The following is a 115,343-nucleotide window of genomic DNA, read 5'->3' as shown; positions in this document are numbered from 1 at the left end:
CAAGGATTTCTCAATCGAAATCCTATTTTATTCACTAAGCTCGGCCCATTCGTCATAAAGAGCGCTTAGTTTCTCCTCGTTGGCGCCAAGCTCATCAGATAGCGTTCTCACCTTCAAAAGATCTGTTGCTACCTCAGGATCAGATAGTTCTTCGTTGATCTTCTCATTCCTCTCCTCAAGCTTAGCAATTTCCTCTTCACACTTCTTAAGGGCCGCTTCAATCTTACGCTTTTTAGCCTGTTCTTCCTTTTGAGCTTTCCAGTCGGCTGCTCCTGCGCTCTCTTTTTGCACAGGCTGGGATGAGCCTGCAAGCTTACCAAAGGAATTGCCCTTTGCTGCATCCTCTGATGCCATCTCTATCCCTCTTCCAAAGGAAGATGCACTGCCGCTTTCATTTAAGATTCTTGCGGTCTGCTCCTCACAGTGCTCAAGGTAGTAATCATAGTTACCAATGTAACCGATCATTCTTCCATGGGTAAGATCAAGGATTCTGGTAGCAGTCTTATTGATGAAATATCTGTCGTGGCTTACATATAAAACAGTGCCCTCGTAGCCGCTAATGGCATCCTCCAATATCTCCTTACTGGTGATATCAAGGTGGTTTGTAGGCTCATCGAGGATAAGGAAGTTGGCATCTGAAAGCATAAGCTTTGCAAGAGATACTCTGCCCTTCTCACCGCCTGAGAGGTCTCCGATTCTCTTAAATACATCATCACCTGTAAACAAAAATGCAGCAAGAGTATTTCTGATCTCTGTATTGTTCATGGATGGATAAGCATCCGAGAGCTCTTCAAAAAGAGTCTTCTCATTGTGAAGTACCTGATGCTCCTGATCGTAATATCCTACATGAACCTTTACACCCAGTGTTATTTCACCGGCATCAAGGGATTCCATGCCATTAATTATCTTAAGCATTGTGGTCTTACCGGTTCCGTTGTCACCGATAATTGCCACCTTCTCACCGCGCTTAATTTCAAAGCTTATATTCTCAAACAGCTTCTCATTACCAAAGGATTTGGCAATAGAGTCAACATTCATTACATCATTACCGCTTACGCAGGAAGGAGTAAGAGTGATTCTCATGTCATCACGAACTTCTGTGGGCTTTTCAAGACGCTCAATCTTATCAAGCATCTTCTCTCTGCTCTCAGCCCTTTTAATGCTCTTTTCCCTGTTGAACTGTCTTAGCTTGTCAATGACCTCTTCCTGATGCTTAATCTCAGCCTGCTGATTGAGGTATGCCTTAAGCTTAGCTGCCCTGATCTTCTCACGCTTATGTGCATAGGCTGTGTAATTACCCTGATATACCTCAGCACTTGTTTGATCAATCTCAATTATCTTCTGTGCTATACGGTCAAGGAAATATCTATCGTGGGATACGATAAGTACAGCACCCTTGTAATTCATAAGATAACCTTCAAGCCACTTGATGGAATTCATATCAAGGTGGTTGGTAGGCTCATCAAGGATTATCAGGTCAGGACTCTGAAGAAGGAGCTTACCGAGAGCCACTCTGGTCTTCTGACCACCTGAAAGAGTGGAAATTCTCTTATCGAATTCCTCTTCTGAAAAACCAAGTCCCTTGGCAACGCCTATTACTTCACTCTCCCAGGCATAGCCGTTTTTAAGCTGAAACTCGTGATTCATCTGGGCATAACGGTCCATCAGTCTGTCCAGCTCTTCGCCTCGAAGCACATCCATCTGTGCCTCAGCACTGCGAATCTCCTTTTCGAGATTAATAACATCTCTTTTCATCTCACGAAGTTCTTCGTAGATACTGTGAGCGCTGTCGATATTCTGATTCTGTGCAAGATATCCAACTGTCACATCCTTGGAAAGTGTAACTGTTCCGGTATCCGGAGTCAGCTCTCCAATAAGCATTCTGATGAGTGTAGTCTTGCCTGCACCGTTAATTCCTACTATTGCTGCTTTTTCATTATCCTCAATATGAAAAGACACTCCTTTCAGAATGTCTTTTCCGTCAAACGACTTTGAGAGATCATGACAATTTAAGATCATTGTGTAAACCTCTGATTTTCAAAAACTTATCTGTTAGATACATATTTTTCGTATCTATCATCCCTGATAACACCGCTAAAGTTAAGGCCAAAACCAAAGTCATAGGTATTACCTACAGAATCAGTGTAAGGAGTGTAATCAAAGGGCTTATCCTCACAGTGCTTCTCAACTGTTTCCATATCAGCAGGAAGCTGAACTGGAAGCATTGCTGAAGGCTCTGCGCCACCGCTCACGATGGTAAGTGTAGCCTTTGTCTCAACTCCAAAGTTAACAAGGATCGCATCTGCATATTTCTCAAATTCAGAAACCATGCAGGGATTATTCATTCTGATAGATACAATGACGGGCTTATCACCCATCTGCTCTCTTGCCTTAATTACAAGATCAAGATCGCTTTCGTTGGCAGGTGTGTTGGACTTTCCTTTGTAGGTTCTGTTATTTGACTCCTCACGGAAATCTCCGCCTGCAATGCTGACCTCTCTTGCAGCATCTGCTGTATAAGGTCTGTACTGAAGGGTCACAGGTCTGTAACCTGTCTCCTCAGTATATCCGTCGCTGATAGGACTTTCAATGAAGCAAATAGCCATATCTGCCTCTGCAGGATCATCTGTAACATCATAGAAAGGTGTTACATCTGCAGGATTTGCTCCCGGGATATCCATGGCAGGCATCATATCTCTCATAAAGCCCTTATGAGCATCGATATGTCTTCCGGGGATATAAACCTTCTTTCGTCCGCTTACAGGAAGAACGCCATTATTCTTAACCATTACGATACTTCTAAGCTGAGCATCGAAGCCCTCTTTTACGAACTCATCGCAGCCAAGTACTTTCTTACTCTCCTCGGGATCAAGATAAGGATTCTCGAAAAGTCCGCATCTGAAGCTGTTTAAAAGAAGTCTTACAGCACTTTCCTCAAAGCGCTTTCTCATGGCATCCTCACCATGACGCTCGCAGCCAATCTTATAAGCTTCAAGAATAGGCTTAATATCATTATTGCCGCCAAACTGGTCAACACCGTTCTCGATGATGCAAAGGTGTCTCTCTGCCTCGGATAAATCCTCTGTACCAAAGCATCTTGAACCAAAGGAATCAAGCTTTGGATTAGGATCCTGTGTGATGCCCCAGTCTGTACATACTACACCCTTATAACCGTATTTATCTCTTAAAAGATCACCGATTATGTATTTGCTATAGCTGTTTCCTACGTTTTTGCCTGAAGGATCAACGCCGTAGCTGATTGTATAATACGGCATTACTGCTGAAGCCTCACCTGTTTTATCAAGCTTAAATGCACCCTCAAGGAAAGGCTTTAAGTGCTCCTTAAGATTATCTCCCGGATATACAGCAAACTTACCGTAAGCATAATGTGCATCTCTTCCTGCCTCGCAGGGGCCGCCGCCCGGCCAATGTTTAACCATGGCTGCTACGCTGGTCTCGCCCCAGCCATCTGCCTCAGGGTCATTCTGAAGTCCTTCACAGTAATTCTTTGCATATTCTGTTACAAGCTTGCTGGAAGGACCATAGGTATCTGATACTCTCATCCATCTGGGCTCAGTTCCAAGATCGATCTGAGGTCCCAGCTCTGTTGTAATACCAAGTGCTCTGTACTCTCTTGCTGCAATACGGGCAAAGTTCTTTACTGTGTCAGCTGAAAATGTTGCTGCAAGGCCAAGTCCAAGGGGCCATTTACTTGTGCCCTTTGCCTCTGTCTTAAACTCAGCAGATGCACTGCCTGCGCCGTGTCTTGGATCAGTACTTGTATTTACAGGAATACCATGAGGCATCTCCTCACAAAGTGCCTGCATCTCGTTATTCCATTTAGCAGCAATTTCACCGTTCTTAAGAACCATGGCAAGAACATATCTCACATGATCCTCAGTAAGAAACTTCTTTTGCTGATCTGTAAGCTCCCATTCATCAGCGCCGCTCTCTGCAAGAGTCTTACCTCCCCTATAGGTTGCAGGGAACCAGCCACCACCCTCAGCGGGAACTATCTGATGCGCACTGTACATCATAAGACCTGCGATTTCTTCAACAGTCATCCTTGATGCCAGATCTTTTGCTCTCTCCTCGGGAGAAAGTCTCCAGTCCTCATATGGAACCAGCTCTCCTGTGCGCTCAAGATCTCTGAAAAATAACCCATCCTTCTCAATGACAGGCGCACTTGTAACACCCAGTGTGGGTCCGCCCTCATTTTTTACTGTCTTAAAATTTGCCATACCCTAAATACCTCCTAAAATACCTTCTCTGCACATTTTAATACATTTTCCCATTAATTTATATTGTATTTTGCCTTCTTTTCTTCAGTGAGCTCAGCTCCGGGGAACTGTCTCTTGGCCTCTTCCACAAGCTGCTTGTAGTTCTTATAATAAGTCCTCTTAACCTTTGTCTGATCACTGCTTACAAGAATTGAGTTGTTGCTCTTTAAATAAAACATACCCTCCTGAGCAAATCCAACACATCCATAACCCTGAGTTTCATAAATCATTGTTCCGTAACCCACAGACAATGCCATAAGGCCATCCTCTTCATCACAGATGATCTGTCGTACTGTTGCTGAAGTGTCAATAGACGACGCAGTGCATTCATTTTCTATGTCCCAGATACGGATCTTATAATCATCTCCCTGCATGATTATATGAGTGCCGTCATCTGTAAATCCGATAAATGCGCTAAGATATGACTGAAGCGGAATCTTTGCCTCGGTCTCATAGTTTTCAGTACTTACAAGCCTTACATATCCATCCTTACAACAGATAGCGATATGCTTATCATCCGGACTAAGTGCAATGAAATCTTTGGTGTAGCTGTTAGCTACCGTGCTCAAATTCTCGTCATTAAAATCCTTTGTAGTCTTACCCTCGATATCAATCTCATACAGAACATCTTTTCCTTCAGATACATAAAGCTTCTTAAGGCCTGAGTCTATAAGTACCTTACCGATATTTGATTTCGTTGATCCCTCAATCATTACCTTTTTGGTATCAAGGTCAACAGCTGCCAAATCCCTTGAATTCCATACAGCAGCGCCTGTACCATCCTTTGAAAGTGTCATGTTATATGTATACATATCAATGCCCAGCTCTTCAAGGGTGATCTCTTCACAGGTACCTTCATAGGGATTGATTATCCAAAAGCTGCGCTTATCCTGCAAAATAGCCTTATCATTAAAAAGATGGACACTATAGATAAACTCTCCCTCATCAAAGGAATAGATTTCTTTTCCATCCTTATCATAGAAGTTAACATTGGTATATTCGCCATAATCGGTAGTTGCAAAATATAAACCATCCGGCGATGTCATGCTTGGTGTTTCCTTCTTTTCAAAGGTAACAAAATCTTCTAGATCAGGTGCGTCATGCCACGTAAGAACATATAACTCCTCAGCTGAATAAGAACTAAGTATTATCTTATCCTTAAAAAGTGAGGCTTCTTTAATGGCAAAATTGGTTGGAATCTCAAATTCTGAATAGATTCGACCTTCTACAAAGTCAACAAAATCGATATTACCCTGTCTGTATCCAACCCTTCCATAGGGAGAATCAACGGTCATTGCAACCATTGTGGCATCTCCAGGAAGATTAAAGCTCTTAATAATGTCACCTGTATTCTCATCAATAGCAAAAGCATATGTAGCAGATGTGACTAAAACATAACTGTTTGTTACGCCGTTTTCTGTGTATGTATTGGATCTGATATTTGCATAATAGGTCAAAAGGTTCTTGTAGTTGGCATCAAGCTGTTTTGACCAGACCTTTTCATAATCAGAGTTAAAGAGTTCCACAGTAAGCTGTGTGATTCCCTCACTGATCATATCTTTATTGCCATAAAGTGTGACTATACTGCCGTTTTGTGTAACTGTAAAATCAAGGTAAATTCCATCTGAAACTTCAACACTTCTGTAGGTATTGTCATTTAAATCAACTATCGCAACGCAGGCTCCGTCTGTATCGCTATTGTCTCCACACACATAGAACTTATTATATTCCTCTATGTATTTACCTTCCGATCTGAAGTAAGCACCTGTATCATTGTCAAAATAAGCTATCTCAGAGCCATCACTGGTATCAATGATGCTAATGGACCTAAGTCCCACAAGAATCAGCTTACCTTGTTCAGCGCAGACTTCGCACTGTACGATAACGTCATCAGTCTTTAGCTCATATAACTTATTGCCGTCAAAATCATATTTAGTGACATTGTGCTCAGCAGCCACAAATAAGCCCGTACTGTCGGCGTCAGCGTATTTGATATCCTCATAGTAATTGAAATCATCTATGGCAGGCTCAATCTGAGTCATAAGGGACCAGTCCTGTGTATCCCATACATAGACCCTGCTTCCTTCATCAATTGTCACAAGCTTTGATGAATCATCTATTCTCTTCATATATTTGACAGGAAGCTCATGTGTAAGCACTCTGTCCACAGTAAAATCATTTGAATTACTGTAAGCATATAATACCTTTGATAAAGCATACTCTGCATCTGCCACATACGGTCTTTCATTATCTTCTGAAGGAAGTCCCTCGATTGCCACCAAAGCGGCATCCTCACGGGCTCCCTGATCAAGAAGAGTAAGGGCTTCTTCTGCATAGAATCTGGACTGATTTTCCAGCTTTCCATCGTATTGTATTGCTATCTCCTCAGCCAGCTTTGATTTTTCATCCGCCAGCTGTTTCATCTGCTCAGCCACATTGGCGTTATAGATACCAAAAGCAGTTCCGGCAAGGGTAAGTCCTGATGCAGCAAGTCCGAAGATACTGGACATCCTCTTAATTCTTCGCTCTCTGTCACGCTGTTTAAGCTCATCATAGGTACATCCGATGATGGGTGCCGCAAGACGAAGTATCTCTGTCTTGAACTTTTTGTTTATCTCCTTCTGAGTTGTTCCTCTTACATCAGCTGCAAGAGGCTCAACGGACTCTCCGTTCTCATCAACAAGGAGCTGTGCAGGGAAGCTGTCTGAGGGTTCTCCCTCAACAAGTACAGCCAGAATATGGTTTCTGCCATGCATTTTTATGAAGGTCTCAATCTCCTTGCAAACCCAGTAAGATTCAGGTGTTCTGGGTGAACAGATAACGATCAGGAATTCTGATTCGCGAAGCGCCTGAGAAATATTATCATCCAGGTCGCTTCCGATAGGCAGTTCTTCCTGATCCCTGAAAACTCGTCCTATTTTATTTTTGCCTGTCTTTTGTCTTACTCCCTTGGGAATCTTATATGTTTCAAGCCCGGTGTGAACCTTCTTTGCTATCTCCATGTCACCGGGTGTGTGTCTGTAGCTGATAAACGCAGCGTATCTCATTATGCCTGCTCCTTGATATATGTTTTCTTAAATACTTCTTCTGCGATGACATACATATCGGAGTGGTCATCTGCTCTTACAACCAGATAATCACCCTCTGTACCGAGATAGTATTTTTCCGGATCCCACTTAGTAAATACCTTTACCCTGTGGTCCAGCTTTTTGGCATAAATGCCGCATCCGCCCCTTGATACACAGCTTCTTGCAAAAGGCAGAATCTTTACTCTCTCACCGCTAACATGATTCATAACTGAAGGAGCATATTCTCCCGGATAGACATACTCGTCATCCGAAAGAGTGTAGTTTTCGTCAAATCTCTTTTTCCTTATGGGATAAACCTCACCATCTATACCGATTATTATATAAATATCCTCTTCAACGATGGTATCTATATCGCCTTCCAAAGTACGGATCATAATCTTGGTTCCGGGCGCAGCAAGATCTACAGCACGAACAAAACCAAGAGACAGTTCCTTCTTGATATAGTGATCATACTCAGAAATATCTTCAACTTTCTCACCTGCAAAGATAATCTCAGAATTCTCAAAATAATCTTTAAGCCTGTCGTCAAGGAAGCTCCTGATGGAAGCATTGTCATAGCTTATGCCGGCCTTTTCAAGAAGGTCCTTTTTAAGAAGTCCTCCTGCCTTAATTAGATGACCGCCACCGCCGCCATATCCGGACGCAAGAAATGCCGCAAGCTCGCTGGCCTTGATTTCTCTGACACAGCTTCTTACGGATATCTTCACGCCAAAGGGCATAACACTGTAAACAAGACATGCATCTATGCTGTCTACTTCCAGAGTCATGTCACTGATGATACCAAGGATATTGGGGTCACAGGGCTTGGACTCAACGATGGCATAAAGTCTCTCTTCGTCATAATAGGCATGCTTAAGAGCATCCCCGGCTATAACCAGCTCATCCTTGGACAAATTGGAATTTTTGAAAAGAACTATGTCAGCCATACGGGGTCTGGCATAATCTCTAAGGTCCCTGTCAGAAGGGTGAGATATCTCTTCAAATCCGCTGGTATCGGTCATAAGACCGTAGTAAAGCGCTGTTGCGATATTCACATCTTCATTGATATCTATGTCTTCCAGCTGCATAAGCTCATAGATTACTGTTGAGCAGGAGCCGTAATTACTCCTAAGGGCAGCCATTTCCGGAAGCGTACCGGATATCTGATGATGATCAATAGTCGCTATATTCTCAGCATCAAAATGCTTAACATTACTCTCACCATACTGGCAGTCTACTGTTACAAGCAGTTGCGGAGGTTTAAGCTCAGTTACAAATTCTACGGGAATATTAAGATTTTCCTTCATGAGAACAAGATTGCTCTTACTTATGGGAGATCTTCCACCATATATGAATCTTGCATCTTTTCCATGTTTTTTCAGATACCACTTAAGGGCAAAGCCGCTGGCGAGGGCATCAGCGTCAGGATTGTCGTGACATTGGATTACAATGTCATCGAACTCCAACAGATCTTTAAGACAAAAAGCCATTGTATTTCTCCACTCTATTAAAACTGTCTATAGGGCATAAATAAACACGCATTTTTCCCCTCAGCTTATGCGTGTTTACTATCATACCTTATTAAATTATTTGAGCATTGTCAAAGCTTATTTACATTGATTCGTAAGTATTTCTGATAGCTTTGATAAAGTTCTCGGAATTAAGTTTTTTTGCATTTGGATTAGAGGTAATAAGGAGAAGGTCTCCTGTCATCTGACCGCTTTCAATAGTGGAAAGTGTGGCCTTTTCCATCTTGTCAGCCCAGTCGATAAGCCCCTGAATTCCATCAAGTTCTCCTCTTTTTCTCATAGCGCCTGTCCATGCAAAAATAGTTGCTACAGGGTTGGTGGATGTCTCCTCACCCTTGAGATACTTGTAATAGTGTCTCTGAACAGTTCCGTGAGCTGCCTCATACTCGTAGATTCCATCGGGTGAAACAAGAACTGAGGTCATCATTGCAAGACTTCCGCAGGCAGATGAAACCATATCACTCATAACATCGCCGTCGTAGTTCTTGCATGCCCAGATAAAGCCGCCTTTGGACTTCATTACACGTGCAACGGCATCATCGATCAGAGTATAGAAATACTCGATTCCTGCCTCATCAAATCTGTTCTTATAATTCTTAGCAAAGGTCTCATCGAAAATCTCTCTGAATCTGGCATCATAGGTCTTACTGATGGTATCCTTTGTTGCAAACCAAAGATCCTGCTTGGTTGAAAGGGCATATTCAAAGCATGCCTTTGCAAAGCTCTTTATGGAGTCATCCTTATTATGCATTCCCTGAATGATTCCGGGGCCATCGAACTCCTGGATTGTCTGTCTGATCTCTGTTCCGTCAGCGCCTGTGAAAACAAGCTCCGCTTTACCTGCTCCGGGAACAGCTATCTCTACATTCTTATAAACATCACCGTAAGCGTGACGTGCAAGAGTAATGGGCTTCTCCCAGGTCTTTACATTAGGCTCTATTCCCTTTACAAGGATAGGTGCACGGAAAACAGTTCCGTCCAGCATAGCACGGATTGTTCCGTTGGGACTCTTCCACATCTTCTTAAGGTCGTACTCCTCAACACGTGCAGCGTTGGGGGTAATGGTAGCGCATTTAACAGCTACGCCATATTTTTTTGTGGCATTGGCACTGTCAATTGTAACCTGATCGTCAGTCTCATCACGATATTTAAGACCGAGATCATAGTATTCACTCTTAAGCTCGATAAAGGGTTCAATCAGCTCTTCCTTAATCATCTTCCAGAGAATTCTGGTCATCTCATCGCCGTCCATCTCTACGATGGGTGTTGTCATCTGTACTTTTGCCATTTCTACTCCTCCCGGTCAATTGTTTTTGTAGTTAAGTAAACCATTCTTTACCATATTATCATACGCACTGCGCATATGCCTATTGGCAAATTCCTCAGCCTTATCGGGGTTCTTATCCCTGATAGCTTCCATTATTGCTCTGTGTTCATTATTGCAATCCTTGCCGCGTTTTCCCGACAGAGTTTTCTGCCTGATTCTCCAGACATACTGATGATAATCCTTCAAAAGATGCTCCAGCATTTTGGAATTGCAGGATTCATAGAGTATTGTATGGAAACGGTTATCAAGCTCGGCGAGCTGCTCCAAATGCCCCTTACTCTCATGAAAATCTGCCAGATACACGATTTCTTCAAGTTCTTCCATCTGCTCGTCTGTGATATTATCGCAGGCCCATCTTGCACAAAGACCTTCCAGCTTGGACCTTATCATATAAATATCGTGAATGTCTTCAACACTTATCCCAACGACATATGCACCTTTGTTGGGAATAATCTGCACAAGCCCCTCAAGCTCAAGCTGACGAAGTGCCTCTCTTACAGGAGTTCTGCTTACGCCAAGCTCCTTACCTATGGCAACTTCCTTAAGCTCCTCACCGTCAGAGTATTTTCCATTCAGTATATCATCTCGTATTCTGTTAAAAACACGGCCCCTCAAAGAATATTTATCTGTAACTTCCTGCTTTAAATCTTTATTATTCATAAGCCCTCTCTTACAGCGTTTTAACGGCTCCGTCTGTAATCTCTATTCCGATAAGTTTGGATACCTCATCAATCTTGCTTGTAAGCTCTTCATCATACATAACGGTTACACGGCCGTTTTCATACTCGCCATCTACCCACTCCTTCAAGAGCTGTACGATCTGAGCATCTTTTCCAAGAGCCTGATCACCCTTAAGGTGATAATGAACGTTGATCCAATGTGCTATTCCTGCAAGACCTGATGTGTTGGAAACAGCACTTACCGGAGGTCTTCCAAGGAATTTATCCGTATCAAAAATATTGTAGATTTCCTCATTTTTAAGAAGTCCGTCAGCGTGAATTCCTGCTCTTGTAACATTGAAATTCTTACCTACAAAAGGTGTCTGAGGCGGAATATGATAACCAAGCTCCTTCTCATAATAACGGGCAAGATCAGTAATAACCTGAGTATTCATTCCATTAAGAGTGCCCTTAAGCTGAGCATACTCAAAGATCATAGCTTCAAGAGGCGTATTTCCTGTTCTCTCTCCGATTCCGAAAAGTGAAGCATTAACGCCTGAACAGCCATAGAGCCACGCTGTGGTTGAGTTGGTAACAGCCTTATAAAAATCGTTATGTCCATGCCACTCAATAAGCTCACTGGGAACACCGGCATTGGTATTTATGGCATAAATGATACCCTGTACGCTTCTTGGAATAACAGCACCTGAAAAATTAACGCCATAGCCCATGGTGTCGCAGGCACGAACCTTAATAGGAAGTCCATACTCCTCGCGAAGCTTCATAAGCTCCACACAGAAAGGTACTACGAATCCGTAGATATCAGCTCTTGTAATATCCTCAAGGTGGCATCTGCAGGCGATTCCCTCTTCAAGGCAGTCTCTGATTACGCTAAGATAATGCTCAAGAGCCTGTTTTCTTGTCATCTTAAGCTTTAAGAAAATATGGTAATCAGAACAGCTTACAAGGATGCCTGTCTCCTTCATGCCAATCTCTTTTACAAGCTTAAAGTCTTCTTTACTTGCACGGATCCAGCTTGTAACCTCAGGGAACTCATAGCCTCTCTCCATGCACTTATAAACCGCATCTCTGTCCTTCTTGCTGTAGAGGAAAAATTCACTGGCTCTGATCATTCCGTTAGGACCGCCAAGCTCATGCATCATGTCATAGATTTTTACAATCTGCTCTGTGCTATAAGGCGCACGTGACTGCTGTCCATCTCTGAAGGTTGTATCTGTAATCCAGATATCCTTGGGCATATTATGAGGAACGATTCTGTCATTAAAAGGAATCTTGGGTACCTCATCATATGGGAACATATTCCTGAAAACATTAGGTTTTTTAACATCATCAAGAATATACATATGCTCTTCAATCTGTAACAGATTGTTGTGCTCATTCATAGTTACTGGCCTGTTCTGGAATGTCTGATCCTGCATTTTTCCCTCCTGTAGTTGCGTTAACTTCGCACCGTTTTGGCCTGCAAACATGTATATTCCACTCAGCTGGCGCTCTCGCTCTGTAAAAAACGTAGCGGTACTAAGGCGTCATAAAACGCCGCCTAAGAACCGACGTTTTTTAAAGCAGCTTCGTGGAACATATATGTTTTCCGGCCCCACCGGCGCTAAATAAAATTCAATCTATTAGATTTTTTCTGTGATTGTAAGATTGGTTATACGACTTAATTTCAATCTTGCGTATCATTGTATACAATAATACCATGTATGTCAACGCTTTAAATTGATAAAGCAAAAAAGTATAAGAAAAGCCACAAGTGAAACCTTTAAACGTGTCACTTGTGGCTCATGATAAAATACATCGCTAAGTCATTCGCTAAGTCATCTGAGTTTGAACTGGTTGATCATTCTGTTGAGGTCTTCGGACTGCTCGGTGAGGGTCTGGGATACATTGCTGGATTCCTGAGCGGTCTCAGAGTTGCTCTGAACTACTGAGGAAATCTGATCGATACCTTCGTTGATCTCTTCCATGCTGGTGGCCTGATTCTGTGCCATCTCTCCGGTTTCCATTATCATGCCGGTAATTTCTTCAACTGATGCCTGCATCTGCTGAAGGGCATCTGTTGTCTCTCCAACAACATCATTACCGTTTCTGATTTCTTCCATTGTATCCTGAATAAGCTGATGAGTATTCTTTGCAGCCTCAGAACTCTGACTTGCCAATGTGCTGATTTCTTCAGCAACAACTGCAAAGCCTTTTCCTGACTCTCCTGCTCTTGCAGCCTCGATAGATGCATTAAGAGCAAGCAACTGAGTCTGCTTTGCAATAGATTCGATTGAATTGGTTACCTGCTCAATCTCGTTGGATGCCTCTGTGATCCTTACCATTGCATCTGTTACAAGATGCATCTTACGAGCGCTGGCATCTGCATCCTCACGAACCTTCTCTGCCATCTTTCTGGATTTCTCTGCTGTTTCAGCCATGAGTTTGGTCTGTTCTGTAACTGTATTAACAGATGCTGTCAGCTCTTCAACGGCTGCAGCCTGATCTGTAGCGCCTTCTGCCAGATCAGTAGCCCCTCTGCTCATTCCACTTGCACCCTCAGATACATGGTTGGACGAATCCTTAACACGTGAAAGAGTATCTGAAAGAGATTCTGTAATATTATTAAGAGCTTCCTTTATAGGAGCAAAATCTTCTTTATAAAGCTCGGGATGAAGCGTTCCCTGTGTGAAATCGCCATCAGCGACAATCCTCAGGGTTTCTCTGATATCAGCAACAATACGTTCAGTGATTGATGTAGACTCATTCAGATCCTTGGCAAGTCTGCCAAGCTCATCTCCTGATGTGTAATCAATGTTGATATTAAGATTTCCTCTGGACATATCGTCTGCAGCCTTTGAAATCTCTTCAACAGGTTCAAGAATAGACTTGGATAGTTTTTTCTTTACGTCAACGATATAAATCATAACCATGATAACAATGATTATGGAAAGCGTTGAAAGCACTATACCCATAATGAGAGCAGCTCGGTATGCAGATGCCGCTGCTTCCTTTGAACCTGAAGAAACGCTCTTAAAATCCTGTACCGCGGCATCAATGGAAGGATACAGTGTATCATTGAAATAGTAGAATATTTCTTCCGAGGTTGATCCATTGGTGAACATATCACCAAGCGTCTTTCCATTTTGCTGTACTATCTTAAGATCATTTGACACTGCCGTTAATGCTGAGGTATCATCCAACACTGTCTCAAGATTAGCAAGGTTAGCATCAAACTCAGCGAACTTTTCCATAGCTTTTCCAAGTTGTTCCTGACGAATTGCATCATCAGGAGATGAAAGTGCCCACAGAAAAGCTTTGGATAATGCCTGAACATCAATTCTTATCTCTGCCTGGTAGGTATTCATTGTGTAGTACTTACGATAAATTGTTCTTACTGAGATAAGAGCTGCAAGAATGGTTATCGCCAAAATTGCTGCCGTTGTGCAGAACATAATGATTATCTGTTTGAATGTGGAGTCGAATTTCTCCTTAACACTCAGATCATGAATTTTCTTCTCATCAACACGTACAAGATTTATCACGCTCATCGCCGCCTACTCCCTTCTTAAAAGAAAAATCACCTTCCTGAAATTTGACAGCATAGTATTTATGCATAATTTAATTCTACACAAATCAAATGAAATAAACATACATTAATATACGATTTTTCAAAAATTTAAGAATTGCTAAATACATATTTCAAACAAAAAATAATGAAGATTATATTTTTAACTTGATACATCCTCACATTAATTTTAAGTAAAAAGAACAGGCTTGACGAAAATAGCCAGCCTGCTCTTAATACGATTCATTTTATTTTGTTATTATTTCATAACGATATTTACAATCTTGCCGGGAACATAAATCTCTTTGATGATATTGCCATCAAACTTACCTGAGATTGCTTCTCTTGCTTTTGCAAGAACATCATCCTTAGGATCATCCTTGCCGATTGAGATTGTAGCACGTACCTTACCGTTAACCTGTACAGCGATCTCTACAGTGTTCTCAACAGTGAGAGCCTCATCATACTCAGGCCATGTCTGCTGATAAAGTCTGCCTTCGCCACCGATTCTCTGCCAGATCTCCTCTGTGATATGAGGTGCTACAGGATTGAGCATAGTGATAAGTGTCTTGTACTCAGCCTTAGTAACAGCGTTCTTTTTATAGAAGTCATTGATAAGTGACATCATTGCTGCGATAGCTGTATTGTACTTAAGATTCTCAAAATCACTTGATACCTTCTTGATGGTTCTGTGCATCTCACCCTTGAGTTCATCTGAATACTCATCGCCATCTACAAGAATATCCTGGAGCTTCCATACTCTCTCAAGGAATCTGCGACAGCCCTTAACACCATCTTCAGACCATGAAGCAGCAAGGTCGAATGCTCCGATGAACATCTCATAGGTACGAAGTGTATCTGCACCATAATCCTCAACGATATCATCAGGATTAACAACGTTACCACGAGATTTACTCATCTTCTCGCCGTTTTCACCAAGGATCATACCGTGACTTGTTCTCTTCTGGTAAGGCTCGGGAGTTGTTACAACGCCCTGATCATAAAGGAACTTGTGCCAGAATCTGGAATAAAGAAGGTGAAGTGTTGTATGCTCCATTCCTCCGTTGTACCAGTCTACAGGCATCCAATATTTAAGTGCTTCCTTGCTTGCAAGCGCTTTATCATTGGTAGGATCTGTATATCTAAGGAAATACCATGATGAACCTGCCCACTGAGGCATTGTATCTGTCTCTCTCTTAGCAGGACCTCCGCAGCAGGGACATGTTGTATTAACCCAATCTGTCATAGCTGCAAGCGGTGACTCACCGTTATCTGTAGGCTCATAGCTCTCTACTTCAGGAAGAAGAAGTGGAAGCTCTGACTCATCAATTGCTACATATCCGCACTTAGGGCAGTCAACAATCGGAATAGGCTCACCCCAATATCTCTGACGTGAGAATACCCAGTCACGAAGCTTGTAATTAACCTGTGCGTGTCCTATCTTCTTCTCCTCAAGGAAAGAAATCATCTTTTCCTTGGCATCCTTTACAGAAAGACCGTTGATGAAATCTGAATTGATAAGTACGCCTGTAGCCACATCCGTAAATGCTGCTGCGTTAACATCTACCTCTTCACCGTCCTTGGCAACAACCTGGATAATAGGAAGACCAAACTTCTTAGCAAACTCCCAGTCTCTGTCATCATGAGCAGGAACCGCCATGATAGCACCTGTACCATAACTCATAAGTACATAATCAGAAACCCAGATCGGAATCTCTTTGCCATTTACGGGATTGATTGCCATAAGGCCGTCAATCTGAACACCGGTCTTATCCTTTGCAAGCTCTGATCTCTCGAAATCAGACTTCTTGGCAGCTGCTTCTCTGTATGCAATGATATCATTCCAGTTAGCAATTCTGTCCTGATACTTATCAAGATAAGGATGCTCGGGAGATACTACCATATATGTAGCACCAAAAAGTGTATCACATCTTGTGGTATAAACTGTCAGATGGTCCTCTGTATCCTTGATCGCAAAATCAACCTCAGCACCTGTACTGCGGCCGATCCAGTTCTTCTGAGATACCTTAACTCTCTCAATATAATCAACACTATCAAGTCCGTCGATGAGCTTATCAGCATACTCTGTGATCTTCAGCATCCACTCACTCTTTACCTTACGAACTACTTCAGATCCGCAGCGCTCACAAACACCGTTAACAACTTCCTCGTTAGCAAGACCAACCTTACATGAAGTACACCAGTTGATAGGCATCTCCTTTTTATATGCAAGTCCTTCCTTGAAAAGCTTTAAGAAAATCCACTGAGTCCACTTGTAGTAATTAGGATCAGTAGTGTTGATCTCTCTTTTCCAATCAAAAGAATATCCAAGGGAATGAAGCTGATCCTTGAACTTCTTGACATTGTTTGCTGTTACGATCTTAGGGTGAATGTGATTTTTGATGGCATAGTTCTCTGTGGGAAGACCAAAAGCATCCCATCCCATAGGATAGAGAACATTGTAGCCCTGCATTCTGCGCTTACGTGCAACGATATCAAGCGCTGTATAAGGACGTGGATGTCCTACATGAAGTCCCTGTCCTGAAGGATAGGGGAACTCAACTAAGGCATAATATTTAGGCTTTGAGTAATCATCCGTTGCTGCGAATGCATCCTCATCGTCCCAAATCTTCTGCCATTTCTGCTCGACTTCTTTGTGATTGTATAACTCTGACATTTATAGCACCTCATTTTATATGGATTTTCGCGAAAATAAACTTTTCAAATTTTACCATATAAAAGGGGCTTATTCAAGAATTCCGAAATTTTAATCCTATAATTCAGGATATCATCACTTCTTATTAAAATATTTACTGAGGTTTTCTATAGGCATGGGTTTTGCATAGTGATAGCCCTGAATATAGTCAAAGCCTCGCTTTATACTGTAATTTTTCTGAAGCTCATCTTCTACACCTTCTACCAGTGTGATGAAGCCGTTCTTCTTAAAGGTATCAATCATGTAAGAAATGATATCCTCTACTCGTGAATCCTGAATTGACTTATAAAGCAGGGACTTATCGAACTTGATAGTCTGAACCGGCACATCAAGAACACGCTCCAAATTGGAATAACCTGTGCCGAAATCATCCATATAAAGCTGAATGCCTTCCATGTTAAGCATATTCATATTGTGCTTAACCGCATCATAGCTATCCGCCATCATTGATTCTGTAAGCTCTAAACGAATCTTCTTCTGGTCGATATTGTAGGTATGGATGATATCCATGATCTCTTTGTAGAACTCTCTGTCCACAAAATCCGCTGTTGAACAGTTTATGGTAAGGGCATCAAAATCATATTGCTCTGAAAGTTCTTCCACAGCTTTGCAGACCTTGTGCATCATAATAACGGTAAGGGAATGGATGCAGCCGGTGTTCTCAGCAATCTTAATGAATTCATCCGGAGGAATCATCCTTCCGTCTATGCAAAGACGCATAAGAGCTTCCGCTGATCTGAAGCTTTCCTTTTCAACACTGTAGATAGGCTGCGCATAGCACAGGATTCTGTCATCATCAGGATTCATCTTTGCTCTGATATCAGCCAGTGTCTGCTCGATATTATAGATATTATCATAAGAGCGAAAATCGTTTCCGTTAGCAAAAACATACACATTTTGTCCATCCACCATATATTTTTGCTTTATGTATTTCATGAAAAACTGAGTCCATTTATTTCCCTGGGCCACAAAACGCCTGCTATCGCCACCGATACCAAGGAAATAATGAATATGATCAATATCTGTTCTGTAGAATTCATCCAGAATATCATGCATCTGATCCGCGTAGTTTTCTGCATCAGAGCGTTCCTTTACCTCCATAATTGCTATGAAGGTTCCGTAATTTACACGGTACATGTGGATGTTTCTTGATATGCGCTCAATTTTCCTGCAAACATCCGCGAGTTCAAGTGTAAGAACCTCGTAATTGGGATTTCTGGAATTTCCAAGGAGCTGCGGAAACTCAATATATGCCAGGTAGAACACTCTTCCCATTCTGTTGTTTGTTATGAATCTGCTCTCCATTGCCCCCACATTCTGACATCCGGTGTCTTCATCATAAGGGTTTGAATGGAAAAGGAGGTAAATTGCAATAAAGGGCATAGTATAAGTAGCTGCACTGAAAATTGAATTTCTGTCCAGTATCTGTGCCATAAGTACGACAAACTCAAGAGGAATAACTATATAGATTCCCCTCATAACTATTCTTGAAATGGTTGCCCTTCTCTGGAAGCACATAACAAAGCATATGGTTGCACAGATCATACCGGCTATGCAGTAATATCTTGTGAAATGTGTAATATCGATACCATCTGTTCTAACATAATAGAAATTTTTCATTGCAACCTGATAGATTGCACCTGAAAAATAAGCTACTGCAACAAAAATATAAATCATTACAATAACGTCGCGCCTTTTTATCCTTCGCTCACTCATAAGATTTATATAATTGAAGGTATCAACAAGAATAAAAGAATAAAGAATAAGAAATACTATCAGCAGTACTGTGAAGGAGCCTCTGCTATAATACTCGGTATTGCTGGCTATCTCCACGATTACGATCATTAAAATGGTGGCAATAATAGAGGTAAAATTGCCCCATACAAGAAAACTAAAGGCTTTGGATTGCCTGGGTTTTGTCAGCGACATAAAAATAAGAATGAGCAGCGAAAGAAAAAGGCTCGCATACTCACCTACAATCTCATATCTCAGAGTGTTCTGTATTCCAAACATCGGCATGATTCAACCCTCATAATTATCAAATTAAAGTTAGCCTTCATTTTAAATATCGTAGCATAATAGTATCAACTTACATTAAACAAAGGCTAAAAAAAGTATAAAAAATAGGGCATCATCATAAGACGATGCCCCATAAAATACTTAATTAGTCTTCTATTCCGTTCTCTTTAACTTTCTCTGCTCTTGCAGCTACTTCCTTCTCCTGAATGTCTGAAGGTGCCTGCTCATAGCGTGCAAATGAATATTCATAATCACCTGCACCACCGGTCATTGAACGAAGAGTTGTGCAATAGCCGAAAAGCTCCATCATAGGAATGTCGGCTTCAATAACCTGCTTGCCGTTACCTGTAGGATTCATTCCGAGAACACGGCCTCTTCTCTTATTGAGATCACCCATAACGTCTCCGGTGTAAGCATCCGGAACAGTAACCTTAAGACTTGCGATAGGCTCAAGAAGAACAGGTCCTGCTTCCATGAAGCCCTTCTTGAACGCATTACTTGCTGCAACCTTGAAGGCCATTTCTGAGGAATCTACCGGATGGTATGATCCATCATAAAGAACTGCCTTAACGCCAACAACAGGATATGCTGCAAGAGGTCCTCTCTGTGATGCCTCGTTAATACCCTTTTCAACAGCTGGGAAGTAGTTCTTCGGAACTGCTCCACCTACAACCTCCTGTTCGAAGGTGTAAGCCTGGGTATCATCACCTGAAGGTGAGAAACGCATCTTAACGTGACCATACTGACCATGTCCGCCGGTCTGCTTCTTATATTTGTACTCAACATCAGAAGTCTTGCGGATAGTCTCTCTGAAAGCTACCTTGGGTTTATCCAGCTCTACCTCAACCTTGTACTCGTTAAGGAGCTTACTAACTGCGATATCCAGATGCATGTCACCCATACCATAGATAAGTGACTGACGGTTCTCAGCATCATTTACAACCTTAAGAGTTGCATCTTCAGCTGCAAGCTTTGCAAGAGACTGGGCAATCTTATCAATATCAGCCTTATTCTTTGCCTTATATCTCATGTATGTGTAAGGCTCAGAGATATCCATCTTAGCATACTGAACAGGATTAGCCTTGGTTGAAAGGGTATCACCTGTACTGATATCAAGCTTCTGAAGAGCACCGAAATCACCTGCATGGAGCTCGGGAACTTCTATTGTCTTGTTACCCTGCATTACATAGATCTTACCGATCTTAAGCTCTGTATCCTTGTTGGAATCGTACATAACATCATCAGTCTTGATAACGCCTGAACGAACCTTGATCATGGAATACTTTCCAATGAAAGGATCCATCATGGTCTTAAATACGAAAGCTGTCTTAGGCTTTGCGAAATCGAAGTTAGCTTCGAAGATCTCATTGGTCTTCATGTTGATGCCGGCCATCTTGCGGTTCTCGGGAGCGGGCATGTACTTGATGATATCATCAAGAAGTGTATAAACGCCCTGAGCGAGAATGCTTGAACCCATCTCGATGGGAACGATGGAACCGTCACAAACGTTGTTACGAAGTGCGGAACGAATCTCCTGCTCAGAGAATGTCTCTCCGCTGAAATATCTGTCCATGAACTCTTCACTGGTCTCAGCAACTGCTTCCATAAGAGTATCACGATACTGACTTAAGTATTCTTTATTATATTCAGGAATCTCGCACTCAACTGCTTCCTTGCCTTCCCAACGGAAGCCCTTCTCCTGAATAACATTTACATAACCTACAAACTTCTCATTCTCACGAATAGGAAGATTGAAAGGTGCAATCTTCTTTCCATATTTATCTGTAAGATCCTGAACTACCTGTCTGTATGATGCATCATCAATATCCATGTCGGATACAAAGAACATACGCGGTATTCCGTATTTCTCACAAAGATCCCATGCTCTCTCAGTTCCAACTTCAACGCCGGCCTTACCTGAAACTACGATGATCGCTGCATCTGCAACGCTCATTGCTTCCTGAACTTCTCCGACAAAATCGAAAAATCCGGGTGCATCAAGAAGGTTGATCTTGTGATCATCCCACTCAAGCGCAATATTTGTTGTGCTGATTGAGAACTGACGCTTCTGTTCTTCTTTGTCGAAATCACTAACGGTATTTCCATCAGCTACCTTACCCATACGGGATGTGATACCTGCAAGATATGCCATTGCCTCAGCTAGAGAAGTTTTTCCTGCTCCCCCGTGACCTAAGAGTACGACATTGCGAATTTTGTCACTAGTGTAAACTTTCATCTCTGTTCCTCCAGTAATTTATTTCTTTGGGTAAAATGCTTGAGAATATTCAGATTTCCCCCAACCCTATAGAGATATTTTACTAAAATTGTGCATACAATACAAGTAATTCAAAACAATTTGCACAATTATTGCTTTTCGCACTTTAACGTGTTATAGTGATATAGATTTCGCCAAGCATTTGGCAATGTCAAAGAGAAAAACTCGAGGTAAATTCAATGAATGCAAACGATATAACCTGTGGTTTTATCGGTCTTGGACTGATCGGTGGATCCATGGCAAGAGCTCTGAAGGAGAAAGCACCGGGGATGCGCATAGTTTCCTACACTCCCCACCGCGAAACCTCTGAAAGAGCCAAGGCTGACGGTATCGTAGACGAGATAGCGCCCGCTATAGATGAACACTTCACGGGATGTGACTACATTTTTTTATGTGCTCCCATTGAGAGGAACAATGATAATCTTTCCATATTAAAGCCGTTTCTTGATAAAAAGACCACTTTGTCTGACATCGGCTCAGTAAAAACAAGTATCCACGAACACGTTAAGGAACTTGGTCTTGAAGATCAGTTCATAGGCGGTCACCCCATGGCAGGTACCGAACGTATCGGATATATCAACTCCAAGGCTTCAATACTGGAAAACGCCTATTATATCCTAACTAAAACAGAGAAGACCTCAGATGAGCGTCTTGAAAACTACAGAGAGCTTGTGGAACTTATGGGTGCCACTCCTCTCATCATTCCTTATGAGCAGCATGATTTTGCAACCGCAGCCATAAGCCATGTCCCCCACGTAATAAGCGGATGCCTTGTGAATCTTGTTGAGAGAAGCGACTATTCAGACGGTCTTATGAAGACAATAGCAGCAGGCGGTTTTAAGGATATCACAAGGATCTCTTCCTCTTCGCCTGTTATGCTCCAGCAGATATGCCTCACCAACAGAAAAAATATCGTGACACTGCTGGACAGATATATAAGCTATATAAAGGAAATGAAAGACGTAATAGATGAGGCCGACGGCGATGGTCTTATGGAGTTCTTTTCATCTGCCAGAGAATACAGGGATTCCTTCAACGATCTCAACAGAGGTCCCATCAGGAAAACCTATATCACAAGGGTCGATATCGCCGACGAACCCGGCAACATTGCTTCTGTTGCTACTCTTCTTTCTGTCAATGGTATCAACATCAAGAATATCGGTATTGTTCACAACAGAGAGGACGAACACGGAACTCTCAGCATCGAGTTTCATGATGGAAAAGCAATGGAAAAAGCTGTACAATTATTAGACAATCACGGATATCCATCCGCCAAGTAACTGCATAATTTTCTAAGACATAAATGAGGTGCAATCCATGATAAGTATTGAAAAAAGTTCTAAACCGTTAAAGGGACATGTTTACGTCCCTGGGGATAAATCCATTTCACATAGAAGCGTCATGTTCGGCGCGCTTGCTGATGGCACAACTGAGATCACCGGTTTTCTAGAAGGCGCAGACTGCCTTTCTACCATTGATTGCTTTAGAAAGCTCGGAATCCAGATAGAACATACTCAGCGTCCCGTTCACGGCGTTCCCACAATAACCGTTCACGGCAGAGGCCTTCATGGACTCTCCGCACCGGATACAGGACTTTTCACAGGCAACAGCGGCACTACCACAAGACTTATTGCCGGTATTCTCGCTGCTCAGCCTTTTGATACAGTGCTCACAGGTGATAATTCCATTGAGCAGCGCCCCATGAACAGAATCATCAAGCCTCTTACTCAGATGGGAGCAGACATATCTTCACTTAAAGGAAATGACTGCGCTCCTCTTATCATCAAGGGTGGCAAAAGACTTCATGGTATCACATATCACAGTCCTGTCGCTTCCGCTCAGGTTAAATCCTGTATTCTTCTTGCAGGACTTTATTCAGACAGCGATACCGTAGTTTATGAACCCGCTCTCAGCAGGAATCACACAGAGATAATGCTAAGAGCTTATGGTGCAGATATTCATAATGAAGTTGATGTAAAAGGAAGCGCCGCTGCTATCCTTCATCCCGGTTCACCTCTTAGAGGTATCAAAGTAAATGTCCCCGGCGATATTTCTTCTGCTGCATATTTTATCGCTGCAGCTCTCCTTGTTCCGGGTTCAGACATTGTGATCCATAACGTTGGAATCAATAAGACAAGATCAGGAATCCTCTGCGTACTTAAGCAGATGGGTGCAGATATAGAGCTTGAAAATGTAGATGAATCAATTGAGCCAAGAGCTGATCTTCACGTTCGTTATTCACAGCTCCATGGCGGAGTAAACGGCAGATTCGAGCTTTCAGGTAAGCTTATTCCTACCATGATAGATGAGCTTCCAATCTTCGCCGTTGTTGCCGCTTCCGCAAACTGCACCACCATCATCAAGGACGCTGCAGAGCTTAAGGTCAAGGAATCAAACAGAATTGATGCCATCTGCAACAACTTAAAACTTATGGGCGTTGATATAGAACCCACAGATGACGGAATGATCATTAACGGCGGACGTCCTTTTGTAGCAGCAGACATAGAAACAGAGGGTGACCACAGAATAGCCATGAGTTTTGCAATCGCAGCTCTCGCAGCAAGCGGTCAGACCAGGATCATCGATGACAAATGCGTAGGTATCTCCTATCCCGCTTTCTTCAATGATCTTAAGAGACTTTTGCAGTAAACAGATTTTCTGTAGACCTGTCAGGTTATCCTGCAGGAACAGCAAATAAAGTAAAATAAAAAGGAATGTTGCATTTGAGAATTATTTCTCTTAACAACATTCCTTTCAATTTGCTTTAATTAAAATCAGTCTCTCTTAAAGATATCTCTTGTGTATACCTTATCCTTTACATCATCAAGACAGCTGTCATAGCGGTTAGCTATGATTGCCTGGCTTTCTTTTTTGAACTCTTCAAGATCATTAACGATCCTGCTTCCAAAGAAGGTAGTTCCATCCTCAAGGGTCGGCTCATAGATAATAACTGTAGCGCCTTTAGCTTTAATGCGCTTCATAACTCCCTGAATACTGCTCTGACGGAAGTTATCGGAATTACTCTTCATGGTAAGTCTGTAAACGCCTACCACAACCTCATGCTCAAAGCTCTTGTCATAGCTTGCGCTGTTACCGTAAGCACCTGCTATATCAAGCACTCTGTCTGCAATGAAATCCTTTCTGGTTCTGTTGGCATCAACAATGGCTTCGATGAGGTTCTCCGGAACATCGGAATAATTAGCCAAAAGCTGCTTGGTATCCTTAGGCAGGCAATATCCGCCATATCCAAAGGAAGGATTGTTATAAAAATCTCCAATTCTGGGATCAAGACAAACGCCTCTGATAATGCTGGCTGTATCAAGCTCCTTCATCTCAGCGTATGTATCAAGCTCATTGAAATATGATACTCTAAGAGCCAGATATGTATTGGCAAAAAGCTTAACTGCCTCTGCTTCTGTAGTGCCCATGAAAAGAACATCTACATTCTCTTTAAGTGCTGCTTCTTCAAGGAGCCTTGCAAAAGTATGAGCTGCTTCTACAAGCTTTTCATCCTTCTCATCCATACCCACAATGATTCTGCTGGGATAGAGATTGTCATAAAGAGCCTTGGACTCCCTAAGGAACTCCGGACTGAACATTATCTTGTCTGATCCCATCTTCTCTCTCACCTTCTCGGTGTAGCCAACAGGGATCGTGCTCTTAATTACCATGAAGGCATTTGGATTAACCTTCTTTACAAGATCGATAACTGCTTCAACAGCACTGGTGTCAAAATAATTCTTCTTGCTATCATAATTGGTAGGTGCTGCAATAACTACAAAATCAGCATCCTTATAAGCAGCCTCGCCATCTGTTGTAGCAGAAAGCTTGAGCTCTTTTTCCTCTAAATACTTCTCAATATACTCATCCTGAATCGGAGATATACGCTTATTCAGCATCTCTACTTTTTCAGGGATTACATCAACAACCGTAACCTGATGTCTCTGTGAAAGAAGCGATGCTATTGAAAGTCCTACATATCCCGCACCTGCAACAGCAATCTTTACATCTTCAATATTGTGCATTTTTCCTCCCATTTATGGAGCCGAAGTCTTATTCTTCGCCGGCAAGCGTCTCCTGAACTGTCTCATATACAGAGATACGCTGACGGTCATATTCCGGCATTCCAATAAAGATAGCACCATATTCATATCCATTCTCAAGCATGGTGCCTCTTACAATTTTGATAAATACATGCAAGACTTCTTTGGTCCAAATGGTGATATTTGCTTCGTAATTGTCACCCATAACCAACTGAACGTCAGACATAAAGCCCATTCCTGCCCTTGAGCAGTTCATAATGGAAATAGCGACAGTCTCTGCATCACCGTCACCGCCTCCATACATTGACTTCATGATAAGCTCACCTTCAAGATCAAGTCTCTTGTATTTTCTTCTCTCGTCCATAATATCCCCCACATATGTATTTTAATGAACTTAGCAATACCATTATTAAATATATCTTAGCTTATATTTCATCGTCCGTAAAGAAACAAGCATCGCCAAAAGAGAAAAATCTATACCTGTTATCTATTGCTTCTTTGTATGCATTAAGCACATGTTCTCTGCCTGCAAGAGCAGATACTAACATCACAAGCGTTGACTCAGGGAGATGGAAGTTTGTGATAAGGCAGTCAGTCACCTTGAATTTGTAGCCCGGATAAATAAATATGGATGTATTATCCGCACACTCTTCGATGTGACCATTCTCATCCGCAGCGCTTTCAATGGTTCTGCAGGATGTAGTGCCTACACAGATTACTCTGTGTCCGCCTTCTTTGGCCTTATTTATCTTATCTGCTGCTTCCTTTGTAACCTGATACCACTCTGTATGCATGTGATGCTCTAGCACATTGGTAACCTTAACAGGTCTGAAAGTACCAAGTCCCACATGAAGAGTTACATAGGCAAGATCAATTCCCTTATCCTGAATCTTCTGAAGAAGTTCCTGTGTAAAATGAAGTCCCGCAGTAGGTGCTGCAGCTGAACCTTCATACTTGGCATAAACTGTCTGATACATATTCTTATCCTGAAGTTTATGGGTGATATAAGGAGGCAGCGGCATTTCTCCAAGTCTGTCAAGTACCTCTTCAAAAATACCCTCGTAGTAAAACTGAACGAGTCTGTTGCCCTCTTCCACGATATCAAGAATCTTTGCTGTAAGACTGCCGTCACCAAAGGTAACTTCTGCTCCCGGACGAAGCTTTTTGCCTGGCTTTACAAGAGTCTCCCAAATATCATTCTCTCTTCTTTTCAGAAGAAGTATTTCAACGGCAGCTCCTGTGTCCTTCTTGGTTCCAAGAAGTCTTGCGGGAATAACCTTGGTATCATTAAGAACCAGGCAGTCCCCCGGATTAAGGTAATCTATGATGTCATGGAAAATCTTATGTGCTATCTTGCCCGACGTTTTGTTCATTACAAGAAGCTTACAATCATCCCTGGACATGAGCGGATCCTGGGCGATCAGCTCCTCGGGAAGATCAAAATAATAATCACTTGTGCGAAGGCCCAGGTTCGGGTCCTGCGCATTATTTTCTGTAGTACTCAATATTTTCTCCTAATATCCCTCATCCGCCCTTCGGGCACCTTCTCCCCAAGGGAGAAGGCTCTTTTCTTGCCCTACCCCTGGGGAAAAGGCTATTTTCCTGCCATCCCCCTGGGGAGAAGGCTCTTTTTTGCCTTCCCCCCAGGGGGAAGGTGGCACGAAGTGCCGGATGAGGGTGCTTTACATATTAGTCATTCCGGCCTTATTTAAGAATGTCTTATACAGGCGGAGCGCCTCGTAAATATCAGCCTTGGATGTTGCTTCATAAGGAGCATGCATATTAAGGACTGCTACGCCTGCATCGATAACATTCATTCCATAAAGAGCAAGGATATATGCGATAGTTCCGCCACCGCCTACATCAACCTTACCAAGCTCTGCCATCTGGAAGTCAACGTCATCCTCTTCAAAGATGCTTCTGAGATGAGCGATGTACTCAGCATTAGCATCATTTGAGCCTGACTTTCCGCGGCTTCCTGTGAACTTGCTGAATACAGGGCCATAGCCAAGAAGTGATGCATTTTTCTTCTCGAACTGGCCTGCATACATAGGATCGAATGCAGCATTAACATCTGATGAAAGCATGCATGAATTTGCAAGGCATCTTCTAAGTTTAAGCTCTGAATAATCGCCGCAGAGATTCATAAGCTCAGCTACAGCGTTCTCAAAGAATTTACTCTGCATACCGGTAGCTCCAACGCTTCCGATTTCTTCCTTATCAACAAGGATACAGCAGCCTGTTCTCTTAAGATTCTTAACTCCAAGGAGTGCTTCCATTGAAGGATATGCACATACTCTGTCATCCTGACCATAAGCAAGGATCATTGAGCGGTCAAAACCTGCATCTCTTGCTTTTCCTGCAGGAACGATTTCAAGCTCAGCTGAGAGGAAATCTTCCTCTTCGATTCCGTAGAGGTCATTAAGGATGCCAAGGATTCCGCGCTTAACAGCTCCTGAAACCTTGCCGCTTACTTCCTTTTCTTCCTTCTCATAAGCTACAGCATACTGCTGGCCGTCTGTAAGCTTTGTGTTCTTCTTTTCAGCCTTTTTCTTTTCATCGCTCTCAATTACAAAAGGTCTGCTTCCAACTACAAGATCAAGAGCCTCGCCCTCAACTACTGTAGCAGCCTTCTTGCTCATAAGATCGCCTGAAAGGTGAATGAGAAGATCGCTGATGAAGAATACCGGATCGTCCTCGTCCTCACCTACGTTAAGCTGTACTGTTGTGCCATCCTTCTTAACTACAACACCGTGGATTGAAAGCGGAATTGTAACATAAAGGTATTTCTTGATACCGCCGTAGTAGTGAGTATCAAGGTAAGCAATGTTTGTATCCTCATAAAGAGGGTTCTGCTTAACATCCATTCTGGGAGAATCGATATGAGCACCTAAGATGTTCATACCTGTCTCAAGTGGATCTGAACCGATTTGGAACATAGCGATGGACTTGTTCATCCAAACACTGTATACCTTGTCGCCCTTTTTAAGCTTGGTGTTCTTACCGATAAGAGTGTTAAGCTCACGGTAGCCTGCCTGCTCAATTTCATTAACAATGCTGTCGATGGCTTCACGCTCTGTCTTGGCATTATCAAGGAATGTCTTATAGTTATCTGCAAAAGCTTCGAGCTCTTTAAGCTGCTTTGCATTATATTTTGTCCATATATTTGTTCTTTTCATTGTGTACTCCTTTTTCCCTCATCCGCCCTTCGGGCACCTTCCACCCAAGGGGGGAAGACTTTTTAGCCTTCCATCTGCCCTTCGGGCACCTTCCCCCAAAGGGGGAAGACTTTTTAGCCTTCCCCCCAAGGGGGAAGGTGTCAGCGAAGCTGACGGATGAGGGCTTTAATTAACTTCTAAGTGTGATGTTAAGGCTCTCAAGGCCATTGAGGATCTTCTTCATTGCTGCATTTACTTCATCATCAGCAAGAGTCTTCTCTTTATCTCTGAATGCCAGTGAATAAGCCATTGACTTGAAGCCCTTCTCTATCTGTGATCCTTCATAGATATCGAACAGTTCAAGTTTCTCAAGCTTCTTACCACCGCGCTGTCTGATCATCTTCTCGATTTCGCCTGCTGTAACAGCTGTAGGTACAACCATTGAGATGTCACGGGTAACAGCAGGGAACTTGGCAATTCCTGTGTATACACGGTTGTAGTTTGCATGAGGTACGATTGCAGGAAGGTCAAGAACTGCAATATATGTTCTCGTTCCGATTCCGTAGTTATCAAGAACCTCAGGATGAACTTCACCAAGATAACCGATTGTCTCGCCCTTGAAGGAAACTACAGCCTGACGTCCGGGATGAAGGAAAGGCTTACCAGCCTTAGCATCATACTCAAGATCATCAGCCATTCCGATCTGTCCAAGGAACTCTTCAACAGCACCCTTCATTGAGAAGAAGTCACCCTCTCCGTAGAAGCCAAGTACAAACTGTGCTCTCTCATCGGGAAGCTCCTTAAGAGGAAGCTCCTTTGCAACATAGATATTAGCTATCTCATAAAGCTTAACGTCCTTATTTCTGCGCTTGTAGTTTGTAGCAAGGCTTGTAAGGATTACGTTAAGAGGAATTGTTCTCATAATAGAGAAATCTTCTCCAAGAGGATTTGAAATTGTAATAGCATTTCTCTCAGGTGCATCCTGTGCCAAGAGGAGCTTATCAAATACCTTAGGGCTCTCGAAAGAGTATCCGTATGCCTGTGAAAATCCGCAGAACTGAGCCACCTCTCTTGCTGTCTTCTCAACTGTCATCTTGAAGGTAAGCTTACCTGTTGTAGGTGCATTCTTGGGAAGAGTTGAAGGAATCTTGTCATATCCCCAGAATCTAGCAACTTCTTCTGCTATATCGCACATACCGATAAGATCCTGTCTGAAGCTGGGAATGATGATCTCATTTGCAGCTTCATCATAGGAAAGCTCTTCTCTTGCGAAAATATCAAGCATTGTCTCTCTGTCAATATCTGTACCAAGAAGCTTGTTGATCTTCTCAGGCTCAAACTTAATTCTGTTAAGAGGCTTAATGGGAGACTTAACCTCAACGATGCCCTGGGTAACCTTACCACAGCCGAGCTCGTTTACAAGCTGGCATGCACGGTTGATGGCATCCTCTGCGTTGTTGGGATCAAGACCCTTTTCAAAGAATCCTGATGCATCTGTACGAAGGCCTATTCTCTTGGAGCTCTTACGGATGTTGGGTCCGTTGAAAGTAGCTGCCTCAAAAAGAACTGTTGTGGCATCCTCTGTGATCATAGAGTTCTCACCACCCATGATACCACCGACAGCAACTTCCTTCTCGCCATCACAGATCATGATTACTTCACTGTCAAGAGTTCTCTCCTGTCCGTCAAGTGTTACAAACTTCTCGCCGCCCTTTGCGCGCTTAACAATGATCTTATTACCTGCAATGGTAGAAAGATCAAATGCGTGCATAGGCTGACCATATTCAAGCATTACATAGTTTGTGATATCTACGATATTATTGATAGGTCTTACACCGTTGGAAGCAAGTCTTCTCTGCATCCACTCGGGTGAAGGTCCGATCTTAACATCTTTTACTACTCTTGCGCAGTAACGTGAGCAAAGGTCTGTATCCTTAATCTCAACTGAGATATAATCAGAAGCTTTCTCATCTGTCTCCTCAACCTTAACTTCAGGAGCCTTGAAGGGAAGCTTAAAGGTAGCTGCTGTTTCTCTTGCAATACCAAGAATACTGTAGCAGTCTACACGGTTACTTGTTACCTCAAATTCAAATACAGTGTCATGAAGTCCGAGAACCTCTACTGCATCTGCTCCTACCTCTGTATCCTCGGGAAGGATGTAAAGTCCGTCCTCAGGAGCATCCGGATAGAAATCCTTTGATGAACCAAGCTCTTCAATAGAGCACATCATACCGTAACTCTCTACTCCGCGAAGCTTACCTGCTTTGATCTTGATGCCTTCTTCGGGATTCGGGCTTCCGTCATGTCCGCCGGCAACTCTTCCGCCGTCAAGAACAACAGGAACCTTATCTCCTTCCTTCATGTTCTTAGCACCGGTTACGATCTGAATCTTCTCTGATCCAATATTAACCTGACAGATAACAAGCTTATCAGCATCGGGATGCTGCTCAATCTTGTCAATCTGTCCTACTACGATTTTATCTAAGTTTTTATCAAGGCGATGGAATCCCTCGCCCTTTGTTCCGGAAAGAGTAAGTGCATCAAGGATCTCCTGATCACTTGCATTTAAATCCGGTACATATGCTTTTATCCATGATAATGATGCGTCCATTCTTAACCTCCCAAATTAGAACTGCTCAAGAAAACGAATATCGTTCTCGTAAAGTAATCTCATGTCATCTATCTCATATTTAAGCACTGCGATTCGCTCGAGACCGAGACCGAATGCGAAGCCTGTGTACTCTTCGGGATTGATACCGCTCATCTCAAGAACGTGAGGGTGTACCATTCCGCAGCCAAGGATCTCAATCCAGCCTTCGCCCTTACAGAAGCGGCAGCCTTTGCCGCCGCACTTGAAGCAGCTTACGTCCATCTCAGCAGAAGGCTCTGTGAAGGGGAAGTGATGTGGACGGAATTTAACCTTAACATCCTCACCGAATATCTCTTTTGCGAACTCAGCAAGAGTTCCCTTAAGATCTGCAAATGTGATGTCCTTATCGATTACAAGGCCCTCGATCTGGTGGAAACTGGGGCTGTGTGTTGCATCAACCTCATCTGCTCTGAATACACGACCGGGTGCGATCATCTTAATGGGAAGCTTGCCCTTTTCCATCTCATGAACCTGAGTGGATGATGTCTGTGTACGAAGAAGAAGGTCCCCTGTTATATAAAATGTATCCTGCTCATCCTTTGCAGGGTGGTCAGCGGGAATGTTAAGTGCCTCGAAGTTGTAATAATCCTTCTCAACCTCAGGACCCTCAGCTACCTCGTAGCCCATTCCGATGAATACATTTTCTACATCCTCAAGTGTAATAGTATTGGGATGACGATGTCCTACATTATTCTTCTTTGCAGGAAGTGTAACGTCTATAGTCTCACTGGCAAGCTTTGCCTCTCTGGCAGCTGCTTCCATTTTCTTCTTGGTATCCTCAAGAACATTCTCAATCTCCTGGCGAACATCATTTACCATCTGGCCAACCTTAGGTCTGTCCTCAGGTGCTACGTCCTTCATACTCTTAAGGATGCTTGTAAGCTCACCCTTTTTGCCAAGGATATTAACGCGAATGTCGTTAAGCATATCAAGACCTTCGGTCTCTTCGATCTGCTTAAGTGCGCTCTCCCTGATTTTGTCTAATTGCTCTTTAATCATGTTTACCTCCTGAAAAATAAAGATAAAAAAGTCCCTTACACCTACGTAAGATGTAAGGGACGAATATAATCCGCGGTACCACCCTGATTCCTGCCACAAAAAACATGGCAGACACTTAATTTCATTAAATTGTAGCTCCGATGCGAAATTTCCGAACTGTCTTTACCTGATGAGCTCTCAGCCAGCGACTCACCTCTCTGGAATAGGAAAACAGAACATCCCGGGGCAAGCCCCACATCTTCAACGCTCTTCACAATAGTTTAACGATGGGATAAGGAAAAGTCAAGCAAACTTACCTTCAAATTATGAAGCCTCAATCTGCCGGGAACCAGTCATCCCTGCTCTCATCATAATAGTATAGCTCATCCGCATCTTCATCATAATAATAGGTCGTATCGGTCATATCATCATAGAGATACAGGGTTTCATTTTCATACAGGTACCAGATTTCCTCTTCATAGTCGTAAATCCAGTTATCTGCCGCCCACTCATCTCCATAGCCGTAATAATCGCCGGTGTCGTAATCATATCCATATTCGCAGGATCCGCCACCGCTTATATTACCACCGTACTCATCTTCATAGGCTCCCCAGCCGCCCCAGCTTTCTTCAAAGCTGTCGTAATCATAGTAGTCGTCATAACTTACCGTGTATACAAAACCTTCAAGCCAATCTATATAATCTTCATCAAAATCTATATCACTATAAACACTTCTTAGCTGGTCATAAAAATATGAATCGCCGTATGGAAGAGATACAGATAATCCGGTAAGCTCGTTTTTATCTGAGGTATGACCATAGTAGGAAACCGCTGCCTTCAGGGCTGACATAAGTTCTTTTGCTTCACTGCTGCTACTGTCAATACCCTCCACCAGCGCCAGTATGTCACTTATGTAATAATCAGACAAAGTAACATCACTGTCATCTAATCCCCACATATCCCAAAAGCCTTTGCTCATGCGACCCTTGGCCATGTGATTTTTACTGTAGTTCTTATTAAGGAGAGCTTCCTCATTCTTATAGGCATAAGCTTTCCAGGCTGCAAAAAGATTCCTTATGGTGGACTCGTTAAAAAGTCCAATGCAGGCAGAATCTCCGATAAAGCTGTCTTCGTTATCGCTTATGATGTCATCAATTATATTTTTACCAAGAAGAGGTGCCGATATGCCGGGATTCTCCTCAAGGTTCTTCATCCAGCCTGTGTAACTCCAGCCAAGTCCCGATTCAAAATCCTCTGATAAAAGCGTATATCTGCAAAAGGGTGACAGTGCATAGCAGGTCTCAAGATTGGCCATAATGCAGCAGTCCATACCGATAATGTCAAAATATATATCACTGTGCTCAGAAAAAGCTGCTGCCATCTCAGCAATGGTAAGACTTGACTCCTCCGGCTGCCATTCATCATATCCAAATCCGTATACCGGACCGCCGCCGTGGTTCCAAAAAATGAAAATATAGCGTTCCGCAGAATAGTTATCTTTGCAAAAGCCGATAAATTCAGACAAAGTATCCTTTGATGTACAGTCAAGCTGTCCAAGATTATCCCTAACAAGCGTAAGATCGCCGTTCTCAATTTTATAGGTCTGGGCTGTATCTGATGAAATGCCATAATTCTGCCACTCCTTGGTTCCCATGGTCTGAATTATTACATTTACATTATCGCCTATTCCGGATGAAATCATCTCAGATATGTCATCCGTTGCTTCTCCTGCGTTGGTCTCAAGATCTGAACCGTTCATATAAATCATTACGGTAGCTGATTTAGCCTCTACGCCAACCGAGATAGTCTCTACTTCCGAAGGCGCTGCATCTGCCGGAGTCTGTTCTACCACAGAGCTCTCAGCAGATGCACTTTCCTCAATGTCTGAAGTAACCTCCGCCTCTTCTCTTGGACGGTCCTCTTGTTCCTCATCATCCGGCATAAGCATAATTATTATGAACAGTACGCCAAGTACCGCCAGTATTGTAACAGCGATCTTTTTTAATTTACGCCACATAATCCCCTCATTACTTGAATTTAGCCTTCTTTGATGCGCCGGCCTTTTTCAGCATACTCTTATAGGAAGATCTCTTGCTCTTTGGAAGAGAGAACTTTACCTTCTTGGGAGTAGCCTTAAATGCATCATAACCCACACGCTTAAGCTTAGTGCTCTTTATTGAAAATGATTTAAGAGATGTGCAGTTCATAAAGGCAAGCTGCTCGATATACTCAACTTTTGATGATATCTTTACGGTTGCAAGATTTGCACAATCTCTGAAAGCGCTGTCTTCAATACTTGTTACTGACTTAGGAAGACTTATGCTTTTTATACCTGAAAAAGCAAAGGCAGAACTACCGATTTTGGTCACTCCATTAGGTATCTCTACTGTATCAAGATTTTTACATCTGCTAAAGGTACTGCTCATTATTCTTCTCACTTTAGAAGGAACCTTTAATGTTGTGATGCCTGATCCGGAAAAAGCAGAGTTTCCAATATGATAAATCCCGTCAGGAATATTTATATTTGTAAGAGATGTACAGTCATAGAAAGCATATGCATCAATATACTTTGTTGAGTTTGGAAGTACTACTGTCTGAACGCTGCCTGCATTCTGACAACCATATATCCTCTCTATACCCTCTGAATATATTACCTTCTTAACATTTTTCTTATCCTTAAAAAGATTGTAAGCGATAGGCTGGCTCATGTCTTCATAGAGATGAAGCTGTCTGCCGTTGTATGTAATTGTTTTAGGAATAGTAATCGTAGCAGCATTAGAGCGAAGCTTAGTGATTGTAAATGCATTGCTGTCCGGATATACATAGTACTCAAATACAGAATCCTTATATGGAAGCGAGAACTCAGCCTTTGCTTCTATCCTTCCCGGTCCTGCTATAAAAAGTAAAATGCACGCAAGTGCGCCTAGAATACCTAAACTATATTTCTTCATTTTGTTTTTCATTTGTTTCCCTTTCAATATTAGTCGTTACGCCAGATTTTGGACCCTTTTTTAGTTACTTCCCAAACAACAATATTATGGGCGGTATATGTAGTACCGTTCTTTTTGTACTTGGGTCTGATGGAAACGTAGTATGTCTTATTTTTCTTTATCTTTTTCTTGTGGCACTTTTTGATGGTGACTGAATCATTTTTACCCTTAACGGTAGCTGCCTTCTCATAGCCACTTGTTCTGTTTTCGGAAATATAAATATCATAGCCGGTGGCGCCATCTACCTTATACCAGGATAAAGAAAGCTTTCCGTTTTTGAGTGTGCATGCTCTTTTCTTGGCCCCACGTACGATATCGGGCTGATCAATAATGTAAGTGGTAACACTCTCACCGTAATAATCCTTTGAGTTGATTTCAGCTACAGGTGTAAGAACCAGCTTCTTAACACTGGGAAAATCCTTATATTTTGTATAAAAATCAACTGTACCAGCATAGGTGTTATTGCCCACTCTACCCTTGTCAACAAGCTCATCCTCAGCGTTGTAAAGTGAATACTTATATTCGTTGACACCGGATCTGTAGTCCACCTTCAAAGTAGTACTAATAGTACTGTATGCATAAGCCTTTACTCCTGTCGGCTTATCAGGCAAAGTAGTTATCTTATGTCTGAATGTATCATGCTTGTAGTCATTATATCCAAAACATATATAATAACTCGTTCCCGGCTTAAGATTATTGAAGGTATAAGTATTGCCTGAAAGCTTGCAGGAAATACCATTCTTACTATTAGCCTGCGCATCGGCTGCATCAGCTGCTTTAATAGTCTCCATACCTTTGGTAATCTCACAGATACCGTAGCGGATCGTTTTTACTTGCTTTACTAACTTCGGGTGTAACTCAACAGTGACAGAAGTCATAGTCTGATTTATTTGCGCTATGTCATCCACATCCATAGCCGCTTCAGACTTAAAGTTTGCGGTCATGAAGACCATGATGATTCCGATGACCATCACGATACGTGAGAGTACAGGAATCAATTTAGAAATTCTCCCCATTTCTTTCTTCTCCTCCTTATATGGACATATCTCTATGTCATATTGTCCCCTCAACCGTTTTATTATACTTTAATTAAATTGATAAAAAAATAACTTTTTGGATTTTTTGATAGTCTGAAAATTTTTTGCCTGATAAGACATAAAAACTCCCCGGAGTGAATGATGATCCACTCCAGAGAGCTTTTATGCATATATGCTATTGATAATGAAGTCAGTTTACTGTTACCTTAACTGTCTTAGCAAGTCCATTCTCTTCCTACTCTTGTCCTGAAGCTTAGTTGTTGCTTTGATCTTTACACTCTTATCCTTCGCTATTTCCACACTGCTCTTTGACAATTTGATGGATTTTGCATTGGTATATTTATTGCTATACTTTCCGGCAATATGAGCAGAAGGTGTCTTTCCAATAACATTTCCGTTTGTGTCATCGAAAAGTATCATTTCATACTCTTCAATGGCTTTATTTATGCATCTCCCATGATATTATTTTGTTTTCAGCTTTTTGATATTACTCCATATTGAATATATCTTATCAGAACCAGCTTTCTTGTAGGTGCGGATTCTGAAATAATACTTCCTTCCGGATTTCAGACGCTTTATTGTTTTTGATGTCGTTTTTGCATTACTTACAGTTACGGTTTTTATATTTTTTGAGAAACCTTTATCTGTACTATACTGAATCTCATAGCCCTTGATTCCGCCCTTAGTCTGCTTCTTCCATTTAAGAGTAATGCTATTCTTTTGGGCTGTGAGCTTTGAGAACTTCGTGGTCTTTTGTTTTGAATCGATATCCTCGGAAGCTGCCGGTTCAGCTTCATGGGAAGTGGGTGTTTCCTTTACTTTAGGAGCCCCCTCGGTCTGAGTTGATGTTTCGGGCTTTTCTGTTGTTTTGGAATTATCTAATGGCCCAGAATTTTCTGATGGCTCGGGATCTTTTGCCGGTTCCGGCTCTTCTACCGTTTTATCTTTCCACAAAGCCTGTAGTACTGTCAATCCGGTAATCCTGATTTTTGAACCCGGTTCACCCATGTCCCACCTATCAAATTCTTTGCCTTTAGGAGCTATAAATGTGCATGCCGGCAATGTGTAATATGATCCCTGCTCAACAGATATTCTTTTCATGGTTCCGCTTCCGCCATTTGGATCGAAGCCTACTGTGCACATGGGTTTTTCAGGCTCTGAAGTGGCATAATCAGGATCTATTTCAAAAACTGCTTGAATTTCAACATCTGAATCTGTAAGAACAAGAGTATCATTGGTTATTGTCGCTTTACCTGATATAATCTTCCATTCTTTGAACTTGGATCCTTTACATGTTGTCTTATAAAGATTAAACTTTGCCCCTTTGATACCCCAGTCTGTTTTGCTGATTTCCCTGGGATCCAGGCTGGCAAAACCTCCCCCACCGGTATAAGACAGGGTAACATTGTACCTACCTGGTATATCCTTTAACTTTATCTTCACAGAATCAGAGTTTGCGCAGCTGTTCAGATCACTTGACATGGTTCTGATAACAAATTCGTTGTTTGTCAAAAAAAACTTTACAGTAGAACCTGCTTCAATTCTTGAAGGAGAGCTGTAATACTCAGCAATCAAATCCGATGACACAGCCTTGAAAGATACGTACGTGTTTTTAACACCAACTTCTTTTCCTACAATATAATCCTTTGCCATAGGTGTTTTCTTGCTGATAGTCGTTGAATACTCAGAAATTCTTAATTTGGAATTCTTTTTATAATCACTTATGTATGCCTTACTTGAAGAAAGTGTAATGGGTTCGGATGAATATAAAACATACAAAGTCATCTTCCCCAGCTGGTTATAGCTCCAGCTTCCTTTGTAATCAATAGTTTCATTTGCCTTAAGCGAAACATTCTGAAAGGTTCCAAGGCGCGGGTTGTCTAAGTTAGAGCCGGAAATATACCCGTAAAAAAAGATTTTATCTTTGCTTCCATTTTGGCTGTTTGCTATCATGCATGCATAATAACCTTCTGATATTGTTTTGAAGTGAACATGATCTCCTTCGAATCGAACCTCAGTCGCTGCTTCATTTGACGCCGCTTTGGATACAATGGATGAACACCCAAACACAGAAAAAATACACATCATGGATGTGATGAAAAGTAAGAGAGTTTTTTTGATTGTCTTCATAAATTTTTCCCCTAAAACTTTTTTCTTCCCCTCAAATAACGATTATACTACACAGAAAGCCGTTATGGTAAAAGGAAAAATATCCCGTACTGACATAACATTGTGATATAATCTCAATAACTTTTAACACGTACCATAAACAGAGGCTAAACATGAATGAACTTGATGAACGTTACAGCACAGCTGAAGATGCAATAATAGATTCATTTTTCCTGCTTATAAAAGAAAAGGATTTTGATAAGATAACGGTTTCCGATGTCATAAAAAAGGCCGGTATCGTCCGCAGCACTTTCTATAACCACTATGAAAATATTCCTGCGCTGGTAAACGCAGCTGAGGATAAGACTATTAACGATATCTTCAACATGATGGAGAGCTTCCATCCTGAAAACAACAAAGATCTCTGCCGCTCTTATTTCCTGGCAATCTGCAACTATACAAAAAAGAACCCGTTCCTTGCAGGGCTTCTTGAAAGTGCCCGAGGTGACGGATTCTTTGAAAAGGCTATGCTGATGTTTCATAAATATGTAACAGGGAGGTCAGATGAATACCATTTCCAGAACGTTTCTAAAGAACAATACACATATATGATTGCCGGTACAATCGGTGCCACAATCGGCGTCCTTCACAAATGGACAGCCGAGGACTTTGCATCCCCGGCTGAAAATATTGCTGATATTCTTACTACTATCTTTTTGAACGGTATTTTCCCATTTATGTATTAATTCATACCTATTATGCTGCAGGATTCTCTTTTAGAGCATCCTGCCTTTTTATTTTGCCTGTAGTATTTCTGATAAAAGGTGTCTTACGGATAACCAGTGCGGTTATATGTCTGTAGGTGGGCTGAGATTTATTGAACTCATCGATGAAGTTCTGAAGCTCATTTCTTATCTCATCCTCTGAAAGCTTTCTTTTATCTACCTGCTCCGGCTCAGGGAAAATCCTTGCTGTAAGTCCGTTGTTTTCACCTGTTATTACAACCTCTGCTATAAGCGGATGCAGAGCCAGTTTGTTCTCTATCTCTTCAGGTGATACGTTCTCGCCATTGGACATTATAATCAGATTCTTTACTCTTCCATTTATGAAAAGATAACCATCCTCATCAATATATCCCTTATCCCCTGTGTGAAGCCATCCGTCTGTGATGGTCTCCGCTGTTTCATCAGGCATCTTATAATAGCCCTTCATTACGCTGCTGCCCCTTACAAGAATCTCTCCGTCCTCAAAGGCTATTTCCACATTCTTAAGTGGCTTTCCTATGGATCCGGGCTTATGGTTTTCAGGTGTATTACTTGTGATAACAGGTGAGCACTCACTCATTCCATAACCCTCAAGTATATCAATTCCATAATCTGCAAACTTCTCTATATAAAAAGGATCAAGATGAGCTCCGCCAGTAAAGATTATTCGAAGCTTACCCCCAAAGACCTTTTCATAAATGCCCCTTCTTATGGCATATAGTACATTATTTGGTATTGCAGTTTCAGGAACACCTGCTGCCTCCATGGCTCTTGCTATGGCATCCTGCTCAGCTGCTGCCACCTTCTTATAGATGGTTTCTATCATAAGGGGCACCATAAGCATTACTTCAGGCTTAAATATGGCCATATTCCTTACCATGTGCATAAATGAATCGTTGATGCATACAACTGATCCAAGGGAAAGGGTCTTAAGGTAGTCCATAACAAGGCAGTATGCATGATGGATCGGAAGAACGCTGAGCACAACACATCCCGGATTAGCGTCATATACTACGTTATTTACGTTTTCAGCAAGATTCTCCTGGGTAAGCATTACGCCCTTGCTTTTACCTGTTGTTCCTGAGGTATAGATTATTGTTGCGATCTCATAATCACCCGCCCCTGATACCTCGATGTCGTGCTTAGGGAAAGCTTCGAATTCATCCTTTGTAAGCATCCAGATATCTCTAATCTTAGGACAGCGCTCTAATACCTTTTCTTTTAATGCTACCCTTGCCTCCGATAAAAAAAGTGCCTCGCAGTCTGCTCTTTGCAGAAGGTCAATCAGTTCTTCATCCGGAAGATTAGCATCTAACGGTACGGCAATATTAACTCCCGTAACTATTCCAAGGTATCCCTCAAGCCACTGCTCGGAGCTTGTTCCGATAAGGGCTATATGTGAACCCCTATAGCTGTTCTTTTCAAGCATGGCTCTTATATCTTTTACCTTCTCATCTATTTCGCCGTAGCTCTTTTCATGGATATTCTTTTTTGAAAGCCACCTAAGAGCCGGAAGCTTTCCGTATCTATTAACTGTCTCATCCCAGATAGATCTGATATTTTTCATGGTCTCCTCCTTATGTTATGCCAAGTAGTTCTGTTAAGCCTTGCAAAAACCAACTGCGTACTCTCATATCAACTTGCCATATCAAGCTCATTCAAAAGTTCTAACGCTTCACCCACTGTCGTAATTGTTGTAGCCTGCTCGATCTCCAGCTCCACATCAAACTCATCCTCCAGCTCTCCAAGAAATGACATGAAATCCAGTGAGCTGAAACCCAGATCCTCCCTGAACCTTAAGTCACCTTTCATTTTCTCCGGTAAAACCTCACAGTACTGCGCTATAATAGTTTTGAACTTCATCTCTCTGCTCATAATTTTTGCCTCCTAAAACAATGATGTTCTGCTCTCGCTTCGCTCGCCAGAACTAAGTAGTACACTAAGCTCGAAAATACCTCGCTAAGTGATTACTTAAACCGCTTCCATCAATTCCCCAACCGTCATATCCGGTTGCTCGATACCTCTAAACAATATTCTCATCAGGTAATAATTCATCAGCTCCACATCTTTCTCTGTAAGCTTTACTGTCTGGTAATGATATGAGAAATTCATACCGCCATCCTCCGTATGCGAAACTGTAAGGTACATCTTCTTGGTTGCTGCCCCATTGGCAAACCACTTGGCGTGCATCGGTATATCCTTTAGGAATGGATTCTCCATCTTAACAGGCATTGGCTGATAGGTGAGGTAGCAACTCTCGTAGGTAGTATCCTTGGGCGTACCGTAACGCTTTTTTATCTCATCGTAGATAAGCGCCGGATCGTAATTACTGTGCATGTATATCCTGTTTTGAATATTCTGCACTTCGTATGCAGCGGTAATAAAATCCGTATCAGCAGCTATTACTGTTCTGCAGGGAAACATGATGGTCCTGCTGCCCCCTGATGTCCACTCATCCTTTGTGGCTCTTCTTGATATAAAGTTCTGTATTGAAATATCCTCCTGACCTCCGTTTTGCTTGGACAGATAGGTTCTGATACCAAGAAGCAAAAGGTTTGTCATTGATATATTGTGGTTCTGGCAAAAATCAAATAACCTCTTTGAAGGCTCAGGATCAAGCTTATAATCCTTTACTGTCACAAACAGTTCCTTACGCTCTATATCAGCACTTCTAAGCTTTTTGTTCTTGTGTTTTTTCCTTGCTTCTTCAAGTACTGATGGTCCTTGAATATCTGAGTACAAGGGCTCGCCAAGGTTATCAAGCTGCTCATCCCAGAACTTTTTGTCTTTGTTAAAACGCTTCTCATTACCTGCTTTTTGCAGATCTGATTCAAGGACGCTTTCAAAATCTGCAAGATCCTTTGGATATTCAGCTCCAAATCTGTAATGGGTATAAAGTGACATTATGTCATTAGTCATAACCATTACTCCGCAGGAATCTATAAGCCTGTGATCCATGTGTATGAAAAATCCCCTATATCCCTCAGGCAGCTTTACCATAAAAACCTCGCACATGGGAATGTCATCACCATCAAAGGTCTCATATGCCCAGCTCTGCATAAGGTCATCCGCTTCCTTTAAAGTCATTCCCGTAAGATCCTTTAGAGGAATATCTCTGGAATCCTTTTTCAGATACTGCTTTACGTTTCCCTCTTCGTCAGCCTTGGTAAATCTAATCCTCATACAGCCATATCTCTCCATCTCAAGCTGTATGCACTTTTTAAGAAGTCCAAAATCAATCTCGGCCTTTAGGGAAGCTACAACGCTAAGTCCTGAAACCTGCTGAGTCCCATATTCCTTTATCCATCTGTAATGCATATTCTGGGCCGGAGTAAGGGGGTATGTCTTTTTCATAATGCTCTCCTCGTTTCCATAATCTCTCTTGTTTTCTAATAACAATATGGACGGTATCACAATTGTTTCCCGCGTTCTACCCCTCACAGACTTTAACAGACACATGCATAAAAAATGACCGGAACATATCGAACACTTTGATTTCAAATGTTCGATATCTCCGGTCACTATACTTTTATTACGCGCATATAAGCCTAAAGCTTACATACTAATATCACATACCTGTCTCTATCTCGATGGTACTTCCGTTCTTTTCCTTTTTCACCTTGATCTGCTGAGGGATATTCTCTACCAGCTCCTCTCTGTGGCTTATAACACCGACAAGCTTATTGGCATTTGAAAGGCCAAGTAGAATATCCATGGCATTATCTATAGACTTCCTATCCAGAGTTCCAAAGCCCTCATCTATGAAAAGCGCATCCATCTGAATTCCGCCCATACTGGAAGATACCGTATCGGAAAGGCCAAGAGCAAGACTAAGGGAAGCCTTAAAGCTCTCACCGCCTGACAGGTTACCTACAGGTCTTCTCTTTCCTGTGAAGTTATCAAGAACCTCCAGATCAAGGAATGTGTTACTCTGTTTGCCCAGAGAGTCCTCTTGTCTGAAAAGTTCAAACTGGTTATCACTCATGGGATAGAGTCTTCTGTTGGCAGCTCTTATTATTCCATCAAAGCCTGCTGCCTGAATGTACTGCTCAAGGGTTATCTTACCGTTTCCGGTGGTACCCTTAACAAGGCTGTACAGGCGCTTACAGGTATCATGTTCCTTTACTGCCTTTGAAAAAGCATCATCCTGAGCCTTTATCTTATCCCGGCGTTCTTTGTTGGTCTCTATGCGAAGTCCAATTTTGCCGGCATCGCCTCTAATGCCGTCCACCCTTTTAGTCAGCTCATCCACATTCTTCTGAAGGGCTTCTATATCTACATAGCTTCTTCCCTCTGCATCCTTTTTGGCTTTTTCAAGATCCGATGCACAAAGCTTAACCTCTGTGTAATAGTCCCTGCAGCACTTATCGCCATCTTCTATCTCTCTTTCAGGAACTATATACTCCTTAAGGTCATCAACAGATTCAAAGGACATCTGACTTATTAAAAGTGAAAACTCCTTTTCTTTCTGAGCATACTCATCATTATACTTGGTAAGTGCTTCTTTAAGAGTCTTTATTGTGGCATCCAGCTCCGCTACCTTTTTATCCAGATTCTGTTTATCCTGTCTTGCCTCTTCAATCTCGCAGGTTATGACTTTATATTCTTTTTCTGCTTCCTTCATGGCGTTTGTCGCTGTCTCCAGATCAGGATAACTAAGTCCTTCCAGCTCCCCAAGAGCTCCTATGCATGAAGAATACTCCACTGAGTTTTCTCTTTGCTCCTTAAGCGCTTCTTCCTTACTCTGTAAAAGCTTATCTCTCTCTTCGCCCTGGGCGCTTTTAAGCTCGGCATCAGCCCTTCCAAGTGCATCGCTATCGGCTTTTGCTTTGGCTCTCTCCTCTTCCTTTTTACGTAAAAGAGATTTAAGCTCATCTCTTGCAGGCACGGTTTTCTCTGCTATTTCATCAAAGGATGTGCCTTCTAAGCTGCTCTCTCCAAAAATATCCTTTTCAAGGATATCCATGGCATCTAATCTTAGCTGTCCTTCGATCTCTGTAACGGAAGCCTTATCCTTTTCAGCCTCTGTCAGAGCTTTATTCTTATCACTTAATGCCTTCTCGCAAAGTCTTGAAAGCTCCTTAAACTCCTCCTCTGTAATGGATTCCTCGGGAAGAGATGCAGGCTCCGGGTGATGGACAGATCCGCATACAGGACACTTTTCGCCCTCCTTTAATGCAGCTGCCAGGATTCCGGCTCTGCTGTTTTCAAGGATCCTCTCGCCGTCATTTTTAGCCTCAAGAGCTTTATCATAGGCTGCTCTTGCAGATTCATATTTACTCTGCTTTTCCAAAAGTGACGCCTTCTTATCGTTAAGAGAAGGAATTCTCTCATCAACTATCTTATTTAAATCTGCCAGAATATCAGACATTTCCTTACAGTATGCATCAAGAGCCGTAAGCCTCAAAGGCGCATCAGAAAGCTCTGACACAGTCTTTTCAAGACTCTCCGTTTTTTCTTTTAGCTCTGTTTCTTTCACAGCAATAGCTTCGAGATTTGCTGTTATGTCTTCACCTTTTTTCTTTAAGGATTCAGCCTTAGTACTAAGATTTTCTCTTGTCTGATACTTCTCTTTTTCAGCTTCAATCTTTTTTACAAGAGTGTTTAGTTCAAGAGCTCTGTCATTCTTGCCCTCTGCATTTTGTAATCTCTTTCCTGCTTCTTCCAGCAAACCCTTGTTTTCTTCTAAAGCCTCCCCTGCTTCTTCTATAGAAGCCCTGGTATTCTTAATGCTTAAGCTTAATTTATTAAGCTCATCAAGACTTGGCTTACATTTATAGACCGCATTTTTCTGCTTCTCGATAATGCCCTTAAGCTTATCCATCTCTGGCTTTTTCTCATCCAGCTCATTTTTCCTGTTAAGAGTAGCTTCCAGGGTCTCTAAGAATTTGTTATTGTCCGTAGCGGTAGCAAGCTCCTTATTGGCATTTGAAAGCTCTTTCTCCAGCTTGTCCAGACCTTCCTTTATTTCCTTATTCTTTTCTTCATCAATCTCTACTATCCTGTCTATGGAAGAAATCAGCTCTTCAGTGTTCCATATACTCTTTGCAGCCTTAACCCGCTCCCTTAACTCAATGATATCCTCAGGCAAAGTTTCGGGATCAGCAATCGCAACATCATTAAAATACTGCAAAATACTCTCCTGGGTTCTGATCTTTACGCCAAATGCCGCGTCCATTTTTGCCTTAAGCTTAAACTCGATATCCTTGTAGCTGTTTGTCATGAAAATGGTTCTGAGAATATCGGTTCTCTGATCTGTATTAGCATTTAAAAGAGACCAGAATTCTCCCTGGGCTATCATGGCTATCTGCTTAAACTGCTTGTAGTCAATTCCCAAAAGCTCTTTTATCTCATTGTTTACAGGAGTTATTCCCTCAATTGGTGTCTTATCATCCTCATAGAGAATAGCCTTTTCTTTTACGGAAACCATGCCTGTTCCGCGCTGCTTGGGTCTCTCATAGGAGGGCTGTCTGTATACATGGTACTCGTGTCCCTGATGCGAAAAATAAAAATCCACGTAGCTCTCTGTACCCTCAGAAGCATACTCACTTCTAAGGTTTTTGGTATCACGGTAGCTTCCGCTGGTCTGTCCGTACAGTGCAAAGCAGATGGCATCAAAAATAGTGGTCTTTCCCGCCCCGGTATCACCGCAGATAAGGAAAAGTCCCTTTTCTTCGAATTTTGAAAAATCTATCTCATTGGCCTTTCCGGCATAGGGGCCAATGGCACTAATTATTAGTTTAATCGGCTTCATCCGCTACACCTGCCTCTCTGCCAACTTCCTTCATTATAAGGAGCTCGTCTTCTGTGATCTCGCACCCATAGACCTGTCTGTAGAAATCAGAAATTAGATCTGTGAAGGATCTTTTCTCTGCAAAAGCTGCCGTATCCACATGTTCTATGCTTCTTGTGTGCTCGTTGTCATACTCAATCTTTATGGTGTATGGATAGTACTGCTGAAAAATCCCCATGGCATCATTTACGATATTTTCATCAGTAAGGATCACATATATAAAATCCTCTGTATCCGTCACGTTCTCACTTTTAAGGAGCTGCTTCAGTTCTCCCTTTATACGGCGAAGGTCACGCTTTGGCTTAAGAGGTATAAGCTCGATATCCACTTTGCCCTTTTCACCTATGGTTACAAAGGGCACTGATTTATCATTATTCACTTCGCTAAGGGAATACTTGATCGGGGACCCTGAATATCTTATGTGTTCATGGCCCACCTTCTGAGGGGAGTGGATATGTCCAAGAGCCACATAATCAAAGCTCTCCATGGTGCTGTAGGATATTTTCTCAACTGTTCCCACACTAAGCTGCTGAATATGCTCAGATCCCGCAAGAACAGGGTCCGCGCTTCCGGCAACAAACTGATGGGACACAAGTACGTTCCTTGCATTCCCATCAAAATCAGAATGCTCAAGGACGCATTTTACCGCATCGTCATAACTCTCTATTTTTTCATCAGGGAAAAAGTGACGAACCTGCGAAGCCTTAACAAAAGGCAAAAGATAAATATTCACATCTCCAAAGGAATCAGTGACCACGTATTTTCGAAGCTGTCCGTCAAATTTAGAAGAAATAAAAATCCCGCTCTCCTCAAAAAGAGCACTTCCAAAGCCAAGTCTCTCATCGGAGTCGTGATTGCCGCTTATCACAAAGGCTTTTATATTGTTTTCAGATAAGCCGCAAAAAAAAGAATCAAGAAGGCTGACCGCTGCTTCCGATGGAATCGCACGGTCATACACATCCCCCGCTATGAGGATGGCATCTACCTTCTTTTCTTTAGCAATATCAATAATTCTGTTCAAAATAAATCTCTGATCATCAATAAGATCGAATTCACCAAGGCTTTTTCCAAGATGAAGATCACCTAAATGTAAGAATTTCATATTTCCTACTCACCTACCTTATCGAAAAAAGTATAATCTTTAATATCAAGCTCAGGCATAAGCTCATGATTTATGATATCAAGCATCTCATTTAGCTTGGCATAGTCCTCGGGAGAAAATCTCTCCTCACATCTCTTCATAAGGAGCGTTAAATAGTCCTGATTTATCTGCCTGAAATCCATATACTTCTGGGTAGGTCTAAGATGATATTCTCTGGCATCGTCCTTTGACTGAATTTTCTCAACATAACCCTTTTGCACAAGGCATTTGATTCTGTGGGCTGCGTTTGGAGATGAGATATTTACTACTCCCGCAAACTGGGCAACAGTAGGCTCGCCAAGGGCCATAATGACCTCCATACTGAAGGACTCAACTGTGGTCAGTGTAGCCTCTCTGTTTTCAAAACGGGAATAGACCTTCATATAAAAATGAAGGCGAAGTTTGTCATAAATCTCACTTATAGATGTATTGAACATTAGCTAAATTTCCTTTAATCATTTTTATAAATTATAGCATAAAAGGACGACCTTCAATCAGGTTATTGTCTGATTCGAAAGGTCGTCCTTAATTATCGTTTCTACTTTTACTGTGTACTAAATTCAGGCGGCGATATTAGAAATCAACCTCTGTATCATAGTAGCAGCACTTAAGGAGCTTCTCCATCTCTTCCTGACTGGGCTGACGAGGATTGGAACCTGTGCAGGCATCAAGAATAGCATTTGCAGCGATGTCATGGAGTCTCTCAAGGAATACATCCTCAGGTACAAAGCCCTGCTCAGCCGGAAGACCGTCAGCACCATAGTGATTGATACTGTGAGGGATGTTGAGGTCATCATTCATCTTGCGCAGATACTCGATAAGGAGCTTAACCTTCTCATCATCATTAGATCCGCCAAGGTGCATATAATCAGCGATAACGCCATAACGCTTCTTAGCTACAGGGTCCTTTGCGTTGAATGCAACAACCTTAGGAAGGTACATAGCATTTGCAGCACCGTGGATGATGTGAGCACCAAGATCAGCGAAAACAGCTCCGGTCTTGTGAGCCATAGAATGAACGATACCAAGAAGAGCATTGGAGAATGCCATTCCTGCAAGACACTGTGCGTTGTGCATTGCATCTCTTGCGTCCATATCCTCGTTATATGACTTAACAAGATTATCCATGATCATCTCAATTGCGTGAATAGCAAGAGGATCTGTGTAATCGCAGTTAGCTGTGGAAACATAAGCCTCAACAGCGTGTGTCATAGCATCCATACCTGTGTGAGCAACAAGCTTCTTAGGCATTGTGTGAGCAAGCTCAGGATCTACGATAGCAACATCGGGAGTGATCTCGAAGTCAGCGATAGGGAACTTAATTCCCTTCTGATAATCTGTGATGATTGAGAATGCTGTAACCTCTGTAGCTGTTCCGGATGTTGAAGAAATAGCACAGAATTTTGCCTTGGTACGGAGCTTGGGAAGTCCGAATACCTTGCACATATCTTCAAATGTGGTGTCAGGATATTCATACTTGATCCACATAGCTTTAGCAGCATCGATAGGTGAACCGCCGCCGATTGCAACGATCCAGTCGGGCTGGAACTTCTGCATAGCTTCAGCACCCTTCATAACTGTTTCAACTGAAGGATCGGGCTCGATACCCTCAAAGAGCTCAACCTCCATTCCGGCTTCCTTAAGGTAATCCTCTACCTTCTGTAAAAAGCCGCCCCTTTTCATGGATCCGCCACCTGTGCAGACGATGGCGCGCTTGCCCTCGAAAGTCTTCAGTGCTTCAAGAGCACCTTTTCCATGATAAATATCTCTGGGCAGAGTAAAACGTGACATACCAAATACCTCCTTTAAAAAATAATCTTGTTAAAAAAATAACGTAACCCAAAGATTATTATAATCGGTAAATTTCTATAAATCAAATCTTGACTTTTCGAAAATGTTCACGATTTTTCCAAAGCTTTATAATGTAATTTCAAATATTATTATCTATAGCTCTTTCTCCAAAGAATTACCACTGAATATCAGATCACAGAAAAGGTTATCTCTGCTCTTGTAGCGACCTTCCCATCAACCAGGGCTTCAGCCTCAGCAACACCTACCGGGCCTTTACTGCGTATCATGTTTACTCTAAGCTCCAGCACATCCCCGGGAACAACCTGCTTTTTAAATCTTGCATTCTTTATTCCGCCAAAAAGCGCAATCTTACCCTTATTCTCAGGAAGTGAAAGCGCAGCTACGGCCCCTGTCTGTGCCAATGCTTCAATTATCAGAACCCCCGGCATTATAGGTTTTCCGGGGAAATGGCCCTGAAAAAAGAGCTCATCCATACTCACGCATTTTCTGCCAACAGCCCATGTTCCGGGCTCATAATCCAGAATCCTGTCAACCAGCGCAAAAGGATATCTGTGGGGCAATATCTTAGCTATCTCCTCAGCTGAAAGAGTATTTTTATTTTCTCTGTCCATTACTTCTTCTAACATCATAAACCTCACGCCTTTTTAAAAATAAGGCAGGCATTGTGGCCGCCAAAACCAAGGCTGTTACTAAGAACATAGTTAAGCTTTCTGGATACTCCCTTGCCGGGAACATAGTTCAGATCCATCTCGGGATCTGTTTCACGAAGGCTGGCTGTTGGCGGTACAAAGTCATCCTCCAAAGCTTTAACTGAGAAAACAGCTTCAACTCCTCCTGCTCCCCCAAGAAGGTGGCCTGTCATTGATTTAGTGCTTGAAACACAAAGCTCATACGCATGTTTTCCAAAAACCTTCTTAATAGCTGCAGTCTCGTACTTATCATTAAGACTTGTGGATGTGCCATGAGCGTTAATATAATCAATATCTTCTGCTCTAAGCCCTGCATCCTTAAGAGCAAGCTCCATACAGGCTGCACCGCCCTCGCCATCAGGTGACGGTGACGTTATATGGAATGCATCACAGTTACTGCCATATCCTACTATCTCAGCGTATATGTGAGCACCTCTCTTGGAAGCATGTTCATACTCCTCAAGTACAAGTATTCCACTGCCCTCGCCCATTACAAAGCCGTTCCTATCCTTATCAAAAGGGATGCTGGCTCTCTCAGGATCAATAGTCTCAGACAAAGCCTTCATGTTCTGAAAGCCTGCAATAGCAAGAGGCGTAATACTGCTCTCTGTTCCGCCGCAGATCATCACATCCTCATATCCGTCACGAATTCTGAAAAAGCTGTCGCCTATAGCATTACTGCCACCTGCACAGGCTGTTACAGGACAAGAACACATACCTTTAAAGCCGTGCTGTATGGCTATCCTTGCTGCAGCCATATTTGAAATAGCCATTGGTACGTAGAAGGGATTAACCTTGTCAAATCCCATTTTGTTTCCGCGATCCAGCTGCGCCGCGGTAACCTCAAGGCCGCCAATTCCACTTGATACTATCACTCCGCATCTTGCGGCATCAGCAGCAGAAACCTTTGATGAATAGGAAAACTCACCCTCGCCATCGCAAAGTCCCGAATCCTTAATGGCTTCCTCAGCAGCAAAAAGTGCAAGCTGTGTAAACCTTGCCATATGACGCAGCTCTCTTTTCTCAAGGCGAGTCTCAGGAGCAAAATCCTTAACCTCAGCAGCTACCTTTACCTTAAAATCTGTTGTATCAAACGCTGTGATAATCCCCACTCCGCTCTTTCCGTTTTTAACCGCGTCCCAGCTTTCTTCCACGCTGTTTCCTGTAGGATTAATTGTTCCAAGACCTGTTATTACCACTCTTCTTTTTGTATTCATAATTCTGTAATCTCCAACTCACATTCCCATTCCGCCATCAACAAGAAGTACCTGCCCTGTGATATATCCGCTTTTTTCATCTGCAAGGAAAAGCGCAGCATTTGCTATATCTTCAGGCGCCCCCATACGCCCTGCGGGAATACTGCTTTTTATCTGATCCTTTGTTTTATCGCTGAGGCTGTCTGTCATATCGGTATCTATCATTCCCGGTGCCACTGCATTGGCAGTTATATTCCTGCCTGCCAGTTCCTTAGCTATGGACTTGGTCATACCGATAAGTCCGGCCTTACTTGCAGCATAATTCACCTGGCCTGCATTTCCGTGAACACCAACTACACTGGAAATGTTTATTATTCTTCCATAGCGCTTCTTCATCATAGGCTTGACTGCCTTCTGAGTCAGCAAAAATGCCCCCTTTAAATTCACATCTATGACCCTGTCAAAGTCCTCTGTTTTCATCATGGCCACCAGGGTATCTTTAGTAATTCCTGCATTGTTTACAACCACATCTATACTGCCAAATTCATTCATAGCTGTATCAACAATAGCCTGGGCTGTTTCTTCCTTTGAAACATCGCCCTTTACGCTTATAACCTGACCATCCCCTTTACTCTCTTTGCAGAGTCTTATGGTCTCATGGGCGGCTTCATCATTTCCCGCATAATTCATGACCACGTTGTATCCCTTTTTGTAAAAAGAAATAGCTATCTCTCTTCCAATTCCCCTTGCTGCGCCGGTTATTATGGCTGTTCTCTTAGTGCTGTCCATATACTCTTTCCTTTCAGGATCAGTAGCTCCCATTTAATATCATTTCCCAAAAACTATCAGCTCCAGCTGGAAGCCAGTGCTTCGATATCATCAGATGTCTCAACTGTGTAGCATTCAATATCATCAATCTGCTTTTCTTTGGCACATCTTTTCACAAAACCTGTAAGCGCTTTTCCGGGGCCAATCTCTACAAATCTCCTGACACCCTTATCAAGCATATAGTTTAAGCTGTCTGTCATCTTTACGCCGCTTTGCACCTGCAGCTTAAGAAGTTCAGGTATGGACTGATCAGGCAAAAGCTCCTTACCTGTAACATTGAAAACAACAGGAACTCTCTCTTTGCCAAAATTCACATCCTCAAAATATTTCTCAAGCTCATCTCCTGCGCTCTCCATAAGGGAAGTGTGAAAAGGTCCGCTTACATTAAGCGGCACGCACCTTCTGGCCCCTCTGTTTTTGGCAAATTCTGACGCTGCAGATACAGCTGTTTTCTCTCCTCCAATGACAAGCTGTCCGGGACAATTGTCATTACAGATGGAAACAACGCCAAGTCCCTCTGCTTCATTTACGCATTGCTGAAGTTCTTCTCTTCCAAGGCCCATTACTGCTGTCATTGCACTTTGGATGCCATCAGCTGCCCTTGTCATGGCATTCCCTCTGAATGCCGCTATCTTAACAGCTGTCTTGGCATCAAAAACTCCCGAAGCACAAAGCGCTGAATACTCTCCAAGAGAAAGTCCAGCCAACATATCCGCCTTTATTCCATGTTTTTTTAAGATATTTGAAACGCCTGCCGCAAAAGCTACCATACAGGGCTGAGTGTATTTTGTCTTATCAAGCAGCCCTTCCTCGTCTTCAAAGCAGACCTTTTTTATATCAAAATCTGTTTCCGCATTGTCGAAAATCTCTCTGAACTCCTCATAATCCCTGTAGAGATCTTCACCCATGCCCCTATGTTGACTTCCCTGCCCTGCAAATAAAAACGCTGTTTTCTTCATCTCATTAGCTCCTCAAAAATCTCTCTGACAGGTCTGATCTCTTTTATCTGACCACAGGTCTGACCCGCCATAAGGCTTCCTGTTTCTGTATTCCCTTCAAAAACCGCTCTTCTAAGACTTCCAAGCGTAAATTTCTCAAGCTCTTCGATGCCTGCTCCTGCCTTTTCCTGCTTAATATACTCGCGGCTCATTTTGTTTTTCAGAATTCTTACAGGTGTTCCGCCGATTCTTCCTGTTACGATGGCGTCAGTGCCTTTTGCCTTGATTACTGCTTTTTTGTAATTCTCATGAATGGGACATTCATCACTTGCAAGGAGGCAGGTTCCCACCTGTATGCCACAGGCCCCAAGGGCAAAAGCAGCTTTTACCTGTCTTGAATCAGCAATTCCTCCCGCTGCGATTACCGGTATATCTACTGCGTCCACTGTCTGGGGTACGAGGGTCATGGTAGTCATCTCTCCCACATGACCGCCGCTTTCACAACCCTCAGCAATGACCGCGTCTGCTCCTGCTTTTTCAAGATGCCTTGCAAGAATGGGAGCAGCTACTACAGGAATTACCGTAATTCCCGCTGCCTTCCATTTCTCCATGTATTTACCGGGATTCCCGGCACCTGTCGTTACAACCTTTACATTTTTCTCTACTACAATCTCTGCAAACTCATCTGCGTCAGGATGCATCAGCATAATATTTACGCCAAAGGGCTTATCTGTTTTTGATCTGCAGATATCAATCTCATCTCTTAGCATCTGCGGGTTCATGCCACCTACGCCTATAAGCCCGAGTGCACCTGCGTTGGAACATGCCGCTGCAAATTCACCCGTTGCAATATTTGCCATTCCTCCCTGGATTATTGGGTATTCAGTACCAAGTATTTCATTTAGCTTTTTCATGTTTTCACCTTTATCTATGGATATGAGATGTGGGTAATTATACTAGCGCTGTGAACCTTGTTTACGTCCCCACGGAGCATTTTCCGTCGTATTCAATGATCACTCCGGCCCAGGTCAGACCTCCGCCAAAGCCTACCAGCATCAGCTTATCCCCTTTATGAATCTTTTCCTGTTTGACCAGCTCATGGAGCGCCATAGGTACCGAGGCTGCGCTGGTATTGCCGTATCTGTCCATGTTTTTATAGAACTTATCAGGATCTGCCTTTAGCTTTTTTACGCAGTGATCAAGAATCCTTGCATTTGCCTGGTGACATATAACCTGACTTACATCCTCGATGCCGATGCCTGTTTTTTCCTGCAAGGCATCTATGCACTTTGGAATCGCGGCTGTGGCAAATTTAAAGACTTCTTTACCATCCATTTTTATTTTGCTTATCACAGGTCCTGCGCCTTCTACCTGTATCTCGAAGCCTCCTCTTGCACCAAGAACCGATGCATAGGTTTTCTCTTGATCAAGTTTTACAACTGCTGCGCCGGCGCCATCTCCGAAAAGAACGCAGGTACTTCTGTCAGTCATGTCCATAAGTCTCGACAGCTGTTCACATCCAATAACCAGGCCATACCTGCCATTACTTCCATCAAGAAGTCCTCTTACCACTTCAAGCCCGTATATAAATCCACTGCAGGCTGCGTTGATATCAAGAACAGGAATATTTTCCTTAAGTCCAAGTTTTCTTTGGACAACGCAGGCAAGGCTGGGCGTAATGTATTCAGCAGAGACTGTAGCGCATACGACTGCATCAATGTCTTCTATATTTACGCCTGCCTCAGTGATCGCCTTTCTTGCTGCAGTTTCTGCCAGAGTATATGTACTCTCCCCCTCGTCGCAGAACCGTCTCTCCTTTATGCCTGTTCTTGTGGTGATCCATTCATCACTGGTATCAACCATCTTAGAAAGATCCTCATTTGTGATTTTTTTTCCCGCTGCGGACATTCCGGTTCCGACTATAGATATTTTCCTCATAATCTCATCCAATCTTCCTGAATTTCATCTGCCTGTCATTCTTGATCTCTGCTTCCGAAAGGGTCATCAGGTCCTTTAGATGTCTATAGATCGCTTCATCAAGATTTCTCATAACAGTCTTATAATCTCTCTGAGCTCCTCCAAGGGGCTCTGCTATAACTTCATCTGCTATTCCTGCTGCAAAAAGATCTTCGGCCGTCAGCTTCATGAGCTCGCAGGCTTCCTTGCGTCTTCCGGAATCCTTCCAGAGAATACTTGCAAAGCCCTCAGGACTTAGAATTGAATAAACAGCGTTTTCAAGCATAAGTACCCTGTTGGCAACACCTATAGCAAGGGCTCCTCCGGAATTCCCTTCGCCTGTGACAATAGAAATAACAGGCACGTGATACTGACTCATCTTGGCAAGATTCATGGCAATGGCTTCACCCTGACCATGCTCCTCTGCCTCCATTCCGGGATATGCTCCGGGAGTATCAATGAAGGTTATTATCGGTCTTCTGAACTTCTCAGCCTGATTCATGATCCTTAGTGCCTTGCGATATCCTTCAGGGCAGGGCATCCCAAAATTGTATTCCATACTTTCCTGAGCACTGTGCCCTTTTCTGTGCCCAAGGACAGTTACCGGGATTCCATGGAATTTCGCTATTCCTCCATAGATACTCTTATCCTCATCAAAAAGATGATCACCCTTCTGCTCAAAAAAATCAGTAAAAAACGAATCTATGAAATCATCGATATGAGGCCTTGCACTATGTCTTGCAAGATAAACCTTTTCATCAGGGCTAAGATTCCTGCAATCACTAAGGAAATATGCCCGCATCTCTTTGAGCTTTTCAATCTCCTTAGAATGCCTGTCCCAGCTGTCATACTCAGAGGTTACGCTCTCAAGCTTCTCTATGCTTTCACTTGTCTTTTTAACAAGAGCCTTTGCTTCCTTTCCCGCTGTACTTTGCAGTGCGTCTATCTGCGCATCTATTTTTTCAACTTTTTTAAGTATCGTTTCAATCATCTGACCATACCTCGTGGCGATTATTATTACCGCTGTCGATGTTTCAGTTCGCTCTCTTCTTACCTTCCATGAAGTTCCAACAGCTTTATCAGAGTGGATCTCATCTGATCTCTTGGCACTATCTTATCCACAAAGCCGTGGCTCTCAAGATATTCACTTCTCTGAAAACCCTTAGGGAGCTTTTTATGGATTGTCTGCTCGATTACTCTTGGACCTGCAAAACCGATTAGTGCTCCCGGTTCAGCCAGTGTGATATCTCCAAGAGATGCAAAACTTGCAGTTACTCCGCCTGTTGTGGGATGCGTCAGATAGCTGATATACAGTCCGCCTGAAGCATTGAATTCTTCTATTGCTGCCGCAGTTTTTGCCATCTGCATCAGACTGTAGATTCCTTCCTGCATCCTGGCTCCGCCGCTGGCTGAGAAAATGATAAGTGGCATCTTTTTCTCTGTGGCATATTCTACCGCCCTTGTGACTTTCTCTCCCACTATGCTGCTCATACTCCCCATGAAAAACCTGCTGTCCAGCACTATGACAGTAACTTTATGTCCGCCGATTTTTCCTGTTGCTGTTACAGCAGCTTCCTCAAGTCCGGTGCTCTTTTTCTGCTTATCAAGCTTGTCCCTGTATTCAGGAAACTCCATGGGGTCCTCAGCCTTAAGATCGGCATTTAGTTCATAGAAGGTTCCGGGATCCAAAATCAGCGATAGTCTGTAATAGGCTCCAATACTTCTGTACTTGCCACATACAGGGCATACATAGAAACTGTTTTGCCAGTCCTTTTTCAGTGCTCTTCTTCCACAGGATTTGCAGGTAATGAAAACCGGCTCCTTTTCTTTTTTCAAAAAAGCATCGCCGATATCCTTTTTTACCTTCGCAGGAAAAGATATGGCATTCATTAAAGGTCCCATAAGTACCTCCGTATTCGCTTATTTGTTTTTGTTAATAGCTTCAAGAACGTCGCTTACTGTATGAAGATCTGTAATTGCCTCATCGGGAATCTTGATTCCAAGCTTCTCCTCGATCTCCATGTGAAGCTCAACGATAGCAAGTGAATCAGCTCCAAGATCATCAATGAGGTTTGCATCAGGTGTAACCTTGTCCTCATCTACTCCAAGTGTCTCTGCAATAATTTCTTTGATTTCATCTAAATTCATTTTAGTTATCTCCTTTTTAGTTAAATTTATTTTAGTTAATTACATTTGAAATATTATAATCTTCTTTTTTATTTGTCAACGCTAAACTGTTTTGATGAATTTGAGTTTCCTTAAGATGGTAAAGAAAAAGGCCCTGGCATCATATTGCCAAAGACCTTTCATCATTCATTATTCTGTTTGTATTCATATCCTAAATAAATTACTACTGTCTTCCTGTGTTAATCACTTAGCCCTCTGTACGTTATTAACCGTTTGAACCTCTCTTGGAGTTTTTCCAAAAATCTGATCCATAAGAGCGAACTTCTTCTTTCCACTGGCATCAAGAGTATGTCCGGGCATTACTTTGGGATCCCTTCACCTATATATATATGCATCAAGTATTTAAAATCCCACGCATTCTATTTCGATTCAAAAAATAAAGGTCTGCAACCATCCAGGTTACAGACCTTAAATCATATTATTTATCTTTTACAATAGGCTCTATCTGAGATACCAGATTGTCGATATGTTCGAACACGCTGCTCTTTGTAGTACCAAGGGAATTAACTCTGTCAAGCTGATTAACAAGAGCATCATATCGCCTGTTTATCTCCGTGAAGCTGTTGCCTATTCTGTTAAGCTCATCGGAAGCCGTATTCGCTGTATCGGAGATTTCCTCCTGAACTACATTGGCACCGTTTGCGCTCTCGATGATCTCATCAAAGGTTGCATTGGTCTCATCAACTTCCTGAATGCTCTTATCCATGGCAGCAATGGAATTCTGCATGCTGATGGAAAGCTTCTCACTCTCTTCGCCAGCCGCATCGATTGAAGCATTAACCTGGCTGATCATGACCTTAATCTCATCTGCCAGTTCTCTTACTTCCGTAGCAACAACGGCAAAGCCTTTACCGGCAGCTCCGGCTCTTGCAGCTTCGATCGAAGCATTAAGTGCAAGTAGGTTAGTCTGGGTAGCAATACCGATGATCTTTTTCATGTAGTCTGAAATCTGATCAACAGCGCTCTTGAAATTCTCAAAGCCCTGTGTCATCTCATCAAAGCTTGCTCTTACTTCATTGGAGCTGCCCTTTAATTCAGATACTTTATTCTGGGCATTCTGAACGCTGTTTAAGATATTTACCTTAACATCTTCAAACTTACCGGCGCTTTCGTTCACAGCTGCGAACATCTCATTAAATGCTTCCATCTGATCTCTGAGGTCATTGTTACTCTTAATAACATTCTCTACAGCCTCTCCCATATCATGGATCTCTGTGAGGGAGGTCACTTCATTCTGAACAAGCTCCTTCTGGAATTTTTTTACAGAATCAGCAATATAGATAAGCGATTTCTTCTTACTCTCATCCATATCTTCCTTAGGAGCGTTTACTTCGATATTAACTTCCTCTGTTTTCTTTTTAAAAATATCTGTAAACATATTCGTCTCTCCCTCATTCAAATACAATACAAGTCATTGTCTGGTTAACAAACTGGGTATTGTAATGCTCTCCAAATCCGATGAGTCCGCAGGAAGGTCCAAGCTGTGCTATCTTTCCAAGATAGCTGTTCAGCTCTCCTCTTTCCTTCAGAACCAGATATCTGAAGATACAGTTGACTGAATATATACCCGATATTTTCGAAAAATCATTTCTTATTTTGTTCACTGTCTGATCAGCTACTTCCATGGGATTCTTCATCTCAAGAAGTGTGAGAATATCAGAGTCATTTATCTGTCTGTACAGGATAAGTCCGCTTCCTGCTACATCCTTGATGGAGCAGATGCAAACATCATTTCCTATCATCTTTCCAAGAGGATTCTTGAAGGTCTGGTCGATGATTTCTTTATCAGACTTTGCGCCTGTCAGATCCATATAAACCTGTTTTGCGGAGCGTCCGTTAAGCTCTCCAAGATAATACTTAGCCTTATCTGTCTTGGATGCGATAAGCTGACGGTTATCCATGGGCTCGTAGATGTTCTCCTTATAGGATTTAACCTTGCCGCCCTCATTTTTGATAACGGCATAACTCATGGCATCTTCATATACCTTACCGTTTAAGGAAACCTTGCCGGCATCACCTGTAGCGCCCATAACCTGAAGATTATATCTGTCAAGAAGGCTTCTGAGTGTGGTAAGAACTGCAGCGTCATTTCCTGCACAGAAATCGATTATCGCAGTATTCTCCTTGCCGGGTTTAATCTCGTCAAGGTCTTTCTCAAGCCTTCCAACATCACGAGCAGGCATTGTTGATACCTTCTCAAGAACGCCGGTCCTGACTTTGACTCCCTCTGTAAAAGCTGTAATCTGAAGTCCTGATTCCTGAATAGCGGAATCATAGCTCATACCAACACAGCCAATGCTGGGAACACCGGGGAACTTCTGCTCAATTTCGGCAACGTTCTTATCAAAAGTCTTCTCGTCACATGTAAAAATGATAAGCTTGGGGCCTGACAGACCTCTGGATGCATCTGCTACGCTTCCTGATGCACTTTTTCCGTTAAACATTTTCATAAGGCATATTCTCCTATTTAAAGAAATCAAAAATACCCATCTGTTAACATAATATCATTTGAATAAGTGTCATAACAGTAGTAGTGTGCTATATTTTGTTAAATATTCTATTAAAATTTAATAAACTCGGAACGTGACAGAGACGTTCGCCAGATGGTTTTCTTTGGTAGGTGCATTCTCTTGATGGATTTGTTGATTCGTTGCGTTGATTTGTTACGGTTGATTTGTTGCTTGCCATACGGGGATGGATGGTATTTCTCTTGATCATCCACGTAATCATGTGCCATTTTTCTGCCATCCTTACGGGGATGAATGGCATTTTCCTTATTCATCCCCGTAATCAAGGCTCAATTCACTGCTATTTTAACGGGGATGGATGACATTTTTCTTATTCATCCACGTAATCCAGGCTCAATTCCCTGCTATTTTAACGGGGATGGATTGAACTTCCCTTAATCATCCACGTAATCAAACTCTAGGCATACCCAAAAAAGCTCGTTGCATCATTAGACTCGGAAAGTGCTGACCGAGCTATCATTGGTTCTCATTGAATGGTTCACTTTACTGCATCATCAGACTCGGAAAGCGCTAAAGCACTTCCCTCGTTACCGTTGGTGCTCATATATCTGCTCCGTTAAATAAGACATAGTGCGTCTACGACGCTTCTTAAATTAAAAAGGACACATCCTTTCGAGTAAACTCGAGGATGTGCATTGCTTAGACTCGGAAACGCTTGCGCGTTCCCTCGTTACCGTTGGTTTTCATATATCTACTCCGTCTAATTAACACAGCGCGTCTTCGACGCTTCTGAAAATAAAAATGGACAGCTTATTTCGAGCAAGCTCGATAAGCTGTCCATTTTATTTTCAAGTGCTTCGCACTCTGTGTTTAATTAGACTCACTGATGCATTCGTCCCTATCGCTTACATCATTCCCATTCCGGGGTTTCCTGCGGGCATGGGAGGAACGGGCTCTTTGATTGTTGCTACAGCAGCTTCTGTTGTGAGGAAACTTGAAGCAACAGATGTTGCGTTCTGAAGAGCGCTTCTTGTAACCTTGGCAGGATCGATGATGCCGTCCTTAACCATGTCTACATACTCTTCTGAATATGCATTGAAGCCGATTCCCTGCTTGGATTCTTTAACCTTGTTTACGATCACAGAACCGTCAAGACCTGCGTTGTTTGCAATGTGGAAAAGAGGAGCCTCAAGTGCCTTAAGAACAACCTTAGCACCTGTCTTCTCGTCGCCTTCGAGCTTCTCAGCAAGCTTAGCAACTTCCTTGGATGCGTGGATGTATGCGCTACCACCACCGAAGATGATGCCTTCTTCTACTGCTGCTCTTGTAGCATTGAGAGCATCTTCCATACGATACTTAGCTTCCTTCATCTCTGTCTCTGTAGCAGCACCTACTCTGATAACTGCAACACCACCAGCGAGCTTAGCAAGTCTCTCCTGAAGCTTCTCTCTATCGAAATCAGATGTTGTATCCTCAATCTGCTTCTTGATCTGAGCGATTCTAGCCTGGATTTCCTTCTTGTCGCCAAGACCGTCAACGATTGTGGTCTTCTCCTTCTCAACCTTGATGCTCTTTGCACGTCCAAGGTCGTCAAGAGTTGTATCCTTAAGCTCAAGACCAAGGTCAGAGCTGATTACCTTACCGCCTGTAAGAATAGCAATATCCTCGAGCATAGCCTTTCTTCTGTCGCCATAGCCGGGAGCCTTAACAGCTACTACATTGAATGTACCACGGAGCTTGTTAACGATAAGAGTTGTAAGAGCCTCACCATCAACATCCTCAGCGATAATAAGAAGCTTAGCGCCAGTCTTAACGATCTGTTCAAGAAGAGGAAGGATATCCTGAATATTGGAAATCTTCTTATCTGTGATAAGAACATAAGGATCATCAAGATTTGCTTCCATCTTATCCATATCTGTAGCCATGTAAGCTGAGATATAACCACGATCGAACTGCATACCTTCAACGAGGTCGAGCTCAGTCATCATTGTCTTGGATTCCTCGATTGTGATAACACCATCGTTTGAAACCTTCTCCATAGCATCAGCGATCATCTGACCTACTTCGTCATCACCTGATGATACAGCGGCAACTCTCATAATCTGATCCTTGCCCTTAACCTTTGTAGCCATCTTGCTGATTGATTCAACAGCTGCATCTGTAGCCTTCTTCATACCCTTTCTAAGTACGATGGGGTTAGCACCTGCTGCAAGGTTCTTAACACCTTCATTGATCATAGCCTGTGCAAGAACTGTAGCTGTTGTTGTACCATCACCTGCTACGTCGTTAGTCTTGGTAGCTACTTCCTTAACAAGCTGAGCGCCCATGTTCTCATAAGCATCCTCAAGCTCGATCTCTTTAGCGATTGTAACACCGTCGTTTGTGATTGTAGGTGCGCCATAGCTCTTATCAAGGACTACGTTTCTACCCTTAGGTCCGATTGTAACTCTTACTGTATCTGCAAGCTTATTAACGCCTTCTACCATAGCTGTGCGGGCGTCAGCGCCGTACTTAATTGTCTTTGCCATTTTTTAATGCCTCCATTTGTACATTTTCGTAATATACGGATTCCTCCGTATCTCTTGCAAGCTCGTCTTATTACTTGATGATTGCAAGTATGTCGTTCTGCTTAACGATGATGTATGTAACGTCATCAAGCTTTACTTCTGTTCCTGCATATTTTGAATAGATGACATTGTCACCCTTCTTAACCTGCATCTTTACTTCTTTACCATCAACTATTCCGCCGGGGCCTACTGCGATAACCTCAGCCTGCTGGGGCTTCTCCTTCTCAGCGCCGGGAAGAACGATTCCTGACTTTGTAGTCTCTTCAGCCTCAAGCTGCTTAAGTACAACTCTGTCTGCAAGTGGTTCTAACTTCATTTCTAATGCCTCCTTATATCTTTATTGCATTTATTAACTTTTCAAATTGTTAGCACTCATTTAATTCGAGTGCTAATCATCAAAAAATATATTATATCCATTCATGATGTTTGTCAAGAAAACAAGCAAAAAAAGGTAATAAACAGCTGTACTTATAAAATATAGAAGTAATTAGTTTTGATTTTTTCTGGGTATATCCTTACCGGAGAGGTCAATATAATTATTTTTCAGTGCTTCTGCCCAATACTTCTCTGGGATATCGGGCCAGCGCACCATTCCTCTCTCCTCCTCGCAAAGTCTCATTGCCTGCAGAAGTATGGCTTCACTAAGGTCTATTCCTGTCCTGATGGTATGCATCTGAATTGCTGCCCAGGCCGGAGCATACTCGCTCATTCCGGATTTTGTAAATTCTTTTAGAAGTTCATGCCTGTCATATTTTATCTGAACAAGCTCTTCATCAAATCCTGATGCGCTTCCATGCAATATGGCAAATTCCGTAAATTGCCTGCTGTTTCTGGGAAGCCCAAGAGATCCCGGATTAACTGCCTTCCTGTCCCTGTATGAAAAGCTCTCCTGAACATGAGTATGAGCATGTAAAAGCATATCCGTCTTACATTTATTCATCACTCGTTTAAGACTTCTTTTTTCTGCAAAAAGTACCTCCGAAACTCCCGTGGGTGAACCATGACAATATTCAAATCCAGGGAGCTTTCTGGGATTATAAATGCCATAAATTGGCAGAGATTCAAAAAAGTTAAAGTCCTTATCTGTCAGCTGTTCGTAAGTATAAAGAAGTGACCCACTGGCAGATCCCTTGTACCATCCGCTCTCTCCGCTTTTCCTGTAATTAAGCAAAAAGTCCTCTCTATTGCCTCTTACAATGTAGCAGGTAAAGTACTGCTTAAGTACATATATCAGCTCCATAGTTTTCCTGGGATTTGGCCCATCTGCTACAAAGTCCCCCAGCAGAATATAGTTCGTTATTCCTTTCCCCATGCAGTAATCTATAACTGCCTGCAATGCCACATGATTGCTGTGAACATCGCCCAAAACCGCTATGTCCATATCATCCTCCGGTGTTTTATACACTTAATTCATGATATCATTTTTCTAGCTTTTTTTATATTTTTATAATAAGTTGTTAATACACAAAAAAGATTCTTATGAGAAAATGTTAGTGGTATCGATTTTGGGCTGACCAAATCCCATTATGTACCCGGGATTATATAAAAAGTGAAAGATTGGAGGATCAAAATGGCAAATAATCGTGAAGATCTGATACGTTCTCTTGCAGGCGTTATGGGTATGAGTGGTGAACAGAAGAAACAGGATTCTCATTTTGACCCTGCTACAGGAACTCTCTATTGCGGTAGCAGAGTTTTCACACAGACAGATATTGCCGAAGCAAAAAAGTTCTGCATTACAAATATGAAAAAAATGGCAGAAATCCAGGACAACGCCGCAATGTATTATGAAATAGCTGCCTCTGCAATTGAGATGCTGGAGCAGGACAGCGTCAAAAATGGCGGAAAAGTTGTAGTTAAAGATAATTAAATATAGCATTCCCAAAACAGAATTTCTGTGACATTGTTCTATATATTTTAAAAGCGGTATCGACTAAAACAGTCGGTACCGCTTTTACGTGTCTGATACATTCAATTCAGCTGTGAATTACAGTAAGTGAGCTCTGAGCTCCTCTCCGCTAAGCTCTGAAAGATATGCAGGTGCAATATCCAGCATGGTCTTGCAGCCTGTCTGGCCTTCGCTCTTCATGCGATGAGCTGCTCTTGCAACAGCTACAAGAACGCTTGTAGTAAACTCAGGGTTAGAATCGAGCTTCAGGCTATACTCAATGATGTGATTATGCTCTTTGTCTGCACCTGTTTTACCGCTTCTGAATACGAAACCGCCGTGAGCCATTCCGCTGTGATCTCTAAGAAGCTCTTCCTCACTGATAAAATGAACTGTTGTGTCATAGTCAGCGAAGTAATTGGGCATCTCCTTGATTTCCTTCTCAACAGCAGCTGCATCAGCGCCTTCATCAAGCACTACGAAGCACTCTCTTGTATGTTTCTGTCTTGTTGATAACTCAGGATTCTCACCGTTTCTTACTGCTTCAAGAGCTGACTCTACAGGGATTGTGTACTGTTTTGCATTCTTTACGCCCTTTATGCGACGGATTGCATCTGAGTGTCCCTGTGATACTCCCTTTCCCCAGAAGGTGTAATCTTTACCATCAGGCAGGATAGCATTTGAATATACTCTTGCCAGTGAAAACATTCCGGGATCCCATCCGCAAGAGATAACAGCCACATTGCCTGCAGCCTTAGCTGCTGCGTCAACGTTTGCAAAATGCTCAGGTATTCTTGCGTGAGTATCAAAACTGTCAACAACATTAAACAATTTCGCATACTTAGGTGTCTGTTCGGGAAGATCTGTAGCACTTCCTCCGCAAAGGATCATTACATCGATCTTATCCTTATAGCTGTCTACATCATTAACGGATACTACCGGTACACCCTCTGTCTTGATCTGAAGGCTACCCGGATCACGTCTTGTGAAAACAGCAACCAGTTCCATATCAGGAGCTGCCTTTACTGCAAGTTCGACACCTTTTCCAAGGTTACCATATCCTAAAATTCCAATTCTGATACTCATTGTCCTGTCCTCCGATTTTTAAACTTTGGTAAAAATAATACACTACCGCGTCACTTTATTAAAGTGTTTTTTCTATTATTTTTACTATTAATCAATTCTGAGGATAAGACCAAGAATATTCTTAGCAGCTTTTTCAAGTTCTTCTCTGGTAATGCCTCCCTTTTCAAGAGCAGAAAGGATTCTCTCGGGATAACCGCAGCCCATCTTCATATCGTTACCGGCTTTGCATTCCTTGTAGTTCTCACCATAGGTCCACCAGTCGGTTGTAACCATTCCGTCAAAGCCCCACTCTCCTCTGAGGATGCCTTCAAGCATGTCCTCATTTTCCGAAGCTCTTCTGCCGTTGATGATATTATAGGATGTCATGATACTCCAAGGCTGTGACTCTTTAACAACGATCTCGAAAGCCTTCAGATAGATTTCTCTGATTGCTCTCTCTGATGCACGTGAATCACTGTTCTTTCTGTTGGTCTCCTTATTATTAAGTGCAAAATGCTTGGCTGTAGCGCCAACTCTGTTGCTCTGAATACCTCTTATCATACCTGCAGCCATTTTACCTGTAAGATAGGGATCCTCAGAATAATACTCAAAGTTTCTTCCGCAAAGAGGTGAACGGTGAATATTCATAGCAGGAGTAAGCCATACACCGATATTATTCTCCTTAACCTCTTCTCCGCCTGCAATACCTACCTGCTCAGCTACATCAGGATCCCATGTACATGCAAGAAGTGTTGCGCAGGGGAAAGCTGTGGTCTTTACACCAACGTGTGGCTGAATTCTAAGACCGGCAGGGCCATCAGCTGTCATTACGTTAGGAATACCGAATTCTGAATTATTTCCATAGCCAAAGGTATTAGCTACAGCTACATTAGGCTGTCCGCCAACAAGCCATGCGATATCCTCATCTGAAAGTGCCTTAACAAAATCATCAAGACTGATCTTGCCATCTGCTACTTCCTCAAGCTGAGGCTTACCTGAAGGCTCAAAGCTGTGTCTGTACTCTGTAGGACGAACCTTGGGCATAGAATGAAGAGGTCCTTCAAGCTCCACATCCTTAAGGATATTATCATTGAATTTGGATGCATCACCCAGAGGCAGCTCTTCAAAGCTTCCATCTGAGAGCATTCTCTTCTTAAGATCTACAGGAGCCATTCTTTCTGTAAGCTGGCATACTACTTCATCTTTGTCCTGAACATAGTCAGTATCAGCCTTCTTAACATTTCTTACATCTGTTCCGACATAGAAGGTGTATTTACCCTTCTCAAGAATATAAGCAGATTTCTGCACCTTTCCAAGATCGTCGTAAGAAGCCATGTCTCCTACATTGAATTCTATTATCACGCGCTGTGACTGACCGGGAAGAAGCTCAGCTGTTTTCTTAAAGCCGATAAGTGTCTTCTCGGGTTTTCCGAGTTTACCCTGAGGAGCTCCGAAGTATACCTGCACTACTTCTTTTCCGGGATACTTGCCGATGTTTGTAACATTAGCTTTTACAGTAACCTTGCCATCTTCAACTGAGACTTTTATACGATTCAAATTGAAGTCTGTGTATGAAAGACCATATCCGAAGGGATAAATAACCTTCTTATCAGCATCCTTTATGGTCTCAAAGTAACGATATCCAACGTAGATATCCTCTTCGTATTCAACATAATCATCGGAATCGTGGAAATGCTCTGTTCCGGGATAGTCTGCAAGGTCTCTTGCAAAGGTATCTGAAAGCTTACCGCTGGGTGTTCCGATACCAAGAAGAAGCTCAGCTGTTGCAAGACCGCCTTCCATACCACCCTGCCATGCAATAAGAGCAGAATCAATCTTTTCATTTTCTTTTATCCAGGATACATCGAACATTCCGCCGATATTAAGAACGATGACAGTGTGAGGGAATGCAGCTGTTACCTTATCAACTAGCTCCTTCTCAGCCTTGGACAGATAGAAATCGCCTCTCTCAAAAAGCTTATCTGTCTCATCCACAAGCTCCTGTGCTACATCCTTGTGCTTTCTTCCATCGTCATTATCGGCCTTTCTATCCCAACCCTCACCCGAATATCTGCTGATTGAAATAACCGCAGTATCAGTAAATGCAAGGGCCTGTGTGAGAAGGTCCTGGGGAAGCTCAGGCTCTGCAATAAGTCCTGGCATCTTGCCTTCCTCATACAGATCTCTTACATACTTCTCATAGAACTTAACTGTACCGTCAAATACACTTACTTCTGATGAAAGCTTCTTAAAGCCTTCTGCCAGATTGGTTACATAAGGAACGGTAACATCACCTGATCCGCCGCCACCCTTTACATAATCAATAGAAGCTTTTCCGAAAAGAGCGATCTTCTGACCTCTCTTAAAGGGCAGAAATCCGCCTTCATTCTTAACAAGAACCATACCCTCTTTTGCTGCATTCTTGGAGATCTCAATGTGCTCCTTAGATGCCGTAACCCTTGTTCCATCCGCTCCAAGAGGGAGATTCGGATGATACTTAACTCTTTGCCATTTTGCCATTTGAATGTACCTCCATTACATTTAACCCAATTAATATATGAACATTATAAATGGTCTTTCCGGGATTCTATATCAATAATTCCCTAAAAATATAAAAATACACAGAAAAAAATCGGACATCACCTTTACGATAATGTCCGATTCATTATTTATTACTCACTTAACAGGCAATTTTAAAATTACTTGTTTGCGATAGCTGCCTGAGCTGCTGCAAGTCTAGCAACAGGTACACGGAAAGGTGAGCATGATACATAGTCGAGGCCAATCTTGTGGCAGAACTCAACTGATGAAGGATCTCCACCGTGCTCTCCGCAGATACCAACGTGAAGCTTAGGATTAACGGGCTTACCAAGCTTAAGTGACATATCCATAAGCTTACCAACACCTGTCTGATCAAGCTTAGCGAAAGGATCGTTCTCGAAGATCTTCTCATCATAGTAAGCGTTAAGGAACTTACCAGCGTCATCACGAGAGAATCCAAATGTCATCTGTGTAAGGTCGTTTGTACCGAAGCAGAAGAAGTCAGCCTCAGCAGCGATCTCGTCAGCTGTAAGAGCAGCTCTCGGGATCTCGATCATTGTACCAACCTCATACTCAAGCTTAGCACCAGCTGCAGCGATCTCAGCATCTGCTGTCTCACATACAACCTTCTTAACGAACTTAAGCTCTTTAACTTCACATACAAGAGGAATCATGATCTCAGGCTTAACGTTCCAATCAGCATGCTCCTTCTGAACCTCAAGAGCAGCACGGATAACAGCCTTAGTCTGCATCTTAGCAATTTCAGGATATGTAACTGCAAGACGGCATCCTCTGTGACCCATCATAGGGTTGAACTCGTGAAGAGAAGCGATGATAGCCTTGATCTCCTCTACGCTCTTACCCTGAGCATCTGCAAGCTTCTTAATGTCTTCCTCTGTTGTAGGAACGAACTCATGAAGCGGAGGATCAAGGAATCTGATTGTTACAGGGCAGCCCTCAAGTGCCTCATAAAGAGCCTTGAAGTCTTTCTGCTGATAAGGAAGAATCTTCTCAAGAGCTGCTTCTCTCTCCTCAGCTGTGTCAGAGCAGATCATCTCACGGAATGCAGCAATTCTGTCTTCCTCGAAGAACATGTGCTCTGTACGGCAAAGACCGATACCCTCAGCACCAAGCTCACGAGCCTTCTTAGCATCAGCGGGTGTATCAGCGTTTGTACGAACCTTAAGCTTTCTGAACTGATCAGCCCAATCCATGATACGTCCGAACTCGCCAGCGATCTGAGCATCTACAGTCTTGATAACGCCATCATAGATGTTACCAGTTGTACCGTCGATTGAGATGAAGTCTCCCTCGTGGAACTCTTTACCAGCAAGTGTGAACTTCTTGTTCTCCTCGTCCATGTTGATGTCGCCACATCCGGAAACGCAGCACTCACCCATACCACGAGCAACAACGGCAGCGTGTGATGTCATACCACCACGAACTGTAAGGATACCCTGAGCAGCCTTCATACCTGTGATATCCTCAGGTGATGTCTCAAGACGAACAAGGATAACCTTCTCACCTCTCTCAGCCCAAGCTACAGCGTCATCAGCTGTGAATACAACCTTACCGCAAGCAGCACCGGGTGATGCACCAAGGCCCTTACCCATAGGTGTTGCAGCCTTAAGAGCAGCTGCATCGAACTGAGGATGAAGAAGTGTATCAAGGTTACGAGGATCGATCATTGCTACAGCTTCTTCAGGAGTCTTGTGTCCCTCATCAACAAGGTCACAAGCAATCTTAAGAGCAGCAGGAGCTGTTCTCTTACCGTTACGGCACTGGAGCATATAGAGCTTCTTGTTCTCAACAGTGAACTCCATATCCTGCATGTCGTGATAGTGGTTCTCAAGTGTATCACAAACCTTGATGAACTCAGCGTATGCTTCAGGGAATTCCTTCTCCATCTGAGCGATCGGCATAGGTGTACGAACACCTGCAACTACGTCCTCACCCTGAGCGTTGATAAGGAACTCACCCATAAGCTTATTCTCACCTGTAGCAGGGTCACGTGTGAATGCAACACCTGTACCGGACTCATTGTTAAGGTTACCGAATACCATAGGCATTACGTTAACAGCTGTTCCCCAAGAATAAGGGATATCGTTGTCACGACGGTAAACATTTGCACGAGGGTTATCCCATGAACGGAATACAGCCTCGATAGCAAGCTTAAGCTGCTCTACAGGATCTGAAGGGAAATCAGAACCAAGCTGGTTCTTATACTCAGCTTTAAACTGCTCAGCAAGCTCCTTAAGATCAGCTGCTGTAAGATCTACGTCAAACTTAACACCCTTCTGCTCCTTCATCTTGTCGATGAGCTGCTCGAAGTACTTCTTACCTACTTCCATAACAACGTCTGAGAACATCTGGATGAAACGACGATATGAATCATATACGAAACGCTCGAATGCAGGATCAGGATTGCCCTTGATCATTGCAGCAACTACCTCGTCATTAAGACCAAGGTTAAGAATTGTATCCATCATACCAGGCATTGATGCACGAGCACCTGAACGAACAGATACGAGAAGAGGGTTCTGAAGATCGCCAAACTTCTTGCCGTTGATCTCCTCCATCTTCTTAACGCCTTCCATAGCCTGAGCCATAATCTCGTCGTTGATCTTACGACCATCTTCATAGTACTGTGTGCAAGCTTCTGTTGAAATTGTGAAGCCCTGAGGTACAGGAAGACCGATTGATGTCATCTCAGCAAGGTTTGCACCTTTACCACCGAGAAGGTTTCTCATGGTCATGTCGCCTTCGCTGAACATGTAAACGTATTTTTTCGCCATTTCACTACCTTTCTTACCGATATTCGATTCGGTAAATCCCTTTCCATTTATGTTACTATTTATAATTATCCATGCTCTGGCACAGTAATTATCCTTTTACACGCCTCCTGGTGAATCCTGCCGGGAAGGCCAAAAATTAAGCGGGAATAAATCCCTCAAATATGAAAATATCAAACTTCTCTCTGTTCCTGTCCAGCTCATCCTGACTCTTAATAGTCCACGCTGCAGCCGTATTCTTATAAAGGCTGTGACACAATGTCCTTGACAGATTACCTGCATGCTTGTGATTATAAGCCACAAAATCAGGTCTTGTGAGGAAATTGAAAATCAGGAATGCAAGCATAAAATAAAGCGGTGTATGCATTACCTGGTCTATCTCGTGGAAAAATTCCTCAGAGAGCTGTCCTCTTAATATCTCGCTGTGGTTTTTCTTAAGCCAGTAAACACCAAGCGGATTAAAGGATTCGATACAATAAACTCCATTGTATTTTTCCAAAAGATCGTAGGCCTTTTGACAAACTGATAAGTCAAATCTCTCAATCTTGAGCTCTACAATAAGCGGTACCCTTCCATCAACCAGTTTAAGGAAATCCTCAAACCTTGGAATCTTCTCATCGGAGTCCATAAGATGGAACTGCTGCAGTTCCTCATAGGTGTAGTCGATGACCTTGCCGGCTACTCCAAGAGAACCGTCCTCATTCCTTACAGCATCTGAAGGAATCTGTCCCTCTTCATATCTGGCAACTCTTGCCAGTGTGAAGTCGTGAAAAACTACCGGAACTCCGTCCTTAGTGAGCTGAACATCGAGCTCAATTCCGTACCCTCCATCAACAGCCTTCTTAAAAGCAGCCATTGAATTCTCGGGAGCTTCTGACTTATTGTCATGCAAGCCTCTATGGGCATATAAATTCTGTTTTAGCAGTTCATGGGATATCGGCTTTTTGCTCATCCCGGGCATAATTGCGAGAAAATATAGGATGATTAAAACCACAATGATTATTAGTAAAATCTTTAAAAACATTTTTCACACTTCCTGCTATTTGGTCTTACTTAGACGCCCATGATATTTTAATATCTTATGTCTTTTTTGACAAGAGCAAAATTCAAAATGTCAAGAGTTTTTAGTGCAATTTGCAAAAATTGTTTTTCTCTGCCCTATATAGTTTAGCATTATGCAACATATTTTTATTATTAACCCTTCATTAACTTTATTAAAAAGGTATTAACTCACCACGTAAAAATCCCCACCTGCTTTTATGTCAGCCGATGGGGAATAAAGTCATAAAATATCAGAGCTTTTTACCTGTAAGAAGCTCGTAAGCTTCCTCATATTTTGCAATTGTCTTATCAATTACGTCTGCAGGAAGATTGTAGTCGCTCTCAGGATTAGCCTTAAGCCAGTCACGAACAAACTGCTTATCGAAGGAAGGCTGTGACTTACCGGGCTCGTAACCCTCTACAGGCCAGAAACGGCTGCTGTCAGGTGTGAGCATCTCATCAGCAAGAACCACTTCACCCTCTTCATTAAGGCCAAACTCGAACTTGGTATCAGCGATGATGATACCCTTTGTAAGAGCATAGTCTGCGCACTTCTTGTAAAGAGCGATCGTGTAATCACGAAGCTTCTCTGCATACTCCTGACCGTGTCCCGGGAAGTCTCTCTCAAGGACTTCTACAGAGCGCTCGAAATCGATGTTCTCGTCATGATCGCCAATCTCTGCCTTGGTTGAAGGTGTATAGATGGGTTCAGGGAGCTTGTCACATTCCTTAAGTCCCTCTGGAAGCTTGATGCCGCATACAGTTCCGTTCTCCTTGTAACTGTTCCAGCCACTTCCTGTAATATAGCCACGTACGATGCACTCGATGGGGAGCATTGTAAGCTTCTTACAGAGCATACTGTTGCCGGTAAACTCCGGTTTTCTGAAAAATTCAGGCATGTCAGCAGTATCTGTGCTGATCATGTGATTACTGACGATATCCTTGGTGTAATCAAACCAAAACTTTGACATCTGAGTAAGGACTGTGCCCTTTTTCTCTACCTTGTTCTTGAGGATTACATCAAAAGCTGAGATTCTGTCGGTAGCAACCATAATAAGTGCATCCCCGACATCATAGATCTCTCTGACCTTACCCTCTTTTACCGGACTGTATTCCTGCATAATTCTCCTCCTTCAGTGCTTTGCGCAATGTTTAAACTAGTTTTCCTGCCGGGCAGGACTCCTTCCAAAGTTCATGGAAGGATATATGATAAGTTGATCTATGGATCAATCATCATTATCTTCTTCTTCGTTAGTACTGTATACTGTACGCTTTCTTGCCATTGCATCACTTTCAAGATACTCATCATAAGTAGAGCGCTTATCGATAAGTGAGCCGTCAGGCAGGATCTCCATTATTCTGTTTGCTGTTGTCTGTACGACCTGGTGGTCACGGCAGGCGAAAAGCTCAACTCCGGGGAACTTGATCATACCCTGGTTAAGAGCTGTGATTGATTCCATATCAAGGTGGTTGGTAGGCTCATCGAAAATAAGGCAGTTTGCACCGCTGATCATCATCTTACTGAGCATGCAGCGAACCTTCTCTCCTCCTGATAATACCTTAACCTTCTTAACACCGTCTTCACCTGCGAAAAGCATACGTCCGAGGAATCCACGGACATAGGTTACATCCTTAACCTCGGAATAGCCTGTAAGCCACTCGGTGATAGTGTAGTCGTTATCAAATTCGTGTGAGTTGTCCTTGGGGAAGTAAGCCTGTGATGTTGTTACGCCCCACTTATAGGTTCCTTCATCGGGTTCCATCTCACCTGTGAGAATCTGGAAAAGTGTGGTCTTTGCAAGCTCGTTACCACCCACAAAGGCAATCTTATCATCATGCTGAACAACGAATGAAATGTTATCCAGAACCTTTTCACCATTAATAGTCTTGCTGATGCCGTCTACTGTAAGAACCTCGTTACCGATCTCTCTTTCAGGTCTGAAATCGATGTAAGGATATTTTCTTGAAGAAGGCTTAATGGTATCAAGCTCGATCTTCTCAAGAGCCTTCTTACGGGATGTTGCCTGCTTACTCTTACTTGCGTTAGCAGAGAATCTTGCAATGAATTCCTTCAGCTCTTTGATCTGCTCTTCCTTCTTTTTATTAGCTTCCTTCATCTGACGTATCATCAGCTGTGAAGACTCGTACCAGAAGTCATAGTTACCTGCATAAAGCTGAATCTTGCTGTAATCGATATCAGCGATATGTGTACATACTTTATTAAGGAAATAACGGTCATGGGATACAACGATGACTGTGTTCTCAAAGTTGATAAGGAACTCCTCAAGCCATGCGATAGCATCCATATCCAGGTGGTTGGTAGGCTCGTCAAGAAGCAGGATGTCCGGATTACCGAAAAGCGCTCTTGCAAGAAGCACCTTGACCTTCTGATTACCGTCAAGCTCGCTCATAAGCTTGTAATGATACTCTGTATCAATTCCAAGTCCGTTAAGAAGGCTCTCTGCATCAGACTCAGCTTCCCATCCGTTCATCTCAGCGAATTCAGCCTCAAGCTCACTGGCTCTTATTCCGTCTTCATCAGTGAAATCTTCTTTTGCATAGATAGCATCCTTCTCCTTCATGATCTCGTAGAGACGGGCGTTACCCATGATTACTGTATCAAGAACAGTGAATTCATCATATTTAAAGTGATCCTGCTCAAGGAAAGAAAGTCTCTGACCTGGAGTTATTACTACATCTCCGTTTGTGGTCTCAAGCTTACCTGATAATATCTTAAGGAAAGTAGATTTTCCTGCGCCGTTGGCACCGATGATACCGTAGCAGTTGCCCTCTGTGAATTTAATATTTACATCCTCAAACAGAGCCTTTTTGCCGACTCTTAATGTGACATTGTTTGCACTGATCATATTGAAAAACTACCTCCGATCGTGTTTCTACTAATAATAATGTAATCAACTTACGTATTATATTTGATGTATAAAAAAAAAGCAATGTAAATAAAACTTTTACCGTGGGATTTCTTAAGCAGATGCATATATACATTTGTAAAGGAAATTTTTTGAAGGAGGATATAAAAATGCCGGATAAACTTGAAGGGGTTGATGCAACCTTCGCGGATGATAGAGATTATAATGACGTAAAAATCAAGAACACTCCCTATAGCTCTAAAATGAGCGTTATTCATATTGAATCCATCTATGACGACGATATTATCAAAAGAAACAAGGAAGAAGTCACCAAAAACTTTGATGGCCTTCTGAAAGCCTTCGGAAACGGAGCAGAAGCTACCGAAGAAGACAAAAACGTTATTAATTTCTTCAATGACGGAACAGTCAGCGGTGCCAGGCTGGCATATGTTATTGGAGAAAAGCTTACTCCCTACGGTCTTGGTTCAGAAGTTCCAACAGTTCAGGAAATGCTTGAAGTTGGTAACAACATCATGATTAAGGGCGATGATGGAAAGCATACAACCTTTACCGAAAAGTATTTTTTGAACAATAAAAACGTGCAGGAGCTTGCTGAAAAAGAGTTTGCCAATGATCAAGCCAAAGGCTACGGCAGCGCCATGGCTGCATTCCTTTACGCATACCTTGCAGAATATAACAACAAAGACCTGAAGAATTTTGATAATACCTTCAATTCAAAGGTCGATAAAGTACCTGCATATTTTGCAGACAAAAAAGGCAATATTCATGCAATCGTTGATAAGGAATCACACCTTGAGTACAACAAGGAAATTGATAAACAGATAAATCAGAACAAAGAAGCTGTAGATAAATACAAGGCAGAGAAAAAGATTCTCGATGATATTACAAAGGAGAAGGAAACTGCCACTGCTGAACAGATGGAAGCACTGGATGAGCATTCGAAGGCATACGATGCTCACGAAAACGCAAAAAAGGATTTTAATAAATATCCCCAGGAAATCACCATGCCCCGTAAGCCCGTTGAAAAAAGCAGATGGAGAAGGTTTTTCCACGCAATAGGTCTTGCTCCTCACAGCAAAGATTATATCAATCGCATGAATGATTATAATACAAAGCTTGAGACCTATAATCAGTATCAGATTGATAAGGAAGCGCTTGCAGAGAAGGCAAATACCCTGAAAATGGCAGAGAACAAACTTAATTCCGCCATAGAAAAGGTAGCCGGCATCGAAATGAGTATCGATGATCATAATAGAAAGATTAAAGAAATTGAAAAATCAATCGGAAATCCTGAACGCGATGATATAAAAAGTTTCGTAGACAATGAGAAAGCCAACTATGCCGGTATGGCAGCTAATTTAATAGATTTTCCCAAGCAATACTTCCGTGAGAGAAACGCCCATAAGGCAACAGATATTGTAAATACTGCCTGGAAGGACAAAGAAGCCCTTGGTACAATTGAGAGCAGTAATCTCATTGATTTTAAGGAGGGCGGTCTTAATTTAATGATGAAAAGCTTTAATGAACGTAAGACTGCCAAAGTTTTTCTGCGTAGTGAAATTATGGCCGCAAACGCCACTGATATATTTGATAAACACAAGAAAGAAATTGAAAAGCTCAATGTGGATGATAAACAAAAGAAAAAAATCATGAATGTTAAGCTTGATCAGGAATACCAGCTTCAGACCATGAAAGCCGCAAAGCTTTTCGAGCGAACATTTTCTCTAAAACCGACACCTGTAAATGTTCAGGCAGTTATGGATGCAATGGGATTCCAAAATCAGGTCGAGTTCAGACTTAAGAATGTAGATAAAGCGAAGCTTGATGACACAAACAAGCTTCCCACTGTCAATGCAAAGAACGTTGATGATATGACTCTTGCTCTTATGGCAGGAATAAAGACCGCTATCAAAGACGGTATGCTCAAGGCCAAGACTGGAGAAATGGAATATTCATATCCACTTGCAAACCATAAAGTAAATAAAGCACCCGTCAAGGAGACCAACATCGTTACATTAAATAAAAAAATTAACGGTGAAAAGGAAGCTTCTTCCAAGGGCAAACACTCTGATGTTATCAAGGCTCTCCCTGCAGGTGAAAAAGTCATCGAAGGAAAACAGAATATGATGTAAAAAATATAATAATTTGTATTATCAAACAGGGGCAAAATTCACTTTTTGCCCCTGAAATCGTTTATAATAAAGATTGGGAGGAGAAATAATATGAAGCTTAATTACAAAAGAACTATCCTGATCGGTCTGGCATTTATGTCTATCTGCTCTTTTTGGCAGTTCTACGACAACGAAATCCCAAAGATACTAACTTACCACTTCGGACTGGGCGAGACCTGGACCGGCGTGATCATGGCACTTGATAATGTACTTGCACTATTCATGCTGCCTTTGTTCGGTACTCTCTCTGACAGAGCAAATACCAGAATCGGTAAAAGAATGCCTTTTATTCTGGCAGGTACAGGAGCATCGGCTGTTTTGCTGTTCCTACTAATCTATGTAGCTCACATATCAGATAATCTGGCACTTTTCATAGTGATCCTGCTATTCCTTCTTCTGTCCATGGGAACCTACAGATCTCCTGCTGTTGCTCTGATGCCGGAGCTGACACCTGCGGTACACAGAAGTAAGGCCAACGCCATCATCAACCTGATGGGAACTCTCGGCGCAGTATACACCCTTGTTATGATCAAGGTCCTGCTTAAATCCGCAGCAAATGAAGCGGATACCAACTATATACCGCTCATGTTGTCGCTTGTTATTTTTATGGTTGTAACTGTTGCTCTTTTGTTCATTACGATTCCTGAAAACAAACTTATAACCAAGGTCAGAGAAAATGTGCCCGATTTTGACGGCGAAGGAGGTTCCATCAGTAAAGAGCTGGCAGAATCCAACCCTGATATCTCCGATGGATCAGTAAAAGAAGTTCTTCCAAAGGATGTAAAAAGAAGTATGTCCTTCCTTCTTTTATCCGTATTTTTATGGTTCACCGCATATAACGCCGTTACCACGGCATTCTCAAGATATGTTACAGAGGTCTGGGATCTGCACAACGGAGCCTATGCCGACTGTCTGATGATAGCGACAATCTCAGCAGTTTTTGCCTATCTTCCAATCGGTATTCTCTCTGCAAAGATAGGCAGAAAACTCACAATACTTCTGGGTGTAACCCTTATGACTCTCTGCTACCTGGCAGCTGCACTTATGCCAAGCTACAACTCAGTACTAAATTTCTACTTTGCACTGATCGGAATTGGCTGGGCGGCCATCAACGTCAACTCCTATCCCATGGTTGTTGAGATGGGGCAAAGCTCTGTTATTGGAAAATACACTGGTCTTTACTATACGTTTTCAATGGCAGCTCAGGTATTTACACCGATATTTTCAGGCTTTTTACTTGAGCATGTATCCTACAGAACGCTGTTTCCTTACGCAGTTGTATTTTCCTGCCTTGCATTCATCACCATGATAATGGTAAGACATGGCGATACCAAGCCTCCAAAGAAAAAGCACATTCTTGAAAACTTCGATGTAGATGATTAATATAACACGCCCGCAGGAAGATGTGTTTTCCTGCGGGCTTATTTTTTACACTGTATCAGAATTTCATTCTAATTCTATTTAACTCTTTCTTTTATAGTCCTTTATTTTCTCTAAGTAATCATATTGTATGCAAAGGCGGCCGGTTCCTGTTCCAAGGTCTATGTGCGGTTTGTTGGATCCATGAAAATCCGATCCTCCGCTTATAAGAAGGTCATACTTCGTGGCAAGAGCCCTCATATCACGCTCATCCTGCGGAGTATATGTGGCATACAGCGCTTCTATTCCAACGACTCCTGCTTCTTTCATCTCACCTACAAGCTCATCCATGGCATCTTTTCCAAGTCCGTACAGAACGGGATGAGCCAGAATCGGTACTCCTTTTGCCTTAAGTATCTGCTCTATGGCCATCTGCGGTGTTATTTTTTCTCTTGGCACATAGCAGGGACATCTGTCACCTATGAATCTGTCAAAAGCTTCGCTTATGCTCTTCACATAACCCTTTGCCAAAAGAAGCCTTCCAAAATGAGCTCTCGTAATAACCGCCCCGGGATTGGCTTCCACCAGTTCCTCGTAGGTAACAGGCATTCCCGCATCTGTGAGCTTTTCACATATTTTCCTGTTTCTGCGGGTTCTCGAATCTATGAATTCCTGAAGTCCTGCTCTGTATTCCTCATCCTTGTAATCAATATAAAGACCCACGATGTGGACATCCTTACCGTTTCGCACTGTTGAATACTCGATGCCGGGAACCAATTCAAAATCAGGATAATTCTCTTCGCTATGCCTTATTGCCTCTTCAAGTCCGTCTACGGTGTCGTGATCGGTAAGGGCAATAGCAGACAACCCCTTTTGTACAGCAAGGTCTACCAGCTCAGATGGCGAAAACGTCCCATCTGATGCAGTTGAATGTGTGTGAAGATCTACTTTTTTCATACTTCCCCCGTTAAATCGACAAAAGCCTTTGACCAGGAATCCTTAGCCCTCTCTCATGGCCTTCATCTCTTTTTTATTTTCATACATAAGCCCGTCTGCCCGCTTGAACACATCATCAACACTGTGATCTATCTCTGCGTCAAACTCGGCCACACCTATTGCGGCAGAAATCTTTTCCCAAGGCTCTAATGAGTCGTCCTTTGCAAACTCCTCAAGTTTTCCCTTAAACTCCGCAATCAGATTTTCTCTTATATTATAATCGTCTCCCCATAAAACGACCACAAATTCATCTCCGCCCACTCTGAAAACAGGTGAATGGCAGAATATCTTACATACAATATCGCACAGCTTGATGATAGCGGCATTTCCTTTGTCATGACCATAGGTATCGTTGATTTTCTTAAGAAAATTCAGATCTATCATGCCTATTCCGAATTTTACTTCAAGATTCCTTAGAATCTCCCGCTCCAGCCTGATTATCTCTTTATCATACGCTGTTTTATTTCTGATTCCTGTGAGAGCATCCTTGTGCGCAAGCTCTGTCATCTCTGCAGCATGCTCTTTTGTGAAGAAAAGCTCTCTGGAGGTCTTGGTAAGATTCTCCATGTAGTCATCAAGCTCTTTTATCATGGCAGCGGTTCTTCTTGCCAGAAAAGCAATCTCGTGCTTACCGTCACTTAACTCCTCGAATTTTTCAGCAACGGAAACCTCTTTATTCTCGGCATACTCATCCATATACTTCTGCATTTTATTGATTTTAAGGATATATTGATAGTTTATGAACCACAGCATGGAAAACATGCAGGTAACGAGAATTATAGCCATAAGCACGACTTCAAGCATTGTGCTTTCTACGATTCCCTTGTTCATTGAATTAACGGTTATGTCCGCACAGACAATTCCCTTTAGCTCGCCGTCAACTATATGCGGTGTGTAGTATCCATAGGTCTTTCCGTACTCATTATCGTAGGAGTCATAGCCATTAGGGCTCATGCGGGTACGATAGGTCTCCCAAAGCTTGGGATACTCGTTTTCTGGCACCTCCACATCAAAATCAAATTCCATTATGCTCTTGCCATCTACTATCTTTTCAGTGCGAAGGCCATCAAATAAATAGTACATCTGGGGCGGCGCATCTGTCGGTACAAGGTAATATACATACTCGGTGCCGAATATCTCGTTGAATTTCTCGAATGTATTAAGCCATTGCTCGTATTTATATGTAGTGAAGGCTATCTTGGCCTCATCTGACATATCCCCGAATTTTATTGTTTTCCCAAATATTTCTCCCGGATACTGGCTGGAGAATATATTTTCCCACTCGTCCCTTGCAGGAATATAATTACCATCATAATCATAAGGAATAATTATTTTCTCATGGTTAGCAAGGAAGTATTCCTGCATCAGTCCGAATTCATCTGCATCCCTGTCGATCAATCCTGCAAGACACTGAGTGACTTCCTTTATACGCTGCTCCTGCTGCAATCTGTATGTGTTGTTCTGAATGGAATATGTGGCAGCAGCACTGATCACAATAGTAATTATGATGAACAGCAGGAATATAATTAAGAATCTTATAAAAAGACCACTTTTTTTCTTCATAAGCGGAGTCTCCCATAATGGTACATTAACATGATTACATTATATTCTCTAAAAATAGTATCAAAATAAACGAAGTCTTATAAAAAAATAAAATTTTACACAGCGTACATGTCGTTATATAATGCAAAAAGTGTTTTTGATTTATTTACGGAGATATTATGAGTAAGATTTTTTTCACTGATTTAGACGGAACCTTATTAACAAAGGAAAAGACAGTATCCCCTGCGACAATGGATGCCCTTATTCGCTTCACCTCTGCCGGGAACCATTTTGCCATCAATACAGGCCGTGCCATAGACAGTGCCAAGGCAGTGCAAAGAGAGAACAACCTCTTTTTCCCCGGAAGCTATCTGATTGGTTTTAACGGCGCCGAGATCTACGACTGTGATGCAGGAAAGGATGTTTTCAGATCAGGCATTCCCTACGAGCTCGTATCCCAGATCTTCGCCCTGGCAAAAGAGCATGGCATGCACGTACACACCTACAATGACGATACCATCATCACTCCCGCTGAGGATGAAGAGCTGTCCTACTACAGAAGGGTCATCAAGACACCTTACAAGGTTACAAATGACATTTGCTCTGACCTTACAGCAGAGCCCTGCAAGATAATCGGCATAGAACTTCACGATAAGGCTAAGTGCGATCGTTTTAAGGCTGCCGTTGAAGATCTTGGAGGTGACAGACTCACTCTCCTTTATTCAAATCCCTACTATCTGGAGATTTTTAATTCCGAGGCAGGAAAAGGAAGCGCAGTAACAAGATTGGCAGATCACCTTGGAATCTCAATCGCTGACACAATCGCAGCCGGCGATGAAGAAAACGACATCTCCATGATACAAGCTGCAGGCCTTGGCGTTGCCATGCAAAATGCCATCGACGCAGTAAAAAAATCCGCCGATATCATCACCGAAACCGATAATGATAACGACGGACTTGCACCTATTTTAATTGGGGCGTTGTAAGACACGCGAAATGCTATCTCTCTAAAATCGAATAGCCAGGTGTTACTAACTTTATTCTTGTAAAAAAGCAGTAGATCATATCAATCTGATCTACTGCTTTATATTGCAAATTTTCATTATTTGATTTTGCTTGTCAGTTCGGCTTATACATCATGTTATGTTGTTCCTGATAATTCTTAATAAAGGCAACGTTACTTTCTTCTATCCCCTGTAATGTCCCATCAAAATAAGGATCAGGTTCATACCAAGACAAACCACAAAAATAATTATTTAATTCACTGGATTTAAAAACATAGCCGTGTCTGGCATATATTTCATTTCTCGCATATGTTAATTCTTTAGCAGAAAGCCACGACAAATCTGATTCTGTCAGATATTCATCACTACTATACCACAAAATATATTCTGAATAGCCACTTCTTGCTGCAAGATTTTCTTCATAATTCGAAGCCGCAGCGTCAAAATCAAGTGGTTCTCCAGTTATACTATCTGTCCATTCTCCAGTATTTTTATTATAGTCATAAAATCCTAAAGTTGTAGAAGTTGTTGTCGCATATGGATCATAAAGCCATATGGTTACGGAATCATTATCCTCATGATCAATCGCAGCCGCAACATTATTAGTACCATAATAATTTGAATAATAAATCATAATTGTATCTTGCAGTTCATCATAATCAACGTCACTAGAATAATTCATGGATTGCGTAGCCACTTGCTCAGAAGGAGCTTCATTCACCAATTCTTCTGTATATGTTGATTCAGGTACTGAATTTTCTTTTGCTTCTGTATCGGATGTTTCTGTTTTATGCGTAGACTGATATTCGTCAAATGCTTTTTCAATCAGCGCATACATAATTAGACTTGATTGAGGAACTTCATTAAATGAAAGATATGTTGCCTCAAAAGTATCATCATCTTTACTTAAAGTAAACTGAAGTAATGCTTTCACTTCAACATTCGAATAAGTACAATATCCAGTAAATTCTACTATATCAACATTATCCTCAGTATAATCCGGCTTTCCATCTTCATCATCATCTGGACCATCTTTTGTTCCCACAAAATATTTCCACGTTGGTGCGCCAAAGAAATTCTCAAAGGCCTGCTCATAAGTAATGTCCGGATGTGAATAAGGATGTCCTTTTTTTACCCCCAGCACATGCTCATCGATTGCCTGTGATACATTGACAATTTGATCTGTCACATCAGAAGCACTACACCCTGATACAATAAACATTGAAATAATAATCATTATCGAAAAAAATTTATTCATATAATGACTCCATCGTAAAATTCACATATATAATGACCACTAAATCTGCACTCTGTTGTCTTGGGATTAATTGTGTCTCAACAGTAGGCATACATTCTCAGTAATTCTTTTGCCACCATTCAAAATCTATATGCCTTAATTGCTCGATTCTTCGTTCGCGTCTTACCAAAAGCAAGAATAACGCAGACATCATCAGCCAATATATAAACTTAATTGCCTTGCGCATTACACAATCCTTACATGATGTTTCAATTGGAAGTTCTCATCATTTGAGCAAAGATAAATTATACCTTCTACCAAGCCAAGAAGAGCAGGTATACCAGTCCAGCAAAAAACAAGATACAGTATTCCCATACCGATTTTGCCAAGATAGAACTTATGAATTCCGATTCCACCAAAGAAAATAGCTAATAATCCAGCAGCAATTTTACTCTTGATAGGCCATGATGGGTTAATCCCCGATACATATACCTGTTGCGGAGCAGCCTGCTGAATAATCACTTGAGGTTGAACTGTGCTAGTTTGCGGCTGCATTTGCACAACCTGAGATGGTTGTTGTGTGGCGAGTTTTTCACCACAAAATCTGCATTCAATAGCCCCAGGATCAAGCGGAGCACCACACTGCGGACATACATTCTCTGACATCTTTTTACCCTCCTTGTTTTTATCTCTTTCCCATCACATACATGGGTAATGAAACTAAACAATAAACAAACAGTATTCCTAAATTTGTCAAGACAAACACTTCTTGGCTTAATGTACTAATTAGTGCCATATTTACAGCATTCAAACAAATTACATAAAAAACTGTGACTACTACCAAAGGGACAAAATAACCAATTTTTAGCGGTCTCCACATTGTGTTCCCTAAAATGTAAAATGCAAGTAATCCAATTCCTATACACTCAAATATAAGCGCTATTGGATAATTTTCTAATGTCTTAATATGAAGAACAAAGAATAGCGTGTACATCACAATAAGCGAATAGAATGCAACCATGAAAAGTGATATCGAAAAAGTTAACCATTTCTTTCCCAATTACTCCACCTTCTTTCCACATTCAGGGCAGAACTTTGTCCCAGGTGCCAGTTTATTACCACATTCACAAGTGATCTCTGCATTTTTGAATCCACATTCAGGACAAAACTTTGACTTAATTGGTATAGAACTTCCACATGATACACATATTTTCATTTCTTCCTTGTGAATCGGATTTCCAACAGTTTGCCCCATAGAAGCGCCCATATTCATAGCTGCTCCTAACCCAATTCCTCCCGCAGCAAAAGCACCCGCCACACCATTTTTATTATTTGCAGCCCCTTCATAAACGTCGAATGATCTCTTAGTTGCATATCTACCATCACCCATAAGCTCAAAAGCTGCCTTATCCTCAAGAATTGAATTGATTTTATCAAAATCTTCATCAGGGAAATTAATTGACTGAATAAAGAAATTGGCTACAGAAAAACCATATCTCTCAAATTCAGGGGTCACCTGTTCCCTAACTCTACCTGACAACTCTTCTAATTTTGCTGAAATCTCAAGCGCTGAAATGCCATTTGTAATAATCGCATCTGCAATTGCAGACTTAACTTTAATAACAAGAATTCCTCTATAGTACTCTTTTATTTTGTCAAACTTTACGATGTCAGCTTTCTGCATTCCTCCTATCACTTCCCTGAATAATACAGAAACATCCAATACTCTTAGTCCCATTTGGCCAAAAGCTCTAACGCGCAGTTTTACAAAATACTTGGGATCCACAAGTTGTATAGGATCAATTGTCCCCCAATTGATATCCAATCTTACCGTTGTATTAACAAAATATACTTCAGCACTGAAAGGAGTCCTTCCACCAAATGGAAGGTTTACTAAGGACTTTAATATAGGTAGATTTTCTGTGGTTAACGTATGTGTCCCAGGATAAAAAATATCTGCTATTGAACCACCTTTTACAAAGATTGCAACTTGTCCTTCTTGTACAATTAATTGTGTCCCTAAAACAAGTTGTTCAGAAGGATATTTATATATAAGCCAATCCCGGCTTCTTAATCCATCAAACCTTACTACATCAATAATAGCCATAGGATCATCTCCTTCCATAAATATGATCTTTGCCCAATTTTGTATGATTATCCTTTGTAATTATAAATATACCATACAGCGATAATAACTTTTATGAAATTTGTATAAATACTGTGTTTATCATATTTTTATAAAATAGATTTAATTATTTTTACTCCTTCTGACTGCCCGCTTGGTATGTTATGTTGTTTACAACATGGAATGGAGGATAAGAAAAGAGGATGAGAACTTCCTCTCGGTTAATGCCGTATCAATGCATTATAAAAAGTCTCAATGAACTCTTCTCCATTAAGACTTTCTAAATTCCACTCTCACGGCAATTTCTGTATGAACAGTCCAAAACAAAGGAGAAAAGAAACTTATAAAAAAATATCTTAATCCCCCAATATTTACACTACTTACTAATGAAATCTGTGACCTTCTATGACTATCTATATTATGCTTTTTTCAAATTTTTTGTTTCACTAAACTTAAAATCTCAGTTAATTCTATCATTTTAAAACACTAACTCAACAGGTTCACCCTTAGGAAGGTCGATTTCAAATCCGCCTTCCTTTTTTGTTATAGGAAGTGTTGTCTGTGGCATTTCATGATTGAAGATCACCTTACCACCGTGGCCTGATACAACTGTTGCTTTAGTGATTTGCGAATTCCCCCATTTAATATCAACAGTCATATCTCCCCTTGCCCTTAAGCCGTGAACCTCTCCGTTTTTCCAACTTATAGGAAGGGCAGGAAGAAGGGTTATGCCGTCATGGCTCTGGATGAGGCACTCTGCCATTCCGGCGAGGATTCCCATGTTTGCATCAATCTGAAAAACTCCTGTTGCGTTGAGGTAACTCTTTGTAAGAGAATGATCAAGAAGATATTGAAGGCTCTTGTCTGTATTTTCACTGTCCTTAAAGCGGGCAAAAAGCGCAAGCTGCCATGAACCGGGCCACTCCTTTTTGTTTGCGCCGCTCTTTATTCTGAAAAGCAGAGATTTTTTCGCTGCTTCAAACAGCTCGGGTGTCTTCTCAGTGTTGTCATCCCCGGGAAATACAGCGTACAGATGGGATACATGAGCCATGTCCGGAGTAAGCTCCTTCTCCTCTTTTGCCCATTCAAGCAGTCTCCCTGTGCTGTCTATTCCATCTGGTCTTAGCTTTGAAATGATATTCTCGAAATCTGCCTTAAGAGGTTCATCTATTTCAAGTAAATCTGCTGCTTCAAGCATCGCCTTCATAAGTGCCCTTATTATCTGATTGTCCATGGCAGGGCCTGCGCAAAGAGGAGTATCATAGCCTTCCTCTGTGACGAAGCGGTTCTCAGGAGAACAGGAGGGATTGGTTACAAGATATCCTTCTTCATCCGGGATTAGGAAATCCACGAAAAACAGCGCTGTTTTCCTTAAAAGCGGATACTTTTCTCTTAAAAATTCCTTATCGAGAGTGTATCTGTAATGTTCTATGATATGCATGGCAAGCCAGGCTCCGCCTACAACCCAAAACGTAGCAGCAGGATAAACATCCTGTGTTCCGCAGTCACCGTAAAAATCCGTGTTATGATGGCATACCATTCCGCGGCAGCCATACATCTTCCTGGCACATTCTTCACCATTTTTCTCAAGCCTTGCAAGAAGGTCGAACTGAGGCTCATGAAGATCGGACAGATTGCAGACCTCTGCCGGCCAGTAATTCATCTGCTGATTTATATTCAGGGTGTGCTTACTATCCCAGCTTGGCGCGAATTCGTAGTTCCAAATACCCTGAAGATTCATGGCATTTGATCCCACTCTGCTGGAAGATACAAAAAGATATCTTCCATAGCTAAAGTACTTAGATGCCCGCTCATCTTCAGCCACGTCAAGATAACACCTCTTCATAAAGCCTGAAAAATCCTGCATGTGCTCTGCCTTTATCTCGCTGTATGAGCTCTTTAAAGCACCATCCAGAAATCTTTCAATCTCAGCCTTATAATCCTCAGCCCTGTTATCCGTAAGGGCCGCAAGATAAATCGTAACCTCAGTTGCATCATAAACAGAAAGCCTTGAATAGCAGTCTTCAACGGTACCATCCGTTACAAGGCAAATACCTGCCCCAAATTTAGTTCCTGCTTCATTACCTTCCATGAAAAGTCTTCCCTTTTCAGTATAAATTCTGTCGCACCTGGGAGCCGCCCATATTCCACCGCTTAAAAACTTGCCTGGTCTTCTGTCATCAGGAACCCTTTCATCCCTGTAAGGATAGCGGTTTAAGGCAACATCCAGATTTATTGCCTTTTCCTTATCGCTTTCTATATGAACACACAGGACTCTTTTCTTATAGCTGGCAAAAACTTCACGCTTATAGCTTTTTCCTTTCTCTTCATGAGATATGGTCAGAATTCCATTCATCATATCAAGCTCTGACTTGTATTTTTCTGCGTCCGATTCAGGGAACCATCTGTCAGGAAAAGCCTGCTCCTGATTCAGTGATATATCAAGTTCACCCAGCGTGGAGTAATTGGTCATGCTTGATGGTGAAGAAATCATGTGTGAAAGCATAAGTCTCTCAGCTTCTTTAAATTTTCTCTCGAAAATAAGCTTTCTTATCTCAGGAAGCTTCTCTAAAGCCTTAGGATTTATTCTGTCAAACCCTTTACCGTTCCACAGAGAATCCTCATTAAGCTGAATTCTGTCCCTTGATGTATGGCCGTAGACCATGGCACCTAAATATCCATTCCCTACAGGAATCGCATCCTCCCACCTGTTCGCTCCTTCTGTAAACGTTAAAATATCCTGTTTTTTCATGCCAATCCTCCGATAAGAAATATACGTATAATTAAACGATTTTATCTGATGATTTTATATGATATTATGTATATAGTAAATACAATTATTGATGTTTCGTTGTTCATTCTTGCGAAGATTTCGCTGAAGAGACACAAACTGATATCTACTCAGTGATATCCTCGCAGTAATAGTTGCTGTAGTGCTTTACTAATAGGAGGATGCATTATGCAAAGCTATAAGAAACTCGAGTATTCAAGAAACAATGACGTAATTCTTCGTTACACAAAGGGGCACTTCATCACCCCGCATTCCCACGTAAACTATTTTCTGGATATGTGTGATACCAAGGCCAGAATGAAGGAAGCAAGAGCTGCCGGTGAATCCCTGGCTGAGCTGTTCCTGGCTTCTGATGTTATCGATACCATCCTCTGTCTTGATGGTATGGAGGTTGTTGGCTCCTATCTTGCGAACAAACTGACTGAGGGCGGTGTTATATCCATGAATTCCCATAAGACCATGTATATCACAGGTCCCGAGGTTAATCCGACAGGACAGATCATGTTCCGTGATAACAACCAGCATATGATCAACAATAAAAAGGTTCTGATCCTGATTGATTCTGTAACAACAGGAGGAACCCTGCAGAGTGCTCTTGAATCCATCAGATTCTATAAGGGCGAGCCCGTTGGCATTGCTGCTGTTTTTTCAATCGCAACTCAGATTCAGGGTGTACCGATCAGGTCACTTTTCTCAGTGCATGACCTACCGGATTACGCCAGCTACTCACCTGACGCCTGCCCGCTTTGCAATGACGGCGTAGCTGTAGATGCTATCTGCAACGGATTTGGTTATTCAACAATTTGATGATGATAAAAGCCGACCAAATTTTAAGGGATAAGGTTTGAAAGCCTTATCCCTTTTTCTTAGTTTATTTACCTTTATATTTCTTGTACTTGAAGACCGTTTTTTTAGCACCGCTCTTTTTCTTTATTTTGTTAAATACTCTCTTTGCTGTCTTTTCGTTTTTTGCCTTAACTATAATCTTGATTCCCGACTTTGTCTTTCTAAGCCAGTTCTTTCCTGCAGATTTAAGAACATTTCCATTAACCGTTATCTTACTTAAATGAGTACAGCCATCACAGGCATTTGCACCTATCTTTGTAACATATTTTCCAATAATGAGTGTCTTAACTTTTGTGTTCCCTTTTAATGCCTTAGGTTTTACTTCAGTAACCTTATAAACATTACCACTGGCATCCTTAACTGTATCCGGAATGGTAATCTTTGTCTTTTTAGCATCTGCACTTGTACCGGTGTAGGCAGCTGTTGGATTTGAAGAATCAGAGTTTGTTACGGTAAATCCGGTTTCTGCACCGGATTTATCTTTAAGTTCTGTGCCTTCGGAAGCAGGTGTACCTTCACTACTACCATCTGCTGCAGCAGTAACAGGAAATTTCATTTTCAAATACGGAAATGAATTCAGTGTACTTCCCGCTGATATTACTGTGCCTGCTCCCGTGCCTTGAGTATTTGTCCAGCCCATTCCGGCAAGAGATGTAGTGATAGGGAAGCCTGTATAAGCCTGCTTATCTCCGGTTATTTCTACGATTCCGCTCTTTATGTCTGTATTTGCATTGTCACAAAAAATACCATACTGTTTACCGTAGGCGTTTAACGATCCGCCTTCTATTTTAACACCTTCATATGAACAGATACCTGCATAATTGGCCTCTGTTGTACCATTCCCGGTAGCCTTCAATGAACCGCCACTTATTGTAAGTCCGCCGCCATTCCAATCTGAAAAGCCACATGTTCCTCCTGTCAGGTCAACAGTTCCACCTTTTACATGTAATCCATGTGCACCTATTGCATATCCATTTGACTTAACTGTAACGTTTCCACTCTCAATAGTAAGTTTTGAGCCTGGCACGAATATTCCTGCGTCATCAACAGCGTTACCGACATTTACATCAAGACTACCGCTGCCTGTTATTGTAACAGGCTGTTCACTATAGATTCCATAATAGCCGTCCATATTAGTGCTATCTGAAATTCTATTACTTCCTACTAATTCTATTGTAAGAGGACTCGTACCTATATATACGATATTAGCGGATTTACTACTCGCTCCGGCATTTACAGAATTATTCGCAATTCCAGAATATCCATTAAGTGTCAACGTATTATTTGCAGCATTATAACTCCATCCGGGATAACCACTGCAAGTATCCTCGATAGCAACACTTTTGGTATTATCAATACCTCCTACATATAGGAACCAACCACCAGCCTTAGCCGTTAATCCGCCGTACTCCCAATTAAGGAAAAGGCAGGAAAAGACAATACTTACCGCGGTTATGGATGCTATTACTTTCTTTAGTCTATTTTTCCTCATAAAAGTCTCCTTTTACCATTATTACTTTCGAATCTTCAACGTAACCTTATCAATTCTTTGCCCGTTTATACTTCATTGTGGGATTTGTTGCTCCGCTTTTCTTTTTTATCTTATTAAATACTTTTTCAGCGGTTTTCTTGTTTTTTGCTTTGATAACAATCTTTATGCCGGACTTGGTATTTCTTAGACATTTTCCTCCCACTGTCTTTAAGGTGTTTCCATTTACAGTAATCTTACTTAACTTTGTGCAGCCGTCGAATGCCTTTGACCCAATTTTTGTAACGTATTTTCCAACAACAACGGTTTTTACTTTTCTGTTGCCTTTTAGAGCGTTTGCCTTAACTTCAGTAACCTTGTATACGTTTCCGCTTACATCAGTTACCATGTCCTGAATTGTTATTTTTGTCTTATTTGCATCTGCAGCTGTCCCCTTATAAGCAGCGGTACGCTTTGCAGCGTTAGAGTTTGTTATGATATATCCGGTGTCGTTTCCTGATGCATCAGAAATGCTTGATCCTTTCGTTACTGTGGGCCCAGCTACCTGCACAGGAATACTTGCATAATCTGTCTGATATGTGATGTCATCTTCATCATCAAGTGCAAGTAAATATACATAATAGTCAGAGCCCCAGTTTCCCCAAGAAGACATGCTGGGTATACTGAATTCTGATGTTCCACTAAGAGATGATATTTTATTTACTGCCTGATATTTAACATTAGCTCCGTTTGCATTTAGTTCAGAATATTCTTTATCAAGAACCAGCAGGCAAAGAGAGTTAGCATTTCCGCCGTTTTGTCCGCTGATCGTGTATGGAACAGAAATAGTTGTGCCATTTAGGGTAGGAGTGCTGCAAGCGACAGTCATATTTGAATCACGAAGAGTGAGCACATAGGAAGCACCCTTGCTGCCAGCAGTACCTGAAACAACGGATGACAGGATTACTGATGAAAGGTCAATGTTAAGGGCGGGACTAACAGCTAAAGTTGAATCGACAATTCCGCTACCCTGATACCAGATGCTTCCACCATTATCAATGAAACCATAATACCGAGAGGTAGTTTTGTTTGGAGATCTGAGCCAATAATATATGTAACCTGTTGAGTGCGCTTTTGCCCGGTATTCTGTTTGATTTACGTTCTCATTATTGCTTGCATACGTATTTGGATATCCATAGGTGGGATTTGAAATTTCATAGGCATCCAAAAGGAAAATTTTTTCTCCTTTTAATGCCTGAAAGTCTAGCAAACTTTCCGTTCCCACAAAGCATCCTTTTCCATCTGATGCTGATTTGCTTTCCTTCCTGCTCTCTGCGATGGAAGCCTTTTCCAAATTCGTAAATACGCCAGCCTTGTTAAGGAAGCCGCCTCCATTAAGGGAACTATAAACAGTTGTATTTGTCCATGCGACTTGAGCATCCGCACCATTCATCTGGCTGGTATACAGCAGATTATCACAATCGAGCAGCATTGTAGTGCCACCAAAATCAGAGGTCTTGTTTGCTAGCACTCTGTACTTTACAGGGCTTCCATTGTAATCGCCAAAGAAAACATAACTCCAGCCACCTGCTCCTAAATTGGGACCGGCTATTACATCTGTGCAAACACCGGCTACTGTGGAGGCAGCATTTGCTGTAATAATATTTGACTTATCAATTTGTAAATTCTGGGGGATAATGCCCCCGTTAATTACAAGCATTGCAGCTGTTATGACGCTTAGTAGATTAGATAAAATTCTTTTCCTCATATAAACCTCCATTTAAAGCAGTATGCGCTCATGTATCTCCTTTCTTCCGGTCAAAACTACGCACTAACTACATTCATGATATCCGTATAGCCTGTTTAAATACTATGTGGTAATTTATGCCACGTAATTTTCTAAAATACTCATAAACAAAAAAGTCCGTATTTTACCGCAAAAAAAGACGCAGATACCGAAATCTGCGCCATTTCTTAAGCTTTTATAAACTATATAAACCTCTGCTTTATCATTTATGATAACGACCGATTTTTTTCATAATCATAATAACTCTTAACTAGGCCTGCCCTATTCTCAGCCCCGGTTTTTACATAGAGCTGATTCATATATCTGTAGATCATGCGCTCAGAGGTATTTATCTCTTCAGCAATAACCTTGAGCTTGGCATCAGACTTTAACAGCGCATGCATTACATCCTGTTCCTTTGGCGTGAGTCTGTAATGGTCCGCAAAAGCCTCGAACGTTGTATTCTCATCCTCTTTAACTTCTTCCTGAGATGTTTCAGGTACTTTTTCTTTATAATCCATGAACAGAATAAACAGTCCCATAAGCAGAAGCGCCACCAGAACCATTGTCATGAATTCTCCTGCGTTTACCGCGAAGATTAAAACATATGCCAAAAGCCCCTCAAATATAGCTATTATTCTGCCAAACACTGCCCAAAGATCAGGTTTTTCCGTCTTAGGTGCGATATTCCAATAGCCCATGGTTATAAATGCCATGGTTGCACCTGCCAGAATATAGAAAAGGCTCATTCTTCCTGTGAGGAAGTCACTATGCGGCATCGCAGCAAAAGAAGTAAGCGAAACACACAGCATTACCACTTCTGCCATCCTAAAACCAAATGCATCATTGGCTATGGCAATGATAAAATATCCGATTGGTAAAAAAAGCCTTGGCACCCCATAAAGCCCTGCAGCCACATTAGGAGAAGCAATATACTGAAGTTCACACACAAGAGATATGCACAGGACAAGAATTGATAACCCGGTATGCCTTACTAGACGTTTTCTCACAAATCCGTTCCAATCCTCGGAAACATCAGTATAGGGCAGCATATTTTCAAATACAAAATCCCCCATAGGACAAATAAATGAGACAGTCATAATCAGCAGTCCCGCTATAATAACCACATAAATTATTACAGGCTTATCGATAAATCCCTGCAATAAAAATTGCAGTAAAAATGCCAGACTTGAGCCAAATGCCAAAATAATCCCGGAAAATCCGATTATGCTTCCAAGAACAGCCAGCATGTAGTAAACCATTCCGCCAAGGAATCCTATGCATGCCGAGCAAATAAGCGCCACGAAAAAGCCATCATATACCCTTACTCTAAAAAGCATTGCGGCAGAATATAAAAATGTCACTAATAAAGTTATTATCTTTCTGATTTTGTCACTTTCAATGAATTTGCGACTAAGATAGAACAGTAAAAAACCTATTCCGAGAATAACTGAACCGGCATAATGATATGCGCTATTCATATCGCCGACCACCCTGTCATTTAACTGCAGGGTCATGGTCAGCTCAAATGAATAGATGGCAAAAATGACTATGCCATAAATGATCTTATTTAATTTCCCCCTCATAAAGGAAATACCCCTTAATCATTCTGCGTAATATAGAAAAGGAATGTGCCTAAATAATGGCCTTTCTTATCCTTCAAATAAATGTGGTGGAAGTTTCTTCCGCTAAACTTCTTTGTTCCACTCTTTTTGGTTATAAGGCTTTCTCCTGAAAAACCGGAACCTTCCTGAACCCTATCAGGCTTGCAAACCTTAAGATCTGAAGCAACCTTCCAACTAAGTGTATATTCCTCAGTCTTGCACTTTATTGACTTATAGCCCTTGTCCTGGTTAACAGTTTTGGTTATATCTTTTCCATTAAGCTTAACCTGCTTGTAGGGGCGCTTTCTAACAACAATATATTTCTGAGTAGCCTTATATCTCTTGCCGTTTCTCTCCATAGTATATGTAATTGTACATGTACCGGGTCTGTTTGCGTTGTAATTGGTGCCTGAGCCACCTTTTTTCGCAGGTGAAAGAGAAACTACATTTTTGTTAGAGGTTTTGACATCAACAATATATTGTCTGTCCTCACCAACTCTCAACAGATACCCATTGTTCGGAGCCTGCAAACAATACGCTGTTGGATACTTTGTAGTAACCTTTGCCTCAGCCTTAACCCCGCTGCACAAAGTAAGCAGCATAGCAAAGCTGAGCGCGGAAACACCGAGCAAAACTTTTTTCATTACACTTTTCATTTCTGAATCCTCCATAAAAATATGTATTTAAAATAATAAAATTGGAACCCCGATAAAAGAAATCACCCCTCAACTATAAGATATCTTCCATCTCCAATATCAAAGACCTCTGATGCATCCATAACATCACCATCACCGGGATCAAGGCCGGCCTCTTCGAAGTATTCCTCTACTTCTTCAGGTGAATCTACGACTACCGCCATGCAGTCCTCAAGAAAAGCCTCTGCCTCTTCCAGGCTGTCAGCCACATTCTCAGAAAAAAGTTGTCCCTGATTTTCCAGAAAACAATTCAGTACAGCATCGTCATAATCGTGCATAGATTCTCTCTTTCCCGCATAAAGGATAAATATGTAACAAAAAAGCCTCACAGATTTAATCTCACACTTATGCGTCTAAACTAAACCATGTTTCTTCATTTCCTGATAGAGTCTTGAAGTGGGCAGGCCAACAACATTGTTGTAATCGCCCTCTATTCCCTTTACGAATTTACCAAAAGCCCCTTGTATTCCGTAGGCTCCGGCCTTGTCATAGGGTTCATCAGTATCAAGATAGCCCTCAATCTCAGCTTCGCTCATGCCGTAGCAATTAACCCTTGTGCATTCATAAAAGGAAAAACTCTCTTCATTCCCAATGTCATCCGTATACATCACCGTGACGCCGGTATACACTTCATGGGAATCTCCCTCAAGCATGCCTATCATTTCTCTTGCAGTTTCCCTGCCATCAGGCTTTCCGAGGATTTTCTCTTTATATGATACAACAGTGTCTGCGCCAATTACAACGAGCGCATCTTTATTATCTCTTAAAAGTTTATGAAATATCTCTTTAGCTTTTTGCTGCGACAAGGAAACTACCACTTCCGATGGTACATCGCTGTTTATAACCTCTTCCCCCGTAGCAGGAACAACCTCAAAGTCCACTTCAAGGAGTCCTAAAAGCTCACGCCTTCTTGGTGAGCCGGAGGCTAAAATATATTTATAGTCCATGATCATCCCTATATTCAGGTTCAAAAACCCTGCTTTCTGCAATATCTTTTGGTTTACCAAGCTCAGTTGCTTCCTTGCCAAAGAGCTTTTGTGAGTTGAGAGCTTCAGCACCTCTCCTGGTAACCTTCACATATTCGCCCTGTGCATTCATCATGTGAGCCTTCACATTATCCTTAAGCTCGGCATCCAATATATGCCACAGCTTCTTCCTAAGCTCAGGATTCTCCACAGGGAACATTATCTCCACACGTCTCTCTAAGTTTCTTGGCATCCAGTCAGCACTTGAAGCGTAGTATTCAGGGCTTCCGCCATTTTCAAAATAGAATATGCGGCTGTGCTCAAGGAAATTACCTACGATGGATCTGACGGTTATATTATCACTGACTCCCGGTATTCCTGTTCTCAGACAGCAGATACCTCTGACAATAAGCTCAACCTTTACGCCTACGCTGCTGGCTTCATACAGAGCAGCGATTACATCCTTGTGACAGATGGAATTCATCTTGGCAATGATATGTGCAGGCTCTCCTGCCCTTGCATGGTCCGCCTCTCTGTGAATGAGATCAAGTACTCTGTCCTTAAGCCAAAGCGGCGCTATGGTAAGCTTGTTCCATGCCAATGGCTCCGAATAACCTGAGAGCATGTTAAATACAGCGGTAGCATCCTCGCCATAAGCTTCTGCGCAGGTGAACATGCCCACATCCGTATAGAGCTTCGCAGTAGAGTCGTTATAGTTACCTGTTGCCAGATGAACGTAACGTCTGATACCGTCCTCCTCTTTTCTAACAACAAGCGTTATCTTACTATGTGTTTTCAGACCTTTTAGTCCGTAAATTACGTGGCAGCCTGCTTTCTCAAGCATTCTCGCCCATACGATATTATTCTCTTCATCAAAACGAGCTTTAAGCTCAACAAGTACCGATACCTGCTTACCATTATCAGCAGCCTTGGCAAGAGCAGCGATGATGGGTGAATTACCACTTACTCTGTAAAGTGTCTGCTTAATGGCAAGAACCTGAGGATCAGATGCCGCTGTCTCAACAAAACGTACAACCGGATCAAAGCTCTCGTAAGGATGGTGCATGAGAATATCGCCTTCTCTTATGCACTCGAAAATATCACGATCAGCAGGAAGTCCCGGAACTATTGCAGGAGGATTATAGCCATGCTCCTTCAAATAGTCGAAGCCTTCCATACCATACATCTTCATAAGGAAAGTAAGATCAAGAGGACCATCTATGGTATATACCTCTCGCTCCTCAACCTTCAGTTCATCAATAAGAATCTTAAGCAGCCTCTTATCAAAGCCTTTCTCGATTTCCAGCCTTATTGCCTGTCCCCACTGACGACGCTTCAGCTGCTTCTCGATTTCCTTAAGAAGATCCTCTGCCTCATCCTCATCAATTGACAGATCGGCATTTCTTCCTACTCTGAAAGGATAACAGCATACGATATCATAGTTCAGGAAAAGCTTCTGAATATTCCTCTGAATGATCTGTTCAAGAAGCATAACCTTCCTTACTCCATCGCTCTCAGGTATCTCCATGATTCTAGGAAGAACAGAAGGCACCTGAACCATGGCAAATTCAAGCTCATCTCCCTCTTCCTTACCCTGTACAAGGGCACCTATATTAAGAGTCTTGTTTCTTATAAGAGGAAACGGTCTCGATGAATCCACAGCCATGGGCGTAAGAACAGGATACACAAAATCATCAAAATAACGGTCGATATAGTTAGCCTCATCAGCCGTCAGCTTGTCATAGTTCTTAACTATCTCAAGTCCGTTTTCCCTAAGCTCAGGGATCAAGAGCTTGTTATAAATATGATATTGCTGATTAACAAAATCATGCACTGCACTTGTTACAGCATCCAGCTGCTGCGAAGGAGACATACCTGCAATATCAGGCTTCTTATAGCCCGCATGAATCATGTCCTTAAGAGACGCTACGCGGACCATGAAAAACTCATCCAGGTTACTTGCTGTTATACTAAGGAATTTCAGCTTTTCAAAAAGCGGTGTAGCTTTATCCTTTGCCTCAGACAAACATCTGCTATTGAACTGAAGCCAGCTGAGCTCTCTGTTTATATAATAATCATCGTTATAAAAATTTATCTGTGTATTATCCTTTATATTTTGATCCTTTTTAGATGTCATGACTTCACCCCACTTTTAAGCAAATCTTTTTTGTCTGATAACAGGCTTAATACCGTAAACCTGCTCAAAGAATTCTGCTCTCTCGCCAAACAGTCCCCTTTCAAGGGAAGTATCGGCCATTGTATCAACCGTTATTTCAAGATTGGTATCCTTAAGTGCCAGTTTGATATTCTTGAACTTCTCCTTGTGTGTTCTGTCAAGGCCGTTGGCAATTCGAAGTATCGCAGTGAGTTTGGCTATAGTCAGATAAGAGTCATGATCGATTCCTCTGAATCTGTATCCGCCATCCTTATAGTATTCAAAATCATCATGATTGAACCTTACAACATTGGCCACTATTGATCTCTCAATATGGGAAAGTCCTATGATCTCAGTGGACATTATGATGTTATAGGAGCAGTCTCCCAGATTTACCATGCTTATGTATTTTCCGCAATCATGCAGGATAGTACATATCTGTAATAACAGACGCTCTCTTTTTCCTAGGCCATGTATTTTTTTGAGGCTGTCAAAAATTCCAAGCGCTATGGTCTGAAGAGTCTCGCTCCTTTGTCTGCTTCCCATATATCTTCTGGAAATATTAAGAGCGCAGGCAACAATATCTTTTTCGAAATCATGTGCACTCTTAAGATACTTTTTCCTCTCGGCATACTCGTATGCGATTCCATCGCAAAGAGTTCCTCCGGGAGCCCAGATTGTATCTGAATTCAATGCATTACAAATGTTACTTACAAGGAGTCCCGATACGTACATCAAAGGAATATTGTCCTGAGGAAGTCCAAGTTTTCTGGAAACATCTGACATAGACTGCTTGGTCAGCTTGGATATATACTCCATGAAAACCTTAACCTGTGCGTATCCCTTCTCTTCCATTCCGAGATTAACTCTCTTAAGAACAGGTGATACGTAATCATCCAGAAGTATTACATTCTGAACCTTCTTATCCTTCAGATGCATCTTGGTGAATACCGCAAGCTGTGATTCAACCAGTTCCTGAACAAGTGCCGGGTATTTACTGTAGCCTGCCTGAATGCTCTGCAAAGTGGAATGAAGTCTCAAAACGCCAAGTCGTAGCTGCTGCGTGGTAACAAGTGTATCGTTATCAAACAGCGATATCTGTATACTTCCTCCGCCCACGTCTACAATAGCAGTTGGTTTTTCAAGGAATTTTGAAAAATCAGCGTTATTAAGAGCCACAGATTTATAATCAAGGAATCGCTGCTCTGAGTTACTTAGAATATCAATCTCGATTCCTGTTCTTTGACGCAAAAGCTCAAGAACAGTATCGATAGCCTTGGTCTCACGCATGGCGCTGGTTCCGTAAGCCTGATATCTGCTAACATCATAGCTGTCCATGATTCTGCTGTACTCGTTCAGGATCCTTATCAGCTCTTCCATATGCGTGGAGGATATCTGTCCCGTCGCATAGGTCTCAGTACCAAGATCGATCCTGTGCCGCACATGATCGATTTCCTTAACTCCCTTTTTCTGCGACATCTCATAGATTTTCATTTCGAGCTCGTATGAGCCCAAATCTACTGCCGCAAATACATCTGTTGCCATACGCTATTACCCCTCATTTTTATTGTAATCCGGACAAATGATCTATAAACTGCTGCGCGGTTCTGCCTGAAAGTCCGCCGTGACTCATCTCCCATTTCTGAGCCTCAGCGTAAAGCTCTTCTTCGCTCATATTTATACCTTCTCTGTCCGCGAGAACTCTTACTATCTCGTTAAATTCCTTCCTGTCAGGCGATCCGAAATAAATCGTAACGCCAAACCTGTTGGAAAGTGAAAGCTTTTCCTGAACAGTATCATTTCTATGCAGGTCATCATCCATAACTGAAGGCTTATCCTTGAAGCTCTCTCTGATAAGATGTCTTCTGTTTGATGTCGCATAGATGAGTACGTTCTCCGGCTTTTTCTCAAGACCGCCCTCTATAACAGCCTTCAGGTACTTATAATCAGTCTCAAAATCCTCAAAGCTGAGGTCATCCATATAAATGATGAACTTGTAATTACGTCCCTTTATCTGGGCGATTACATCATTAAGATCCTTGAACTGATGCTTATAGACTTCAATGATTCTAAGTCCCTTTTCATAATACTCATTGGCTATAGCCTTGATGCAGGAGGATTTTCCTGTTCCGGCATCGCCATACAAAAGGCAGTTATTTGCCTTTTTACCTGCTACAAAGCTGTCAGTATTCTCAATTAACTTTTGCTTTGCTATCTCGTAGCCCACCAGATCCTTAAGCTGAACATGTCTGATATTCCTGATAGGCTCTATAACTGTCCTATCCTCCACATGTCTTATTCTAAAGGCCTTGTGAAGTCCGAATTTACCAACTCCGTATGCCCCATAAAAATCTGCCAGTTCATCCAGCATTGCTTCTGCTGTATCACAGCCTGAGAGCGTATCTGCCAGCTCACAGATTCTGTCTCTAACCCTGGTATTGTAGGTACTCTCTGCTTTACCCCTCTGAAAATCCAAAAGTGCTGCAAACTCCGGTACCCTAAGTCTGTCCATCATCTCTGTAAAATCGATGTCAAACCACTTCTTGAATCTCACCAGATCGTGAAGTGCCAGATCACGAAGGGATCCGCCCATCTCGCCTCTTATCTCTGTGGCAAGACTGTAGGCATTCTCATCTGATACCAAAAGGAGCGTCAGGAAGGTATGCCAAAGATTGCCAAAGAAACCTCTTCTTGCAGACTCATCTATAAGCACATTCATGCATTCATGTATTTTTCTAACCTCTTCATCCTCGGAAAAGGTTCTTGCTGATGAATTTCTATCGGAAAGGATAATAAGTGTATCGCGAAGGATGCTCTGCCTTGTGGTGGCATTTTTGTAAAGAATAAGCTCGTTATCTGTTGCTATGCCTTCGCTGTTTAAGAAATCTCCTGCTGCGGGATCAAATATTGCCGCTTCGTCCGTGGCATTCTTTTCGCTGAGTCTTTCGTACTGCCTCTTTCTGCTGACCTCCATGATCTTCTCAAAAAGCTCGCCCACAGGCTCTCTGTTCTCAGCCTTGCCTGCCAGCTCCATGACCTTATCAAGCTTCTGGGCTTCGCGTTCCTTATCAAAAACGCTTTTACCGCTCTCTATCTTGCACTCAGCAATCTTCTCAGCCACGCTCATTCTGTCTTCGATAAGATTAACAAGCTGTTCATCAATTGCGTCTATATTCATTCGAAGTTCATTTAAATCCATAAGCATCTCCCGCTGTAATTATTGATACATGGGCATAAAAACCCACAATTTCATATTACACCACAAAACGCATAATCTCAAAGGAAATAAAAACTAAATTGTGGTTAATATGTTTTATAAAGCGTGATATACTTAATTATATATAGTTTGCATTTAGAATTTTACTCTAAGGAGCCCAGACTATGGAAAGCAAAAAAGGAATTATCATTTTTTCGTTAATCGTTATCGTATTATCATTAGTAACGGTGGCGTATATATTATCCAAGCGAGTTCCGATGAATGATGAATATACGGTAGGAAACACTCCCGGAAATCTCTACAACAACGGTATCTTCCTTGAACTTGACGGCACAGTGTATTTTTCCAACCCACTTGAGTATGACTGCCTATATTCCATGACTCCGGATGAAACAAATTTAAAGCAGCTTACTGTTATGAAGGTCGATCACATCCTCGGCGCAGGCAAATTCCTGTACTTTAACTTAGACCCTTCCAAGACATCACTTAATAACGACCTGACAGGTCTTGGTAAAGTCTCCACCTTCTATGGTCTCTATAGATGTGAGAAAGACGGAGAAAACCAAAAGCTTCTTGACCGTCAAAAAATCGATAGCATGCAGCTTGTGGGCAGTAACATTTACTACACTGTTCTCGGCACTGATAAAGGTCTTCACAGAATACGCATTGATGGTAAAGATGATGCGCTAGTTACCAGCGAAATGTTAGATCCATCCTGTGCCCTTGATGGTAAGATCTATTACACAGGAGTAGACCTTGATCACAATATTCATGTAATGGATACTCTCTCAGACGAATCCACCAGTACAGCAGTTGTGGGCAACATTTGGCAGCCCATAATTCAGGGCGGTTACATGTACTACATCGATGCAGCTCACCATTATCGCCTTGCCCGCATGAATCTCCAGACAAATGAGATTGAGGTTCTGACAGAGTCGCGACTTGATTTTTACAACATGAACGAAAATAATATCTTCTATGCTACATCCGAGTCAGGCAACCAGACTCTTCGCGTCATTAACCTTGACGGTTCAAATAACAGAGTAATTGCCGAAGGTGTTTACCACTCTCTCAGTCTTACATCCAAGTATCTTTACTTCAAACCCTTTGGCGTTGACAATGTTATTTACCATGTTCCGATAGACGGATCAGCTCCTGTATCCACATTTTTGACCTACTGATTTAGAAAGTCATATGTTATTCAAAAAAAGAATTTCTGGTAACATCAGAAATTCTTTTTTTATGGTAGACAATGTCTGCCAAATGTTTATAATAAAACAGAAATATAAATGAATACTGTTAAATGGGAGAGCAAAATCTATGAACAATCTTAGACACATGATGAGGCCTCTCGATTTCTCTGTTGAAGAGCTGGATCAGCTTTTTGACGTTGCAAATGACATCGAGAAAAACATGAGTGCCTACTCACACAAATGCGATGGTAATATCCTCGCTACCTGTTTCTATGAACCTAGTACCAGAACAAGACTCAGCTTCGAAACAGCAATGCTTAGACTTGGAGGTCAGATCATCGGTTTTGCCGATGCCAGCAGTTCTTCAGTTTCCAAAGGCGAAAGTGTCGCCGATACAATTCGTGTTATTTCCAGTTTTGCTGATATATGTGCCATGCGTCATCCAAAGGAAGGTGCTCCAATGGTTGCAGCAGCAAATTCTACTATTCCCGTAATTAATGCCGGTGACGGCGGTCACCACCACCCCACTCAGACTCTAACAGATCTTCTTACAATCAGATCTCTTCATGGTTCACTTGACGGATTTACCATTGGCCTTTGCGGCGATCTTAAATTTGGCAGAACCGTTCACTCACTGATAAATGCATTAGTCAGATACAAAGATATCCATTTTATTTTCATATCTCCCAAGGAGCTTAAGGTTCCGGACTACATCACAGACCTCTTAAATGATAACGGCATTACCTACGAGGAAGTCATCAAGCTTGAAGACGTTATGGACAGACTTGATCTCCTGTACATGACAAGAGTTCAGAAGGAACGTTTCTTCAACGAAGAAGATTACATTCGTCTTCGTGATTTCTATATCCTGAATGAGGAAAAGATGGCCCTTGCAAAAAAGGACATGCATGTGCTCCATCCTCTCCCGAGAGTAAACGAGATCTCCGTAGAAGTTGACAAGGACCCAAGAGCTGCATATTTCAAGCAGGTTCAGTATGGTCTATATGTGAGAATGGCTCTTATCCTTACTCTTCTCGACAAGACAGACGCCCACATGAATCATGATCTTCTTAGAATATTCTAAGGATCACCCTTTAACTACACATATAAGGAAGGTACAAAAATGCTTAATGTAGGAAAAATTGAAGAAGGCTTCGTTCTGGATCATATCAAAGCCGGCAGAAGCATGCAGATATATCACCACTTAGGTCTTGATAAGCTAGACTGCACTGTTGCTATTATAAAAAACGCAAGAAGTAATGTCATGGGTAAAAAGGATATTCTGAAGGTAGAATGTGACATCGATACTCTGGACCTGGATATCCTGGCATTTATCGACCACAACATCACTGTTAACGTAATAAAAGAAGGCGAGATTGTAGAAAAGAGAGCTCTTTTCCTCCCTCATCAGATAAAAGACGTCATCAAATGTCACAATCCCCGCTGCATATCATCTATCGAGCAGGGGCTGCCACATATCTTCTATCTTGCAGATGAAGAAAAGGAAATCTATCGCTGCCAGTACTGCGATGAGAAATATCAGGAAACTTTCTAGGTAAAGCAGGATTTCGCCAGCGTGGCAATAACAAATAAGCATTCCATAAAATAAAAGAACTTCCAATCCTGAAGCATTACCAGTTCCGGAATTGGAAGTTTTTGAATTAATTACCGCACTCTACACTGATTTCATTGAACAGATGCATGATCTGTTCAGAATCCATCTTCTTTTTCTCTTCTCCGACCTTATCAAGGATAACTGATCCTTCATGCATCATGAGAAGTCTGTCGCCGTATTCCACCGCATATCTAAGGTTATGAGTAACCATTATGGTGGTAACGTGCTTTTCACGAACAATCTTATCTGTGAGCTCCATAATGATGTCCGCTGTCTTGGGATCAAGGGCAGCTGTGTGCTCATCAAGAATCAGGAATTCAAGCGGTGTCATGGTACTCATAAGAAGCGCAACTGCCTGCCTCTGACCGCCCGAGAGAGCACCCACCTTGGTATAGAGCTTATCCTCAAGACCAAGTCCAAGGCTCTTTAACATCTCTCTGTAATAATCCTTACGATTCTTATTTACTCCCGGCTGAAGTCCGAATATCTTGCCCTTGTTATCGGCGATTGACATATTCTCAAGGATATTCATGGAAGGACAGGTTCCCTTTGAAGGATCCTGATATACTCTTCCGATGGTCCTGTGTCTGATGTAATCCTTCTGAGAAATGATGTTCTCTCCGTTTACAAGAACCTCGCCCTTATCAGCTGCAATGCTTCCGCAGATGATATTAAGCATTGAGGTCTTACCTGAACCGTTACTTCCAACAACAGCTACAAACTGTCCGTCCGGAACTACCAGATTGAAATCATCGAAAAGGCACATCTCATTGACGCTGCCCGGATTGTAATTTTTATAGATTGATTTAAGCTCCAGCATTCTCAGGTCCTCACTTTCTTCCTGTCTCTCGTGATAATAAGGATCAAAAGGAAAAGAACCGCAGTTATAAGCTTAAGATCCGTGGACTGAAGTCCGCACTTGATTGCAATAGCAACACAGGCTTTATATACAATCGCACCTATTACAACGCTTGTTGTAACCTTAAAGAATGAAATCTTTTTAAGAAGGGCTGTTCCGATAATAACGCTTGCAAGTCCGATTACAGCAGTACCTGTTCCCATGGAAACATCAAAATACCTCTGCTGCTGAGCGTAAATGGAACCGGAAAGTGCCACAAGACCATTTGCAATAGCAAGACCGATGATCCTGACCTTACCTCTGTCAACACCCATGGATGTAACAAGGACATCGTTATCACCTACTGCCTGAAGCATAAGTCCTGAACGGGTTCTGAGATACCAATCAAGAATACTCTTAACAATAACTGTGATTATAAGAAGAATAATTACTGACTGGAACTTAGCGACAACAGGCGGGAGCTTTTCAAAAATCCCATTTATAAACCTGTTATCGAAAATTGTGTAGTAATCATACATGGGAAGATTAGCTCTTCCTGCTATTCTAAGGTTTATCGAATATAAACCTGTCATCATGATAATACCTGCAAGCAGGTCTCTGACATGAAAAACCACATGAATGATACCTGTGCAGACACCGATAAGACATCCCGCCGCAAAGCATATAGGAAGTGTCAAAAGCGGATGAACGCCAAATCTTATCATAACAACAGCAAGGCAGATCCCGAAGGGGAATCCGCCGTCTACTGTCATATCCGGAAAATCCAGAATTTTATAGGTTATATACATTCCAAGGGCCATTATCGCATAGCAGAGCCCCTGTTCAAGTACGCTTACCAGAAGAGCCATAACTTCACCTGTTCTTTACTTTATTTCTTAATTGTCGCTTTCTGTGCCGTCAGCGATCGTATCATAAACTTCAGCAGCTTCTGATACAAGGCTCTCATCAAGAGTCATGCTGATCTTCTCAGCGGCAGCTGTATTTACATAGAGGCTGGGCTCGTCGATAACCTCGAAAGGCATCTCCTCTGCCTTGCTCTCGCCAAGAAGCACCTTAGCTGCCATCTCACCTGTCTGGATACCAAGCTGCATGTAGTCAAGACCCATGGCTGCTACGCAACCAACCTTAACCTGCTCAACCTCAGAACCAAATACAGGAATGCCCTGCTCGTTTGCATAGCTGAGAACTGTCTGAAGACCTGAAACTACTGTGTTATCTGTAAGGTTGTTGATGCAATCAACCTTGGTAACAAGATCAGCTGCAGCCATATCAAGGTCTGCAAGAGTGTTGATACCGCTGTCTACAATCTCAAAGCCATACTCAGCAGCGTGCTCTTTGTACTGAGCGATTGTGCTCTCTGAGTTAGTCTCACTTGTTGTGAAAAGAATACCGATCTTCTTTGCATCGGGAAGCATCTTTCTGATCATATCAAGCTGCTGTGTTACAGCAAGTGCATCAGATGTACCTGTGATATTTCCTACAGGTGTTCCATCCTCTTTTGCAAGCTCTGCTGCTACCGGATCAGAAACTGCTGAATAAATTACAGGAACCTGTGTACCGAGAGCTGAATTGTAAGCACTCATAGCACTGGGTGTTGCGATACCACAGATAAGATCAACGCCGTCAGCTACAAAAGCATCTGAAATCTGGCTTGCTGTGCCTGTATCTGCCTGAGCATTCTGGAAGTGAATTGTAAGGTTCTCACCTTCCTTAATTCCCTTGTTCTCAAGGCCCTTAATGAAGCCCTCTCTGCAGTTATCAAGTGAACCGTGCTCAGCGAACTGAGAAATACCAATTACATACTCGCCTTTAGCCTCTTCAGAAGCTTCAGCGTCAGCCTCTTCGGAAGCTTCAGCGTCAGCCTCATCAGCTGTTTCCTCTGTAACTTCTTCTGTAACCTCAGCTTCCTGCTCTTCATCTGCTGCTTCCTCTACCTGTGAATCCTCAGCAGATGCATCAGCTTCAGAAGACTCCTCAGAAGCTACCTCTGTGTTAACTGTGTCATCGCTTGTCTTACGATTGTCTCCACAACCTGTAACCATAGTTACCATCATGGATGCAGCAATAATTGCCGCAAGCATCTTCTTTTTCATAATTTACTCCTCCTCTGCGTTACACTCTGTTACTGTAAACTATCATAGTGAATAACGCTTTAATAATACAATTTTATAGGTGCAAATGTCAATAAAAAAGGACCTGGGGCGTATTGCCTCAGGTCCCATATAAAACTATGTATTAGTATCCGAATTCCTGTGCCCAGTAGTAATTTCCGTTAGGTGCCTGATATACTGCAATACCTACTGACTTGAAGCCACCATCCATGATGTTAGCTGCGTGTGTAGGTGATGCCATCCAAGCATCTACTACTGACTCACCTGTGTTGTAAAGCTTTGCAAGGTTCTCACCAAACATAACTGTACTGTCAACTGTGTACCAAGCATCTCCATTGGGTCTGCTGTGGGAGAATACATCAACGATCTCCTTAGCACGAACAAGTGCTGCCTGTGTAAGCTGATCATTCCAATTAAGAATGCTAAGACCTGCTGCTGTACGCTTCTGGTTTACAAGATTGAATGCTGTTGTAGCAGCTGCAAGTGCTGCCTCACTACTATCAGCCTCTCCTGCAAGGATAAGAGCTCCCTCATCGATGTAAATTGTATCGATATCCTCATCGATACCTCTGACAGCAGCCATGTCATCAATTGTCTGTACCTGCTTCTCCCCGCAAGCCACAACTGTAAGTGTTAATACAGCTACAAGTAATGTTGCTATAACTCTCTTAAACTTCTCCATATGAATTCCTTCCCATAAAAACTAAGTGGTTTTCTACTAAATATATCATACCACTTTTATCATAAATGTCAATCATTTTTTCAAACATTTTTGCATTTATGATTAGAAAAAATATTATTTTATTTCATTTCTTCTTTTTGAAGGTATACTTCTGTTTTTTAGCACCTGCCTTCTTAAAGAGACGAACGAGTTTATTATACTTCGTTTTGTTCTTACAATAAATAGTTATTTTACAGTTATTGTTCATTCCGGTAAAAGCGCCGCTCTTAACGGTAGCCAGGGCGTTGCCGTATACCTTCAGAGTCTTAAGCTTTGTAGTGTTCTTAAGAGCGTTCTTGCCGATCTTCTTTATCGTTGCAGGAATTGTCAGTTTCTTAAGCTTTTTCAGATTCTTAAGAGCATTGCTTTCAATCTCTGTAACTGTATAGGTTACGCCATTCTCATCTGTGACAGTGGAAGGGATTGTTATACTTGTGGCATTCTTATTTCCTGCCTTGGTATAAGAAACTGTCATACCATCTGAGGATGTAACCTTGTATGAATCGCTGTTATTGCCAGTGGTCTTAACCTGAATGGTTGTGCCTTTATCCTTGGGTTTGGGATTAACTGTTACCTGACACTCTGCAGAAAGACGATTTTCATCCGTTACAACTCTGACTATTGTCGTCCCTGCCTCCATGGCAATAAAAGTACTTCCGCTTAAAGCAACAATACTCTCATCATCTGTCTCAAGGAAGTAATTTCTATTTCCGGCATTAGCAGGAGTTATCGTGGGTGTAAGGGTAAACGTATCACCTACAAGAACACTCTTTGTTGTCTCAGGTATACTTACGCCGGTTACTTCAACGTATGGATCATGCTCCATGGCGCTTTCAGAGGTATTTGTAACATAGCTGTATGTGTAATGTGTCCCATAAGCTATGGGCATTTTGTAGCCACTATAAGCGCTGTTTGGCACTCTGATGTGACTTGGTGACATGGATGCAAACTGAGAGGTTGTCCTGTTAAACCATTTGGCATAATCCCCATTATTTGCCCATGTAGTATCGACCTCATACCATCTACCGTCAAGTTTAACAATATTCCAGGCATGGCCTCCGCCATTACCGATACCGCCTATTACCATGGAATCAATGCCAAGACTGTCCATGATCATTTCAAATCCTGCAGAATAGCCATCGCAGACAGCGAATTGCTCATGTAATGATCCCCAGGCAGTATGAGACAGATTAAATGCCCCGGTTACACTTTTATCAGCAGCACAGGCATAGTCGTAATCAATATCTTCAGAGTAATAATCATATACTCTCTGCTCTGTAACAGCCGGCCAGCTGCTTACAAAGTTATTGCTTCTTATATAACTAAGATAGCTATTAAGCCCCTGCGTTATCTGACTATCAATCGTCGCAAACTGGGTATTGTCATAAAACGCTTTTAGAATAAAACAAAAGCTTACTTCAGTCTTATCTCCAACTATATGACCATATCCATATGTAAACACAGGCCAGCACATAAAGAACTCAATCCTGTCCGGATAATCATAATAAAGCGCCTGCTTTGCACAGTTTAATTGGTCACTGAAATCCGGATCAAAGCCAGTCTTCGTGGTAGTTTTTTCAATCACATACTCATACTGCTCATATTCATCTTTATTATCTGATACGTTAACATTATAAGGAATGTATTTTCCCTGAGATATAGCATTATACAATGCCAAATACAGAGTCTTTTCATCGCTGGAAAGATATTTATAGTGCTCTCCCGTTGAAGCTGCAAAGCCATTTAAAACCGCAGGCTCATCAAGCTCTCTTGCTTCTTCATCCGTAATCTCAAAAATGCCTAAGTTATTTACATCCGGGGCAATACTTAAGCCCCCGGTAGGAAGTTTATTACCGGCATTAACACCAAGACTACCTACAGGGAGCATCAATAATGCTGCGCATGCAAAAATCAACAATGCAACTTTTCTTACATATTTAATTGCCATACAAAATCCCTAACCTTTTTAACCCTGGATGTACATCAAAAGCTGATGATCCGTTTACTTTTTCTTCTTATATTTAAATGTGCCTGTCTTTAGTCCTGCTGTCTTCAGCTTTTTGACTACACTGTTAAATATCCGCTTATTCTTGGCGTAAACTACTACCTTTACCTTCTTCGCAGAATTCCGGAAAGCCTTGGAACCCAGTTTTTTAAGGTAATTACCATTAACCTTCACAGAGCTTAGCTTCTTACAGCCTGCTGTTGCCCTGCTGCCAATTTTTGTAACTTTGGACGCAGACATATCAATGGTGGTAAGATTCTTACAGTTCTTAAAAGCGCCATTTCCAATAATTTCCACATTTCTGCCAAGCTTTATTTCTTTAACCTTAGTGCATCCTGCAAAAGCTTCCTCTGCAATCTCGGTAACAGGATACTTATTTCCATTGATTACGATATTATCAGGAATAATAATTTTTCTTTCATTAAAAGAACTGCCGGATGATAGTACAGCTCCTCCGTCAGAGGATAACCTATATTCTACTCCGCCTGTCAGGTATGTTCTATCTGATGCGCTTCCATCAGCCGAACCTTCCGCTTCTACAGAAGCACTATTTTCTTTTACTTCGGCGCTATTTCCCGATTCATCTTCCGAATAATTGTTTTCCCTATAGGCATATCTGCTTCCGTAAGCCTTATCTATAAGTATGCCTGTATAGGGGTGGACTCTGATATGCTTATAGCCGTTTATTCCGCTGCTGTACTGATCAGTGGTTTTATTATAAAAAATATGGGTGATGACATCATTAGTATCATCCCAGGTAGTGTCCTCTTCATACCATTCGCCGTCCAGCTTAACCATAGACCATGCATGGCCGCCAACACTTCCGGATGCATAGACTGCACCTGTAACCACCTTTGCTTCAATACCCAGCTCCTTAAGTAAAAGAGCATATCCCGTGGCATAACCATCACAAACCGCGCTGCCCTCACACAAAGCGCCGTAGGCTGTGTGGGCATTATTGTAATATCCTGAATTTCCGGAGTTATAGGATACCGGATAATTAAAGCTCACCCTGCTTATGAAAAAATCATGGGCATTTAAAACTGTCTGTGCAGGATTCGATGAATTAACAAGGCCAGATGAGCGCATCTGATCCGCATAGTTTTTTGCTTTAGCCGTTATCTGGCTGTTCATTTGCTCGTAATTGTCCTTGGTATAAGGCCTCATAAGGATATAATCCTTATAAGTGCTTCCATTTTTAAACTCATAGACCTCTGCCTCACACATGTAATACTCAACATTTTCCATGTGATCATAGCAAAGGGCTTCTATAGCTTCATTGACGATTTCAGTACACAGCGGCGTACTTCCTGTATAATATGCAATCCTGCTGCTTGTTCCCGTGTAGAATTTATAAGCAACAGCTGCAACAGCTGTCTCTGAATTACGGCTTGGAAGCGAGCTTCCGTAAGCAAGACGCCTGCTACTGTCAGCAGCTATATACATTCCGTCATATAGATCCTTCTTGATATCACTATCAAGTCTTTCATAGTAATATCCATGATCTACAGTAACTGCACTTGCTCTTTTTAATAATCTTTTTTCGGAATAATCAGAATCAAAAGCTTCCTCTGCATCTTTTGCAGGGACACCCGGATGATCGCCGACCGGCAATGAGCTTATCTGCTCAGAAAAATCAGGTGTTGCAGCATGCGCAATCTCGGGTGCGAACTTATTAAAGCCACAGGTTATAAAGACTGTGGTCAAAACAGCCGCTATAAGCTTTGCGAATGACTTCTTCCCCCTCATAGGCGCACCTGATAATTAAAACAACAACTTCAGAATACCTACATCAAATATTTTACCACTTTACTGTCATTTTTAAGTCTTATCTGGTATGAAATTTTTATAAAAACAGCATGGCCAATCTAATGACTATTTATCAAAGGTCTGTACCTTCACAGTATGAAGTACAAATCTCTGTCCGCTTCCCGACTGCCCTGAGCAGGTGGAAAGCGTAAGAAGCGATGGATAATCCCCAAAGCTAAGCTCTGATGGAATCTCATACATGGTGTTTCTGCTGATGTATTTTAAATAGTCATCATATTCTTCTTCATTTGTCACTTCCGTGTAGCTGTATGACCCCTGGGTCGTTCTGTAATAAGCAAAAATCCGGTACTTAAGCACCTGATCCTTGGTGTAGATATAGACATAAGGATTATCCTTTATCACATCCTCGCCGCCGGACTTATAAATACTCTTAAGGGAGCCAAACATGGAATTGTTTTTCATATTATGGCCAAATACCATATCGCTGTAGCCGCAGAAATTCTCATCACTAAGTACATCCATGAAAATACAGCCGGCTTTGTTGTATTTGCCGTCAAAGGTCCTGTAAAGATACTGATCTATGGTCTGTTCCTTAACAACAGGATAATTGATCTTGGAAACAGCAGGGAAATACAGCCATCCGATAAAATCAGAATTGATCTCCTCCAGCGCATCAAAATTGATATCAAGGTTTGGATAGGTTCCTATGATTTCGCCGTTATCATCTGTTACAACTACGTCCTCTATAGTATCCTCTTTTTCTGTGATGTAATTATCCCTCAGATCGTCATACTCATTTACTGCAACTGCATATTCCTTCTGATCCCTGTAAAACATTATGCCTTCATACACGACTATTCCAAGGAGTACTATCACAAGTAAAATTCTTATTACCCTGAACGCACTGTTTCCTGCAATTTTATCAGCTTTACTCTCTTTATTCTGACTCATTTCCTGTTCCTTTTTTTATGGCATTATCGCCAAATTTGCCCTTTATAAGGCGTTCCATTTCGCTAAGCTTTTCAAGCTTCTCCTTGCGGATCTTCTCCTTGCGAACTTCCTCCTTGCCGGTTGCCATCCAGTCAAAGAGATTCACCTGTCTGTACTCTCCGTTGTCGAGATTATCTACGCCCACACCTACAAGCCTTATACCCATGCCCTCTTCGAAAAGCCCATTTTCACCGCTAAGAAGATTCCCCAAAAGATACATGGCATTTTCATATATGGTATCAGCGCTGTCAGTTGATTCAGACAGTCTTATCTGCCTTGTAAAGCGCTTAAAATCCGAGGTCTTAACCTGCGCTGTGACAGTTCCGCCAAATACTCCATCCTTCTTAAGTCTGTCAGATACCTTCTCCGACAGATGCCTTACTACAGGCGGCAGATCGCTGTCAAAATTCACCGAGGTAATATCCCCCGGAAGTGTGGTTTCATTGGAGTAGCTCTTGGCATCCTCCTGCTCCGTATGAACAGTATCAGAGCCCATACCATTGGCACTTGCATAGAGATAGTCTCCGAATTTATCACCAAGCTGGGACTTCAAAAAATCAATGCTCTGCTTTGCTGCATCTCCTATAGTCTTAATTCCTATAGATCTTAGCTTTTCAGCGCTTTTCTTACCGCAGCCGTAAAGATCACCTATTTCCAACGGCCACATCTTCTCCTGAATCTCCCAGGGAAAAAGAGTGTGTGTTTTGTCAGGCTTGGTAAAATCACTTGCCATCTTTGCCAGAAGCTTATTACTTGAAATCCCCACATTAACGGTAAAACCAAGCTTTGTTCTGGTCTCATATCTTATGGCTGCTGCCACGTTAAGAGGGTATACTTCTCCAAATTCCGGGGAATCCTTTATTTCATTAAGTATCCTACCCTTTTCATCAGGGCTTAAAGCTGAACCCTCTTCATCATTTTCAAAAAAATCTTCAAAGTGCTCCGTCAAAGCTTTCCTTACATCAAGGCTCTTTAATTCCGTAACATCAAGGTATGCCTCATCTATGGACACCTGCTGCAAAATCTCAGAATAGCTCTGCAGAACTGCTATAAATGCCCTTGAGTATGTCCTATAGGTATTAAAATCAGATTTAACCAAAACAAGCTTGGGGCATTTTTGAAGGGCACTGGTTATGGGCTCAGCTGTCTGAATTCCATATTTCTTAGCTGGAATTGACTTGGCTGTAACTATACCGTGTCTTGTTTTTATATCTCCTCCAACCACTGAAGGAATCGTTCTAAGGTCCACTGCTGCAGGATCATCCTTTAACTGCTTAACTGCAGACCAGGACAGAAAGGCCGAATTAACATCAATATGAAAAATTGTTCTGTTCATACGGCCTCCCCTGATATTTTAATACTTAATATTTAGCACCTTTTGCGCCGCACTTTTTAAAGAGCTTTTTATATTTTGCCTTGTACTTACCAGGGAATTTAATCTTTATCCCATTCTTTGTTTTTCCAAGAGCGTTCTTTCCTACCTTCTTAAGCTTCTTGGAATTTACTGTGAATTTTGAAAGCTTCTTACAATTATAGAATGCCTTTGTGCCTATCTCCTTCACAGTATCAGGCAAGATAATGCTTGTCAGCTTACCGCATCCCTCAAATGCGCTGTTTCCGATCTTTTCGATAGAACTGGATATAGTTATCTTCTTGGCATTTTTGCAGTTCTTAAAAGCTTTTGGAGCAATGGATGTAACTGTGTAGGATGCATCACCCTTAATAATCTTATAAGGCACAGTGTATTTTGTCTGTTTCTTATTAACAGGACCTGCATAAGCAACGGTCATATCACTTGCGGATGTAACCGTATAGTTTGCACCCTTTACCTGAAGGTTCTCCCCCTCAGCTTCAAGCTTTTGAGTGGTTTCCTTTTTACCTGCTGCAGAATCGCCATTACCGGAGTCTGATCCATTACTGTCAGACTTTTTCCATACAGCATAGAGCGTAAGCTCAGCTTCGTTATCAGCTGTAATATGGCCAAGCCCTCCTGCTGTTGTGGAAGAACCGGTTGCAGAGAACTGAGATTTAAGTATGGGATCTGTAGCTCTTATAACATCGCCTTTAACATATTCAGGCGTCGTAGCCCCGGGAGTTCTGCTCCAGCCTATGCATTCATAGCCCTCATTCTCAAAGGCGCACTCCTCTATTGTAATGTCACCATGAATAGTCATTTTATTCCATGACTCTTCTTTTTCATCAGGGAAATAAGACAGCTTAATATCAAGTGGCATCACGTAGAACTGAAGTTTTATCTGAGTAAACCTGCCATTCTTGTCACCTGCCCTTGATTCATTATTACGTACACCTGTGACAAGATAATAAGGATTAGCAGTCGGAATCTTCGCGGTTGCGCTCAAGTCACCACTGCCTGCACCATGAGTTGCAAAGGAAATCTGTGATATCTGTTTAAAATCAGAGCTCGGATTTATATTTTTAACACTCTTCTCCAGCTGCCTATAGACATAGATATCGATGAAGGAAGACTCACCTACATTGCTATATGATGCAGATACCTCATCTCCTCCTTTAAACAAAAACTCCCCTGCAGGGAACTGCTCTGACAAAGCATTTATGGATTCGTTGTTATAATCAAAAATATTTGTGGTATCAATCTGATATGTAGTAGCAAGAACAGTGATGGACGTCATAACAAGCATGGCTGCCGCAGCAAAGATACCAAGCTTCCTGCCTTTAAAGAGCTTTTTAGAAATTTGGGAACTATGGTCACTTGAATTATCAGCGCCAATAACCTTACTGATTCTTTTCATTCTTATATAATTGTCGTTTCGCATATGAATCCCCCTATACAACAAAAACCATAACCACTTCTTATATTATACCATTTTTAGCAAATTGCGGCTCGTTTCATATATAGCAAAAAGCTCCGTCAGCCTATAGACACTGACAGAGCTTTTATTAGGTTCTACATAATAATCAGTCTGTTACAACTACTGCACTTTTACATGATCACCTTATCTCGCATTCTGCCTATTGCATCCATTGCAAGCCTGCTTCTCTCACACTCTTCTGTGGTAAGAGATATCTGCCAGCATAGCTCAGAACCCTTCATGTGCTCTGATGCATAGGACAGACCATTTGTCCTCTCATCAAGGAACGGACGGTCTATCTGATTAGGATCTCCAAGAAGGATTATCTTGGTATCCTTACCTGCTCTGGTGATTATACCCTTGGCCTGGGCCGGGGTCATGTTCTGTGCTTCATCGATGATCAGATAGGTCTTAAGAATGGAACGACCCCTTATGAAGTTGAGAGCCTCGCACTGAACGATGCCTCTCTCGAAGACCTCATCAGTTTTATCCTGAAGTTCCTTCTCATTCTTATAGCGCTCTTCTTCACTTGAATCAATGAGCTGTTCAAGGTTATCAATTATAGGTCTCATAAGAGGTCCTATCTTGTCCTGCTCATCGCCTGGAAGAAATCCTATATCATCATCAAACTGAGAATTAGGTCTGCATACAAGGATTCGTCTGTATTCATCGGTCGGACGATTGATCATCTTCTCAAGACCAACAGCCAGAGAATAGAATGTCTTGGCAGTACCTGCCATACCCTTTACAATTACCAGCGGCGCCTTGTCAGCAGGCTGCATAAGCGCTTCCTGGAGGAAGTACTGTCCTGCATTTCTGGGCGTAACCCCATAAGGCTGCGCCTTTTCAAACTCAAGTTTCTTAATCACTCCATGATCGACCCTACCCATCTGTGTCTTATTGGTGGACTGATCGCTCTGAAGTATTACAAATTCATTTTCATATAGCTCCGGCTTAACCTTTTCCCCCTTTTCATCGCAGATGTACACTGCCTCTACCGGAACGCCTTTTCTCCTGAACTCCTTAAAGATCTCCTCCGGTGCAAATACTCTGATACGGCCGGAGTACTGTTCTCCATGGGACACAACCTGCTCAGTGGTAAAATCCTGAGCCTGAATTCCAAGCAGCTGTGCCTTGATTCTCATGAGAATGTCTTTAGTTACAAGGATAACTTTCTTTTTCTGCGTATCTGAAAGTCCCTTACATACTCTGAGGATACGGTTATCTGATTTATATTCAACCATATCCTTTGGAAGCTCCACATCCTTATAGTTCTTCTCAACTCTAAGTATGGCGCCATCCTGCAGCTCTACCCCTTTTGTCAGAT

86 protein-coding genes and 1 pseudogene (1 of these 87 cut by a window edge) are annotated in these 115,343 nt (G+C 42.0%); 11 read left to right on the top strand and 76 right to left on the bottom strand.

The annotated features are described in order from the left end of the window. Positions 1-27: 27 nt before the first annotated feature. From G603_RS0102970 to G603_RS0102920, 11 genes are all read right to left on the bottom strand, one after another. Positions 28-2,019 (bottom strand): ABC-F family ATP-binding cassette domain-containing protein, encoded by a 1,992-nt coding sequence (locus tag G603_RS0102970; RefSeq protein WP_026669276.1) that lies wholly within the window; start codon positions 2,017-2,019, stop codon positions 28-30. Positions 2,020-2,045: 26 nt separating this feature from the next. Further along, on the bottom strand, positions 2,046-4,241 hold the full coding sequence (locus tag G603_RS0102965; RefSeq protein WP_026669275.1) for a glycoside hydrolase family 3 protein: 2,196 nt from the start codon (positions 4,239-4,241) through the stop codon (positions 2,046-2,048). Between the two features lie 53 nt (positions 4,242-4,294). Continuing rightward, entirely contained in the window at positions 4,295-7,327 is a 3,033-nt protein-coding gene (locus G603_RS0102960; protein ID WP_026669274.1) for a toll/interleukin-1 receptor domain-containing protein, read from the bottom strand. Next, positions 7,327-8,838: a DHH family phosphoesterase gene (locus G603_RS19000; protein WP_051207394.1), complete on the bottom strand. Its 1,512-nt coding sequence runs from the start codon at positions 8,836-8,838 to the stop codon at positions 7,327-7,329. The genes G603_RS0102960 and G603_RS19000 overlap by 1 nt, the downstream gene beginning before the upstream one ends. A gap of 121 nt (positions 8,839-8,959) precedes the next feature. Next, a complete protein-coding gene (locus G603_RS0102950) occupies positions 8,960-10,165 on the bottom strand; it encodes an NADP-dependent isocitrate dehydrogenase (protein WP_026524208.1) in 1,206 nt (401 codons plus the stop codon). Between the two features lie 15 nt (positions 10,166-10,180). Then, entirely contained in the window at positions 10,181-10,864 is a 684-nt protein-coding gene (locus G603_RS0102945; RefSeq protein WP_035791734.1) for a GntR family transcriptional regulator, read from the bottom strand. A gap of 10 nt (positions 10,865-10,874) precedes the next feature. After that, positions 10,875-12,302 carry a hypothetical protein gene (locus tag G603_RS0102940; protein WP_026494371.1) on the bottom strand — a complete coding sequence of 476 codons (1,428 nt, stop codon included), beginning with the start codon at positions 12,300-12,302 and terminating at the stop codon, positions 10,875-10,877. Positions 12,303-12,701: 399 nt separating this feature from the next. Then, on the bottom strand, positions 12,702-14,414 hold the full coding sequence (locus G603_RS0102935) for a methyl-accepting chemotaxis protein (RefSeq protein ID WP_026669272.1): 1,713 nt from the start codon (positions 14,412-14,414) through the stop codon (positions 12,702-12,704). Between the two features lie 276 nt (positions 14,415-14,690). Further along, positions 14,691-17,108, bottom strand: a complete 2,418-nt coding sequence (gene leuS / locus G603_RS0102930) for a leucine--tRNA ligase (protein WP_026669271.1) — start codon at positions 17,106-17,108, stop codon at positions 14,691-14,693. A 114-nt stretch (positions 17,109-17,222) separates the two neighbouring features. Continuing rightward, positions 17,223-19,166 (bottom strand): EAL domain-containing protein, encoded by a 1,944-nt coding sequence (locus G603_RS0102925; RefSeq protein ID WP_026669270.1) that lies wholly within the window; start codon positions 19,164-19,166, stop codon positions 17,223-17,225. A gap of 145 nt (positions 19,167-19,311) precedes the next feature. Further along, positions 19,312-21,402, bottom strand: coding sequence for an elongation factor G (locus G603_RS0102920; RefSeq protein WP_026524202.1), 2,091 nt, complete (start codon positions 21,400-21,402; stop codon positions 19,312-19,314). A gap of 218 nt (positions 21,403-21,620) precedes the next feature. Here G603_RS0102920 and G603_RS0102915 point away from each other — a divergent pair, with 218 nt between their 5' ends. Both G603_RS0102915 and aroA read left to right on the top strand, forming a co-directional pair. After that, positions 21,621-22,721 (top strand): prephenate dehydrogenase/arogenate dehydrogenase family protein, encoded by a 1,101-nt coding sequence (locus tag G603_RS0102915; protein WP_026669269.1) that lies wholly within the window; start codon positions 21,621-21,623, stop codon positions 22,719-22,721. A gap of 37 nt (positions 22,722-22,758) precedes the next feature. Next, on the top strand, positions 22,759-24,090 hold the full coding sequence (gene aroA / locus G603_RS0102910) for a 3-phosphoshikimate 1-carboxyvinyltransferase (RefSeq protein WP_051207392.1): 1,332 nt from the start codon (positions 22,759-22,761) through the stop codon (positions 24,088-24,090). 125 nt (positions 24,091-24,215) lie between these two features. Here the strand turns inward: aroA and G603_RS0102905 are convergent, their stop codons facing one another. The 11 genes from G603_RS0102905 to G603_RS0102855 all read right to left on the bottom strand — a co-directional run bounded on the left by G603_RS0102905 (position 24,216) and on the right by G603_RS0102855 (position 38,427). Then, the gene (locus G603_RS0102905) at positions 24,216-25,466 is read right to left on the bottom strand and encodes a nucleotide sugar dehydrogenase (protein ID WP_026669267.1); all 1,251 of its coding nucleotides are present in this window, start codon (positions 25,464-25,466) and stop codon (positions 24,216-24,218) included. A 28-nt stretch (positions 25,467-25,494) separates the two neighbouring features. Then, a complete protein-coding gene (locus tag G603_RS0102900) occupies positions 25,495-25,848 on the bottom strand; it encodes a PilZ domain-containing protein (protein WP_026524198.1) in 354 nt (117 codons plus the stop codon). Positions 25,849-25,909: 61 nt separating this feature from the next. Beyond that, on the bottom strand, positions 25,910-26,989 hold the full coding sequence (gene queA / locus G603_RS0102895; RefSeq protein ID WP_255345549.1) for a tRNA preQ1(34) S-adenosylmethionine ribosyltransferase-isomerase QueA: 1,080 nt from the start codon (positions 26,987-26,989) through the stop codon (positions 25,910-25,912). Between the two features lie 177 nt (positions 26,990-27,166). Continuing rightward, complete coding sequence (locus tag G603_RS0102890) at positions 27,167-28,663, bottom strand: aminopeptidase (protein WP_026669265.1); 1,497 nt, start codon at positions 28,661-28,663, stop codon at positions 27,167-27,169. Between the two features lie 169 nt (positions 28,664-28,832). After that, positions 28,833-31,253 carry a phenylalanine--tRNA ligase subunit beta gene (gene pheT / locus G603_RS0102885; protein ID WP_026669264.1) on the bottom strand — a complete coding sequence of 807 codons (2,421 nt, stop codon included), beginning with the start codon at positions 31,251-31,253 and terminating at the stop codon, positions 28,833-28,835. A gap of 15 nt (positions 31,254-31,268) precedes the next feature. Then, positions 31,269-32,288 (bottom strand): phenylalanine--tRNA ligase subunit alpha, encoded by a 1,020-nt coding sequence (pheS, locus tag G603_RS0102880; RefSeq protein ID WP_026669263.1) that lies wholly within the window; start codon positions 32,286-32,288, stop codon positions 31,269-31,271. Between the two features lie 316 nt (positions 32,289-32,604). Next, a complete protein-coding gene (locus tag G603_RS21235; protein WP_026669262.1) occupies positions 32,605-34,287 on the bottom strand; it encodes a clostripain-related cysteine peptidase in 1,683 nt (560 codons plus the stop codon). Between the two features lie 10 nt (positions 34,288-34,297). Further along, complete coding sequence (locus tag G603_RS18990) at positions 34,298-35,233, bottom strand: leucine-rich repeat domain-containing protein (RefSeq protein WP_051207390.1); 936 nt, start codon at positions 35,231-35,233, stop codon at positions 34,298-34,300. A 17-nt stretch (positions 35,234-35,250) separates the two neighbouring features. Further along, positions 35,251-36,276 carry a hypothetical protein gene (locus tag G603_RS18985; protein WP_035791729.1) on the bottom strand — a complete coding sequence of 342 codons (1,026 nt, stop codon included), beginning with the start codon at positions 36,274-36,276 and terminating at the stop codon, positions 35,251-35,253. A 222-nt stretch (positions 36,277-36,498) separates the two neighbouring features. Next, a complete protein-coding gene (locus G603_RS0102860) occupies positions 36,499-36,717 on the bottom strand; it encodes a hypothetical protein (RefSeq protein WP_026669261.1) in 219 nt (72 codons plus the stop codon). Positions 36,718-36,759: 42 nt separating this feature from the next. After that, on the bottom strand, positions 36,760-38,427 hold the full coding sequence (locus G603_RS0102855; RefSeq protein WP_026669260.1) for a fibronectin type III domain-containing protein: 1,668 nt from the start codon (positions 38,425-38,427) through the stop codon (positions 36,760-36,762). Positions 38,428-38,579: 152 nt separating this feature from the next. Here G603_RS0102855 and G603_RS0102850 point away from each other — a divergent pair, with 152 nt between their 5' ends. Beyond that, positions 38,580-39,152 carry a TetR/AcrR family transcriptional regulator gene (locus G603_RS0102850; RefSeq protein ID WP_026669259.1) on the top strand — a complete coding sequence of 191 codons (573 nt, stop codon included), beginning with the start codon at positions 38,580-38,582 and terminating at the stop codon, positions 39,150-39,152. Between the two features lie 10 nt (positions 39,153-39,162). Here G603_RS0102850 and G603_RS0102845 read toward each other — a convergent pair whose 3' ends face one another. From G603_RS0102845 to G603_RS0102740, 21 genes are all read right to left on the bottom strand, one after another. Beyond that, on the bottom strand, positions 39,163-40,737 hold the full coding sequence (locus G603_RS0102845; RefSeq protein ID WP_051207388.1) for an AMP-dependent synthetase/ligase: 1,575 nt from the start codon (positions 40,735-40,737) through the stop codon (positions 39,163-39,165). Positions 40,738-40,805: 68 nt separating this feature from the next. After that, positions 40,806-41,045, bottom strand: coding sequence for a phosphopantetheine-binding protein (locus G603_RS0102840; RefSeq protein WP_026669257.1), 240 nt, complete (start codon positions 41,043-41,045; stop codon positions 40,806-40,808). Positions 41,046-41,141: 96 nt separating this feature from the next. Next, positions 41,142-42,524, bottom strand: coding sequence for a condensation domain-containing protein (locus tag G603_RS0102835; RefSeq protein WP_026669256.1), 1,383 nt, complete (start codon positions 42,522-42,524; stop codon positions 41,142-41,144). Between the two features lie 214 nt (positions 42,525-42,738). Then, positions 42,739-45,924: an AAA family ATPase gene (locus tag G603_RS0102830; RefSeq protein WP_026669255.1), complete on the bottom strand. Its 3,186-nt coding sequence runs from the start codon at positions 45,922-45,924 to the stop codon at positions 42,739-42,741. Beyond that, positions 45,911-47,065 (bottom strand): exonuclease SbcCD subunit D, encoded by a 1,155-nt coding sequence (locus tag G603_RS0102825; RefSeq protein WP_026669254.1) that lies wholly within the window; start codon positions 47,063-47,065, stop codon positions 45,911-45,913. Before G603_RS0102825 ends, G603_RS0102830 begins: the two co-directional genes overlap by 14 nt. A 5-nt stretch (positions 47,066-47,070) precedes the next feature. Beyond that, on the bottom strand, positions 47,071-47,541 hold the full coding sequence (locus G603_RS0102820; RefSeq protein ID WP_026669253.1) for a MarR family winged helix-turn-helix transcriptional regulator: 471 nt from the start codon (positions 47,539-47,541) through the stop codon (positions 47,071-47,073). Positions 47,542-47,677: 136 nt separating this feature from the next. After that, on the bottom strand, positions 47,678-48,895 hold the full coding sequence (locus tag G603_RS0102815; RefSeq protein WP_026669252.1) for an iron-containing alcohol dehydrogenase: 1,218 nt from the start codon (positions 48,893-48,895) through the stop codon (positions 47,678-47,680). A 188-nt stretch (positions 48,896-49,083) separates the two neighbouring features. Then, positions 49,084-49,542, bottom strand: a complete 459-nt coding sequence (gene fabZ, locus G603_RS0102810) for a 3-hydroxyacyl-ACP dehydratase FabZ (protein ID WP_242834828.1) — start codon at positions 49,540-49,542, stop codon at positions 49,084-49,086. An 8-nt stretch (positions 49,543-49,550) separates the two neighbouring features. Continuing rightward, the gene (gene fabF, locus G603_RS0102805) at positions 49,551-50,822 is read right to left on the bottom strand and encodes a beta-ketoacyl-ACP synthase II (protein WP_035791726.1); all 1,272 of its coding nucleotides are present in this window, start codon (positions 50,820-50,822) and stop codon (positions 49,551-49,553) included. Positions 50,823-50,840: 18 nt separating this feature from the next. Continuing rightward, complete coding sequence (gene fabG, locus G603_RS0102800; RefSeq protein WP_242834827.1) at positions 50,841-51,623, bottom strand: 3-oxoacyl-[acyl-carrier-protein] reductase; 783 nt, start codon at positions 51,621-51,623, stop codon at positions 50,841-50,843. A gap of 23 nt (positions 51,624-51,646) precedes the next feature. Beyond that, entirely contained in the window at positions 51,647-52,588 is a 942-nt protein-coding gene (fabD, locus tag G603_RS0102795) for an ACP S-malonyltransferase (protein WP_026669248.1), read from the bottom strand. Continuing rightward, complete coding sequence (locus tag G603_RS0102790; protein ID WP_026669247.1) at positions 52,585-53,481, bottom strand: nitronate monooxygenase; 897 nt, start codon at positions 53,479-53,481, stop codon at positions 52,585-52,587. The genes fabD and G603_RS0102790 overlap by 4 nt, the downstream gene beginning before the upstream one ends. 61 nt (positions 53,482-53,542) lie before the next feature. Then, entirely contained in the window at positions 53,543-54,505 is a 963-nt protein-coding gene (locus G603_RS0102785) for a 3-oxoacyl-ACP synthase III family protein (protein WP_026669246.1), read from the bottom strand. 4 nt (positions 54,506-54,509) lie between these two features. After that, complete coding sequence (locus tag G603_RS0102780) at positions 54,510-55,514, bottom strand: acetyl-CoA carboxylase carboxyltransferase subunit alpha (protein WP_026669245.1); 1,005 nt, start codon at positions 55,512-55,514, stop codon at positions 54,510-54,512. A gap of 59 nt (positions 55,515-55,573) precedes the next feature. Beyond that, the gene (gene accD, locus G603_RS0102775; protein ID WP_026669244.1) at positions 55,574-56,425 is read right to left on the bottom strand and encodes an acetyl-CoA carboxylase, carboxyltransferase subunit beta; all 852 of its coding nucleotides are present in this window, start codon (positions 56,423-56,425) and stop codon (positions 55,574-55,576) included. Positions 56,426-56,443: 18 nt separating this feature from the next. Next, entirely contained in the window at positions 56,444-56,671 is a 228-nt protein-coding gene (acpP, locus tag G603_RS0102770) for an acyl carrier protein (RefSeq protein WP_026669243.1), read from the bottom strand. 457 nt (positions 56,672-57,128) lie between these two features. Continuing rightward, positions 57,129-58,088, bottom strand: a complete 960-nt coding sequence (locus tag G603_RS0102760; RefSeq protein WP_051207386.1) for a methyl-accepting chemotaxis protein — start codon at positions 58,086-58,088, stop codon at positions 57,129-57,131. 13 nt (positions 58,089-58,101) lie between these two features. Continuing rightward, the gene (locus G603_RS0102755) at positions 58,102-59,160 is read right to left on the bottom strand and encodes an FIST signal transduction protein (protein ID WP_026669241.1); all 1,059 of its coding nucleotides are present in this window, start codon (positions 59,158-59,160) and stop codon (positions 58,102-58,104) included. A gap of 923 nt (positions 59,161-60,083) precedes the next feature. Further along, positions 60,084-61,706, bottom strand: coding sequence for a chaperonin GroEL (groL, locus tag G603_RS0102750; RefSeq protein ID WP_026525244.1), 1,623 nt, complete (start codon positions 61,704-61,706; stop codon positions 60,084-60,086). A gap of 70 nt (positions 61,707-61,776) precedes the next feature. Further along, entirely contained in the window at positions 61,777-62,061 is a 285-nt protein-coding gene (locus G603_RS0102745) for a co-chaperone GroES (protein ID WP_026494333.1), read from the bottom strand. Positions 62,062-62,232: 171 nt separating this feature from the next. Then, complete coding sequence (locus G603_RS0102740; protein ID WP_026669240.1) at positions 62,233-63,126, bottom strand: metallophosphoesterase family protein; 894 nt, start codon at positions 63,124-63,126, stop codon at positions 62,233-62,235. A 189-nt stretch (positions 63,127-63,315) separates the two neighbouring features. Between G603_RS0102740 and G603_RS0102735 the strand changes: the two genes are divergently transcribed. Then, a complete protein-coding gene (locus G603_RS0102735) occupies positions 63,316-63,615 on the top strand; it encodes a hypothetical protein (protein ID WP_026525242.1) in 300 nt (99 codons plus the stop codon). A gap of 117 nt (positions 63,616-63,732) precedes the next feature. Here G603_RS0102735 and G603_RS0102730 read toward each other — a convergent pair whose 3' ends face one another. From G603_RS0102730 to G603_RS0102705, 6 genes are all read right to left on the bottom strand, one after another. Then, a complete protein-coding gene (locus G603_RS0102730; RefSeq protein ID WP_026669239.1) occupies positions 63,733-64,719 on the bottom strand; it encodes a diaminopimelate dehydrogenase in 987 nt (328 codons plus the stop codon). A gap of 87 nt (positions 64,720-64,806) precedes the next feature. Then, positions 64,807-67,218: a glycoside hydrolase family 3 protein gene (locus G603_RS0102725; protein WP_026669238.1), complete on the bottom strand. Its 2,412-nt coding sequence runs from the start codon at positions 67,216-67,218 to the stop codon at positions 64,807-64,809. Between the two features lie 179 nt (positions 67,219-67,397). Beyond that, on the bottom strand, positions 67,398-70,034 hold the full coding sequence (gene ppdK / locus G603_RS0102720; RefSeq protein ID WP_026494328.1) for a pyruvate, phosphate dikinase: 2,637 nt from the start codon (positions 70,032-70,034) through the stop codon (positions 67,398-67,400). Positions 70,035-70,170: 136 nt separating this feature from the next. Continuing rightward, complete coding sequence (locus G603_RS0102715) at positions 70,171-71,055, bottom strand: glycerophosphodiester phosphodiesterase family protein (protein ID WP_026669237.1); 885 nt, start codon at positions 71,053-71,055, stop codon at positions 70,171-70,173. A 268-nt stretch (positions 71,056-71,323) separates the two neighbouring features. After that, complete coding sequence (locus tag G603_RS0102710; protein ID WP_026524016.1) at positions 71,324-72,193, bottom strand: phosphoribosylaminoimidazolesuccinocarboxamide synthase; 870 nt, start codon at positions 72,191-72,193, stop codon at positions 71,324-71,326. A gap of 105 nt (positions 72,194-72,298) precedes the next feature. Further along, complete coding sequence (locus G603_RS0102705) at positions 72,299-73,939, bottom strand: ABC-F family ATP-binding cassette domain-containing protein (RefSeq protein ID WP_026669236.1); 1,641 nt, start codon at positions 73,937-73,939, stop codon at positions 72,299-72,301. A 170-nt stretch (positions 73,940-74,109) separates the two neighbouring features. Between G603_RS0102705 and G603_RS0102700 the strand changes: the two genes are divergently transcribed. Beyond that, positions 74,110-76,092, top strand: a complete 1,983-nt coding sequence (locus G603_RS0102700) for a hypothetical protein (protein WP_026669235.1) — start codon at positions 74,110-74,112, stop codon at positions 76,090-76,092. 90 nt (positions 76,093-76,182) lie between these two features. After that, positions 76,183-77,514, top strand: a complete 1,332-nt coding sequence (locus G603_RS0102695) for an MFS transporter (protein ID WP_026669234.1) — start codon at positions 76,183-76,185, stop codon at positions 77,512-77,514. 78 nt (positions 77,515-77,592) lie between these two features. Here G603_RS0102695 and G603_RS0102690 read toward each other — a convergent pair whose 3' ends face one another. Together G603_RS0102690 and G603_RS0102685 are read right to left on the bottom strand one after the other, a co-directional pair. Continuing rightward, positions 77,593-78,447, bottom strand: a complete 855-nt coding sequence (locus tag G603_RS0102690) for a PHP domain-containing protein (RefSeq protein WP_026669233.1) — start codon at positions 78,445-78,447, stop codon at positions 77,593-77,595. A gap of 42 nt (positions 78,448-78,489) precedes the next feature. Next, positions 78,490-80,049 carry a GGDEF domain-containing protein gene (locus tag G603_RS0102685; protein WP_026669232.1) on the bottom strand — a complete coding sequence of 520 codons (1,560 nt, stop codon included), beginning with the start codon at positions 80,047-80,049 and terminating at the stop codon, positions 78,490-78,492. Between the two features lie 158 nt (positions 80,050-80,207). On the opposite strand from G603_RS0102685, the gene G603_RS0102680 reads away from it, so the two are divergent. Continuing rightward, positions 80,208-81,014, top strand: a complete 807-nt coding sequence (locus G603_RS0102680; protein ID WP_026669231.1) for a Cof-type HAD-IIB family hydrolase — start codon at positions 80,208-80,210, stop codon at positions 81,012-81,014. Positions 81,015-81,147: 133 nt separating this feature from the next. On the opposite strand, the gene G603_RS22740 is transcribed toward G603_RS0102680, so the two are convergent. From G603_RS22740 to G603_RS18980, 5 genes are all read right to left on the bottom strand, one after another. Further along, positions 81,148-82,290 (bottom strand): YARHG domain-containing protein, encoded by a 1,143-nt coding sequence (locus G603_RS22740; RefSeq protein WP_026669230.1) that lies wholly within the window; start codon positions 82,288-82,290, stop codon positions 81,148-81,150. A 225-nt stretch (positions 82,291-82,515) separates the two neighbouring features. Further along, positions 82,516-82,935, bottom strand: coding sequence for a TM2 domain-containing protein (locus G603_RS0102670; protein WP_026669229.1), 420 nt, complete (start codon positions 82,933-82,935; stop codon positions 82,516-82,518). A 19-nt stretch (positions 82,936-82,954) separates the two neighbouring features. After that, the gene (locus G603_RS0102665; protein ID WP_026669228.1) at positions 82,955-83,329 is read right to left on the bottom strand and encodes a hypothetical protein; all 375 of its coding nucleotides are present in this window, start codon (positions 83,327-83,329) and stop codon (positions 82,955-82,957) included. Beyond that, positions 83,330-84,376, bottom strand: a complete 1,047-nt coding sequence (locus G603_RS0102660; protein WP_026669227.1) for an SPFH domain-containing protein — start codon at positions 84,374-84,376, stop codon at positions 83,330-83,332. A 496-nt stretch (positions 84,377-84,872) separates the two neighbouring features. Continuing rightward, positions 84,873-87,146 (bottom strand): glycoside hydrolase family 95 protein, encoded by a 2,274-nt coding sequence (locus G603_RS18980; RefSeq protein WP_051207384.1) that lies wholly within the window; start codon positions 87,144-87,146, stop codon positions 84,873-84,875. A 207-nt stretch (positions 87,147-87,353) separates the two neighbouring features. Between G603_RS18980 and G603_RS0102650 the strand changes: the two genes are divergently transcribed. Beyond that, on the top strand, positions 87,354-87,992 hold the full coding sequence (locus G603_RS0102650) for a phosphoribosyltransferase family protein (protein WP_026669226.1): 639 nt from the start codon (positions 87,354-87,356) through the stop codon (positions 87,990-87,992). A 64-nt stretch (positions 87,993-88,056) separates the two neighbouring features. On the opposite strand, the gene G603_RS0102645 is transcribed toward G603_RS0102650, so the two are convergent. From G603_RS0102645 to G603_RS23215, 10 genes and pseudogenes are all read right to left on the bottom strand, one after another. Next, complete coding sequence (locus tag G603_RS0102645) at positions 88,057-89,523, bottom strand: hypothetical protein (RefSeq protein ID WP_026669225.1); 1,467 nt, start codon at positions 89,521-89,523, stop codon at positions 88,057-88,059. Positions 89,524-89,572: 49 nt separating this feature from the next. Further along, positions 89,573-91,267 (bottom strand): leucine-rich repeat protein, encoded by a 1,695-nt coding sequence (locus tag G603_RS0102640; RefSeq protein WP_026669224.1) that lies wholly within the window; start codon positions 91,265-91,267, stop codon positions 89,573-89,575. A gap of 245 nt (positions 91,268-91,512) precedes the next feature. Beyond that, a complete protein-coding gene (locus G603_RS0102635; RefSeq protein WP_026669223.1) occupies positions 91,513-92,871 on the bottom strand; it encodes a helix-turn-helix transcriptional regulator in 1,359 nt (452 codons plus the stop codon). A 14-nt stretch (positions 92,872-92,885) separates the two neighbouring features. Next, entirely contained in the window at positions 92,886-93,545 is a 660-nt protein-coding gene (locus G603_RS0102630) for a hypothetical protein (protein ID WP_026669222.1), read from the bottom strand. A gap of 62 nt (positions 93,546-93,607) precedes the next feature. After that, positions 93,608-93,862: a hypothetical protein gene (locus G603_RS0102625; protein WP_026524044.1), complete on the bottom strand. Its 255-nt coding sequence runs from the start codon at positions 93,860-93,862 to the stop codon at positions 93,608-93,610. A 75-nt stretch (positions 93,863-93,937) separates the two neighbouring features. Further along, positions 93,938-94,531 (bottom strand): Maf family protein, encoded by a 594-nt coding sequence (locus G603_RS0102620; RefSeq protein ID WP_026669221.1) that lies wholly within the window; start codon positions 94,529-94,531, stop codon positions 93,938-93,940. Beyond that, positions 94,521-96,686 carry an RNA degradosome polyphosphate kinase gene (locus G603_RS0102615; RefSeq protein WP_026669220.1) on the bottom strand — a complete coding sequence of 722 codons (2,166 nt, stop codon included), beginning with the start codon at positions 96,684-96,686 and terminating at the stop codon, positions 94,521-94,523. The genes G603_RS0102620 and G603_RS0102615 overlap by 11 nt, the downstream gene beginning before the upstream one ends. Positions 96,687-96,701: 15 nt before the next feature. Beyond that, positions 96,702-98,249: a Ppx/GppA phosphatase family protein gene (locus G603_RS0102610; RefSeq protein WP_026669219.1), complete on the bottom strand. Its 1,548-nt coding sequence runs from the start codon at positions 98,247-98,249 to the stop codon at positions 96,702-96,704. Positions 98,250-98,268: 19 nt separating this feature from the next. Then, positions 98,269-99,570 (bottom strand): ATP-binding protein, encoded by a 1,302-nt coding sequence (locus G603_RS0102605; RefSeq protein ID WP_026524048.1) that lies wholly within the window; start codon positions 99,568-99,570, stop codon positions 98,269-98,271. Positions 99,571-99,663: 93 nt separating this feature from the next. Further along, positions 99,664-99,882 (bottom strand): annotated as a pseudogene (locus G603_RS23215) (chorismate mutase); the annotation flags it as partial. A 203-nt stretch (positions 99,883-100,085) separates the two neighbouring features. Between G603_RS23215 and G603_RS0102600 the strand changes: the two are divergent. The 3 genes from G603_RS0102600 (at position 100,086) to G603_RS0102590 (ending at position 102,669) form a co-directional block, all read left to right on the top strand. Then, entirely contained in the window at positions 100,086-101,102 is a 1,017-nt protein-coding gene (locus G603_RS0102600) for a DUF5050 domain-containing protein (protein ID WP_026669218.1), read from the top strand. Positions 101,103-101,241: 139 nt separating this feature from the next. Then, the gene (pyrB, locus tag G603_RS0102595; RefSeq protein ID WP_026524050.1) at positions 101,242-102,198 is read left to right on the top strand and encodes an aspartate carbamoyltransferase; all 957 of its coding nucleotides are present in this window, start codon (positions 101,242-101,244) and stop codon (positions 102,196-102,198) included. Between the two features lie 39 nt (positions 102,199-102,237). Next, the gene (locus G603_RS0102590; protein ID WP_026524051.1) at positions 102,238-102,669 is read left to right on the top strand and encodes an aspartate carbamoyltransferase regulatory subunit; all 432 of its coding nucleotides are present in this window, start codon (positions 102,238-102,240) and stop codon (positions 102,667-102,669) included. A gap of 106 nt (positions 102,670-102,775) precedes the next feature. Here the strand turns inward: G603_RS0102590 and G603_RS0102585 are convergent, their stop codons facing one another. From G603_RS0102585 to G603_RS0102540, 10 genes are all read right to left on the bottom strand, one after another. Continuing rightward, a complete protein-coding gene (locus G603_RS0102585; RefSeq protein WP_026524052.1) occupies positions 102,776-103,549 on the bottom strand; it encodes an ABC transporter ATP-binding protein in 774 nt (257 codons plus the stop codon). Between the two features lie 2 nt (positions 103,550-103,551). Then, positions 103,552-104,436 (bottom strand): ABC transporter permease, encoded by an 885-nt coding sequence (locus G603_RS0102580; RefSeq protein WP_026524053.1) that lies wholly within the window; start codon positions 104,434-104,436, stop codon positions 103,552-103,554. A 27-nt stretch (positions 104,437-104,463) separates the two neighbouring features. Beyond that, positions 104,464-105,681 carry an ABC transporter substrate-binding protein gene (locus G603_RS0102575; protein ID WP_026524054.1) on the bottom strand — a complete coding sequence of 406 codons (1,218 nt, stop codon included), beginning with the start codon at positions 105,679-105,681 and terminating at the stop codon, positions 104,464-104,466. Between the two features lie 142 nt (positions 105,682-105,823). Further along, a complete protein-coding gene (locus G603_RS0102570) occupies positions 105,824-106,381 on the bottom strand; it encodes a CAP domain-containing protein (RefSeq protein ID WP_155830971.1) in 558 nt (185 codons plus the stop codon). 124 nt (positions 106,382-106,505) lie between these two features. Then, positions 106,506-108,368 carry a leucine-rich repeat protein gene (locus tag G603_RS0102565; RefSeq protein ID WP_026524056.1) on the bottom strand — a complete coding sequence of 621 codons (1,863 nt, stop codon included), beginning with the start codon at positions 108,366-108,368 and terminating at the stop codon, positions 106,506-106,508. A 54-nt stretch (positions 108,369-108,422) separates the two neighbouring features. Next, positions 108,423-110,174, bottom strand: a complete 1,752-nt coding sequence (locus G603_RS0102560; RefSeq protein ID WP_026524057.1) for a leucine-rich repeat protein — start codon at positions 110,172-110,174, stop codon at positions 108,423-108,425. Positions 110,175-110,300: 126 nt separating this feature from the next. Beyond that, positions 110,301-111,146 (bottom strand): class B sortase, encoded by an 846-nt coding sequence (locus G603_RS18975; protein ID WP_026524058.1) that lies wholly within the window; start codon positions 111,144-111,146, stop codon positions 110,301-110,303. Further along, positions 111,133-112,521, bottom strand: a complete 1,389-nt coding sequence (locus tag G603_RS18970) for a DNA polymerase Y family protein (RefSeq protein ID WP_026524059.1) — start codon at positions 112,519-112,521, stop codon at positions 111,133-111,135. Before G603_RS18970 ends, G603_RS18975 begins: the two co-directional genes overlap by 14 nt. 25 nt (positions 112,522-112,546) lie before the next feature. After that, on the bottom strand, positions 112,547-113,980 hold the full coding sequence (locus tag G603_RS0102545; RefSeq protein ID WP_026524060.1) for a leucine-rich repeat domain-containing protein: 1,434 nt from the start codon (positions 113,978-113,980) through the stop codon (positions 112,547-112,549). 167 nt (positions 113,981-114,147) lie between these two features. Further along, positions 114,148-115,343, bottom strand: partial view of a PhoH family protein gene (locus G603_RS0102540; protein WP_026524061.1) — the 3' portion only. The gene runs 196 nt beyond the window's last position; the window shows 1,196 of its 1,392 coding nt (coding positions 197-1,392); the start codon falls outside the window, past its right edge; it ends in the stop codon at positions 114,148-114,150.

It is taken from the genome of Butyrivibrio sp. AE3006 (assembly GCF_000424165.1).
In the GTDB taxonomy this organism is placed as follows: domain Bacteria; phylum Bacillota; class Clostridia; order Lachnospirales; family Lachnospiraceae; genus Butyrivibrio.
The sequence above is the reverse complement of the archived record's forward strand: the minus strand, read 5'-3'. Positions and strand labels throughout refer to the sequence as shown.

What these genes read in the sequence shown, in the direction of transcription:
- leuS (WP_026669271.1), bottom strand. Translation starts at nt 17,108, where the DNA reads ATGTCAGAGTTATACAATCACAAAGAAGTCGAGCAGAAATGGCAGAAG.
- G603_RS0102970 (WP_026669276.1), bottom strand. Translation starts at nt 2,019, where the DNA reads ATGATCTTAAATTGTCATGATCTCTCAAAGTCGTTTGACGGAAAAGAC.
- G603_RS0102835 (WP_026669256.1), bottom strand. Translation starts at nt 42,524, where the DNA reads ATGAAAAAGACATACCCCCTTACTCCGGCCCAGAATATGCATTACAGA.
- G603_RS0102670 (WP_026669229.1), bottom strand. Translation starts at nt 82,935, where the DNA reads ATGTCAGAGAATGTATGTCCGCAGTGTGGTGCTCCGCTTGATCCTGGG.
- G603_RS0102700 (WP_026669235.1), top strand. Translation starts at nt 74,110, where the DNA reads ATGCCGGATAAACTTGAAGGGGTTGATGCAACCTTCGCGGATGATAGA.
- G603_RS0102815 (WP_026669252.1), bottom strand. Translation starts at nt 48,895, where the DNA reads ATGTCACGTTTTACTCTGCCCAGAGATATTTATCATGGAAAAGGTGCT.
- G603_RS0102705 (WP_026669236.1), bottom strand. Translation starts at nt 73,939, where the DNA reads ATGATCAGTGCAAACAATGTCACATTAAGAGTCGGCAAAAAGGCTCTG.
- groL (WP_026525244.1), bottom strand. Translation starts at nt 61,706, where the DNA reads ATGGCAAAGACAATTAAGTACGGCGCTGACGCCCGCACAGCTATGGTA.
- G603_RS22740 (WP_026669230.1), bottom strand. Translation starts at nt 82,290, where the DNA reads ATGAATAAATTTTTTTCGATAATGATTATTATTTCAATGTTTATTGTA.
- G603_RS0102735 (WP_026525242.1), top strand. Translation starts at nt 63,316, where the DNA reads ATGGCAAATAATCGTGAAGATCTGATACGTTCTCTTGCAGGCGTTATG.
- G603_RS0102680 (WP_026669231.1), top strand. Translation starts at nt 80,208, where the DNA reads ATGAGTAAGATTTTTTTCACTGATTTAGACGGAACCTTATTAACAAAG.
- G603_RS0102830 (WP_026669255.1), bottom strand. Translation starts at nt 45,924, where the DNA reads ATGAAGCCGATTAAACTAATAATTAGTGCCATTGGCCCCTATGCCGGA.
- aroA (WP_051207392.1), top strand. Translation starts at nt 22,759, where the DNA reads ATGATAAGTATTGAAAAAAGTTCTAAACCGTTAAAGGGACATGTTTAC.
- G603_RS18980 (WP_051207384.1), bottom strand. Translation starts at nt 87,146, where the DNA reads ATGAAAAAACAGGATATTTTAACGTTTACAGAAGGAGCGAACAGGTGG.
- G603_RS0102745 (WP_026494333.1), bottom strand. Translation starts at nt 62,061, where the DNA reads ATGAAGTTAGAACCACTTGCAGACAGAGTTGTACTTAAGCAGCTTGAG.
- G603_RS0102905 (WP_026669267.1), bottom strand. Translation starts at nt 25,466, where the DNA reads ATGCACAATATTGAAGATGTAAAGATTGCTGTTGCAGGTGCGGGATAT.
- G603_RS0102920 (WP_026524202.1), bottom strand. Translation starts at nt 21,402, where the DNA reads ATGAAAGTTTACACTAGTGACAAAATTCGCAATGTCGTACTCTTAGGT.
- G603_RS0102730 (WP_026669239.1), bottom strand. Translation starts at nt 64,719, where the DNA reads ATGAGTATCAGAATTGGAATTTTAGGATATGGTAACCTTGGAAAAGGT.
- G603_RS0102560 (WP_026524057.1), bottom strand. Translation starts at nt 110,174, where the DNA reads ATGAGGGGGAAGAAGTCATTCGCAAAGCTTATAGCGGCTGTTTTGACC.
- G603_RS0102710 (WP_026524016.1), bottom strand. Translation starts at nt 72,193, where the DNA reads ATGCAGGAATACAGTCCGGTAAAAGAGGGTAAGGTCAGAGAGATCTAT.
- G603_RS0102580 (WP_026524053.1), bottom strand. Translation starts at nt 104,436, where the DNA reads ATGGCTCTTCTGGTAAGCGTACTTGAACAGGGGCTCTGCTATGCGATA.
- G603_RS0102630 (WP_026669222.1), bottom strand. Translation starts at nt 93,545, where the DNA reads ATGAAAAGTGTAATGAAAAAAGTTTTGCTCGGTGTTTCCGCGCTCAGC.
- G603_RS0102725 (WP_026669238.1), bottom strand. Translation starts at nt 67,218, where the DNA reads ATGGCAAAATGGCAAAGAGTTAAGTATCATCCGAATCTCCCTCTTGGA.
- G603_RS0102940 (WP_026494371.1), bottom strand. Translation starts at nt 12,302, where the DNA reads ATGCAGGATCAGACATTCCAGAACAGGCCAGTAACTATGAATGAGCAC.
- acpP (WP_026669243.1), bottom strand. Translation starts at nt 56,671, where the DNA reads ATGAATTTAGATGAAATCAAAGAAATTATTGCAGAGACACTTGGAGTA.
- fabG (WP_242834827.1), bottom strand. Translation starts at nt 51,623, where the DNA reads ATGGGAGCTACTGATCCTGAAAGGAAAGAGTATATGGACAGCACTAAG.
- G603_RS0102565 (WP_026524056.1), bottom strand. Translation starts at nt 108,368, where the DNA reads ATGGCAATTAAATATGTAAGAAAAGTTGCATTGTTGATTTTTGCATGC.
- G603_RS0102645 (WP_026669225.1), bottom strand. Translation starts at nt 89,523, where the DNA reads ATGAGGAAAAATAGACTAAAGAAAGTAATAGCATCCATAACCGCGGTA.
- pheT (WP_026669264.1), bottom strand. Translation starts at nt 31,253, where the DNA reads ATGGACGCATCATTATCATGGATAAAAGCATATGTACCGGATTTAAAT.
- G603_RS0102760 (WP_051207386.1), bottom strand. Translation starts at nt 58,088, where the DNA reads ATGTTTACAGATATTTTTAAAAAGAAAACAGAGGAAGTTAATATCGAA.
- G603_RS0102845 (WP_051207388.1), bottom strand. Translation starts at nt 40,737, where the DNA reads ATGAAAAATATCAGATCTATCTGGGATGAGACAGTTAATAGATACGGA.
- G603_RS0102890 (WP_026669265.1), bottom strand. Translation starts at nt 28,663, where the DNA reads ATGAAAAGAACAAATATATGGACAAAATATAATGCAAAGCAGCTTAAA.
- G603_RS18975 (WP_026524058.1), bottom strand. Translation starts at nt 111,146, where the DNA reads ATGAGTCAGAATAAAGAGAGTAAAGCTGATAAAATTGCAGGAAACAGT.
- accD (WP_026669244.1), bottom strand. Translation starts at nt 56,425, where the DNA reads ATGGGACCTTTAATGAATGCCATATCTTTTCCTGCGAAGGTAAAAAAG.
- G603_RS0102960 (WP_026669274.1), bottom strand. Translation starts at nt 7,327, where the DNA reads ATGAGATACGCTGCGTTTATCAGCTACAGACACACACCCGGTGACATG.
- G603_RS21235 (WP_026669262.1), bottom strand. Translation starts at nt 34,287, where the DNA reads ATGTGGCGTAAATTAAAAAAGATCGCTGTTACAATACTGGCGGTACTT.
- G603_RS0102650 (WP_026669226.1), top strand. Translation starts at nt 87,354, where the DNA reads ATGCAAAGCTATAAGAAACTCGAGTATTCAAGAAACAATGACGTAATT.
- G603_RS0102660 (WP_026669227.1), bottom strand. Translation starts at nt 84,376, where the DNA reads ATGGCTATTATTGATGTAGTAAGGTTTGATGGATTAAGAAGCCGGGAT.
- pyrB (WP_026524050.1), top strand. Translation starts at nt 101,242, where the DNA reads ATGAACAATCTTAGACACATGATGAGGCCTCTCGATTTCTCTGTTGAA.
- G603_RS0102785 (WP_026669246.1), bottom strand. Translation starts at nt 54,505, where the DNA reads ATGAGGAAAATATCTATAGTCGGAACCGGAATGTCCGCAGCGGGAAAA.
- G603_RS0102820 (WP_026669253.1), bottom strand. Translation starts at nt 47,541, where the DNA reads ATGTTCAATACATCTATAAGTGAGATTTATGACAAACTTCGCCTTCAT.
- G603_RS0102590 (WP_026524051.1), top strand. Translation starts at nt 102,238, where the DNA reads ATGCTTAATGTAGGAAAAATTGAAGAAGGCTTCGTTCTGGATCATATC.
- G603_RS0102600 (WP_026669218.1), top strand. Translation starts at nt 100,086, where the DNA reads ATGGAAAGCAAAAAAGGAATTATCATTTTTTCGTTAATCGTTATCGTA.
- G603_RS0102585 (WP_026524052.1), bottom strand. Translation starts at nt 103,549, where the DNA reads ATGCTGGAGCTTAAATCAATCTATAAAAATTACAATCCGGGCAGCGTC.
- G603_RS0102780 (WP_026669245.1), bottom strand. Translation starts at nt 55,514, where the DNA reads ATGATTGAAACGATACTTAAAAAAGTTGAAAAAATAGATGCGCAGATA.
- G603_RS0102740 (WP_026669240.1), bottom strand. Translation starts at nt 63,126, where the DNA reads ATGGACATAGCGGTTTTGGGCGATGTTCACAGCAATCATGTGGCATTG.
- G603_RS0102575 (WP_026524054.1), bottom strand. Translation starts at nt 105,681, where the DNA reads ATGAAAAAGAAGATGCTTGCGGCAATTATTGCTGCATCCATGATGGTA.
- G603_RS0102545 (WP_026524060.1), bottom strand. Translation starts at nt 113,980, where the DNA reads ATGCGAAACGACAATTATATAAGAATGAAAAGAATCAGTAAGGTTATT.
- G603_RS0102620 (WP_026669221.1), bottom strand. Translation starts at nt 94,531, where the DNA reads ATGGACTATAAATATATTTTAGCCTCCGGCTCACCAAGAAGGCGTGAG.
- G603_RS0102610 (WP_026669219.1), bottom strand. Translation starts at nt 98,249, where the DNA reads ATGGCAACAGATGTATTTGCGGCAGTAGATTTGGGCTCATACGAGCTC.
- G603_RS0102915 (WP_026669269.1), top strand. Translation starts at nt 21,621, where the DNA reads ATGAATGCAAACGATATAACCTGTGGTTTTATCGGTCTTGGACTGATC.
- fabD (WP_026669248.1), bottom strand. Translation starts at nt 52,588, where the DNA reads ATGAAGAAAACAGCGTTTTTATTTGCAGGGCAGGGAAGTCAACATAGG.
- ppdK (WP_026494328.1), bottom strand. Translation starts at nt 70,034, where the DNA reads ATGGCGAAAAAATACGTTTACATGTTCAGCGAAGGCGACATGACCATG.
- G603_RS0102690 (WP_026669233.1), bottom strand. Translation starts at nt 78,447, where the DNA reads ATGAAAAAAGTAGATCTTCACACACATTCAACTGCATCAGATGGGACG.
- G603_RS0102635 (WP_026669223.1), bottom strand. Translation starts at nt 92,871, where the DNA reads ATGAGGGGGAAATTAAATAAGATCATTTATGGCATAGTCATTTTTGCC.
- G603_RS0102945 (WP_035791734.1), bottom strand. Translation starts at nt 10,864, where the DNA reads ATGAATAATAAAGATTTAAAGCAGGAAGTTACAGATAAATATTCTTTG.
- G603_RS0102850 (WP_026669259.1), top strand. Translation starts at nt 38,580, where the DNA reads ATGAATGAACTTGATGAACGTTACAGCACAGCTGAAGATGCAATAATA.
- G603_RS18990 (WP_051207390.1), bottom strand. Translation starts at nt 35,233, where the DNA reads ATGAAAAACAAAATGAAGAAATATAGTTTAGGTATTCTAGGCGCACTT.
- G603_RS0102935 (WP_026669272.1), bottom strand. Translation starts at nt 14,414, where the DNA reads ATGAGCGTGATAAATCTTGTACGTGTTGATGAGAAGAAAATTCATGAT.
- G603_RS0102900 (WP_026524198.1), bottom strand. Translation starts at nt 25,848, where the DNA reads ATGGACGAGAGAAGAAAATACAAGAGACTTGATCTTGAAGGTGAGCTT.
- G603_RS0102855 (WP_026669260.1), bottom strand. Translation starts at nt 38,427, where the DNA reads ATGAAGACAATCAAAAAAACTCTCTTACTTTTCATCACATCCATGATG.
- G603_RS0102825 (WP_026669254.1), bottom strand. Translation starts at nt 47,065, where the DNA reads ATGAAATTCTTACATTTAGGTGATCTTCATCTTGGAAAAAGCCTTGGT.
- G603_RS0102965 (WP_026669275.1), bottom strand. Translation starts at nt 4,241, where the DNA reads ATGGCAAATTTTAAGACAGTAAAAAATGAGGGCGGACCCACACTGGGT.
- fabZ (WP_242834828.1), bottom strand. Translation starts at nt 49,542, where the DNA reads ATGTTAGAAGAAGTAATGGACAGAGAAAATAAAAATACTCTTTCAGCT.
- G603_RS0102715 (WP_026669237.1), bottom strand. Translation starts at nt 71,055, where the DNA reads ATGTTTTTAAAGATTTTACTAATAATCATTGTGGTTTTAATCATCCTA.
- G603_RS0102570 (WP_155830971.1), bottom strand. Translation starts at nt 106,381, where the DNA reads ATGGAGAAGTTTAAGAGAGTTATAGCAACATTACTTGTAGCTGTATTA.
- G603_RS0102685 (WP_026669232.1), bottom strand. Translation starts at nt 80,049, where the DNA reads ATGAAGAAAAAAAGTGGTCTTTTTATAAGATTCTTAATTATATTCCTG.
- G603_RS0102755 (WP_026669241.1), bottom strand. Translation starts at nt 59,160, where the DNA reads ATGAAAATGTTTAACGGAAAAAGTGCATCAGGAAGCGTAGCAGATGCA.
- G603_RS0102695 (WP_026669234.1), top strand. Translation starts at nt 76,183, where the DNA reads ATGAAGCTTAATTACAAAAGAACTATCCTGATCGGTCTGGCATTTATG.
- fabF (WP_035791726.1), bottom strand. Translation starts at nt 50,822, where the DNA reads ATGAATACAAAAAGAAGAGTGGTAATAACAGGTCTTGGAACAATTAAT.
- G603_RS18970 (WP_026524059.1), bottom strand. Translation starts at nt 112,521, where the DNA reads ATGAACAGAACAATTTTTCATATTGATGTTAATTCGGCCTTTCTGTCC.
- G603_RS0102640 (WP_026669224.1), bottom strand. Translation starts at nt 91,267, where the DNA reads ATGAGGAAAAGAATTTTATCTAATCTACTAAGCGTCATAACAGCTGCA.
- G603_RS19000 (WP_051207394.1), bottom strand. Translation starts at nt 8,838, where the DNA reads ATGGCTTTTTGTCTTAAAGATCTGTTGGAGTTCGATGACATTGTAATC.
- G603_RS18985 (WP_035791729.1), bottom strand. Translation starts at nt 36,276, where the DNA reads ATGGGGAGAATTTCTAAATTGATTCCTGTACTCTCACGTATCGTGATG.
- G603_RS0102625 (WP_026524044.1), bottom strand. Translation starts at nt 93,862, where the DNA reads ATGCACGATTATGACGATGCTGTACTGAATTGTTTTCTGGAAAATCAG.
- G603_RS0102840 (WP_026669257.1), bottom strand. Translation starts at nt 41,045, where the DNA reads ATGAGCAGAGAGATGAAGTTCAAAACTATTATAGCGCAGTACTGTGAG.
- G603_RS0102860 (WP_026669261.1), bottom strand. Translation starts at nt 36,717, where the DNA reads ATGATACTTTTCGATGACACAAACGGAAATGTTATTGGAAAGACACCT.
- G603_RS0102925 (WP_026669270.1), bottom strand. Translation starts at nt 19,166, where the DNA reads ATGCCGATGTTTGGAATACAGAACACTCTGAGATATGAGATTGTAGGT.
- G603_RS0102615 (WP_026669220.1), bottom strand. Translation starts at nt 96,686, where the DNA reads ATGACATCTAAAAAGGATCAAAATATAAAGGATAATACACAGATAAAT.
- G603_RS0102950 (WP_026524208.1), bottom strand. Translation starts at nt 10,165, where the DNA reads ATGGCAAAAGTACAGATGACAACACCCATCGTAGAGATGGACGGCGAT.
- G603_RS0102790 (WP_026669247.1), bottom strand. Translation starts at nt 53,481, where the DNA reads ATGAAAAAGCTAAATGAAATACTTGGTACTGAATACCCAATAATCCAG.